The following is a 108746-nucleotide window of genomic DNA, read 5'->3' as shown; positions in this document are numbered from 1 at the left end:
CTCGGATAACGATGAGCAGTCCACCGAGCGTGGCGATCGCAATGACCGTGGTCGTTCGCGTAACCGCCGCAATGAGGGCCAGGATTCCTCCTCGGATGATTCCTCGGATAACGATGAGCAGTCCACCGAGCGTGGCGATCGCAATGACCGTGGTCGTTCGCGTAACCGCCGCAATGAGGGCCAGGATTCCTCCTCGGATGATTCCTCGGATAACGATGAGCACTCCAACGAGCGCAACGACCGCTCCGAGCGCAACCGCAACCGCCGCGATCGTGGCCGCAACGACCGCAACGACCGCAACCAGGATCGCAACGACCGCAACAACCGCAACCGTCGCAACCGCCGTGGGGACACTGACGAACCGCAGCTGAGCGACGACGACGTGCTGCTGCCGATCGCCGGCATCCTGGACGTGCTGGAGAACTACGCCTTCGTGCGTACCAGCGGTTACCTGCCGGGCCAGAACGACGTCTACGTCACCCTGGGCCAGGTCAAGAAGTACAACCTGCGCAAGGGCGATGCCATCGTCGGCGCGATCCGCCAGCCGCGCGAGGGCGAGGCCCCGAACCCCCGCCAGAAGTTCAACGCCCTGGTGCAGCTCACGTCCGTGAACGGCAAGAAGCCCGAGGACAACAAGGAACGCGTCGAGTTCAACAAGCTCGTTCCGCTGTACCCGACCGAGCGCCTGCGTCTGGAAACCGACGCGAAGAAGATCGGTCCGCGTGTCATCGACCTGGTCGCCCCGATCGGCAAGGGCCAGCGTGGCCTGATCGTCTCGCCTCCGAAGGCCGGCAAGACGTTGATCCTGCAGGCCATCGCCAACGCGATCACGGTGAACAACCCGGAAGTGCACCTGATGATGGTGCTCGTGGACGAACGTCCCGAGGAAGTCACCGACATGCAGCGCACCGTGAAGGGCGAGGTCATCGCCTCGACCTTCGACCGTCCGGCCGATGACCATACCACCGTGGCCGAACTGGCCATCGAGCGCGCCAAGCGCCTGGTGGAAATGGGCATGGACGTCGTGGTGCTGCTGGACTCGATGACCCGTCTGGGCCGTGCCTACAACCTCGCCGCCCCGGCCTCGGGTCGTATCCTCTCCGGTGGTGTGGACTCCGCAGCCCTGTACCCGCCGAAGCGTTTCTTCGGTGCGGCACGCAACATCGAAAACGGCGGCTCGCTGACCATCCTGGCCACCGCCCTGGTGGAGACCGGTTCGAAGATGGACGAGGTCATCTTCGAGGAATTCAAGGGCACCGGCAACATGGAACTGCGCCTGAGCCGCCAGCTGGCCGAGAAGCGCATCTTCCCGGCCGTGGACGTCAACGCGTCCTCGACCCGTCGTGAGGAATCGCTGCTCTCGGGTGACGAAGTGCGCATCATGTGGCGCCTGCGCCGCATGCTGGCCGGTCTGGATACCCAGCAGGCACTGGAACTGCTCACCAAGAAGATCCGCGATACCGAATCGAACGCGGAATTCCTGATGCTGGTCAACAAGACCACTCCGCAGCAGAACTAGCGCATCGTTCCCCGGTGGCGTCCAGGGCGCACGGTCCAACCGTAGCCCTGGACGCCATTGGCGCGTAAAACCCCCTACAATCTTTTCTGAAGGCACGTTGCGTGCCGCCGATCCTGCGTATCGAAAGAAGTACCGCCACCATGTTCGAATCCGTCAAGTCGCTACTTGAGGAACACGCCGAAATCCAGGCGCAGCTCTCCGACCCCGCCGTGTACGCGGACCAGGCCCGCGCCCGCAAGCTCGGCCGCCGCTCCGCACAACTGAATGGCATCGTCGAAGCCTACAACCGCTGGAAGCAGGCCACCGAGGACCTGGAGGCAGCCAGCGAGATGGCCGACGAGGATCCGGACTTCGCCGCCGAGGTCGAGGAACTGAAGGAGAAGCTGCCGCAGCTGGAGGAAAAGCTGCGCCGGCTGCTGATCCCGCGCGACGAGAACGACTCGCGTAACGTGATCCTGGAAGTCAAGGGCGGCGAAGGCGGCGACGAAGCGGCGCTGTTCGCGGCCGACCTGCTGCGCATGTACACCCGTTTCGCCGAGAACAAGGGCTGGAAGGTGGAGATGATCTCCTTCAACGAGTCCGACCTCGGCGGCTACAAGGACGCCCAGGTGGCCATCAAGGGCAATTCCAGCGATCCGGCCGAAGGGGTCTACGCGCACCTGAAATTCGAAGGCGGCGTGCACCGCGTGCAGCGCGTGCCGGTCACCGAATCCCAGGGCCGCATCCATACCTCGGCCGCCGGCGTGCTGGTGCTGCCCGAGGTGGACGAGCCGGAGGAAGTGGAAATCCACGCCAATGACCTGAAGGTGGACGTCTACCGTTCCTCGGGTCCCGGCGGCCAGAGCGTGAACACCACCGACTCGGCGGTGCGCCTCACCCACTTGCCCACCGGCATCGTGGTGGCCATGCAGAATGAGAAGTCGCAGATCCAGAACCGCGAAGCGGCCATGCGCGTGTTGCGCTCGCGGCTGCTGGCCCACCAGCAGGAGCAGATCGACGCGGAGAACTCGGCCCAGCGGGCCAGCCAGATCCGCACCATGGACCGCTCCGAGCGCATCCGCACCTACAATTACCCGGAAAACCGGATCGCGGATCACCGCACCGGCTACAAGTCCTACAACCTGGATGCGGTCATGGACGGGGAACTGGGCCCGGTGATCGAGTCCTGCATTGCCATGGACGAGGAAGAGCGTCTGTCCGCCCTGGGCGAGCACTAGGACATGCGGTACGCCGAAGTGCGCGCCCACGCCGAAAAGGTGTTGGCCGCCGCGGGCGTTCCCAGCCCGCGGGTGGATGCCGAACTGCTGCTGGCCCATGTGGCGGGTACCGACCGTTCGGGGATCCAGCTCGGTGAACTGCTGGGCCGGGAACTGACCGGAACCCAAGGCGCACGCTTCGACCAGCTGCTGGCCCGACGGGCCGCCCGGACCCCGTTGCAACACCTGACCGGGGTGGCGCACTTCCGCCACCTGGACCTGACGGTGGGGCCCGGGGTGTTCATCCCGCGACCGGAAACCGAGACGGTGGTGCAGATCGGCCTGGACTTCCTTGGTCGAAAACAAGGTGTGCACCTTGTAGACCTGTGTTCCGGGTCCGGCGCGATCGCCGCGGCCCTGGCCACGGAGGTCCCCGGATCAACGGTTTGGGCCGTGGAGCTCTCCGATGAGGCCATCGGCTACACCCGCACCAACTGCGAACCGCACGGCATCACCGTGCTGCATGCCGATGCCGGGGCACTGCCCGCGGACCTGGGCCTGGATGGCGACATCGACCTGGTGATCTCCAATCCGCCCTACATTCCACCCAACGCGATCCCACGCGAGATCGAGGCCCGGGACCACGATCCGCAGATGGCGTTGTACGGGCTGGGTGATGACGGGTTGCAGGTGCCACGCGCCGTCGCGGCCCAGGCGCTGCGGTTGCTCAAGCCTGCAGGCTTGTTCGTGATGGAGCACGCCGAGGTCCAACAGGAATCGGCGGCCCGGCTGCTCACCCAAACCGGGTTCACCGCGGTGCGCGGGCACCTGGACTTGAACGGTCGGCCACGCGCCACCAGCGGTGTGGCCCCGGAAAAATTATCGACCATGAAAGAATAGGCATCGTGAGTTCACGTTTTGACGTCAGCAACGAGACCGAACGTGCCGCGGGAATCACCGCCGCACGTGCCGCCCTGGAGAGCCAGCGGTGCATTGTGCTGCCGACCGACACGGTGTACGGGATCGGCGCCGATGCCTTCAGCGCCCAGGGGGTGGCCATGTTGCTGGCCGCCAAGGGGCGTTCGCGCACCATGCCGCCACCGGTGCTGATTTCGCAGGTGGCCACCATGGATGGGCTGGCCAGCGACATTCCCGAGTCCGCCCGCGCCCTGGCCGAGGCCTTCTGGCCCGGGGCGCTGACCCTGATCCTGCATGCCCAGCCCTCGCTGACCTGGGATCTGGGGGAGACCAAGGGGACCGTGGCGCTGCGGGTGCCCAATGACCAGATGGCCCTGGAACTGCTGGGCCAAACCGGTCCGTTGGCGGTCTCCTCGGCCAACCGCACCGGCCACCGCGCCGCACTGAGTAGTGACCAGGCCCAGGAGCAACTGGGCGAATCGGTCGATGTGTACCTGGACGACGGGCCGCGAGGGCAGAGCTCCGAGGCCTTGCCCTCGACCATCATCGACGCGACCCAAACCCCGCCGCGGGTGGTGCGCCAGGGAGCCATCCCCCTGCAGGTGCTGCGCGAGGTGGTCCCGGAATTGCTGGGACCGGGGGAGAGCGTACCGAGCCGGGATACATGAGAAGCTACGTTCTGCTGATCGCCTTCAGCTTCACCGTCTCCTACCTGCTCACTCCAATGGTGCGCAGCGCCGGTGCGCGATTCATCCTCACCCAGCAGGTCCGTGAACGTGATATGCACAGCGACCCGGTGGTCAAGTTCGGGGGACTGGCCATGATCGCCGCGATCCTCGGCGGGATCGGGCTGGCCAGCCAACTGGACTTCTTCTCAGGCGTTTTTTCCAACCCGAACTACATCCTGGGAATCATCGGCGCCCTGCTGGTGGTGATCATCCTGGGGCTCGCCGACGACCTGCGGGACCTGAAATGGTATTGGAAATTCGCCGGCCAGCTGCTGATCGGGGCGATCATCGCCCAGAGCGGGATCGTGATCAAGGCGCTGCCGGTGGGCACCTGGTCAATCGACTCCTGGCTGATGCAGTACCTGGTCACCATGGGGCTGGTGGTGCTGAGCATGAACGCCATCAACTTCTCCGACGGTCTGGACGGCCTGGCGGCCGGGTTGACCGCCATCGGGGCCGTGACCTTCTTCCTCTACTCCTATGTGCTGGCCACCCACGTGAGCGCCGAGGACTACGCCAACCTGGCCGCGCTGCTCTGCGCGGTGCTGCTCGGCGCCTGCCTGGGCTTCCTGCCGCACAACTTCAACCCGGCGAACATCTTCATGGGGGAGACCGGGGTGCTGGCCCTGGGCTTGGTGCTATCGGTGTCCACGGTGCTGGTCACCGGAGACGTTCAGGGGCTTGAGGCCCACCGTTTCCGCAACGTTCCGGCCTATATGCCCATGGCCCTGCCGCTGGTGATCATCTTCTTCCCGGCACTGGATCTGCTGCTGTCCGTGGTGCGCCGGCTGTCCAAGCGCAGTTCGCCGTTCAAGCCCGACTCGTTGCACATCCACCACCGGATGCTCGCCCAGGGCCACTCGGTGCGCAAGAGCGTGCTGTTGCTGTACCTGTGGGCGCTGCTGGTCGCCGCCGGTGTGGTGCTCATCGCATTTATCCCGCTGCATCTGATGATCCCGCTGTACGCGCTGTTGCTGGTCGGGGCGGGGATGCTGACCTGGTGGCCGATTGTGTCCCGACGTTACGCATCATTAACCGAACGCATGAAGCGCCGGTGAATTTCCCCGGCTTCTATGTCGTGTAGAATTTACTGTGGATCTTCCGCCGGGAACCTTCGGGTCGACGGTGGCAAGGCAGTTTGACGCAACTCCAGATCCCGGTAACGCTTCCCGATGGGCGCCCAGTGAAGGATTTTAATGCCACAGACACCCGGCCACGGCCATGTCCCGGCATCAAAGGCCCCTGATTCCATCTGGATGCCCGTTCTGGGCAAGTCATTGCTGTACGCCGTGTTGGCAACCATCGCATTTTTCCTGATTTCGTGGGTGGTTGCCGGCTGGTTGTACGCACTATCCGGGGCACTGGCCGCGGCGCTGGTGATCGGTTTCTTCGCAACGGGTCTGCTCGTTGCCGAGGGAGCTGGACGGATCCGCAGGACGTGGGCCATGCCCGCATTCCTGGCGGTCTTCGTCCTGAAGGTCTTCGGCATCGCATTTGTGTTGTTGTATCTGGGTTTGCCCGCTTGGGCGGACACCCAGGGATTCGTCCTTGGTGCGGCGATCAGCTTGGTCGCGTGGCAGGTCGGTGAAATCCGGGCCTTTTCGAAGGCGCGGATGGCGATTTACCACGATTCTTAAAGCTGATGGGCGGTGACATCCGATGTCATTGCCGCGCCGTGAGTTTGATAGGCTGTCTTCGGGTCATTTTTGAGGTGGCTGCAGTTTGTGCAGCGGCCAAGGAAATTATGCCTCCTTGCAATATCTGGAGGTAGCAGCGTGTCAGTGCGGATGCGAAAGTATTTCCTGCGCTGAAGTGCGAGCCCACTAGATCTTTTTCTACACGGTGAGAGGCAGTTACGCCAGTCACCGCCTTTTGCCCGTGACCGCTACTGCAGAGAGGACAGCGCGTTGATCGCGTTTGCGCTCCCAATGGCCTCAAGTGAGGGCGGATTCATCCCGCCAACCGTGTCCGATGCCCACCTGCCAGATATCTTCCCCTGGTTTGCTGAGTACGGCACCGGTGTCGGTAAGCAGATGATCATGATCGTCTTGTCGATCATCCTCATCACCTGGTTCTTCACCGCGGCCATCAAGAATCCGAAGCTGGTTCCCGGAAAGATGCAGTACCTTGCTGAGAGCGGCTACGCTTTCGTGCGCAATGGCATCGGCCGCGACATCATCGGCGAGAAGAACTTCCGCCCCTGGGTCCCGTTGCTCTTCGCAACGTTCTTCTTCGTCCTATTGAACAACCTCTTCGGTGCAATCCCGTTCCTGCAGCTTCCGTCGTTCTCACACGCCGGTTCTGCATACGCGATGGCAATCATCATCTACGGCACCTGGATTGGTGTGGGCCTGAAGAACCACGGCCTGCGCTACTTCAAGTTGGCAGTCGTCCCGTCCGGTGTTCCGGGCTGGATCATGCCGCTGATGATCCCGCTGGAGATCATCTCGAACTTCATCGTCCGCCCGCTGACTCACTCGCTGCGTCTGATGGCAACGATGTTGGCAGGCCACATCATCGTGATGTTGGCCGCTTCCGGTGCCCGCTACCTGATCACCGTCCAAGAAGGGCTCGCCTACAGCGGCCTGGGCGTCGGTGTGATTATCGGTTCGGTGGCGATGTACTTCCTGGAACTGCTGATCATGGCCCTGCAGGCGTTCGTTTTCGCCCTGCTGACCGCGATCTACATCCAGGGTGCCATCGACGCCGACGCGCACTAGGTCATTTAGGCTCTACCAAAACAGATTTTCCCTCACTCCACCGGGGAATACCTCACAACCTACCGAAAACCTACTCGGTATCTTGAAAGGAATAAACAAATGCACGGCTCCTTGAATATGATCGGCTACGGCCTGGCTGCAATCGGTTCGGCAATCGGCGTGGGTCTGATCTTCGCTGCCTACATCAACGGTGTTGCCCGCCAGCCTGAGGCTCAGCGCATCCTGCAGCCGATCGCCATGCTCGGCTTCGCACTGGCCGAAGCGCTGGCCATCCTGGGCCTGGTTTTCGCTTTCGTCGTCGGCGCCTAGTCTTTCCGCGATTTGTAGTGGCCCTGCCACTATCGCGGGGCCCATACACCAGCGGAAACTAGTAGATAAGGAAAAGTGAGAATGAACAGTACAGACTTCATCCTCGCTGCGGGCGAAGGTGCAAACCCGCTGCTGCCGAACCCGTGGGAGATTCTCGTCACGGGCGTAGGCTTCGCGGTTCTGCTCTTCATCGTCATCAAGGTCATTGCTCCGAAGTTCGAGCAGGCCTATGAAGACCGCGTTACCGCGATCGAAGGCGGACTGGAAAAGGCCGAAGCCGCGCAGAAGGAAGCGGAGGAGACCTTGGCACAGTACAAGGCCCAGCTTCTGGAAGCACGCACCGAAGCCAACCGCATTCGTGAGGAAGCACGTAGTGAAGGTGCTCAGATCCTTGCCGATCTGAAGACCAAGGCCACCGACGAAGCCACTCGCATCGCCGAGCAGGCACAGCGCCAGATCGAAGCCGAGCGCACCAGCGCCCTGGCCTCGCTGCGCACCGACGTGGGCTCGTTGGCCACCGAACTGGCTAGCAAGATCGTCGACGAAGCGTTGGCGGACGATGCCCGTTCCCAGCGTGTGGTTGACCAGTTCCTGGCCGACTTGGAAAATCAGCAGAACGCAGGTGCATCGAACTAATGGCAAGTGTATCGAGCGAGTCATTGGCAAAGGCCTTGGAGTCCTTGGAACCCAAGCTTGCGCTGGCAACCGTTGACCTTTCCAAGGAACTGTTTGCGGTTCTGGAAGTACTGGATGCGAATTCCGGTCTTCGCCGCGCACTGACTGATCCGGCCCGTGAAGCCGCCGAAAAGGAAGCCCTGTTGGCTTCGCTGCTGCGCGGGAAGGTTTCGGCCGATGCCGAGCAGACCCTCAAGCAGCTGGCTTCCACTCGCTGGAGCTCGGAACGCGACATTAGCGATGCGCTGGAAACCCTGGCTGTCACCTCCGTGGCTGCCGTGGCTGAACAGCAGGCCAACAAGGCTGGGTTGGACAAGCTGCAGAAGGACCTGTTCGACTTCATCGAGGTCGTTTCGGCAAGCCATGAACTGCAGGCTGCACTGACCGATGCCCAGGCACCGGCCGAAGCCAAGGCCGCACTGGCCCTGAAGCTGGTTCCCGGAGCCTCGGCCCCGGCCCAGCTGCTGCTGCGCCAGGCGGCCATCGCCCCGCGCGGTCTGAAGCCGGTTCGCCTGGTTGAGCGTTTCATGGACCTGGTGGCCAAGCGCCAGCAGCGGTGGATCGCGCACATCATCAGCTCGCGCCCCTTGGCCGAGTCGCAGGTGCAGCGTTTGGAAACCAGCCTGAACAAGCTCTACGGCCGCGATCTGAAGATCAACGTCTCGATCGATCCAGCATTGGTCGGTGGCCTGGTCGTCAAGGTGGGCGACGATATCGTCGACGCCTCCGTGGCATCTCGTGTGGCCGAATTGCGCCGCTCCCTGGCCGGCTAGGACTCCACCATCCGGTGGGGTCCTGCCAGCCAGGACCACTACAGACTTCATTCACATTCGATCCGTTGCTTAGCCTACGGATCACAATTTAGGAGAGCAGGGACTGCAGATGGCCGATTTGACCATCAACGCTGATGACGTCCGTAATGCCCTAAACGAGTTCGCAGCGTCCTACGAACCGGGCAAGGCATCGCGTACCGAAGTTGGACGCGTCATTACAGCGAGCGACGGCATTGCAAAGGTGGAAGGTCTTCCTTCCGTCATGGCGAACGAGCTGCTTCGTTTCGAAGACGGCACCCTGGGCCTGGCCCAGAACCTCGACACCCGCGAAATCGGCGTTGTCGTCCTCGGTGACTTCACCGGGATCGAAGAAGGCCAGAAGGTCGAGCGCACCGGGGAGATCCTCTCGGTTCCGGTCGGCGACGGCTACCTGGGCCGCGTGGTTGATCCGCTGGGCGAGCCCATGGACAACCTGGGCCCGATCGAGTCCGAGGGCCGTCGTGCCCTGGAACTCCAGGCACCTGGCGTGACCCAGCGTAAGAGTGTGCACGAGCCACTGCAGACCGGCATGAAGGCCATCGACGCGATGATCCCCATCGGTCGCGGCCAGCGCCAGCTGATCATTGGTGACCGCCAGACCGGTAAGACCGCCATTGCGGTTGACACCATCCTGAACCAGAAGGCCAACTGGGCTTCCGGGGACGAGACCAAGCAGGTCCGCTGCATCTACGTCGCGGTCGGCCAGAAGGCCTCGACCATCGCCGCGGTGCGCCAGACCCTGGAAGACCACGGCGCCCTGGAGTACACCACCATCGTGGCCTCCCCGGCCTCGGATCCGGCGGGCTTCAAGTACCTGGCACCCTACGCCGGCTCGGCCATCGGCCAGCACTGGATGTACGGTGGCAAGCACGTTCTGATCATCTTCGATGACCTGTCGAAGCAGGCCGAAGCCTACCGCGCCGTATCGCTGCTGTTGCGCCGTCCGCCGGGACGCGAAGCCTACCCGGGCGACGTGTTCTACCTGCACTCCCGCCTGCTGGAACGTTGCGCCAAGCTGTCCGACGAGCTCGGCGCCGGTTCGATGACCGGTCTGCCGATCATCGAGACCAAGGCCAACGACGTGGGTGCGTTCATCCCGACCAACGTCATCTCGATCACCGACGGCCAGATCTTCCTGCAGTCGGACCTGTTCAACGCCAACCAGCGTCCGGCCGTCGACGTGGGCATCTCGGTGTCCCGCGTGGGTGGTTCGGCCCAGGTCAAGGCCATGAAGAAGGTCTCCGGTACGCTGAAGCTGGAACTGGCGCAGTACCGCGACATGCAGGCCTTCGCGATGTTCGCCTCGGATCTGGATGCCGCCTCGAAGCAGCAGCTGACCCGCGGTGCACGCCTGATGGAACTGCTCAAGCAGGGCCAGTACACCCCGTACCCGGTCGAGGAGCAGGTTGTCTCGGTTTGGGCCGGCACCAACGGCTACCTGGATGATGTCCCGGTGGAGGATGTGCGCCGCTTCGAGTCCGAGTTCATCGACTACCTGCGTCACCGCACCCAGGTGCTGACCGTGATCGGCCAGACCGGCAAGCTGGAAGACGAGACCGTCGAGGCCATGAAGGCCGGCATCGCCGACTTCAAGGCCGGGTTCTTCGGCGACGGCGACGACAAGCTGGTTGCCGCCGGACACGAGGAGCACGACGCTCTGCCCGCCGAGTCCGTCGACCAGGAACAGATCGTCAAGCAGAAGCGCTGACATTTTCCTTTCGCAAGGAGTGTGACGCCGCAAACGGCGTCGCACTCCAAGCGTAGGGGATAAGGAAAGGACACACATGGGAGCCCAGATTCGGGTCTACCGCCAGAAGATCAACTCGACGTCGTCGATGCGCAAGATCTTCAAGGCGATGGAACTGATCGCTGCATCCCGCATCGGCAAGGCACGTACGCGTGTTGCGGCTTCGTTGCCGTATGCCAATGCGATTACCCGTGCAGTTACCGCCGTCGCGTCCCAGGCCGATGTCGATCACCCACTGACCACCGAGCCGGCGCAGATTCGCCGCGCCGCAGTGCTGATCATGACATCGGACCGAGGCCTCGCCGGGTCCTACTCCGCCAGCGTTCTGAAGCAGGCAGAGCATCTCGTGGAACTCCTGCGTGAAGAAGGCAAGGAAGTCAAGACCTACCTGGTAGGCCGCAAGGCCCAGGCGTACTTCGACTTCCGTTCACGCGAGTACGCCCGAGTGTGGACCGGGGAAACCGATTCCCCGCGTTTCGAAACCGCACGCGAGCTGCGCGAAACCCTCCTGGAGGATTTCGCAACCGATTACGAGCAGGGAGGCGTGGACGAGATCCACGTCGTGTACACCCAGTTCAAGTCGATGGTCACGCAGGAACCGACGGTCATCCGTCTGTTGCCGTTGGAAGTTGTCGAGGGTGAAACCGAGACGCCGACCAACGAGTTGTTGCCACTGTACGAATTTGAGCCATCGCCGGATGAAGTGCTGGACGCGCTGCTTCCGCGATACATCGATTCGCGACTGTTCAACGCCCAGCTGCAATCCGCTGCCTCCGAGCTCGCTGCCCGCCAGCGCGCCATGAAGGCGGCCGGGGACAATGCCGGCGAACTGATCAAGAAGTACACGCGATTGCTCAACAATGCCCGTCAGGCTGAAATCACCCAGGAACTTTCGGAAATTATCGCCGGCGCCGACGCGCTGGGCAGCTAATTGACGAATGCTCCGATCAGACAAGAAGTGAGAAAGATGACTGCCCAACTCAACGAGCAGGTTACCGCAGGGGCCACCGGTCGTATTGCCCGCGTGATTGGCCCGGTCGTGGACGTCGAGTTCCCTGCCGATGCACTGCCTTCAATCTACAATGCCCTCACCGCTGAGCTGACCCTCAACGGCGAGACCCGAACCATCACCTTCGAGACCAGCCAGCACCTCGGTGACAACCTGGTCCGTGCCATCTCGCTGCAGGCCACCGACGGCCTGGTGCGCGGCACCCAGGTGAAGGACACCGGCGCCTCGATCTCCGTCCCGGTTGGCGACGGCGTCAAGGGCCACATCTTCAACGTGCTGGGCGACGCCCTGGACGTTGACAACTCGGAGATCCAGGTCTCCGAGCGCTGGCCGATCCACCGCGCTGCCCCGAAGTTCTCGGACCTCGAGGGTTCCACCGAGATGCTGGAAACCGGCATCAAGTCGATCGACCTTCTCACCCCGTACATCAAGGGTGGCAAGATCGGTCTGTTCGGTGGCGCAGGCGTGGGCAAGACCGTGCTGATCCAGGAAATGATCACCCGTGTGGCACGCAACTTCGGTGGTACCTCGGTATTCGCCGGTGTGGGCGAGCGCACCCGTGAAGGTAACGACCTCTGGGTCGAAATGGATGAAGCCAATGTGCTGAAGGACACCGCCCTGGTGTTCGGCCAGATGGATGAGCCGCCAGGCACCCGTCTGCGTGTGGCGCTGTCCGCCCTGACCATGGCGGAGTACTTCCGCGATGTGCAGAACCAGGACGTGCTGTTGTTCATCGACAACATCTTCCGTTTCACCCAGGCCGGTTCCGAGGTGTCGACCCTGCTGGGCCGCATGCCTTCGGCCGTGGGTTACCAGCCGAACCTGGCTGACGAAATGGGTCTGCTGCAGGAACGCATCACCTCGACCAAGGGCCGCTCGATCACCTCGATGCAGGCCGTCTACGTCCCGGCTGATGACTACACCGACCCGGCACCGGCCGCGACCTTCGCGCACCTGGATGCCACCACCGAGCTGTCGCGTGAAATCGCGTCGCGTGGCCTCTACCCGGCCATCGACCCGCTGACCTCGACCTCGCGCATCCTGGACCCGCAGTACATCGGCCAGGCGCACTACGATACCGCCATCCGCGTGAAGGCGATCCTGCAGAAGAACAAGGAACTGCAGGACATCATCGCGATCCTGGGTATCGACGAACTGGGCGAAGAGGACAAGATCGTCGTATCGCGTGCTCGCCGCATCCAGCAGTTCCTGTCGCAGAACACCTACACCGCCAAGCAGTTCACCGGTGTCGAGGGTTCGACCGTTTCCATCAAGGACACCATCGAGGGCTTCACCGCCATCTGCGATGGCGACCTGGACCACATTGCAGAGCAGGCGTTCTTCAACGTCGGTGGTTTGGATGACGTCGAGCGCCAGTGGGCCGAGATCCAGAAGGCCAGCAAGTAGCATGGCCGAGCTTCAGGTCGAGATCGTCGCAGCGGACCACTTCGTGTGGGCCGGTGCCGCGAAGCTGGTCAGGGCCCGTTCAGTGGACGGAGAGATCGGAGTTCTGCCCGGTCACATTCCGACACTGACCGTCCTTGCCGCCGGGGATCTGGAAATCGAACCGGTTTCCGACGCCCGCTTCTCGGTCCAGGTCGACGGGGGATTCTTCTCCGTGGATTCGGACCGGGTGGTCATCGTCGCCGATAACGCAGTGGTCAACGCAGCGTAGGCCGCATTGATCGAGATCACCGCACCAGTTCTCATTGCCCTGCTGGTCTTGGCCGGCATTGCAGCGTTCTATGGTGCCATGGGTGTGCGTCGCTTCCAATTGCGGCGCACACTGGGCACCTTCGATGTCTCCATCCGCACCCCCAAGGGGCGCTGGATGTTGTGCATGGGCCGTTACGGCGGAGCGCATGTGGATCTGTTGCGGTTTTTCTCTGTCTCCCCGATCCCGGCTTTCGTCATTGAACGCAAGGGGCTGGATCTGGGCGGCTGGCGCAAGCCTGAGGATGACGAGCGCGGACGGATCCCGCCGGGTTTCGTCATCGTCACCCTGCTGCGGGCAGAGGAGAGCATCGAACTGGCGATGGATTACCGGGATTACACCGGATTCTCCGCATGGCTGGAAGCCGGCCCGATTGCCGGCTCCTGGCAGATCTAATGAACCCCCACCTTGGTGGGGGTTCATTGTTTTAATCCAGCAGTTGTCCCTTGCGGAAGACCGCGGTCAGTTCCAGTTCGGGGGTCAGTACCAGCACATCGGCGGCAAACCCGGTATGGAGCCGTCCGGCCTCGTCGGCCAGCCCGATCAGCGCGGCCGGGACCTTGGTGGCGGAGATGACGGCGCGCACCAGCGGCACCCCGGCGGCCACGGTGCGGCGCAACACCTGCAGCAGGGTGGCGGTGCTGCCGGCCAACCGGTCGTCACCGGTCAGGTGGGCCTGCCCGTCGTGCACCGTGACCTCCTGCGGACCCAGGGTATAGCGACCGTCGGCCAGGCCCGTGGCGGCCATCGAATCGCTGACCAGTGCCACGGACTTCGCCCCGACCAACGCGAAGACCATCCGAACCGTATCGGGGGCCAGGTGCACGCCGTCGGCGATGAGTTCCAGGATCGCGTTGTCCTTGGCCGCCAGTTCCAGCGCCGCGGCCACCGGGCCCGGCTCACGGTGGTACAGCGGCGGCATGGCGTTGAACAGGTGGCTGACTACCGGGCGTTCGGTGAAACCGTCCACCCCGGCACTTTGCAGCTCCTCCCGGGCCTGCTCCAGTGCCTGGCGGGTCTGCACGGCGGTGGCCGCGGTGTGGCCCACCGCGGGCACGATGCCGTGGGAGACCAGCGCCTCGATCAGCTCATCGGTTTCCGGTAGCTCCGGGGCAAAGGTCATCGTGCGTAATTGGCCCCGGGCGGCCATGACCAGCTCGTCAACGAATTGCGGGTCCGGGTCGGTGAGGAAGCCCGGGTATTGGGCCCCGCAGCGTTCGGCTGACAGGAAGGGCCCCTCGGCGTGGATCCCGGCGAGCAGCCCGGATTCGGCGAATTCGGCGAGTACCTCGCAGGCATGCAGCATCTGCGCATGGTCCGCGGAAACCAGCGAGGCGATCACCGTGGTGGTGCCGGCCCGGTGCAGGAAATCCACGGCCCGGGTGACCCCGGTGTGCTCGGGGGCCGAGAAATCGCTACCGGCCGCTCCATGGCAATGGATGTCGATGAGCCCGGGCACGAGCAACGCGTCCGCGGGCAGCGGATGCTCGGTGTAGTCCTTGGCCTCGTCCAGGGCCAGGAAGTCATCGCGGTTCCCCGCGAAGGTGATACGGTCGCCCTCGATGGCAAGCGCGCCATCGGAAACCTGCAGGCCGTCGGAGACCAAACGGGCATACATTACGGTGCGCTGTGTGATGCTCATGAGAACAGCTTAGGCACACTTGGGCGCCGGTGCACCGGATTCGACCCAAATAAGTGTGCTAGAAGAGCCGTCCGGCCGAATCGTCCACGCCACGCATGGCGTCGTAATCCAGGACCAGGCAACGGATGCCGCGGTCCTCGGCCAGTGTGCGGGCCTGCGGCTTGATCTGCTGCGCGGCGAAGATCCCCTGCACCGGCTTGAGCAGCGGATCACGGTTGAGCAGTTCCAGGTAGCGGGTCAGCTGCTCCACGCCGTCGATATCCCCGCGGCGCTTGAGTTCCACGGCCACCGTGGCGCCGGCCTGGTCCCGGGCCAGGATGTCCACCGGGCCGATGGCGGTCATGTACTCGCGGCGGATCAGTGTGTGCCCGCTACCGAGCAGCTCGATCTGCTCGGCCAGCAGCCGTTGCAGGTCGGCTTCCACCCCGTCCTTGATCAACCCGGGATCGGTGCCCAACTCGTGGGCGGAGTCGTGTTCGATCTGGTGGAAGTTGATGGTCAACGCATCATCGCTCTTTGCCGCGGCCAAACGCCAGACCTGGGTCACGCCTTCCTCGGCCAGCTCGGCCTCGGGCTCCAGCACATGCATGGTCAGCGGGGGATTCATCCAATTCAACGGCTTGTAGCTACCGCCATCGGAGTGGATCAGGACCGAGCCGTCGGCCTTGACCATGACCAGCCGTTTGGCCAGGGGCAGGTGGGCACGCAGACGGCCCACATAATCTACGGAACATTTCGCAACAACTAAACGCACCCATCCAACACTACCCGCTAGTTGGAACCGGTGCGTACCGATGCGGCATGATGGATTCATGCCACGTTCGAATCGTCCCCGCCGCAACGGCAGGTCGCGCAACCCAGCGCCCCGTAACAACGCCGCCGAACCGCGGTACGAGGAAGACTGGGTGGAACGTGCCCGGTACGGGGTGGTGCGGCTGCAGGATGCGCCGGACGGACAATGGCATGTGCGCAAGATCGGCGTGATGGCCGCCGGCAAGACCTATACCTGCCCCGGATGCCATGGGGTGATCTCCGTTGGCCTGTCGCATATCGTGGCCTGGCGCGCCGACCACTGGTCGGGGGACGAGGCAAGCGCCGCGGCACGCCGGCACTGGCATGAACGCTGCTGGTCCACCCGCTCCTACCGCTATTGAGCCTAGTGGCTGTTCTTGCGGGACTTGCGGGCCATGGTGCGCAGCTGGATGATTCGCACCGCGCCGGCGATGGCTGCCAGGATACCGCCACCCACGGCCGCGATGAACAGCGCAAGGCCCAAGCTGACCTGTCCGCTCAGGCCGAAGTAACGTAATGTCACCTGGTCCTGGTTCTGCACGATGAAGATGATCAGCAGCACCAGCATGAGCAGTCCGGCCACCGTGGCGGTCCAGACCATCCCGGCGCGGGTGACCTGCTTGCTGCTGTCGACAGGCTCGGTCGGATGGTTAACCGGGGTGGTTGACTCCTCCGGGTAGTCCACCTCGGAGAGCCCGTCTGAGACAGGCTCCTCTTCGGGAGTAAATTCTTCGGGTGTGCGCGGAGTGGAAGCCATGATTCCTCAATTCGTGCAGCTGATCCGGGTCGGGTGAACCCTGTGCTGTCACTATGGCGCGTCTATCCGGGCACGTCAAGCTGACACGGGAGTTTGTCGTTAGAGGCGGCGCCGGGACGGGAAGATGCTACCCGGTGTCCGCCGCGGCATGACCCAGTGCCTGCACCCAGAAGGCGGAACGAGCGTCCAGCACGGGTACGCGGTGGCGCACTATTCCCTGTATGGGCGGGGCCTTGGAGCGGTAACTGATGCCGGGAACCGGTTCGATGCGGATGGTGTGCGGTAGCAGGTCCTCGAGCTTTTCCCGCCAGGTCGGGGTTTCCTTCGAGAGGTTGCAAGATCTGCATCGCCAAGCCCCGTTATGTATGGAGGTCGGCCCGCCGAGTGCGGCCTGGACGACGTGGTCGGCCTGGCTGGCCCTGTTCGTGCAGTACGGGGTGCGGCAGTAGACGTCCCGATCGGCGATGAAGCCCTTGAGGATCTTGGGAAAGATGCGGTGGCGGCTGTCCATGGCCACCAGGTCCTGGCCGCCCGGTGCGGTGAACAGGCGCTGGAAGGCCGCGGTGGCCTTCAATCGGAAGGCCGTGCCCTGGTCGTAGGACTCATCCTCGGGAGAATCGACGTTGTAGGGGGCGGCCAGCAGACGCCGAGCGTATTGGGCCGGGATCACCCCGTAGCCGGGAAGGACGGCAGGCTCGTTCGCACCCAGGAACAGGGAACGTTCGGTCATGATCAGTTGCAGGTCCAGTTTCAGCGGGAACGGCCCGTCCCCGGCACCGGTAAGCGCACTCATGAGCAGATCGCAGCCCAACTGGTCGTGGGTGCGCTTGTCCCCGCGCTGTTGCAGATTACGTGCCTGGGACTCCAGATACTGTTTGAGTGCCAGTCCCTCGGGCAGTGGCAGCCGTCCGTAGACGCGTACCCACTTTTCCTCGGCCACACAACGTAGGTAACGGTGCTTGTCCGCATCATGCAGTTCGGCCGTGCGTTCGGGCCCATGCAGGGTATCCATGTGTTTGCGGGCCAGATCGGAGCACTGCCCGGTGCCCAAGCCCTGGAGCATGTCCGGATTGCGGGAGTACTGCCGATCCAGCGCGTAGCGGTCTTCCCGCGTGGCCTGCATGAGCGGGCCGAGTAGCGCCAGGACCTGGTCCTCGCTCACATCTCCGGCCATGAAACGGGATTCGAGGCAGGGCATGTCTTCCTGGAGGAGGCGGACCGCGTCGAGGTAGACCCGTGATCCCTGTTGTGGTTTCATCCGTGACAGCGCGACCATCGAGGCGGCCCCCCGGTGCAGTTGCTTGAGGTGGGTGCCGGCTTGCCGGTGTGCGCTGATGGTTTGTTCCTCGACCGCGTAGGCGGCACGGGCCTGGATGGCACTGAGCGAGGCCTTGGTGGCTTCCAGGGTGCTGATCAGCTCCAGGCAGAGAGCGGTGTCACCGCTGTCGATGGCGCGGGTAATGCGGAACCGCAGGTCGTGGATGATCGCACCGAAGTCCGGATGGGTCGGTGGCGTGGTCCCTGCCGGGACCGGAGCCGGGTGGTCACCGGAAGGTCCGCTGTTGTGTTCCATGCCACAATTCTAGAAGATGCCACCGACAGTTTGATTCGCGGTTCCCCTGATGGGGAAAACTTGTTCGAATGCTGTCCTAGAGCCTGTCCTGCCGGGCGATGAAGACCTCGCGCAGCAGGATCATCGCGGCCGCGGCGGTGGGGATGGCCACCAGGGCGCCGGTGATCCCGGCCAGCGAGCCGCCGGCGATCACCGAGATCACGGCCACCGCGCCGGGGACCGCCACCGCCTTGTGCATGATACGTGGGGAGATGAGGTAGGCCTCGACCTGCAGGTAGCCGAAATAGCAGATGCCGTAGATCAGTGCTGTCTGCCAGCTCAGGGTCAGGCAGATCGCGGTCACCAGCACCCCGGCGATGACCGCGCCGACCAGCGGGATGAAGGCGAGCATCGCCACCAGCAGGGTCAGTAGCGCGGCGAAGGGGACCTTGAGGATGCTCATCAGGATCAGCGCGACCAGCGCGTTGAGCAGTGCCACCGAGGCCTGCCCGATCACGTAGTTGCCCACCGAGCGGGTGATCCGGTTGAGCAGTTCACCTACCCGGGCGCGCCTGGAACGTGGGGCCAGGCGTAGCGAGAAGGCGGTGATCGAGGGCAGCGAGGCCAGGAAGTAGACGGCCAGCACCAGCACGATCAGCACGCCGAACATCGACTGGGCCACTGTTTGTGACACGCCGAGCACTCCGCCGAAGATGTTGGCCACCGCGCCTGAATCCCCGAAGAAGCTGTCCACCTCGTCGGTGATCCGATCGGTCAACTCGTATTGCCGGTCCAGCTGGTCGATCACGTCGCTGGCCAGCACCTCGTCCACCAGGTCCGGGGCGCCGTCGATGAACTGGGTGATCTGTGTGACCAGGGTGGGGATGATCATCGCCAGGAAGCCGCCGAAGACCGCGAAGATGCCCACCATGGTGCACAGTACCGCCACCGGGCGGCCCAGTCCGCGGCGGGTGAGAAAGCGCACGATCGGGTCCAGCCCCAGGGCGATGAACATCGCGATCACGATCCAGGTCACCAGCGGGCCGACATTGGTCAGCAGGTAATAGCCGCCCATGGCCAGGCCCACGCCCAATGTGGCCAAGAACCCAAGTGCCACCGGATGCAGCAGCAACGGAGGTTCCAGCTGCTGCTCCTGGTCCAGGACCGGCTCCTCGCCCAGGGCCGGTTTGCGGGCCGGTCCGCGAAGGATCCGCGCAAGTCGTTCGCTGATTTGGGTGGCATGCAGGGCGCGTCGCCCGGTGGCCGTGTCCTGCGGCCCGGCAGGTGGCTCCGGCAGGTCCTTCTGGTCTCCGGGATCAGGCTGTTGGGTCATGATTCAGAGCTTACCCTCAGCTGCGGCGTGGATGATGGGCGGTGGCGCACTCTCCTGTGGCTTGTTGAGCATGCTCACAGCGCCAAGTCGGAACCAAGAACTGGCGCCACTCGTTAGACTTGTTCTGAAGACCTTGTGACCGTGATGCGAATAGGTGAACTCGTGCGAAAAATTCTCCCGGTGATCGCGATGCTGCTCGGGGCCGTGGCCCTGTTTGTCGGCATCGGACAGAAGACCTTTTGGGCTCCGCCCGAAACGGTGACCGCCACCATGCCCGCCTTTGAGGGCACGGCCCCGCTGACCGTGATCGAACCGTCGATCAACGATCCGGAAATCGCCCCGGTGGAGTTGAAGATCGAGTCCGAGGGGACCTTCACCGCATCACTGGGACGCAGTTATGATGTCGAGGCCTGGGTGGGCGACGCGCAGCACATCTCGCTGACCGGCATCGACCGCGAGGTGCACCAGTTGCAGGCCGAACTGGTGGAAGGCGAAACCGAGGTGCCCAACCCGGCCGGCGCCGACATCTTCTTCGACTCCCAGGAAGCCGACGGGCAGATGACCTACCGCTGGACGGCGCCGGATAACGGCTCGTGGTCGTTGCTGCTGGCGGCCGATGGGACCGAACCGGCCCCGGCCACGATCTCGGTGACCTACCTCAACGACGCGGTCATGCCGTTGGCGCTGCCGCTGATCATCGTCGGTTCGCTGCTGCTGGTTGGTGGCCTGGCGTTCCTGCTGGTGCGCCCATCCAAGCCGAAGAACCGCGCGCAGCATTCGCTGGCCCTGGTCGCGATCCTGGGGCTGGGACTGTCCGGGGTGATGATCCCGGCCGCCCCGGTCGAGGAATCCGAGAGCGCCGCCCCGGCCGAGGAAGAAGCCGAGCAGACCGCTTCGGAACAACCTTCCGAGGAGGCCTCCCAGGAGGCGACCGAGGAGGCTGCGGAGGCTCCCGCGGAGCAGACCACCACCACCTTCCCGGTGGTGACCGAGGAACAGCTGGACCGCATCCTCTCCGACGCCCAGGCCGTGGTGGCCAAAGCCGACGAGTCGATGGTGACCAAGGACCTGAACAACCGGGCCGTGGGCGGTTTCCGCTGGATCCGTGACAAGCGCTACAGCATCCTGGAGAAGGACGTCGAGGTGGCCAAGCCGGCGGCGTTGAACACCGAGGTGATCCGCTCGGCCGCGGTCCCGAACACCTCCGAGGCCAACTTCCCGCGGGTGATCAACGTCGTCACCGCCAAGGACAACGACCCGAACACCCTGCCGATGGCCATCACCCTGATCCAGGCCAACGCCCGCGAGAACTACAAGGTCGTCTTCGCCTCGCAGATGCTGCCGGCCTCATCCTTCCCGGGTATCGCCGTGGGCGACCCGTCGGTCAAGCAGCTCGGTGTCGACGCCGAGGGGCTGAGCGTCAAGCCGCAGGATGCCATCAAGCAGCTGGCCGAGGTGCTGACCGATGAGAAATCGGACCACGCCGGGAACTTCGCCGAGTCCGAGTTCATCAAGGCGATCCACGCCGGTCAGAAGGCCGAGCAGGAAGCGGCCAACGAGGCCAATGTGAAGTACACCCGCAAGGCCAGCGAAAAGGAGACCTACGTGGTCTCCGCCCCCGATGGCGGGGCGATCGTGACCGGGATGATCAACTCGACCACCACCTTCGAACGGACCGAGGACAGCGACCCGCTGACCAGTACCGATGACCTGACCAAGGCGCTGCTGGGCACCAGCACCAGCCGCGGGAACGTGTCCATCAACTATGCTGAACCGGTGATGTTCTACATTCCGGCCGGTGGTAGCGAGGACAAGATCCAGCTGATTGCCGGCGAAGTTGCCCTGCTTGAAGTCAAGCAGGTTGAGGAGGACTAATGACCGAACCGCATATTCCCTCGGCCCGCGGGGCCGTCGACCTGGCCGCACTGGCCGCGTCCCACCCCGAGGAAAGCGCCACACCGTCCGGTGCCGCGACCTGGACCACCCGGGTGGATACGGCCGCGTTCCAGCAGTTCGTGGGCCTGTCCCAGCAGGTGCCGGTGATCGTCTCGCTGGGCGCCGCGCGCCTGGCCGCCTCGGTGGAACTGGACAATACCCTGACCACGCTGGTGGACCGCCGTGCCGGCCGGCTGGTGCTCGGGCTGGTGGATGCCGAGGCCGAGCCGCAGATCGCCCAGGCCTTCCAGGCCCAGCAGATCCCGATGGTGATCGCGCTGGTCAAGGGCCAGCCGGTTCCGCTGTTCCAGGGGGGTGCACCGGCCGAGCAGATCGAGCAGCTGCTGGACCAGCTGCTGGAACTGGCCACCCAGCAGGGGATGGGCGGGAGCGTTCCGGCCTTCTCCGGCACCGAGGAGGAGCCGGCCCTGCCGCCGCTGCACCAGAAGGCCGTGGACGCCATCGAGGCCGGGGACTATGCCGCCGCGGAGGCCGCCTACATGCAGGCGCTGAACGAGAAGCCGAACGACCATGAGGCGCAGGTGGGGATCTACCAGGTGCGCCTGCTCTCGCGCACCCAGGACAAGGACCTGAACCAGGTGCGGGAAACCGGGGCGCAGAACCCCGATGACCTCAACGCCCAGCTGGATGTGGCCGATATGGATCTGGTCGGCGGACATGTGGAGGACGCCTTCGCCCGGCTGGTGAAACTGGTTTCCCGGCTGGCTGACGAGGACCGCGAACGGGTGCGTCGCCGGCTGGTCGAACTCTATGCGGTGGTGGGCAACTCCGATCCGCGGGTAGCCGCCTCGCGCCAGAAGCTGGCCCGCGTGCTGTTCTAGGCACCGTCATTTTCCAAGGGTGGTGGTCCCCGGTCGGGGGCCACCACCCTTTGGCGATTAGCTCTCAAGGATGATCCGGATCACCGGTGCGCCTTGGTAACGTCGGGGGTATGAACACCTCTGCACTCAGCATCAGATCACTGGCCAAGCAGTTCGGGCCCAAGGTGGCGGTCAACGACGTCAGCCTGGAGGTACCGGCCGGGTCATTCTTCGGACTGGTCGGACCCAACGGCGCCGGCAAGACCACCATGCTCTCGATGGCCACCGGGCTGTTGCGCCCGGATGCCGGCAGCGCACTGGTGCACGGCATCGACGTCTGGGCCCAGCCGCAACAGGCCAAGGCGCTGATGGGGGTGCTGGCCGACGGGGTGCGGCAGTTCGACCGGCTCACCGGCCGCCAGCTGGTGACCTATTCCGGGCTGTTGCGCGGGATGGACAAGGACGAGGTCGCCACCCGCACCGAGGACCTGCTGCGGGTCATGGACCTGGGTGAGGACGGGGACAAACTGGTGGTGGACTACTCCGCGGGGATGACCAAGAAGATCTCGCTGGCCACCGCTATGATCCATTCCCCGCAGTTGCTGGTCCTCGACGAGCCCTTCGAGGCCGTGGACCCGGTCTCCGCGGCGAATATCCGCGACATCCTGGGTGAGTACGTGAAATTCGGCGGCACCGTGATCGTCTCCTCCCACGTGATGGACCTGGTGCAGCGGATGTGCTCGCATGTGGCGGTCATCGCCGGCGGGGTGCTGCGCGCCTCGGGCACGGTGGACGAGGTGCGCGACGGCATGAGCCTGGAAGAGCGCTTCGTCGACCTGGTCGGCGGACGCGGCGAGAGCGGGGGGTTGTCGTGGTTGCGCACATCCTCAAACTGAAACTGACCCTGCTGCGCAACGGTTTCCGGCGCAGCGTCTGGCAGCTGGTCGGGGTCATCGTCGGCTCGCTGTATGCGTTGGGCATGGTCGCCTTGCTGATCGTGGCCACCTGGTTCACCGCCGACCTGCAATGGCTGGGCTACATCTCGGTGCTGGTTTCCGCGCTGGTGGTGCTGGGCTGGGCGCTGATCCCGCCGCTGCTGACCGGGGTGGACCTGACCCTGGAACCGCAACGTTTCGTGCACTTCGGCATCAACCAGAAGGTGCTCGGGCGGGCGCTGATCCTGGCCGGATTCGTCTCCATCCCGGCGGTGATTACGCTGCTGGGCATGATCGGGTTCTCGGTGCTGTGGCGCCTGGAAGGGCCGATCCTGCTGTTGGGCCTGCTGGCGAACCTGGCCACCGCGCTGCTGGCGGTGCTGGCCTGCCAGTACCTGACCATCCAGGCCACCGCACTGCGCTCCAAGCGGCGTTTCCGCGAGGCCAGCTTCGCGGTGCTGTTCCTGCTGCTGGTCAGCATCGGACCGATCTTCGGGGCGCTGACCTCCGCGGCGACCACCATCGAGGAGTGGATCAGCCCGGTGGCCCAGGTGCTTTCCTACACGCCGTTCGGCACGCTCGGGGCCGTGGCCCCGGCCGCGGTGGAGGGGAACTGGGCCCTGGCGCTGCTGCACCTGGGGTACGGTCTGGCCGTGCTGGGCCTGCTCTACTGGCTGTTGGTGCGCGCCACCGCCAAGGCCGTGGTGACCGCCCCGGCCCCGCAGCGCGCGGCCTCGGCCAAGGGACTCGGGCCGTTCAAGTGGATGCCGGCCACTCCCGCCGGGGCGGTGGCCGCCCGTGCGATGGTGTACTGGTTCAAGGACCCGCGCTACGCGCTGAGCGTGATCATGGTGCCGATGCTCCCGGTGATCTTCTACTTCGCCGGCTCGCAGGCCGAGAGCTACGCCATGATGTACCTGCTGGGCCCGCTGTTCGGGATCCTGCTCGGGTTCTCGATCTCCGCGGATGTCTCCTACGACAACACCGCCTTCTCGCTGCATGTGCTCACCGGCGTGTCCGGGCGCGATGACCGGCTGGGCCGGTTGCTGGCCTGCGTCACGATCAGCATCGTGCCGATTATCCTGGGCGCGATCCTGCCGGGGCTGCTCAATGGGCAGAACTGGCGGGTACCCGGTGACCTGGGCCTGTCGCTGGGGGCCTTCCTGGTCGCCCTGGCGGTCTCCTCGGTGGTTTCGGCGCGCTACACCTATGCGGTGCCGCTGCCGGGGGACAACCCGCTGAAAACCCCGCCGGGCAACGGCATGCGGGTGGCGCTGACCCAGCTGGCGACCTTCGGCGGCATGGGTGTGCTGCTGCTGCCGGTGGGCGTGCCCTACCTGATCGGGCTGCTGGGCCAGTCGACGATGCTGGGCTGGGTGACCCTGGCCGCAGGTCTGCTCTACGGCGGTATCCTGCTCGTCGTCGGAATCCGGCTCGGTGGCCGGTGGATGGACAACCGGCTTCCCGAGCTGATGCAGGCGGTTATGCTCAACCGCTGATGCCGAGCCCAGGTCCCGTCCCCGGTGGGGGCGGGACCTTTGCCAATGGCTCGAACTTCACACGTTCTTCCAAGCGGGTCCTGCCAGGCCGGTATCATCGCAGGTCATGCGGGATGTCGGGACGGGCATATGGTGATGGAAGCGATGTCCGGCGGTGGGTCAGGGGCTTGGGTCCGGTACGAAAAGTACTAGACTTGGAGGCATGGTTGATGAGTCAGAAGAAACCCGCGGCGGAACAGCGACAATCACGCGTACCGAGACCCAGCAAAGTGTCGAAGCTGGCGATCACGAACGCTTTGCGCACTATGTCCGCAAGGAAAAGATCATGGAATCCGCGCTGTCCGGAGAGCCGGTCATTGCCCTGTGCGGCAAGGTCTGGACCCCGGGTCGCGACCCGAAGAAGTTCCCGGTGTGCCCCGAGTGCAAGGAAGTCTACGAATCGATGATGGGCGACTAACAGCGTCCCGCATTTGCAGTTTTCGTAGTCCGCGCCGGGAGAGGATATATGACCGACACACTTTTCGACATTGGTGACAAGCTTCCACTGGAAGACAAGCTGCCGGTGGCATATCCGGAACGAGCGGCCTGGGGCACCGGGCCGAAACTTCGCGCCTGGCAGGCCGAGGCGCTCGCGCTGTACTTCGACAACGAACCGAAGGACTTCCTGGCCGTCGCCACCCCGGGTGCGGGTAAGACCACGTTCGCGCTGCGCCTGGCCAAGGTGCTGGTCGACTCCAAGAAGATCAACCGGATGGTCGTTGTCGCACCCACCGACCACCTGAAGAAGCAGTGGGCGGATGCGGCCGGGCGGGTCGGCCTGGCCCTGGACCCGAACTACAAGAACTCCGATGGCCGCCACGGGGACCACTACCTCGGGGTGGTGGTCACCTACGCCCAGGTGGCGCAGAAACCCGCGGTGCACCGGGCCAAGACCGAGGACGCGCGCACCCTGGTGATCATGGACGAGGTCCACCACGCCGGGGACGCCCTGTCCTGGGGCGATGGCATCCGCGAGGCCTTCGAACCGGCCACCCGCCGGCTGGCGCTGACCGGTACCCCCTTCCGCTCGGACACCGCACCGATCCCGTTCGTGCAGTACGAGGAGGACGAGGGCAACATCCGCCGCTCCAAGGCGGACTACACCTACGGTTACGGCAACGCGCTGACCGACCACGTGGTGCGCCCGGTGCTGTTCATGGCCTACTCGGGCAATATGCGCTGGCGCACCGCCGCCGGCGAGGAGATGGAAGCCCAGCTCGGTGCCGGGGCCACCAAGGATATCACCGCCCACGCCTGGCGGACCGCCCTGGACCCGGCCGGTGACTGGATCCCGTCGGTGCTGCGCGCCGCGGACCGCCGGCTATCCGAGGTACGGCGCACCGTGAAGGACGCCGGGGGACTGGTGATCGCCACCGACATCGAGGACGCCAAGGCCTACGCCACCCAGCTGGAGGCGATCTGTGGCCAGAAGGTCACCACGATCCTTTCCGATGACCCCAGCGCCTCGCAGAAAATCGACGACTTCTCCGCGGGGGACGCACGCTGGATGGTTGCGGTGCGTATGGTTTCCGAGGGCGTGGACGTGCCCCGGCTGTGTGTCGGGGTCTACGCCACGAGTACCTCCACCCCGCTGTTCTTCGCCCAGGCGATCGGCCGCTTCGTGCGTAGCCGCAAGCGCGGGGAAGTGGCCAGCGTCTTCCTTCCCTCGGTGCCGATCCTGATGGCCCTGGCCAACGAGATGGAAGTCGAACGCGACCACGCGCTGGACCGTGAGGGCTCGAAGATCGAGGACGGGCTGGACGACGCGGCGCTGGAGGAAGCCAACCGCGAGGACAAGGCCAGCGACGAGCTGGTGCGCAACAAGTTCGAGGCGCTGAATTCCCAGGCCTCCTTTGACCGCGTGCTCTTCGACGGCGGCGAATTCGGCACCGGCGCGGATATCGGAAGCGACGAGGAGCTCGGGTTCCTGGGCATCCCCGGCCTGCTGGAGCCGGACCAGGTCTCGGCCCTGCTGCGCGAGCAGCAGAACAAGCAGATCAGCCGTGGGGCCAGCAAACCCGAACCGGTGTCCGACCATCGCCAGCTGATGGACCTGCGTAGCCAGCTGTCCAAGAACGTCTCGGCGTGGGCGGCGCGCACCGGCACCCCGCACGGCCAGGTGCACAACAAGTTGCGCAGCGTCTGCGGGGGACCGGCCGTACCCCAGGCCAACGCCGACCAGTTGCGGGCGAGGATCGAGAAACTGCAGGACTGGTTCGTCGGGCGCAAGTAGCCGCGTGGCTGGCGTCTATGACCTGGCCCTGTTGCCAGGATTCGACGACCAGGCAACCGTTGGTGGAGCGTTCGGTGGCAGAATCCGCGGTCAGCCGGAAGGCGCGATCAGAATCCAGTGGGCGCCCGGTGATGTGCGTTGTTGATTCCGAAGCCGGACACATGCCGCCGAGGGGACGGATTGACGCCGGGTGCAACGCGGGAACGTGGTTTTCCGCAGTGGCCGTTCATGACCGAGTTGAAGTGCCCGGACAACCGGTGGCAGTAGTTTTCCCTCCGGCAACGCACGAACGCGGTCAGGGTCGAGCAGCAAGCCTGAGACCGTAATTTCTGAAGTTCCTCGATTCGGTTCAAGGTCCAGCACGTTGCCGGCACCAATCGCCGCCCTTCTTCCAGCGGCGATTCTCTATCGAGGCTCTTTCGTGGTTCCGGAGTGGCGACTATCCTGATCTCCGAAACGCTGGAATCGTCCGGTGCCATGTTCATGACAACACATGGCGCACTGCTTATCCCACCAGTATCGATTCGGTACTTCACGTGAACCGGGAGGGAAATCGGTGAACGACGTATAAGGCCCCCAACGCAGGTGAATGCGTTGAAGCAGGGTGGGGACGAAAAGGACATCGCCGACACCGGAGATACTCCAGCCGCCCGGAGCTGATCAGCAGGTGCCTCCGCTGCCTGCAATCTTTTATCGCCTCATCAGAGCACATCTAAGCCCGGACGGTGCAAGGGCAACACCGGGCTCATGATCCGGACGGACAAGATTGAAGGGATTGTCGGTCTCAGGGTCCAAGTGATTCAACTTCTGCGACATCGGCGAGATTTCCTCAGGGCATGCGGGTATTAGAGTGCCACTTGAGTGCGGGACAGTGGCACGCGGCTTGCGCATTTCGTAACATTTATGTTACGTTTGGACTCTTCGAAGGAGTTGGTAATGGAAGCACCAAGTGCGTTCTGGAATGATCTGGTCGAGGACCTTGAGGATGCCGAATTCCTCAGGGAATACGTCGTCGAGTCCATTCGAATCGCAACGATCGACAGTATTGTCAATTCCTTGGACGACGCACGTGAAGCGGCGGGACTTAGTAAAGCCAGCCTGGCTCGAGCAATAAATGCGGATCCCGCAACGATGAGGCGGCTCTTCACGGGTAAAACTTCGAACCCAACCCTTGCAACACTTGCCGAGGTCGCCGCCGCATTGGGAATGCGAGTGGCCCTTGAACCGCTACCGGAGTCCGAGCGGTCGAAAATCACCCAATCGCTACTCGAAGGCCGAGCAGCCAACGCGGCAGGTCTGGCTGAGTACTTGGAGAAGATCAGGAACACGCGCAACTCCTCAACCGCGGCTTGACTGGACGATTAGATAATCGAGCGCGGATTCCTCTCGAAATATTCATCACCCAATTCGCGAATCGCACGGTAGTCTTCATCGGAGAATACGGTTCTGAACGGTTTACGGCGCCCGTCGAAAATAACCAGCAACGGTTTCGTGAACCCCGCTGCTCTGTAATCCAGTTTGCAAAATAGTCGATAGTGACACCGTTGGGGACCATTCACTCGAACTTCGAACCATCCTGTCATCTCACCGCGCATGGCTTCCCGGTAACGCCCCCGGAGAAGCTCCCGGGAGGGGCCGCCGCTACTGCCACAAGCACCGCACGCATTTTCGCTCGAACTGCTGCGGGACAAGACTCTATGAAATCGCGACCCGGCGACGTTTCGCTTGGATCGTCATCTTTGTGACGCTTGAAGTAGACGATCAAATGTGTATCGTCGCTGGACGGAACTTGCGTGGCATGCAACGAGGTCTGTTTCCGCGGGAACGACTGAGGTGAGGATTTTCGTTTGTGCCTATCTGGGTTCATGAATCGAGATCCTAACGCCCTGGATCATGCGCAGTATCCTTGTCGCCGCGAGATGTGCTCCGGTAACTCGCCGGCAAGCGGTATGGTGCCCGACGAGAACTAGCACAGGCAGCCTGCCAGAACGCAAGCGGAATCGATCTGAGGTTCACACTCGTTCGGGATGCTGAGACGGCCATGGTTGCGTGTTTGCCTAGCGGCCCCGAGCCGTTTCGGATTGATCCTGTACTCCATGGTGTCGTCGCAAGACAGGCTGGTTCAGGTGTAAGAAGGAGTTCAGCCTCCTGCGGAGGCACTACCTCGAACTTGCAGGGTCCGTAGGGATCGCCGTCCAGACACCACGACGCTACGCATTAGCGTGCCAACTTTGGGGAGTTTCGAATTACGCGCTCATGAAATGAATATGGCTTGCACGAATAATGGCATTCCCGGGTGGGACGGTGGATCTGATGCACCTGTGGAAGAGTTCACGTGGTTCGTCAAAGTACACTTCTCGATCCTGGAGGTGCTCGAAGGAAATGACCAATGGCATCACGCGCTGGCGAATGGGTGAACCCCACCGTCGACAACAGTTCAGCGTGGCGCCTGTGCAATGCAGGCCGGAGCGTTGACGGGTCAGTGGTGCAGGTATCCGGCGGTACCACACCGACAACCTATTCCCCTTTGCATGTTTGCCCGGGGACAGCTAACCGAGCGTCAGGACCGTCACCCCGGCTTCGCGCAACGTGGTGTAGACCTGCGGCAGGTTCTCCGGGCTGACCGCGGCGGTCAGTGGGGTGATCACGGTCGTGTCGAACCCCGCGGCCGCGGCATCCAGCGCGGTGGCCCGCACGCAATGATCGGTGGCGATGCCGACCACGTCCACGGCGTTGATCCCCCGGTCCTTCAACCACTGCTCGAGCAGCGGGCCGGACTCGTCCTCCAGCGGGGCGGAAGCCACCAGTTCACGGGCCTCGAATCCCGAGTAGGCCGCGGAGAAGCGGCCCTTGGCGAAGTGCGCGTCCACCGGCAACCCGGCGATCCGCGGGTGCAGGGCCGCCCCGGCGGTGCCGGCCACGCAGTGCACCGGCCAGGAGTCGATGAAATCCGGGGTATCGGAGAAGTGGCTACCCGGGTCGATATGCCAGTCCTGGGTGGTGACCACGGCCGAGTAGGACCCGCGTCTTGTCGCGACATCCGCGGCGATGGCGGCGGCCACGGTATGGCCGCCGGGCACCCCCAGCGACCCGCCCTCGCAGAAGTCGGGCTGGACATCGATGATCAGCAGTGCGCGGGTCATGGCTCTCCTTAGACGATGATCGTGGGGATGACCGGCTCCCCGCGCTGCAGGCGGCGCGCGATGCCCGGCATCTCCTGGATCGAGTCGTAGTGGCGCTGCCGGGCCAGGTTGACCCCGGAAGCACCGGTGTACTTGTCGTTGATCACGCCTGCGGTGACCAGCGGCACGGTCAGTGCCCGCTGCGGTCCCTCGGTGGTGTGCTCACCCAGTACAACGATCTCGTTGACCGCGCGGTTCCGGTCGTTCAGCTGGCGGATCCCCTGCTTGCGCCCACCCACGCTGGCCTTGTTGGTGGCGGCCTTGGCCACCGGGACCCAGTCTCCGGCAGCGTCCTGGCGGGCCACCAGCTTGTAGACCATGGAGGCTGTCGGGTGCCCGGACCCGGTGACCAGGGCGGTGCCCACGCCGTAGGAATCCACCGGGGCGCTGGCCAGGGCGGCGATCGCGTATTCGTCCAGGTCACTGGTGACGGTGATCTTGGTGTTCCAGTTGCCCAGGTCATCGAGCAGCTCACGCACCCAGCTGGCCTGCTGGACCAGGTCGCCGGAGTCCAGACGGACCGCGCCGAGCTCGGGGCCGGCCACATCCACCGCGGTGCGTACCCCGGTTTCCACATCGTAGGTGTCCACCAACAGCGTGGTGCCGGCCCCCAGCGAGGACACCTGCGCGGTGAAGGCCTCACGCTCGGTCTCATGCAGCAGGGTAAAGGAGTGCGCGCTGGTGCCCACGGTCGGGATACCGTAGCGGGCCCCGGCCTCGAGGTTGGAAGTGGAGGCGAAGCCGGCGATCACCGCGGCCCGGGCGGCGGCCACGGCCGCTTCCTCATGGGTGCGGCGCGACCCCATCTCGATGCACGGGCGATTGCCGGCCGCAGCGATCATCCGCGAGGCCGCGGAGGCGATCGCCGAGTCGTGGTTCAGCACCGACAGGACAAAGGTCTCGATGACGCAGGCCTCGGCGAAGGTCGATTCCACGGTGAGGATCGGCGAATTGGGGAAGTAGAGTTCGCCCTCCTGGTACCCGGTGATATTCCCGGTGAATTGGAAGTTCTCCAGGTAGTCCAGGGTCTGCTTGTTGACCACCTTCTGATCGGAGAGGAACTTCAGCGTCTGGTCCTCGAAACGGAAACCACGCAACCCCTCCAGCAGCCTTCCGGTGCCGGCCACCACGCCGTAGCGGCGTCCATCGGGCAGTCGACGGGCGAAGGCCTCGAAGACGCTGGGGCGCCCGGCGGTGCCGGAGGCCAGGGTGGCCTGCAGCATGGTCAGCTCATAGTGGTCGGTAAACAGGCTGGTGAGCATGCGGTGCTCCTGTAAAAATGGGGGACAAACCTCGACTTACTGTATCCCGGAGGGCACCGAACTGTGATATCCACACCTTGACACCGATGCCCGATCGGTGCGTGGAAGGCGTAAAATGGTGGGCATGACCGTCATGCCCGAAATCCTTGAAGAAACCAGTGAGCAGGTTCGCCACGACAGGAAGTGGCGCCTGATCGTGTGGAACGATCCGGTGAACCTGATGAGCTATGTCAGCTATGTCTTCCGCAGCCACTTCGGCTTCAGCGCGCAGAAGGCCGAGAAGCTGATGATGCAGGTGCATCATGACGGATTCTCCGTGGTGCTCACCGGTAGCCGGGAAAAGATCGAGGCCCACGTGCAGGCGATGCACGGATACGGGCTGAACGCAACCATGTCCCAGGAGGCCTAGCTTCGTGGCCAAGGCCTTTAAACGTACCTCCCGCGGCATTGCCGGTTCGCTGCATGAACCCGAACGCAAGCTGCTGCGCGACCTGTTCGACGACGTGATCACGCTGCTGGAGGAGCGCGACGAGATCCACCGGGTGGATCCGGCCGAGGACCTGGATCCGCTCTACGCGCTGACCGGCATGAGCCCGGACCGCGGCCCGTTGCCGGAGCCCTCGGATCCGGCCACGGCCCGGCTGCTGCCAGTAGCCAGCGACGACGAGCAGGTGGCCAACGAGTTCCGCCGGTTCGGGGAACAGGACCTGATCGCCGCCAAGATCGGCCGATTGCGCGAAGCGCAGTTCCTGATGGAGAACACCCGGATCGTGCTGGACGAGGCCGCAGCCTCGCGTTTTGCCCAGGCGCTGAACGATGTGCGCCTGGTGCTCTCGCAGCGCCTGGGGATCCGTGACGAGCAGGATTCGGAACGGATCGGGCAGATCAACGACGCGGCCCAGGTGCAGACCTCGCAGGACTACATGGCCCTGGTCTACAACCTGATCTCCTGGGTGCAGGACACCATCATGCAGGCCCTGCTGGATTCGGAGTACTAGGCCCATGGCCTCCTTTTTCACCACCGGGCCGCAGAGCGTGCCCGAAGAGAACACCCCGATCGGGATCTTCGACTCCGGGGTCGGCGGGCTGACCGTGGCCCGGGCGGTTATCGACCAGTTGCCCGGTGAATCGCTGATCTATGTGGGCGACACCGCCAATTCCCCGTACGGGCCGTTGCCCATCGCCCAGGTGCGGGCCAATGCGCTGGGGGTGATGGACGAACTGGTGGACGCCGGGGTGAAACTGTTGGTGATCGCCTGCAACTCCGCCTCTTCCGCGGTGCTGCGTGATGCCCGGGAGCGCTATACCGCCCGGCACGGGATCCCGGTGGTGGAGGTGATCCAGCCCGCGGTGCGCCGCGCGGTGGCGGCCACCAAGAACGGGAAGATCGGGCTGATCGGCACCCAGGCCACGGTGGGCTCGCGCGCCTACGAGGACGCTTTTGCCGCGGCCCCGGACCTGCGGATCCACGCGGCGCCCTGCCCGCGGTTTGTCGAGTTCGTCGAATCCGGGATCACCGCGGGTCCCGAGCTGCTGGCCATCGCCGAGGACTACCTGGCCCCACTGCAGGCCGCCGGGGTCGATACGCTGATCCTGGGATGCACCCACTACCCGCTGCTGACCGGCGTGATCTCCTATGTGATGGGCGATGGGGTCACCCTGGTCTCCAGTGCGGAGGAGACCGCGAAGGACACCTTCCGCGCCTTGACCAGCCACGGTCTGGTGCGCAGCGACGGACTTGACGCGCGTCACGAATTCCTTGCCACGGGGAACGCTGATAGTTTTGGGGTACTGGCGAGACGCTTCCTGGGGCCCGAGGTCCTGGCGGTGCGTCACGTCGAGAACGTAGCAGCCCACTATCCGACCGGTTCGATTGCCCGCATCACCCCGCAGATGATCGCCGCGTCGAAAGGCGAGTGAGACATGAAGCTGACCATCATCGGGTGTACCGGTTCCTTCCCGGGCCCCGGATCCCCGGCCTCCTGCTACCTGGTCAGCGCCTTCGACGGGACCCGTGATTGGAAGATCCTGCTGGATCTGGGCTCCGGGGCCCTGGGTGTGCTGCAGCGCTACACCGATATCAAGGACATCGACGGGATCGCGATCTCGCACCTGCACCCCGACCACTGCATGGATTTGTGCGGCATGCACGTGGCCATCCGCTGGGACCCCAATGGCTGGAACCGCGAGAAGATGCTGGTCTGGGGTCCGAGGGACACGGCCGACCGCATCGAGACCGCGTACGGGCTGCCCGAGGGCGACACCATGCACAAGGACTACGACTTCAAGGTGTGGACCGAACGCCAACCGGTGGACATCGGCCCGTTCACCATCACCCCCTATGCGGTGCGCCACCCGATCGAGGAGGCCTACGCGCTGCGTGTCGAGGCCCACGAACCGGGGCCCGACGGGGAAATCCTGACCAGCGTGCTGACCTACTCGGGGGATACCGACACCTGCGAGGGACTGGTCCAGGCCGCCCAGGGTGCGGACATGTTCCTGTGCGAGGCGGCCTTCGAGGAGGGCCGCGACGACCATATCGACGGGGTGCACCTCACCGGCAAGCGGGCCGGCCAGATGGCCACCGAGGCCCAGGTCGAACGGCTGCTGCTGACCCATGTGCCGGTGTGGACCTCGATCAACAAGATCGTGGACGAGGCCAAGGAAACCTACGTCGGCGGGATCGCGGTGGCGGTCTCCGGGGTCACCTACGGGGTGTACTCCGGCTCCCAGCTGGGCACCCCCAAATCGCTGCCGACCGCGCCGGTGTCGCTGGTCCGCCCGGCCAAGCAGCGCGACTGGAAGGGCACCCGGCCCATCCGCAAACGCTAACCGGCCCCTGCCGAATCTCTTCATCCGCCGTGGCTGGTGCCGGGCAGGGCCCGGGAATAGTTAGGATGGAGGCATGACTTTACGTGCCGACGGCCGCAGCGCCGCGCAACTTCGAGACATTACCATCACCCGCGGCTGGTCCGCCCAGGCCGAAGGGTCGGCCCTCATCGAATTCGGGGAGACCCGGGTGCTGTGCACCGCCTCCTTCACCGAAGGGGTGCCGCGCTGGCTCAAGGGCCAGGGCACCGGGTGGGTCACCGCAGAGTACGCGATGCTTCCACGCGCCACCAATACCCGCAACTCCCGTGAATCGGTGCGCGGCAAGCTCTCGGGCCGCACCCACGAGATCTCCCGGCTGATCGGCCGTTCGCTGCGTGCGGTCATCAACACTTCCGCACTGGGGGAGAACACCATCGTGCTGGACTGCGATGTGCTGCAGGCCGACGGCGGCACCCGCACCGCGGCGATCACCGGCGCCTACGTGGCGCTGGCCGAGGCCGTGGAATGGGCCCGCCGCGAGGGGCTGGTGCGGAAGAACGCCCAGGTGCTCACCGATTCGGTGGCCGCGATCTCGGTGGGCATCATCGATGGCATCCCGATGCTGGACCTGCCCTACGAGGAGGACGTGCGCGCCGAAACCGATATGAACGTCGTGGTCACCGGTTCCGGGGACTTCGTCGAGGTGCAGGGCACCGCCGAAGGCGTGCCGTTCAAGCGTGCCGAACTGGATGCGCTGCTGGATTTGGCGGTGATCGGCACCACCGAACTGGCCCAGATCCAGACCCAGACGCTGAAGGCCAACGCATGAGCGCCCCGGTGCTGGTACTGGCCAGCTCAAACCAGGGCAAACTGCGTGAACTGCGTGAGCTGCTGCGCGGCCGGATCGACGGGCTGGATGTCGACACCCAGGTCATCGACGCGAAGACCGCCGGAGCCGGCGACGTGGTGGAGGACGCGGTCACCTTCCAGGGCAATGCGCTGAAGAAGGCCCGGGAGATCGCCGCGGCCACCGGGCTGATCGCGCTCGCCGACGACTCGGGGATCTCGGTGGATGTGCTCGGCGGGGCGCCGGGGATCTTCTCCGCCCGCTGGGCCGGCCGTCACGGGGACGACGAGGCGAATATCGACCTGCTGCTGGCCCAGCTGGGCGATATCGCACCCGAGCACCGTTCGGCCGCGTTCATCTGCGCCGCGGCGATCGCCTCCCCGGATGGCGAGGCCCAGGTGGAGCTGGGTACCCTGCCCGGGGTGTTGCGCACTGAACGCGCCGGTGAGGGCGGCTTCGGCTACGACCCGATCTTCCAGCCCACCGGCTCCGACCGCACCCTGGCCGAGCATTCGGCCGAGGAGAAGAACACGATCTCGCACCGTGCCCGGGCCTTCGAGGCCCTGCTGCCGCAGATCGTGGAACGCGTGGCGCGGGTGCTGCCCTCGACCCACGCATAACCGCTACCGATTGAACGGCTCACGCCCGGTCGATACCGCCCCATGGTTGGGCGGCATCGGCCGGGCTTGTTCGTGATCCCTCGTCGAATAGGGGTCCTGCCGGTGGCCGCGTGGCTGCCCCTGGTGTGACAGGCCCGGTGCCGGTCGCATCCGGATGAACATCCCATGGTTTCGGAAGGTGAAACGGAGGTGCGGATGAACGGGCGTAGCAGGTTCCAGCCAGTGAACCCGGCAGCCTGCCCACGGATCAGGGAGCATTTCTCGACGTGGCTGATTGCGAGCCGAACGTTCCCAGGGAGCACGCCTTGAGCGGGACCACGTGGGTCGAAGACCCCTGGTCCTCGTACCGTGGGAGGCCGTCGCCGCAGCCTGATCGCGGCAGACAGGGGATGGGGGAACAACAAAGCCAGTTACACCCGATTGGAATGGTGGCGACTGACGCGGAGGGCTCGGCCGGACACTACCCCCGACTGTGGCACCGATGCTGGACGGGCAGGCTCAGACCCTGGGCCAATGAGGCCATTGCGCCGCAGGGGGAGCCATGTCCATGCCACGACTGCATGATCCGAACATCAAGGACGAGGTTCTTGCCGCCTTGCGCCAGGAAATCAATGCGGCCCAACCCAAGGTTGCGCTCGACGAATTCTTGGCCGAACCACGTCGGACACGGAGAAGGAACGTGCCGCGACGCGGCTTGCGGCCGCATGGCCCGCTGAGGTGGTCGATGGATCAATGTGGCGCCAGTGGTGATCCTGCCCCGGAAACCGGCGACGCGCCAAGAATGCCGTTGACCAGACCGCGGCATGCGGTGGGACAACGGCATTCGAGGTTCTGCCGGGTCCAGTTCGGCTTCCCCGGCGCGAACCCGACGCGATGGGCGCCAATGGCAGGGGGAACTAGGTTCCCCGGGTGTCGCTCGCCGCTGCACTGGGCCGGGCCGATTCGACCGGGGCCGAACCCTGGCCGCCAGTACCCGGGACACCGCGGTTGCCACCCATGCCGCCGCCCATACCTGTGGAGTTGGCACCGTTTTCGATCTGGGTACGCAGGGACTCCACCTCGCTGTCCACGGTATCGGCATCCACCAGGTCTGTTGCCTGCTCCAGTAGCAGGGCGCTCCAGGTATCAAGGATTTCCTCCGCCAGCCCGGAATCGAACAGCGAAGCCTGCAATTCCTCGAGCTTCTGCTCGTAGAGTGCCGCGAACTCCTCGTTCTCCAGGAACCGGGAGGACAACGGGTTGGATGAGCCGCCGCCGAAGCCGCCACCTCCGCGGCCCCCGGGGCGTTCGCCCCGGGTCCGGGTTTCGGCGTCCTCGCCTTCGGTCTGCCCCGGTTCCTGCCCGGTCGTTCCCTCGGGCCGGGTCGGCATGATCCCGGGATCGGTTCCCTCGGCCCGCTGCGGCCGTTCGCCCGCGCCGCCCTGGGCGCCGAAGGCCATATTCAGGTCCCAGGAGACCACGCTCATCTTCCCGGTGGATTCGTTGTAGCGCAGGTAGGAATTGTTGCCCGGCCCGTCGATGTCATCCATATTGCCGATCAGTTCCTGCACCGCAAGGTAGCTGGCGAACTGGTCCACTTCCAGCCGGTCGCCGAGCTGGGAGGCGAAGTCCTCATCGGAGGAGTTGTTCACGAACTCCAGGAAGTCGGCGATCGGCTGCAGGTTGGTTTCATCCCCGGATTTGGCAGTGAACGCGTCCGCGTAGTCCTCGCCGTTCGCACCGCGGTAACTGTAGTCCCCATTGGACTCGGCCTCGTAGGTGATCCCCGCGGAGCCGAAGGTCTCCTCGCTCCACAGGGTGTCATCCGGATTGTCGATGACCAGACGCAAGGTGGCCTCCGAGCCGTTGACACTGAACCTGGTGGCGGCGGCGTGCTGCGTGGCAAGTCCCGCGCCACCCACCAACTCCAACGCCAGGGCCTCGTTCAGCGAGGTCTGGGTGCTATTGCCGCGCACCACGAACTCGCTGCGACCGGAGTACTGCTGGCCGTCGACGTACTTGTCCAGCCGGATGATCCACGGCAGCTGTGCCGGGTCGTCCTCCGCGGTGGTGCCGCGCAGCGAGGAGTTGCCCTTCAGCCGCAGTCCCACGTTGTCGAAGGTGGTTCCGTCGATGGTGACGGTGGCCTTGACCCAGGTCTTGGTGGAATCCGTGGCGTAGTCCTCCAGTGCGCCGGTCAGGTCCTCGGCCTCGATGCCGATGTCGTGCACCGTTTCATTGTTGAAGAACGTGGCGGTCTCGGCGCTGATGGTCGAGGTCGCGGTGGTTGAGGTGGGGGCCGCAGCAGCGGAGCAGCCGCTGAGCACCAGGGCGCCGATGGATATCGTGGCGGCCAGGCTCAGCAAGCAGCGACGCGGCGTGGGGGATGGTCTCATGGGATCAACTCCTGGTTCGGGGCGGGAAAGACATCGAGTTTGCGGGACACGGTGTGGTGCCAGCGGTTGGCCGGAAGCTGCGGGTGCAGCAGGGACAGGCCGGTGGCGAACTTGGAAATACGGGTCGGACGGATCCCGGCCCGCCACAGCATCTTGTCCACCGGACCGGCGTTCAGCGCGGCCTTGGTTTCCAGCACGATCTGTGCGCAGTTCAGGGTCCGGGACGTGGCAGGACAGGACCAGGCCAACTGTTCATCCACGGTCACGCGCGAACTGCTACCCGGGTGGAACAGGGTCGTGCGGCGGTAGGAGGATTCCAGGACCGGTTGCAGCTTCTCGAGCTGGATAGGCAGTTCGCCCAACCCGTGGGCCAGCCTCTGGCCGATGTACTCCAGACCCCGGGCGGTGAGGGTAAAGCGGTCGGCGAAGGGCTGCTCGATGCGTTCCTTCACCGTCTGTTCCCGGGCGCCTTCGGTTTTCACCTCCAGGAAGCACAGGTTCGAGTCCAGGTAGCTGCGGGTGCGGATCTTGAACCGGCGCCGGCGTTTGTGTGCCGCACTGAGGTAGCTGGTGCGGTGCGGATCATCGAAATAGACCGAGGAATAGTCCGAACCGTGTTTCCCATCGATCTCCAGGACCTGGCAGCCGGCGGACAACTCGGGCAGTAGATGTTGGGCCAGATCGGCATCGATGACGTACTTGCGGTCCGTGCGGGTGAGCAGTTCCGCATTCTCGTTGAGTTCTTCGAGGCTGATGGATTCAAGTCCGGTGGTCCAGCTCATTGCGCGTCCTCCATGATCACTTCGTGGTTCTGCGCGGTACGGGTGCTGGCGCGCCTGGTGGCCGGGGCCACATAGCGGACCTTGACGATCATCTTGTCGTTGACCAGGTCCAGCTGCTGGACGATGGCCTGCTTGATCTGGGCTCCGCCCAGCACCAGCGCGAGCTGGTCATGCAATTCGGTTTCGTCACTGATCGCCCGGTCCAGGATGACCTCCTGATGCCGGTAGCGCGGCAGAACCCTTGAATGGTCTGCGGCGAACATGGCCACCAGCAGCAGGGCGACCAGTGCCGCACCGATCCAGGCCGGGGTCGGGGCCAGCCCGCAGATCAGGCCGATGGCCAGGGCGCTGAAGTAGTACGCGATCTCATGCTGTTCCAGTTCATTGGAGCGCAGGCGGATGATCGAGAGCACCCCGAAGAGCCCGAGCCCCAGTCCCATCCCGACATCCGTACCGGACAGTGCCGCGGCAACCGCGAACACGCCGATGTTGATACTGATATAGGACACGGCCAGATCCCGGCGATGGTGCCGTCGAAGGTACAGTCCGAAGGTCAAGATGCAGATGGCGGCGATGTTCAATGCCGCGGCGAATAACAGCTCCATATGAAGGCTCCTTTGGGGTCTTTGGGGGATTGACCTAAGGTTTTCCCGCCTTCCTATGCCGGGGCTTTGGCCATGGCCTGAGGCAACTTTGATGTCGTCGAGACCATGGATTTAAGTGATGCAGGTCAACGAGATCTCGTGATGGTTGGGGTCTGAAATCCGCGACATCTCGCCCAAATCCGTGGTGGCTATGAGGCTGGTATGAAGTTGCCAAGTGGTTGGCATGGCCCGGTTCCGTGCCCTGGTTTTCCGAAGCGACGGGGGGTGGAGGAGGGCCAGCAGACCAGTCTCCGGCTGGTTCCGAATGCGTATCAGGCGCGGACGCTGAAAAGCATTACCCGAGGCGTCCATCTGCGCCGCGGCGGTGGGCAGATTCGTCGAGATTCCGCAGCATCCAAGGGATTGCAGGGGAGCCCGGTCCACACCGTCCAATCGCGGCCAGGCGAAAGTGCTAAGTCTGCTGCCCGACACCCCGGATCCGCGGGGGAGGCGGGTCCGGGGTGTCGGGGATCGCCGGGACAGGGCATCGTGTTGAAGCCGTCGTAGAACGCTACGGTGCAGTCATGGAGCGCAATCGCCGGGAAGCCCGGTGCCGGACATGGTCACGAATAAGCCCCACTGGACGTTAGGGAGAGTTAGGCGTACCCGCCGCTGAATGAGGGGCAGGGGGAAGCCCGGATGGACCGGGATGGTCCGGGTCCTGGTGTGAGTGGAATACCGACTATGAATCGGATCCATCGGCTTCGGAATCCTCATCCTGCGAGCGCGGTGTCTGGGTGGAGGCGCTGCCCGGGGCCGCCGGTGCGGCCGAGACCTGGGTGCTGGGCTGGACTACGGCGCTGGTGGCCGCGGCGGTGCCGGATACCCCGGCCGTGCCCAGGCTCAGGCCAAGGGTGAGCATGGAGACCGAAGCCAGCATGGTGGTGAAGCGTGTGCGGTTGTTCGCCCGATGCTCGGCATCCGAGGGTCCCTGGAATTCCGGAGAGTACATGTGCTGCTGAACTCCTGCTTCTGTGCTCGCGGCCCGCTCCCGGGAGGGGAACATGTGGCCTGGTGGAGGCAAGTCGTGATTCGTGCTCAATGTGGGTTGCGGGCGGGCTCCTGATCTTTTCTGGGCTGATTTCATCCTTTCGTCCGTACCTTTGTGTGCGCTGAGCTCCCGGTCGCCAGAGGCTGGATCGGTGCTGTGAGTTCGACATTGGGACACGTGCTTGTCCGGATGGTACCGGGCACTTCGTGTCCTGGAACGGCCCATCAGGTGGCAGGCAGACGTTGCCGCCAGCCGGGAACCAGGGCGGCGAGCGCAAAGACCACTCCGAGTCCGAAGGCCGCGCGCAGCCCGGTCGATGCCCCGGCGTTCGACATGGTGCTGGTGAGATCGAAGACCAGTGACATCAATGCCGTGCCGGTGATGAATCCCAGATTGCGGGCCAGGTTCAGCATTCCCGAGAGCTGACCCTGCCTGCGTTCACCGGCCCGGGACATTACCACTGTGTTGTTTGCGGCCATGAACAGCTGGTTGCCCGGGGTCAGCAGTACCGCGCCCAGCAGGAACCCCGCCACACCCCACGAACCGGGTGCAAGGACGAAGACCAGTGATGCCAGCGCCAGCAGGCCAAGACCCATGACCGTCACCCGTGGTGCGCCGATGCGGTCCACCAGCCATCCAGCTGGAACCCCGCAGAGGATCGCGACCACCGGTCCGACGGCCATGACCAGGCCCATCCGGGTGGGGGAGAGCCCCAGGGCCTGGGTCAGGAAAAACGGGGGAATGACAATGAAGGTCATCATGATCACCGAGACCGCAAAAGCCATACCCAGTTGCGGCAGCACGCCGATCGCGCGCAGCGCACGTAGGTCGACCAGGGGCCGGGTGGCCCTTAGCTCAATCCGCACGAATACGGACAGCGCCAGTCCGCTGATGGCCAGCAAGACCAGGGTGCCGGCGGTGCCCCCGGGGCGCAGGGTGAGTGCGATGGAGTAGCAACCCAGGGCCATGCCCAGGCCCAGGAGCCCGCGCACATCCAGCGCACCTTGCCGGGTGGTTGTCGTGTCGGTGGTGAGCCGGTGCGTGGTGGCAAAGGCGGCCAGGCTCAACCCAGCCAGCACCAGGAAGGTGTTCTTCCATCCACCCTCAGCTGACGACAGCGCGCCGCCCAGGGCCGGGCCCAAGGCCATTCCGGTCGCCATCGCGGAGCCGAGCAGCCCCATGGCCCGGCCCACCTGGTGGCCGCTGACCCGTTGCCGGACCAGCGCCACGGGCAATGCCAACATCGCCGCGACTCCCGTGCCCTGCAGGGCACGGGAGAAAACCACCAGTTCCAGCCATGGGGCGAACAGCCCAAGGAGCGAGGAGACGGCGAATATGCCCAGCCCTATCCGCAGGACCGGCACCCGTCCGTACCGGTCGCCCAGCCAGCCGACGGGTACCAGCAGCATCGTGCTGGTCAGCAGGAATGCCAATGTGACCCATTGGGCCGCGGGCAGGGGGACCGAGAAGTCCTCGGCCAGGGGAGGCAAGGCCACGTTGACCAGGCTGGTGCCCAGCGCTCCTGTGGTGGTGACCAACAGCAGGGGCAGCAGTTGCCGGATCAGCGAAGTCGCTGCGCGGTGCGGTCCGGTGGTGTCCGGGGCGAGGCGGTGTGAATCCATGGCCCCACGCTAGGAAGATTGCCCATCAGGCGGCAAATTCACTTGCCAATCTGGCAAATCATTCCTATTCTCGGCTTATGAACCCCGATACCGGTGGGCATCGGCTTCGCGATGTTGGCCCACGGCTTCGCCAGCTACGCAAATCCAACGAACTGACCCTGGATGCGCTGTCCGCGGCTACCGGGATCCCGGTGTCCACCCTGTCCCGGGTGGAAACCGGTGGGCGGAAGCCGACCCTGGAGTTGCTGCTGGCCCTCGCCGACCTCTACCGGGTTCCGCTCGATGACCTGGTGGGAATCACCGAACCGGAGGATCCGCGTGTCCGGCTGGAGCCGCGAACCGTCCAGGGACGTGTGCTCATCCCGCTCACGCGCACCACCGAGGGAGTACAAGCCTGGAAGATGGAACTTCCGGTGTCCCGCCGACCTCCGAAGTTGGCCTCCCACGAGGGCACGGCCTGGTTCTATGTGCTCGACGGGCGGGTCCAACTGCTGTTGGGGACCCGGCAGCTGCTGCTTCAGGCCGGTGAGGCCGTGGAATTCGACGCGCGCCTGCCGCACTTTTTCGCTTCGGCCGGCCCCGGCCCTGCCCAGGTGCTGAGCCTGTTGGGGCGCGATGGGCGCCGGATGCATTTGCGCGAGTGGCAGCAGGAGCAGGACTAAGCGCCCCGGAAGATCGTGCTCGCCGGACGCTCGTTGTCCCGAAGCCGTACCGATGGTGTTCGAAATGATCAGGTGAGGTCGGGGTAAAGACCTGGTGCGCTGCGTGGGGTGCAAGGTGATGTCAGTGGCTCGATCCGCGCCTGGGTTCAGCTGCCGGCCGTGGTTTTCGCCCCGTGGCCGGCCCCGGGGCGACGGCTCGAAATCCGGGGGATTGCCCCGGCCAGTGGGCTATTCACCCGGTCGGTATCGAATGAGCAGACGCGCGCGGGGCAATCGTGGGTCAGGTTTTTCCCGTTGGGATATTGCAGTCGAGGATAGTTAGTTATATGGTTAGTTACATGAGTAACTAACCAAGCAACTTAGGAAGGTTTTCCGGGTTGTGCACGAGTGAAACGAAGGGGGCGCGCAGTGATCGATGATTCCAAGCCGATCTTCATGCAGATCGCAGAACTGATCGAGAGCGATATCGTCTCCGGGGTACTGGCCGAAGAATCGCAAGTACCCTCGACCAATGAATTTGCCGCGTTCTACCGGATCAATCCGGCCACTGCCGCCAAGGGCGTGAACCGGCTTGTTGAAAACGGACTGCTCTACAAGAAAAGGGGGATCGGAATGTTTGTCGCACAAGGCGCTCGCCATCAACTCCTCGAAGCGCGCCGCCACCAATTCCACGAGCAGTACATCCGGCCGCTGACCGCCGAGGCTTCCAAGCTCGGCATCGGCACCCAGGAACTGATCACCATGATCCAGACCTCGGCCCACACGGACGTGAACGGGCAAGGAAGTGTTATCAATGACTAACGCACCGGCCATCCAGGCCACCAACCTGAGCAAGAACTACAAGGAACTGACCGCGCTGGACCAGGTGAACCTGGCCCTTGAACCGAACCGGATCTACGGGCTGCTGGGCCGCAACGGTGCCGGAAAGACCACCCTGATGTCCATCCTCACCGGCCAGGGCTTCGCCAACCAGGGGACGGTGAAGATCTTCGGGCACAATCCCTACGAGCACGACGCCACCCTGTCCCGGATGTGCTTCATCCGCGAATCGCAGAAGTACCCGGATGACTTCCGGGCCAACCAGGCCTTCAAGGCCGCGGCCCTGTTCTACGAGAATTGGGACGAGGACTTGGCGCGGGAACTGATCGAGGCCTTCCGGTTGCCGGTCAAGCGCCGCATCAAGAAGCTCTCCCGCGGCCAACTCTCAGCGGTCGGTGTGATCATCGGCCTGGCTTCCCGGGCGGAGATCACCTTCTTCGACGAGCCCTATCTGGGACTGGACGCGGTGGCCCGGCAGATCTTCTACGACCGCCTGGTCGAGGACTTCGCCACGCACCCGCGCACCATCGTGCTCTCCAGCCACCTGATCGACGAGGTCGCCAACCTGCTGGAGCACGTGGTGGTGATTGATGCCGGCAAGATCGTCATCGACGAGGAGGCAGAGTCGCTTCGCGGGGCCGCGGTGACCGTGACCGGCAATGCCGAGAAGGTCGCCGAATTCATCGGCAGCTACCCGGTGCTGCATCGCGACGCATTGGGCTCGCTGGCCAGCATCAGCATCCGTACCCGCCTGAGCCAGGCTGAACGGGCGCGTGCCGCGGAGTTGGGGTTGGAGCTTTCCCCGGTCTCGCTGCAACAGCTTGTGGTGCGTAGCGCCATGGGCACCGAGGACAACGACACCAGCGACGTGAATGTCGAGGCAATGAAATGAACCGCATTATCAAGGTTGCACGCATGCAGCTGATCAACAAATGGACCTTCATCGGGATCCCGCTGCTGATCCTGGGCGGGGCCTTCATCTTCACCATGGCGATCTTCTGGCTGGTGCGCCGCGCCGGCGGGGACGAGGCCGTGATGTACAGCGGCGGTGCCCAGGCGCCCATGTGGTATTTCCTGGCCCTGGGCATCCAGTCACTGACGCTGACCTTCCCTTTCTCGCTGGCCATGAGTGTCTCACGGCGGACCTTCTACCTGGGCACCGTGCTGCTCTTCGGGATCAGCGCGCTGCTGCTCTCCACCTTCTACTACCTGATGGGCCTGGTGGAACAGGCCACCGGCGGATGGGGTCTGGGTGGACGGTTCTTCGCCCTGGAATGGGTGGCCGACAACAACGGTTTTGTGCAGATCATGTTCTACTTCGTGCTGATGCTGCTGCTGTTCATGATCGGCTTCTGGATCGCCACCATCTACATGCGCTGGCGCACCAGCGGGATGCTGGTCTTCTTCGTGGCACTGGCCGCGATACTGCTCGGAACCGTCTTCTACCTGACCCTGGGTGAGAAATGGGGACAGTTCTGGGCATGGGCGATCACCTGGAGCGCAGGAGGAGTGGTCCTCTGGGGCGGGGCCGTGGCCATCCTGATGGCCGGGGCGTCCTACCTCACCCTGCGCAAGGCCACCGCGTAGGCGCTACGCGAATCCCGGGCAACTGTAGTTGCCCGGGATTCGCCTTTTAACCATGACCCCTGCGTCACGCGGATGTGAGATGCGCCGATCGGCCGCGAAACACTTCGTTGCACCGCCAAGGGGTAGCCACGGCAGGTGGCTATCGGGAAAGAAGCAGGTCATCCGCGGGTTGGGGAGCCAGGATCGATGGGCGGGTGCCGCGGATCGCGGACGGAAGGGCGGAGCCGGTACGGTGCGCCATACGTACCGCGCTGCCGCCGCCGTGAGCCGAAACGGAGTACAGTAAATGCGTGGCTTTGGACTTTACCGCCGTCGATTTCGAAACGGCAAACGGATTCATCGGTTCGGCATGCTCGGTCGGACTGGTCAAGGTGCGCGACGGACGCATCGTGGAAACCGAGCAGTGGCTGCTGAAGCCACCGTCGGGATTCGACCATTTCGACCCGCGCAACGTCTCCATCCACCACATCACCGAGCAGATGGTGCTCAGCGCACCCCGGGTAGGAGAGAAGCTCGGGGACCTGCTGGAGTTCGTCGGCACCGACGTGCTGGTGGCCCACAACTCGGCCTTCGACTCCGGGGTGATTCGCGCCGCGGCCGAAGCCAGTGAACTGGCCGTCCCGCAGATCCAGCACCTGTGCACCGTGAAGCTCTCACGCAAGGCCTACGACCTGCCCAGCTACTCGCTGCCGTTTGTGGCCGAGGAAGCCGGTCACCCGATCGAGAACCACCATGAGGCGCTCGCCGATGCCGAGGCCTGCGCGTGGGCGATGATCGACATCGCCGAGCGCGGGCAGGCCCCGTCAGTGCGCAACGCCGCCGAGCATTACTCGGTGCCCCTGGGCCTGACCCGGGCCTGGCAACCCGGGGATGAGGTCTCCCGGGCCATGCGTGATGCGCAGGGCTGGCTGGCCCGCGGCAACGGCCTGCCACCGCGCGATGCATTCACCTTCTGGCCGCAGGAGGGTGAGAACCCCGTACCGAACCAGGATGCCGACCCCAGCCACCCGCTCTTCGGGCAGGTGCTGGTCTTCACCGGGAACCTGAGTGTGCCACGTCCGCAGGCCAAGGAATGGGCCGCGGCCCGCGGCGCGCAAACCGCCTCCCGGGTTACCCGCGCCACCACCGCACTGGTGGTCGGTGACGGATTCGTTCCCGAGGACCTGGCCAATGGCCGGCTGACCAACAAGGCCAAACACGTGATGCGGCTGCGCGAATCCGGGCAGCGGGTGGAAATCATCTCCGAGGGCGAGTTCATGCAGCTGGTCGAGGGGTTCGCACTGCAGTAGACCTGGAAAAGCCCACACGTCGAGAGCGTGGGTCAAGGCATGAGTATCTTGATGTTCAGTCCCGACAGATAGTCGGTGAGCCAGTCGTAATCCGGGCCTGCGGCGAAAATGCGACCTTGGCCAGGGATTGCTTCAAGAGCTGTCTGGGCAACCCGGTCCCCGAACAATACGTACGCATGATCGGTATTGCGGTGATTGCTCATCCACACCAGGCCCTCGAATCCCGCAGCATGTGCTCAAGTTTGCGCAGCTCGTCGCCCATCAACGACACAAGCCACAGGTCCCGGGTGGGGGCCAGTGGTGCACAGTCCTTGTCGGCAACACTGTCGTAGAGGAACTGTCCCGGGCCCGGAGGGACCTCATGCAAAAACGATTCGCAAATGGCCGCATCCTCTGTTTGAGCCGCCCACAGGACGGGGACCGTCGGATCGCCGACAAGGCGAATCGTGGTGTTGCCCAAAGCCCGAGGTTGAATTCTGTTGAACTTCTTGCTCGCGCGTTGCCAAATATCAAGTGAAGAGTCGTCCCACGGGTGAGCACTTATTCTGCCAGTTCAAAGGGTGTTCCCGGGGCGAACCTCACCACTGGACACCAAAAGCTTGCTGAGCCACTTCCACGATTTTGTCAGGCTGGGCCAGATGATCGACTGGACGTTCACCGTCCAAGTATCCAGTTTGAGTGGTCATCCAGAGTGCCAAACTCGCTTCGGACCGTCCATACGCTGTGGCAACGCCGATCAGGTCTTCCATGACGGGCCGGACGGTGTGTTCCTCCCGATCGATTTGGAAACCTGGATATCGAAGTCCTCCTGGGCGCTTAACGGCGATTAGGCGCCCTTTGGATCGCTGCTCCCAGGCATAGCTCCGATTCGGGGACTTTGACCCCACCGCCTCGGAGACTTCGAGGCTGGTTAGAAGGCCAAATTCTGCCTCAAGCTCCCTCCAAGCTTTCTCGGTGGCCGCCATATTGCGCGCGAGCTGTGGCGATACGGGGGGTTCAATTTCTGCAAGGGCAGGCCCAAGTGCCGCAATACTCCGTTGCATGTTCTCAGCGATCACCATCAGCGGTTGGGTGCGCGCAATATGCCCTGGCGCTCCTTCGGAACGTTCCGGATTCGTCGGATACTGAGCAGACGGTTTGTCGATATGCATTTTGAACTCCTGTCATCGGGCGTGCTGTAACCCGGTGACGTTTTCCCATAGGTTCTCACGTGAACGCCCGGTCCGTCGGAGCCTCACCTCGACATGGGGATAGAACATTCGGCCCCTACTGCTTCAAGGGAAATGAACCTACTCTTCAGCAGTGAATCTGACATCATGGATTCATGCCTGACCACGAAGTGCTCACACTGCAAATTGAACTCATTGGATCCGACCCGCTGATCTGGCGCACGGTGGATGTCCCCGCCGACACGATGCTGTACGCCGCCGGCAACATCGTGCAGATCGCCATGGGATGGGAAAACTGCCACCTGCAGGCCTTCCACAGCAAGAACCCCTATGAGAGACGGCAAGGTGAACCCGAGGTGTTGTCCTGGTACGAGGAATACTCGCTGGCCGACGGTCTCCCTGGGGAACCGCAGGAGACGACCACCCTGGGCCAGGCCTTCGCCGTGACCGGAGCCGAACTCTATTTCGAGTACGATTTCGGCGATTCCTGGATGCACCGGATCACCCTTGCCGGATCCCGCACCGTGACCGACGACCCTCCGCTGCCGAGGGTGCTGGACGGGGCGATGCGTGCACCCATCGAGGACAGCGGGGGAATCGGCGGCTGGTACGAAAAACTCGAGGCGTTGACTTCCGCGAATCCCACGGAGGAACAGCAGGACATCGTGGAATGGATGCACTGGCGGGTCGGACCGGAGGGAACGGTTGATCCCGCGGCCTTTGACCTCGAAAGCTGCAACAGGAAGCTCGCTGCCCGGGGCGTGGGCCTGGAATGGAACACGGTGCTGGGTCGTTGGCTGCTCGACCAACAACCGCTGTGCCGCGAATTCACGCTGGAACACGTGGAGAAACACGGTCTGCAGCTCGCCGCCCAGCCCGAACCACTGCCGGAGTGGTTCCTGCAGGATTTGGTGCGGCCCTACCAGGTGTTGATTGGATTGTGCGAAGGTGAGGGGATCAAGCTCACCGCTGCCGGGTGGATGCCTCCAGCCACGGTCGGCGAGCTGGTCGAGGCCCTGGGGTGGGAAGGGATCGACCACGAATCCTCCAAGAAGAAGCTGGAAAGCAATATGCCCTCGGTCATGATGCTGCGTGACAGCGCGACCGACCTGCGTCTGCTCCGCAAGTACAAGGGCCGGCTCCTTGCGACCAAGCTCGGGCAGAAGCTGGGTCGGGATCTGGCAGAGCTCGCCGGGCATCTGCTGGCCCGGTTCAACGTGCATCCGAGCCCGCATCTGGACCAGGACTCGGATATGGCCAATTGGGTCGCCCGGGCCGCCGGACACGTGAGGTTCAGCAAGGAACACAACCAGTTCAAGGCAGATTTCATGAACGTGCTCGGATATTCCAGCGGCCACAGGCGCATGCCGCTGACCAAGGAGGACCACGTGTACTTCACCAGGGCCTCGCTGCTCTGGGAAGAACTCGCCTGCCGGGGACTTGTCGGGGATATCAACCGTCCCGGGGATAACCCCCGGGACCTGCGTTCCAAGGAACTGGCACGCCTGGTCCTAGGCAGTGTCGTCGACCAGTAAGAAATAGAGGTACCGCACCCGGGAAGGGTGCGGTACCTCTATGGTTTGTGGAAGCTAGCCAACCAGCGTCATCCATCGCTCATGCAGTTAGGCAAAGGATTCGTGCTTCAGTAGGCGTGTACCCCGGGATCCGTTTCATAGTCATTCATCGTGAAGCGAGGCATATGTAGTAGAGTATTTCCGCTGCCGCAAGACATTGTTCACCGTCCGACACTTCGTTAAACCAACGGTTCCGCGCCGGCCCAAGTCCTCAATGTAGCCGTATTGGGATTGCACGTTCGTACTTAGGTACTGAACTCTTTCGTCTCTCTGGTCAAAAATAAGCCTACACTTGGTTATACTGCGAATGCTACCATTTTCTTCTTTGCCGTTAAGGAAAAATATTGTCTACGAATGCCAAAGTCTCCTTTGATGAAAACTGGGAAACGATCGAAGCTCTAATGATCTTGACCGGAGCGAGCGGAAGTCGTACACAAAGGCAGATCGCTGCTCAGAATCAGGCTGCATTAAGTTTCTGCATTACGGCGTGGGAAGCCTATGTAGAAGACGTAGCAAAAGAAGCAGCAACCTATCTCGCTGAGAACTGTTCGCGCTTCAGCGACCTCCCTAGTTCGGTACGTAAATCACTCGTTTCGAAAGTTGTTCCTCTGAATGGTCCGTCCAGCAAGACAATTAGTGGAAAAAATGTTCAAGACCTAATGGACGACGGTTGGCGCCCATTGCTTATCGAGTTCGTAACCGAAGCAACTTACGAATCAAATTTCAATACACCTAATAGTAAAAACATTTCTAAACTATTCAAAACATGGGTTGGCGTTGATGTCACACAGTACTGGTATTGGCAGAATTTCGCAGTTCCTGGGCCTGCAACACGCCTGGATCGCTCAATAGCGATTCGAGGCAGTATCGTCCATACCGGTCAAAAGCCCGATGGGATTAATAGAAATTGGATTGAGACATACGGTAGAGGCAACATTTGTCGGCTTGTTGAGAAAACAGATATTTCCTTAATGAAACACGTTAACGAATTTTGCCCAAATCCAAATAATAGTGGAGGCTTTGGGGAAGAATTAGTCATTGCATAGATTGTTACTTTAGCGGTGGCGAGCTAATATTTCCGAGTGTACGGAAAGTGGATTTTAAGTCTATCGAATATTTTATTTATTTTATGTTAATAATTAATTTTTTGTTGCGTCTGTTGCATACTTTCTTCGCGATTCACATATCTACTGTAAGAATCGACTTACTTCAGCCATTGTGGGCCTGGGGCTCCAGGGCTCTGTATATCGGTTGAAAATTAATCTCAACTCAACCCCTGGTTTTCACCCGGTACCGTAGTACCCGGTCCGTGCCCGGATACACCGTCCCCGTAGCAGTCAGCCGTTCACAGAGCTCACCCAGCACCCGGGTCGCCCGACCTGTCGGCAACTGGTCCAGGAACCCCTCCTGGCGCGGATCCAGATCCCCAGACTGGATTAACGCCTGCCGGACGAATTGGTGGGTATAGTTCTTCGCTTTCAACCCCGTATTCACCCGCACCTCGGTCGCCAGCATCATCGAGACGTTATAGGCCGCCATCCGGAAGACGTGCAACAGCTGTTTCGGCTCGGTATCCAACACCACCTGCTCCGGATTCACCTCACCAAGCGGCAACCGGGCAGGGATCGCCTGGTACGCCTGATTGGCTTTGGCCAGGTGCTTCTCAAGTTTGATCACCGGCGCGTTCAATTCGTTGAGCATCGCGTTGGTGACCAGCCGGGGCTCCCCGGGATCCGGGGTACTCAGCGCGAGCTCCTGGGATTCCACGGTGGCGACCAGGCTGTTCAGTTGCGCGGCCAACAGGTCGCGTTTGCGTTTGCGTTTGGCTTTGTCCTTGGCAGGGTTCGGCACACTACGGTGCGCGTCGTCAGGTACCGCCTGGTAGGAATCATGGGAATCCAGGGCGAAATGCTGCCTCGCGAACCGGACCCTTCTATGGGTTCTGTCAAGGGGCTAACACGCGTAGCTGACGAAAAACTTTGCGCAGGATATACCGCTTCAGAATACGTTTGATCTCCCGGTAGCTCAGCCCCTCAGCCTTGCGTTTCTCCACATATTCCTTGGTCCGTGGATCGAACTGCATCCGCACCTTGGCAATGACGTCCACCGCTTGATTCAGCTTCCTGTCGCCATGCCGGTTCAGCCGGTGCCGTACCGTGTTTCCCGAGGAGGCCTGCAATGGGGCTACCCCGGCCATGGACGCGAACGCAGCTTCGGAATGCACCCGGCCAGTGTGCGAGTACGCGATCAAGATCCACGCGACGGTCACCGGCCCGTACCCGAACTCGGCGGCCAGCCCTGGGGCCATTTGTTCATCGATCTCGGCCATTTGCTCCTTGTTCGCGGCCAGGAGTTTGTCAGCGTCCAGCACGGCTACCGCGAGGCGGATCGCTTCGGCCCTGGCGTAGCGTTGTGCCACCGAATCGGTGGGATGTTCACGCCAGGAACTGACCTGTCTGACCTGCTTGTCCGTCAGGGCTTTACGAGCATCAACCCCGAGGTCGGTTTCCCGCACCAGGGCGTTCAAGGCGTTGCGGTTCCGGGTGCGTTCAGCATCGATGCGTTCGCGGCTGGCGACCAGCACATTCAAGGCCGAGCGCGTGCCTTCGGCGCGGGGCGTGAGCAGACGCTCGGTGTCCTGATAAACGATGCCCATGGCTGCTGCGGTCGCGTCGATCTCGTCGGTCTTGCCCACCCCAGCGCGGGCGTGCTTGCGTGGTGGTTTGACCTCGATGACAGTGAGGCCGGCCTCGGTCAGGACATGGGTGATGGTGGCCCCGTAAGACCGGGTTCCTTCTACCGCGGCCAGCAGGTCACCCGTGGTGCGTTTGGTGATCCATGCCAAGGCCCTGTTCATCCCGTTAGAGCTGGTTGGAAAGGTCTGGCAGTCTTCCCGGGTTCCTGTTCGGGTGTTGACGATTGCGTAGGTGTGGGTTCGTGCGTGAGTGTCGATTCCGATGACGTAGTCGTATTTTTCTGCGACGATGGTCATGACGGTTTCGCCTCCTTCACCGGTTGGTTGCCGTTATGGTTGGCGCCGGTCCGGGAAAGGTTCTTGGCAGGCGGTTCTCTAATGAGTCACGCACCCTTAAGGGTGTGGACGGCCTTCTATGAAGCCATGTCAAGGGGCCGGACTGGTGTCACCAGCCACGACGGACACGTCCGGTAAAAGTCACTTCGATTTCTCGAAGGACAGAAATAGTTTGAGTCACATCGTAGCTGGTGGCATCTATCCTGCCAGCGGGTCCCAGACCTGCCAATAACCATTAGAGAAGTAGTTCTCCTGCCGCCACCGGCTACTCATGGTGTACAGCAACTCTGCGGCGGATAGTTCGGTGTTGCCGGTCAGCAGGTGGATCTGCCGGGTGTCCCGCCCGGTGGCTTCCCGTGCCTGGGTGCCGGTACCCACGATGCGGGTGATCTGCCGCATCTCAAACCGGGTCTTGTTCTTCTCCGGCCCGTATTCCAGGGTCACGGTGGTGTCAGCGACCTGAGCGTACTCGTGCACCACACCCCACTGGTCGGTAAACGACTGCCGGGTGAACAAGCCGGTGTCCACGTTCTCGGTCTCGCCCTTGCGCCAGGTCAGCGGATCAAACCCGGCCTGCATCAGCTCGTGGAACAGGTGTGGGGACCAGCCTTCCCGGTCGAACCCGAACACCACCCGCCGCCCACCACCGACCATGCTTCGTAGGGTAAGGACCAGCCGGCGCAGCTCACCGACCAGGGAGGAGTTCGGTTCGGCCATGACCATGAACACCGGCGCCCCGTTGTGGTCGGCGATCCAGGTTTCCATGGTTGCCGGGGTCGGGAACTTCAACCGGGTCGAGTACTGCTTGGCGGTCTTCTTCGTGCCTTGGTAGGAGCGCACATGCCCATCCGCGTACAACACCAGCCCCAACCCGTCCTCAGCGCCTTGGGTGGTCAGGTGGTGGCGGCCCAGTGCTTCCAGCAAGGCCTCGGCCTGTTTCCGGGCGGCCAGTTCCCGGTGCCTGCGGCGCACGGTTTGCACCTCCGGGGCACGGTCCATCCCCAGGATGCTGCCGAAGGCGACAGGGTCCAGCCCGGTGGCGCCCTCCGCCCGCGGCTCCCCGGCCAGGGTGCGCAGGACGGTTTCCAGGAGCATGGTATCCAGCCCGTACAACCCAGGCCGCAACGACCCATACACGGCGTGCACACACCCACCCAGGCCTGTGTCCTCCAACGCCGGCAACGCGAGCAGCAGCCCGGCGTACGGGATGCGCGCCGAGGCGGTGAATACCGGCGCAGCCTCGGCCAGTCCGCCGATACTGGCCTCGACCCGTTCGTGGGTGCGGGGTTCCGGGTCGGCCAACAACGGCAGCTCCTCCTGCACCATTGACTGGGGCTCCCCACCGTGATCAACGGTTGGAGCTGTGGAGGATGCTGGTTGTCCGGTGGCCGGGTCCAGGGTCATGGCCCGGCGCACACTGAACTCGCAAGACGCCGGCTTGTTCGGCGGCGGCGCGGTTCGATAACCCGGAAGCCTTTAACCCGTGGATCCGGGCGATCAGCTCACCGGTGAGTTTCGAGCCGCCCTTCGGACCGGTTTTCCCGGTGACCAGGGCACGCAGTCCTTAACTTTCCAGGGCGCGGTGCCACCGCCAGATCGTGCCTTCACCGGCCCCGAAGGCCGCAGCGATCTGGCTCGCGGTTGCGGCCTTGATCCGCCACAGGCCCACTGCGGTAGCCCGGCGGGCGGCGGCATCGCCCGTGTCCCAGACGTAGGCCAAGAGGCCGTGGAGGAACACCTGTCCGCCGTGCTCGTCTTCGAGTAGGCCCACGGCCTGACCGATCGGGGTCGCGTCGGGAACGGGGTTGAAGGTGAAGAAGGGTTCAGCGCTCATCAACCCCATTTTTCACCCTTCACGACAGTCAGATTGTTTACACTAATTCCATCGCGGATGGGTGGGGCTTAAAAGTGCTGGAGACCGGGTATTCCCTGATTTTTCGGGGAACTTCACCCGGTCGCGATCCAGCGATATACAGAGCCCTGGGGCTGTTGCGCTTTACCCATAAGGAAGTGCTGAGAAGGCGGGAAAGAAGTATGAAGCCAGCTTGTTAGTGTAGAAATTTCGTCATGCCTCAAGTCCTATGCTGATTTCGGCATAGGACTTGAGGCTTCACAAAGGTTAATGTGAGATTAACGCGTCGGGATCGACGTCTTTCGGAGTCGCTTTCGAACTGTGACCGCTATAACTGCTAGCCAACCAGCGTCATCCATCGCTCATGCAGTTCGGAGATGATCTCGTCCATGGCCGAGGCCGGACGCTCGGCGATGACATCGGTGCCATGCAGGGCCGCCAGCAGGGCCACGGCGTAGGCATCGGCTTCCGGGTCGCGCGGTTCCTCGGCCACCGGTTCCCCGTCCTCCTCCGCAGCCTGTTCACCGAAGTAGGCGTTGTAGGCGGCGGCTGGTTCCAGCTCCAGGGTGGCGCGCACGGCGTCGATCACCTGGCGTAGCGACTCGGCGGCGGTGCCGGACAAATCGGCCAGCTGCGCATCCCAGCCGGCAGCCGCAGCGGTGCCCTCCTCCAACGCCGAGCGCAGGATCACCGCGGCGGCCGCGGCGGTGGCTGCCGCCTGCTCACCGTGGGTGAGGTAGGCCGCGGAGCTGGCCAGCGATCCGGTGGTGGCCACCGGCACGCGGGCCACCAGTGCGGTGACCGCAGCGCGCGGCAGCACCCCGCTGGAGTCGTTCCCAGCTCCGGTGGGGCGAGCCGCGTAGCCCATGTCGGGGGAGTCCATTCCCGAGAGGTTCAACCCGTCCCCGGCAGCCAGACCCTCGTGGCGTTCGACCTGGGCGAACTCCGTGTCGATCCAGCGTGGCTGCGGTTCGGGAGCGGAGGCCGGGAAGGATCCGGTCAGCTGTTTGTAGGCGCGCAGGCCGGCCAGCCACAGGCAGGCGGCCTCGTCGCTGGCGACCCCGTCATTGGCCCATTCCAGGGCCTCGAGCAGGCCGTCGGCCAGGAACAGGGCCAGGATTTCGGTGGCGCCGGGCTCATGCCCGTCACGGGCGTGGACCGCACCGTCGGCCAGTCCCAGCAGGATGCCGAAAACCTTGTCTGAGTAGTCAATGGGCAGGGTTGCGAATTCACCGGTATCAGTCACAGCACCCATTCTAATCTGCCGCGCCAGTGCCGTGGCACTTCACGACTGCGTGGTGCCGCAAATGGCCAGGAACCTGGCGGCGGGGGCCGGTAGCGGACGCCCGGGTCGCCAGATGGCGCGCAGCTCGCGGCGCAGATCGGGGCCGGCGATGGGCACCTGGATCAGCCCGTGGGTGGTGGCGGCCCCGTCGATGGCCAGCCGGGAGACCACGGCCGGACCCAGACCCGCGGCCACGGCCTGGCAGATCGCGGCATTGGAATTGAACTCGACCAGCGGTGCACTGCGGGAGCTGCCGGTGTACTTGTCCAAAAAGGCCCGGGCGCCGGACCCGGTTTCGCGTTCCACCAGTGCGGTGGCGGCCAGTTCGGCCAGGGACACCGGTTCACGGTCCTGCGCCCACGGGTGCCCTTCCGGGACGATGAGCAGCAGCTGGTCGCTGCGTACCGTGCGGCTGGCCAGCCCGGGCGGGATATCCGGGGTTTCGACAAAGCCCAGGGCGGCCTCGCGGGCCATGACCGCGGCGATGACATCCTCGGAGTTCATCACCCGCATCCTCGTGCGGATTTGCGGGTCCTGTTGGCGCAGTTGGCGGATCCAGCCCGGGGCGAGGTATTCGGCGATGGTCATCGAGGTGGCGAAGCTGAATTCCTCATCCCGGGTGCCGGCCAGCGCCTGAGCCCCGGTCCACAGGGTGTCGAGGCTGGAGAGCACCTCGCGGGCCCACTGCACGGTGAGTTTGCCCTCGGCGGTGAGCTGGGATCCGGTGCGGGTCCGGGTGACCAGCTGGTAGCCCAGCCGGCGTTCCAGGGTACGCAGGGCCCGGCTGGCGTTGGGTTGGGCCATGCCCACCGCCCGGGCCCCGGCACTGAGGCTTCCATGGTCGGCGATGCCCACCAGCAGGGCCAACGAGGAGATCTGCAGCCAGTGGCCGATGCCGGTGGTGCGCGAAGTATCCATATCAGCATCATATGTCGTGATAGCCGGTGTGTGGCTACCAGCGGGCCGGTAATTGGTGGAAGCTGGGGGTATGCCATTGGAAAAGATCCCCACCGCCCAGCTCCCTGCCGCGAAGCCCGGACCCGGTGCCCGGATTCCGGGTCTGCTGGTGTGCCTGGCCGGCGGCGGGCTGTCCTGGCTGGCCGCGCAGGTCGCCCCGGTCAGTGCCCTGTTGATCGCGATCCTGCTCGGTGCCCTGTGGCGCAACCTGGCCCCGGTCCCGGCGGTGCTGGACGCCGGGGTGCAGGTGTCCGGCCGGCGGTTGCTGCGCCTGGGGATCGTGCTGCTGGGCCTACAGCTGTCGCTCTCGGGCATCCTGGGGCTCGGCCCCGGGGTGCTGGTGGTGGTGGCGCTCAGCGTGGGGGTGACCTTCGGCGCGAGCCTGCTGATCGGCAAGTGGCTGGGGCTGGCGATGCCGCAACGGCTGCTGATCGCCGCCGGGTTCTCGATCTGCGGGGCGGCGGCGGTGGCCGCGTGCGCTGGCACGGTCAAGGCCACCCGGGAGCAGGTGGCCACGGCGATCGGGCTGGTGGTGCTCTTCGGCACGCTGCTGATCCCGTTGGGTCCGGCGCTGGGGATGCTTGTGGGTTTCGACGATGAGGCCACCGGCATGTTCATCGGTGCCGCCACCCACGAAGTGGCCCAGGTGGTGGCCGCCGGCGGAGCGGTGGGCGCCTCCGCCCTGGCGGTGGCGGTGACCGTGAAACTGGCCCGGGTACTGCTGCTGGCCCCAGTGATGGCCGGGGTGGGCCTGTACATGCGCCGCACGCACTCGATGGGGGCCGGGACCAGGCCTCCGCTGGTGCCCCTGTTCGTGGCCGGGTTCATGGCGGCGGTATTGCTGCGCAGCACCGGGGTGCTGCCCGAGGTGGTCCTGGATATCGCCTCCTGGGCGCAGACCTTCCTGCTGGCCACCGCGATGTTCGCCCTGGGGCTCGGGGTGCACCTGCGCAGCATCATTCGCACCGGGGGCCGTTCGCTGGTGTTGGCCGCGGCGGCGACCGTGGTGATCATCCTGGTCTCCCTGGCCGGCACCGCGCTCTTCCCGCCGGCTGGCTAGCCCCGATGTCTCAACTGTCCGGCCGATTGCCTAAGCTGAAACCATGCGATTGCTACATACCTCGGACTGGCACCTGGGCCGTTCCTTCCACGGTGCCTCCCTGCTGGAGGACCAGCGTACGGTGCTCGAGCATCTGGTGGACCTGGTCCGCCGGGAGAATATCGATACGGTACTGGTGGCCGGGGACATCTACGACCGGGCGCTGCCGCAGGTGGATGCGGTCAGGCTCTGCAATTCGATCCTCTCCCAGCTGCGCGGGGCCGGTGCCACCGTCATCCTCACCAGCGGAAACCACGATTCGGCCGCCCGGCTCGGTTTCGCCGCCGAGCTGATCGACGCCGCCGGGGTGCATATCATCGCCGATATCGAACGGATGACCCGGCCGGTGGAACTGGATGCGGGGGACCACCGGATCGCGGTGTACGGCATCCCGTACCTGGAACCGCGGATGGTCATGGGCGAGCTGGGGGCGGCGAACCTTTCCCACGCCTCGGTGGTGGCCGCGGCGATCGAGCGCATCAGCACCGACCTGGCGGCCCGCCGGGCCGCAGCCTCCCAGCCGGTACTGGCCTTTTCCATGGCCCACCTCTTCGCCGCCGGCGGGGTGGGCACGGATTCGGAGCGGGAGCTGAGCGTGGGCAACCTGGATGTGGTGCCGGTCGAGCTGTTCGAACCCTTCGACTACGCGGCGCTCGGCCACCTGCATGGCAAGCAGCGGCTGGGCGAGCGGGTGCGTTACAGCGGTTCCCCGCTGGCCTACTCCTTCTCCGAGGTCAACCAGCACAAGGTCGTCTGGCTGATCGACACCGAGGCCAGCGGCATCAGCGCCATCACCGAGATCGCCCTGCCGGTGCCACGCAAGCTGGCCGTGCTTCGCGGCACCCTGGATGGGCTGCTGGCCGACCCCGCGCTGGAATGGGCCGAAACCGCCTGGTGCCAGGTCACCCTGACCGATACGGACCGTCCGGCCGATGCCATGGCCCGGATCCGCTCCCGCTTCGAGAACACCGTGGTGTTGCTCTTCGCCCCGGAGAACCCCACCCGTGACCAGCGGGTCAGCTACGCCGAACGCCTGGCGCAGGCCAAGAGCACCGCCGAGGTCTGCACCGATTTCATCGACCATGTCCGGCACCGCCCCGCCGATGACGCCGAACAGGAGCTGGTCACCGTTGTGATCGGTGCCGTGCGTGAAGGAGCCCACGAGCAGTGAGAATCCACCAGTTGTCCATCCAGGGTTTCGGGCCCTTCGCCGGGACCGAACAGATCGACTTCGACGAGCTGGGCAGTGCCGGGTTGTTCCTGCTGGATGGTCCCACCGGCGCGGGCAAGTCCAGCATCCTGGACGCCATCTGCTACGCCATCTACGGGTCGCTGCCCGGCAACCGGCAAGGCAGCCGGCAGATCCGTTCGGATCACGCCGCCGAGGGGCTGAACCCGGAAGTGCGCCTGGAATTGTCCATCGGTGAGCGCAGGTTCGAGGTCACCCGCTCCCCGGCCTGGATGCGTCCCAGCAAACGCGGCAAGAACAAGTTGACCGAGGAAAAGGCCAAGAGCTCGCTGCGCGAACTGGTGGACGGGCAATGGCAGGGGCTCTCCACCCGCAACGACGAGGTCGGCCTGACCCTGGGCACCGTACTGGGGCTGGACCGCGAACAGTTCACCAAGGTGGTGATGCTGCCCCAGGGCGGGTTCGCCGACTTCCTGCGCGCCAAGGACACCGAACGCGAGAAGCTGCTCGCCCGGCTCTTTGACACCCGCGACTATGCCGCGATCGAGGAGGAGTTCGCCACCCGGCTGGCCGCGGCCCGCAAGGACACCGAAAGGATCGAACACGAGCTGGCGGCGCTGGAGAACCAGTTGCGCTCCGATGCCGGCCAGGCGCTGGCCGCCGCCGGGGTGCACCCTGCGGCCCCCGGGGAACCGGACCCGGATTTCGGGCAGCTGGAAGAGCAACTGGCCGCGGTGGAGGCCTCCTGCTCCGCCACCACCGGGCAACGCAAGGGGCAGGTCGCCGCCGTACGCCGTCGCCACACCCAGCTGGACACCCGGCGCCGGGTCTTCGAGCGGTTGGCCGAACTGCGCCAGATCCAGAAGGAGCATGCCGACGGTGCCGAGGCCGCCGGCCAGGCCGCAGCCGCCCTGGCCCTGGATACGAAGGCGGTTACGGTACGCGCCTACCAGCGGCAGGCGCATGAAGCCACCGGGAACCAGGCCGCCGCGGAAAAGCAACTACGTGCCGCCTTCGCCGCCTTGCGTGCCCACGACCCGCGGCGCGAACCGGGCCGGGATCAAGCGACCCTCACCGAGCTGGCCACCGAGCGTGAGGAAGCCACGGGGCAGGTCTCGGTGATCCGCGCCGCCCTGCCCGAAGAGGAACGCAGGATACAGCTGGCCGCGGAGCAGCAACGGCTCAACGAACTGGCCACCTCGCAGCAGGCGACAGCGCACAAGGCCGAAACCAAGGCCGCACTGCTGGCCGCCGAGCGCGCCGAACTGGAAACCCAGGACCTGGATGAGGTGGCCGCGGCCACCGAGGTCCACCAGCTGCAGCAGCGGGTGCAGGCAGCCACCCAGGCCGAGGCACAGGTCGGGCAGCGTGATGCCGCTGCCGACAAGCTCGAAGCGGCCAGGGACCGGCGCAGCACCGCGGCCGAGGCGCTGGCACGCAAACAGGACAGCCAGCTGCAGGCCCAGCGCCAGCTGCTGGCCCAGGGCGCGGTGCGGCTTGCCGCCGCGCTGGAACCGGGAGAAGCCTGCCTGGTCTGCGGTTCCACCGAGCACCCGAACCCGGCCCGGGCGGCCGAGGGAGTGGAGCTGGTGGACGAGCAGACGCTGGAGGCGCTGGAAGCCGAGGTCACCGCGCAGCGCGAGATCGTCGCCGGCCACGATGCCACCATCGAGTCGCTACGCACCACCTACCAGGGCCTGGTGGACCAGGTCGGGGAACTGACCCGCACCCAAGCCGCCGAGCAGTTGGCCGAGGCCAGCACCGCATTGGATGAGGCGACCACGTCCCGGAAGGAGACCACCGCACGGGCCAGGCGCCTGGGCAGGGTCCTCAAGGACGCCCAATCCCTGACCGAACAAGCCACCATCGCCACATTGGCCGCAACCACGGCCGCGGAACAGGCGGCAGCCAGCGGCCGCCAGCTGGCGGAGCTGGACGCTCGGCTGGCCTCCCTGCGCGGCGAGTACCCTTCGCTGGCGGAAAGGCTTTCGGCAGCCGAGGAACACCAACGGATCATCGGCACGGCCCACCAGCGCCTGGAGCGCTGGATGGAGGCGGCGCAGGCCGCCACGACGGCCACCGGGCGCTGGCATGGCGAACGGGATTCAGCCGGTTTCGCCACCGACGAGTCCTACCGTGCCGCCCTGTTGGAACCGGAGACCCGCAGCCGCTTCGAGAAACTGCAGACCGGGCACCAGCGCCGGGCCGCGGCCATCGAGACCCTGGGTGCCTCGGCCGATGTCACCCAGGCCTTGGCCTTGCAGGAGCAGGGGGTGAACCCGCCCACGGACGAGGACCTGGCCGCGGTCGCAGGGGAACTGGCAGCCGCCGAGGAACAGCATGAGCTGGCACGCCAGGCGCAGGCGGTGGCCGCCAGCGCGGTGGGCCGGCTGCATGAGGGACGGGACAGGCTCGCCAAGCGGATCGAACAGACCGGCCCGGTCATCGAATCCTTCCGCCGGCTCAAGGCGCTGGCCGAGGTGGTGCGCGGGGGCGGGGAAAACCGGCTGAAGATGACCCTGAGCACCTATGTGCTCGCCGCCCGGTTGGAGGAGGTCGCCGCCGCGGCCACCGAACGGTTGCAGGTGATGAGCTCCGGACGCTACTCGCTGCACCATGACGATGCCACGCGCGGCAACGCCAAGTCCGGGCTCGGGATCCGGGTGCATGATGCCTGGACCGGCAAGGACCGCGAAACCCAGACCCTGTCCGGTGGCGAGACCTTCATGGCCTCGTTGGCTCTGGCCCTGGGGCTGGCTGATGTGATTTCCCACCACTCCGGGGCGGTGGACATGCAGACTCTGTTTGTCGACGAGGGCTTCGGCTCACTGGATACCGAAACCCTGGAGCTGGTCATGGAGGCACTCGAATCCCTGCGCTCCGGCGGCCGGGTCATCGGGGTGGTCTCCCACGTCTCGGAGATGAAGCAAAGGATCACCAACCGGCTCACGGTACACAAGACCCGGGACGGGTCCACCGTGCTGACCAGCACCGAGGAGGTATTGCTGGGTTAGTATCCGGTGCTGATGATCATGACGTGGTGGTCATGGAATCACCGAACCGCGGTCCTCGAGGTGAACCGCCCTCGCCTCCTGCCTCGTATTACCGGGACGGGCGGTGCGAAGTGTGGGTCAACATCCATGGCTTCGATCTTCCTGGCGAACTGTTCCACCAGTGGCTTTTCGATGAAGCCGAAATCCCGGTCCGCGTTCAGGACGACGGCCTCGGCCAGCGACGACATAGGCAGCGATCAGGCAATCGAACCCAGCCGCCGCTGGCATCGGCCCGCTGTCCTACAGCGCCGGTTGGATATCCACCACCGCCGATTCGCTCGGGTGCGCACCTGCCGCCAGCAACTCATCCATCTCTTCGCTGGACTCCGCGGCCGTCCTCGCCGAATGGCGGTACTCAAGAACCTCGGGCGGGCGCTGGCTTCGATGCTGCCGTCCGGATGAGGCAAAGCCGCGGCGGATCGCCACCGTCCTGTAGCGAAGTTCAGCATTCGCCTCTCCGACAGGGGCAGGCCTCGTTTTCCGGGCGCTTTAGCCGATTCAACGTGCTGGGCTAGACACCCGGTGGGAGGCCACGTATCTTGAAGGTAGCGCCTGTCGGCGTGTTTGGGTTATCTGCGCGTTGCGGGGTGAGGGACAACGCGCGCTTTTGTATGGGAGAAAATTGACCCAACATTCCAAGTCTGAGGTGAGTGCCACGGACTCGACGAATTCAACCGGTTACTCTTCTTTGGTCCCATTGGTGGGGCGCAGCTACCTGCCGTTGGCCTTCTTTGCCCGGCTGCCGTTGGCGATGCTGACCATCGGATCGATGACCCTGGTCACCGCCACCACCGGCTCCTACGCCCTGGGCGGGCTGGCGGCGGCCATGGTGGGCCTGGGCTCCGCGGTCGGCGGTCCGACCATCGGCTATCTCGCCGATCGGCTGGGCCAGCGCCGGGTGCTGCTGGTGGCCGCGATCCTGCACACCATCATGCTCGGCGTGCTCACCTGGTACGGCAATACCGGCCAGGCGCTGGTCCCCACCGTGCTGGTGATCATCGCCCTGTGCACCGGGGCCACCGGCCCGCAGGTGGGACCGATGTCCCGGGTGCGCTGGATATCCATTACCCGCACCCGGCGTTCGAACCCCAAGGTGCTCGGCGCAGCCCTGGGCATGGAATCCATGCTCGACGAGCTGGGCTTCGTTTTCGGCCCGGTGGCCGTGGGCTTCCTGGCCTCGATGCTGCATCCGGTGCTGCCGCTGCTCATCGCCGCGGTGATGACCGCGGTGCTGGTCCCGCTGTTCGGGGTGCACCGCACCGAACGTTCGGTGGTACCGACCCCGAAAAACACCATCCGCGCCAAGGCCAGCAGGGCCCAGCTGGCCGCCGTCGGCTCACTGGTGCTGGGCATGATCGGGCTGGGCACCGTCTTCGGGGCCTCGGCGGCCGGAACCCTGGCCTTCGCCGGGGCCATGGGGGACTCGAACCGCGGCGGCATGCTCTATGGTGCCGTGGGACTCTCCAGCGCCGTGGCCGCCCTGTCGGTGGCCATGTGGCCTACCGCCTTCAAGAACACCTCGCGGTGGGTTGCCTCGGCCTCCTTCCTGGCGCTGAGCAGCATCCTGCTGCAGATCCCGCAATCCACCGGGCTGATGCTGCTGATGCTCTTCGTGGTGGGCTTCGGCGTGGGTCCGATCATCGTCGTGGTGATGACCCTGGGCGGGGAAGTGGCCCCGGCCGGACGGCTGTCCACGGTGATGACCATGCTCTCGGCTGGCATCGTGGTGGGCACCGCGATCGGCAACGGGCTGGCAGGTCTGTTGGCCGAATCCATGGGCTACTCCGGGGCCTACTGGGTGTGCACCGTGGCCGCGGTGGTGATCGCGCTGGCGGCGTTGGTCATGAAGCTGCTGGTGGCGCGCGCTCCGCAGCTGGCGCAGTCACCCTCTGTGGCAGAAATTGACTCCAAGGCTAAGTAGCGAGTAGCGGATCCGGCCAGATGGCCGGATCCGCTGCTGATTGCGGCACATGGAGAGCCGGTTACCCCAGCTCATCGCTGATGATGATCGCCGATTCCTTCAATGCGCGGACGATCTTTTCGCTTGACTGGACCGTGCTGGTGGCGAAAACCACTGCCAGGGCCGCCGGGGCGGTAGTGGTGGTATTAAGCGGTACGGCGATCGAGGTGACCCCGTGGATGACCTCGTTCTCACTGGTTGCATAACCATCCACCCGGGCTTCGCGTACCTGTTCGCGGTAGGGCACACCGGTCTCCAGCGCAGCCCACTGGGCGGGGGTGTACCTGGACATGATGGCCACCGGAGGGGCCCCGACATCCATGCCATGGGTGGTGCCCGGGCGGTGCACAATGGCCCGGTGCGAGTGGGCCGGTTCCACGGAGATCAGCGTGGTGCACATATCGTGTTCCCATACCGCCAGGAAGGCGGTCATGGACAGTTCGTTGGCCAGCTTGGTCAATTCGGGAAGGGCGGTGTTCTGCAGCTCACGCTGCACGGATCGGGCTAGCGCGGCCAGTCCGGAGGCCGAACGGATGCGGCCTGACTCGTCGCGGGTCAGTAACCGGTGGTCCTCGAAGGTGCGCAGGATCCGGTAGGCGATGGAGCGGTGGACATCCATCTTCTCGGCGATTTCGGCAATCGACAGGTTCGTGGGGGAATCGGCGACGATTTCCAGCATGCGTACACCGCGCGAGAGAGTCTGTGAAGCTGACATATTCCCTATATTTCCCTTTTGATCCTGGGCTGCTGTCCCAAGACACACCCTGTTTGCCCGGCTATGACGACCGTCACCTACTGCAGTCTAGCTGTTCCCTCTCGGAACAGCTAGTTCGTTTTTTGAACGAATCATCGTTTCGCTGGGCTTTCTTGGTGCGCGTTGGTTGAAGGGGGTGTTGGTGCATCCGGGATCTTGCTATCCTTCGGGCACTGTCAACGGAAAAATCCTATCCATCGCGCGGTCCGGGATCGTCGCGATGGGACCGGGGGAGTCATGGTGAGTGCCCAGCCGACCGGAACCAAGGCAACCGATGGGGCGCTGGAGCTGCGTCGGGATTTCGCGCTGGCCCCACGGGAATTGTGGCATTACCTCGTTGACCCTACGGGAACCGCTTTGTGGTTCGGGCCTTGGCATGGCGATCCCGGTAGCGGGAGCGTGGAGGTGGTCCTGAGCGTCGAGGAAGGCGCTCCGACCCAGCAGGTGGACATCCTGCACTGCGATCCGCAGGGTTTCGAGCTCACGGTCCGGACCGGCGAAGGTGAAGGTGTCTGGCGGCTGGAGCTGGCAATCACTGAAACCAATGACGGGAGCCAGCTGATCTTCCGCATGCCGGGGCTCGGCCCGGCCATGGCCGGATCGGTGGGGCCGGGATGGGATTTCTATCTGGATCGCTTGGTCACTGCCGCCAGGGGAGGCGACCCCTCCGGCGTGCTCTTCGAACCGGATTATTACCCGGCGCTGAAGGACTACTACGAGGCCCTGTTCCTGCCCGACAAGCCAGCGGATTGATGGCGTACTTCAACTACTTCTCGATCCGTAGAAAAACGCTCTTGTGAGGTGTCTCACCGATGTACTATGCTTGCTTCCTGAGTTACCGTCTGAACGGTCGGTAACTATAGACACCGCAAAATTGAGGGAACCACATGTCGAATACTGTCATCAATCGCAGGCGGGAAGAACGGCGCGTGCTCGCCGGCACCCTGGTCGGTACCACCATCGAATGGTACGACTTCTTTATTTTCGCGCAGCTGACGGCCACGCTGCTGACTCCGCTGTTCCTGGCCCCGGTGGGCGAGGCGAATCCGGGGCTGGCCCAGATCCTGTCCTTCGCCATGATCGGTATTTCCTTCTTCTTCCGCCCGCTGGGCGCCGTGGTGGCCGGAAACCTCGGTGACCGCTTCGGTCGCAAGCGTGTGCTGGTGATGACGCTGATCCTGATGGGTGTGGCCACCACGCTGATCGGCCTGTTGCCGACCTACGCACAGATCGGCATTGCCGCACCGATCCTGCTGGTGCTGCTACGCATCCTGCAGGGCTTCTCCGCCGGTGGCGAATGGGGCGGCGCTGCACTGATGAGCGTGGAGCACGCCCCGAACCACCGCCGTGGCTTCTTCGGATCCTTCCCACAGATCGGTGTGCCACTGGGCATGATCCTGGCCACCGGGCTGCTGTTCGTGCTGCGCATCTCGATGACCCCCGAGCAGTTCCAGGCCTGGGGCTGGCGTATTCCGTTCCTGCTCTCGGTGGTGCTGATCCTGGTGGGTCACTTCATCCGCCGTGCCCTGGAGGAATCCCCGGTCTTCCAGGAGCTGGCCGAGCGCAAGAGCGAGGAGCACACCCCGCTGCGTGACCTGATGCGCACCAACGCCAAGCAGGTCATCCAGGCGGCGCTGATCTTCATCTCGAATAACGCCGCAGGTTACCTGGTGATCGCCTTCTTCATCGCCTACACCACCAATGTGCTGGGCATGGAGCTGGCACCGGTGCTGCTGGCCACCACCATCGGCTCCTTCGGCTGGTTGTCCTTCACCCTGCTCGGCGGCTGGCTCTCGGATAAGATCGGACGCCGCAACACCTTCGTGCTGGGCTACGGCATGATCTTCGTGTGGATGATCCCGATGTTCATGCTCATCGATACCGGCAATATCGTGTTGTACACCGTGGCGATCTTCGTGCTGACCATGGGCCTGGGACTGTCCTACGGACCGCAGTCGGCCATGTACGCCGAGATGTTCCCGGCGCACATCCGCTACTCGGGCATCTCCATCGGCTACGCGATCGGCGCGATCCTCGGCGGCGCCTTCGCCGCCACCGTGGCGCAGATCCTGCTGGAGACCACCGGAAGCTCCACCTCGATCGCGATCTACATCATGGTGCTGACCGTCATCTCCGCCGGTGCGGTGCTCTGGGTGGGTGAAACCCGCCACCGGTCGCTGGGTGTGGCAGGGTTCCATGCCGATGGCACCGCCAAGATCCCGGGCGTACATCCCTAGAGGGAGAATTCCCGCAGGCATATAAACGAAGCCGGGTAGTGGGCGAGGAAACTCGCCTCCTACCCGGCTTCGGGTTTAACCACGACGCCTGAAATCCACAGGAATCCCGGGAATGACGTGGGAAATTCCCTGAAATCAGGGTGCGGACGGGGACCGCTGGGAACGTTCCACACGCGGTATCCGTTTGTTTGCCCAATGGACACCCCAGCGTAGATCTTGCTCCGTAGCGTCACCAGTGAGCCGAGGATATCCCGGCATCCACCAGTGGTCTACGGAGGAATCGTGGCAGTCGACACCCCCGAAAGGGAACGTTCCACATCGCGCGAACACCTGGCGATACGGACCGGTACGTTGCATTACCGGGCCAAGGTGGCGTTGCGCCACCCGGCGACCCTCATCGGTCTGGTCCTGATCGCCCTGTTCGGCTACCTGATTGTCGCGCCGGTCATCTCGCTGCTGCTTAGCGGCCTGCAGGTGGGATTCGGCGATGAGGCCAAGACCGGTGCCGCGGCCGGGGACTTCACCGGCTACTACCTGGAGCGGGTCTTTGATTCTCCGGTGTCCTCGATCATCTTCTATGGCCCGCTGCTGAACACCCTGCTGGTTGCCGGGAGCTCCATTCTCCTCGCGCTGGCGATAGGTGTTCCGGTGGCATGGCTGTTGTCCCGCACTGACTTGCCCGGCCGGCGCTGGTTCTCCGGCGCGCTGATCATCCCCTACATGTTGCCTGCCTGGACCTTCGCCCTGGCCTGGACGACCATCTTCAAGAACCGCTCCAGTGCCGGCCAGCTGGGCTGGATGGAAGCCATCGGCTGGGAACCGCCGAATTGGCTGGCCTACGGCCCGCTGCCCATTGTGGTCATCTTTGCCCTGCATTTCATCCCGTTTGTGATCCTGCTGGTCACCAACGCCATGAAGAACCTGCCCGGGGAGCTGGACGAGGCCGCCAAGATGCTTGGCGCCACCCCATGGACCCGGTGGCGCCGGATTACCCTGCCGCTGATGCGCCCGGCCGTGCTCTCCGCGGCAACGCTCATGTTCGCCAAGGCCATCGGCGAATTCGGCGTGGCCTACGTGCTGGGCATGCCCGCGGGTTTCCAGGTGCTCTCCACCACGCTCTACCAGAGCATCTCCACCCAACAGGCCGGGGTGGCCGGGGTGATCGCGGCCGTTATGGTGGGGCTCGGTGCGATCTCGCTCATGGTCGACATCAGGTTCCTGCGCGAAGCCCGCCGGTTCACCACCCTCTCCGGGCGCAGCGGCGCCTCCCGTAGTGCCAGCCTTGGCCGCTGGCGGGGTGTGGCCTGGGGCGCGACCGCGGGATTGTTCTTCGTCTCGGTGATCGTCCCGCTGGGCACCTTGCTGCTCTCCACCCTGATGCGGATTCCCGGGAATTTCTCCGCCTCGAACTTCACCCTCGACTACTGGATCGGCCACGACCTGCCCACCGCCGGGTTCACCAGTGGGGTGCTGGTCTCGGCCCAGACCTGGGCTGCGGCCTGGAACACCATCTGGATGGTGGGCCTGGCCGCCGGGATCACCGGCATCCTGGGCCTGCTCGTGGGCTATGTGGTGGTCCGCTGCCCGGTGCCCCGGCTGGGGAACACGCTGCGGGTCATCACCTTCATGCCCTACCTGGTGCCCGGGATTGCGTTCGCGGTGGCCTACTTGTCGCTGTTCGCCGTGCCGCGCGGGCCCATCCCGGCGCTCTACGGCACCGCGGCCATCCTGATCCTGATCATGGTGGCCGACGAGATGCCCTTCGCCTCCCGGGCCGGGGTGTCGGCGATGATGCAGCTGGGGAACGAACCGGAGGAAGCAGCCCAGAGCCTCGGGGCGCGCTGGTCACGCCGCATGCGCACGATCGTGATCCCGCTGCAACGCAGCGCCCTGGCCAGTGCCACGCTGCTGCCCTTCATCTCCGGGGTACAGGGCCTGAGCCTGGTCATCATCCTGGCCACCCCCGGAACCCAGCTGCTGACCACCCTGTCGATGACGTTGATCGACTTCGGGTACACCCATGCGGCCAACGCGGTGGTCGTTGTGATCTGCGCGATCGCCCTGCTGGGTAGCTGGGCGACACAGCGGCTGTTCCGCAGCAACCTCGCCGCAGGCCTGGGCGGCTGATCCGCTGCCCCCACCCTTGACGAACCATCCCCGCACGACGACACCGCAGCACCACCAACAAGGAAGGCATCACATGAAAAAGCACCAACCACACCGCATCGCTGCCATCACCGGCTTGGCCCTGGGGGCACTGCTGCTCAGCAGCTGCGCCGGATCGGCCCCCGCCGCGCCGCCCGAAGAACAGGCGGCCGGCGACAGCACCGGGGACTTCAACCTTCAGGAACTGGTCACCGCCGCGCAGGCCGAGGGACCGATCACCGTGTATGACAGCACCTCCAAGATCGAAACGATGGCCGAGGAGTTCACCGAGAAGTACGGCATCGAGGCCACCGGGGTGAAGGTCGATGCCGCTGAGGCCATCGAGAAAGTCACCCGCGAAGCCCAGGCGGGCAACGTGGTCGGTGACGTGGTGGCGATCTCCGACCTGCCGGCGTTGAAGAACCAGCTGCTGCCCAACAGCTTTGTCTACAGCTGGGTCCCGGGGGACCTGGCCGAATCGATCCCGGAAAGCATGAGTGACCCGCTGGTCATGATCACCGACCCGAGCTTCTTCGCCTACAACACCGAGGTCCACGACACTTGCCCGGCCTCCAATATCTGGGATCTGACCACTGAGGAATTCACCGGCAAGCTGGCCTTCCAGGACCCGGTGGGGGACAACGGCTACTTGGACTGGTTCAGCCAGCTGGAGGGCTTCGGTGAGGAGGAACTGCGCACCGCCTACCGGCAGGCCTTCGGCGAGGAACTGGAGACCGACCAGGACTCGGCCGCGGCCGAATGGGTGGCCCGGCTGGCGGCCAACAACCCGATCCTGACCAAATCCAGCGAGGAGGCTTCCGAAGCGGTGGGAGCCACCGGCCAAGAGGATCCGCCCATGGGACTGATATCCAGCGCCAAGTTCCGCAATATCGACGAAAAGGGCTACACCCTGGGCGTCTGCGAGGGCCTGAGCCCCTGGGTAGGCAAAACCGCACCCAAGGGCATCACCATTGCCACCGGCACCGACAGCCCGAACGCCGCCAAGCTCTTCGTGCACTACGCGCTGACCGCCGAGGGGATCGCCCCGCAGATCAACGACGGGAAGATCTCCTCCAATACCGATATCACCCAGCCCGCGGATCCGGCGAATGTCGGGGCGCATCTGGACGCCCTGTTCCAGTTCGACAACGCCGGGCTGGATACCGACTGGGCCAACCGGGAGAAATGGCAGGACCTGTGGCGCACCGCGAGCAACTAGCCCAGGCACCGCAAGCGAACACTCAAACCGAAAGGAGCCGGCAACCGATGCTGCGGATAAGCCTGGAAGGGGTAGGCAAGACCTACCCCGGCAATGAGCGGCCGAGCGTGGACGGCGTGGACCTGGAGGTCCAGCCGGGGGAGTTCCTCTGCCTGCTGGGCCCCTCGGGCTGCGGCAAATCCACCACGTTGCGCATGATCGCCGGGCTGGAGCACCCGGATACCGGAAGGATCACCCTGGGCGAGCGCGTGGTGGACGATGTCGCAGCCGGCACCCGGCTGGATGCCGAACGCCGCGGGTTGGGCCTGGTCTTCCAGAACTATGCCCTGTGGCCCCACCTGACGGTGCGCGAGAATGTCGAGTTCGGCCCGGCGGTGCAGAAACTGCCCAGGGCCGAACGCCGGGACCGTGCCCACGAGGCGCTGGCCACCCTGGCGATCTCCGAACTGGCCGAACGCTACCCCTCGGCGCTTTCCGGAGGGCAGCAACAGCGGGTCGCGATCGCCCGGACGCTGGCGGCCCGGCCGCAGATCATGCTGCTGGACGAACCGCTGTCCAACCTGGATGCCCGGCTGCGCCTGGAGATGCGCGCCGAATTCCAGCGGCTGCACCGGCAGACCGGCAACACCATGGTCTTCGTCACCCATGACCAGTTCGAGGCGATGACCCTGGCCACCCGGATCGTGGTCATGGACCAGGGCCGGATCCAGCAGGTTGGCACCCCGTTGGAAATCTACAATCGCCCCGCCAACCGCTTCGTGGCCCAGTTCATGGGCAACCCGCCGATCAACATCCTCGAACGCGGCGAACCCGGGGCGGCGGCGCAACGTATCGAATCCTGGTTCGAGGCACGGGGCCTGGATGTCGCCTCGGCCGGTATCCGCCCCGAGGACCTGCGGTTGCAGCCGCAACTGGCCGGTCCCGACGCGCTGGACCTGCAGCTGGAGGTCAGCGCGCTGCTGCCCACCGGGGGTTCCTGGATCATCGAGCTGGGCGACGGGACCCGCAGGTTCTTCGCCACCAGCCAACAACGCCCCGAGGTCACCTGCGGCCAACGGATCACCGCCTGGGCCGCAAGCCAACACATCCACCTGTTCGACCGCGCAGGAATGCGCCATCAACCCCTGGAGGTGGCCGCATGAGCCGCACCGATTCCCTGCCCCGCGGACTGTTGCTGGATTTCGGCGGGGTGATCGTGAACTCAACCAAACCCGAAGGCTGGCAACAACAGGTCACCGACGAGATCCTCGGGCTGCTGGACGGGGTGTCGGATGTCGGACGCGAGCGGCTGCTGGGGGATATCACCGCCGGCGCGGTGGCCGCCGGACTGTGGCGCAACGCCATGTCCCGCCCCCGCTATCCGCGGGAACTGGACCAGCGCAGTTACGTCATGGACTTCATCGCCGCGGACTGGCCGCAACCGGCCCGGGAGGCGATCGAGCCGCACATTGCCCGGGTCTGCTACCTGATCAGCGACCGCAAGGAACAGCGTGAGCTGCGTGAAGGCATCGAAGAGCTGCTCATCTGGTGCCGGCAGGTCAAGCTGCCGGTGGCGATCGTCTCCAACGCCATGTGCGGGCAGGTGCACCGGGACTACCTGGTCGAGCGCGCACTGGATGGCTACTTCGCCGCGGAACTGTATTCCGATGAATGCGGGATCCGCAAACCCAACCCGCACTTCCTGGAACAGGGAGCCGCTGCGCTGGGGCTGGAGGTGGCCGATTGCTGGTATGTGGGGGACCACCTGGACCGTGACGTGCTGTGCGGGGTGCGGGCCGGTATCGGGGTGAATGTGCTCATGCCCTCCCCGGGCAGCACCCCGCGGCCCTTCACGGTGCCGGTGAGCGCCGACCTGGTGCTGGACACACCCGAAGAGTTATTGAACGAAATGAGGAGCATTCATGAACGTGCATGAACCACTGGCCGAGGCGCAGGCCGAGGTGCCGCAGAGTCCCGCGCAGCTGCGTGCGGTGGCCGAACAAGCGGCCCTGCTGGCCGGGGACTACCTGCGCACGGTGTTCCGCAGCCGTATGGAGATCGACTACAAGCGCGACCGCCACGACCTGGTCACGGTGCATGACAGGGCGGCGGAGGACCTGATCGTCCCGTTCCTGCTCAACCACGACCCGCGGTGGTGCATCGTGGGAGAGGAAAGCGGGATCCGCGGCGGGGACTCGGCCGTGACCTGGTATGTGGACCCGATCGACGGCACCTCGAACTTTGCCCAGGGGCTGGCGTTCTTCTGCGTGTCCCTCGGGGTGGAGATCAACGGGCAGCTGGCCGCCGGGGTGGTCTACGACCCGATGGCCGACCGCCTGTTCAGCGCCGACGATGCCGGGGCCTGGCTGGACGGGCAGCCTCTGCGCACCGGGGCGACCCAACCGGATGGGGCCGCCACCATGATCACCGGCTACCCCACGGCCAACGACCTGGCCTGCGATGGGCAGCAGGCGCTGGCGGACCTGGGCTTGCTGATCGACTCCTTCTCCTCGCTGCGGCGTACCGGATCCGGGGCGCTGACCCTGGCCCACGTGGCCGCCGGTTGGACGGACTGCGCCCTCGGCGGATCGGTCAACCCGTGGGATGTGGCCGCCGGGGCGCTGATCGTGCGCCGGGCCGGGGGAAGCTACCGTCCGCTCTGGCTGGGCGAGGATGCCGCGGACCGTCCCGACCATCACGCCCCGGGTTTCGTGGCCGAAGGCCCCGGGGCACACTACCCGGCACTGGACCAGTTCGCGCGGAACCTGGAACGGCGGCGCCGGGGAGCATGAGCCGGACACCGCAGCATGCCCCCGGCCCGGAACCGGAGGCCGAAGCCCGCCGCCCGACCATCGTCGACGTGGCCCGGCACGCCGGGGTCTCCAAGTCGCTGGCCTCGCGCGCGCTGCGCGGGGACGCGGGGGTGAGCGGACCCAGCCGGCTGCTGGTGCAACAGGCCGCCGGGGCGTTGGGCTACCGGCCGAATTCCGCGGCCCGTTCGCTGGTTCGCGGGGTCTCCGGGCTGATCGGGGTGGTGCTCAACGAGATCGGCAACCAGCACCACACGGAGATCGTCGCCGGGGTAGAGGACCAGGCCCGAACGCTCAACGCCAGCGTGCTCATCGGTCACGGCGGGCACTCCGCCCTGGAACTGTGCCGGCAGATCGACACCATGATCGAACTGCGCGTGGACGGGCTGGTGATCGTCTCCTCGTGGGTGCCCGGCGAGGTGCTGGAACGGGCCGGCGGCGAGGTGCCCACGGTGCTGCTGACCCAGGTCGACAACCCGCCGCCGGTGATTGACACCATCGCCAGCGATGATGTGGCCGGGGCCAGGATGGCCACCGAACACCTGATCAACGCCGGCAGCCGGCGACCTGCCTACCTCACCCGTTCACGCAGTGCCACCAGCCGGGCGCGCACCGAGGGGGTCCTGCTGGCCTGCCAGGCAGCCGGACTTCCCTGGGCCGTGGAGCAGTTCGATCCCGGGCAGCAGCGGCAGCTGGCCGAACTGGTCGGAACCGGCCGCTACGACGCGGTGCTGTGCAACAACGACCTCACCGCCGCCGAGGTGATCCGTGCGGCCCACGACCACGGGTTGCGCATCCCCGGGGACCTGCAGGTGATCGGCTACGACAACACTCGGCTGGCCAGGTTCCTCTTCCCGAGCCTGAGCAGTGTCGACCAGCCGCAGTACCTGATGGGGCAGCGGGCCGTAGCCGCCATCACCGAACGCCGGGAAGGGCGCACCACGGCGGTGCGTGAATTCTATACACCGCAGCTGGTCGAACGCGCGTCCACCGGCCAACCGCACAACTGACCACGCAAGGGAGCCAATGAACACCAGGACCACCCTCGCAGCACCCGGTTTCCGCGGCTGCCGGCTCTGGGACTGGCCGGTACCCACCACCGTCTCGCCCTCCGGCAGCGGCCAGCCCGCGCCCGAGCAGGACGACGCCGCCCGCCTGGCCTTGGGGACCAAGGCCACCTACCAACCCGGTGCGGCCCCCGAGGTTCTGCAGCCCGTGCCCGAGGGATTCGACCCTGCGATGGTGGAGTAGGTGGCCCGCCACGGGTCGCGGTTGCTCTCCAGCAAGAAGTACGATGACCTGAGCACCCAGCTCTGGGAGCTGGCCCGGGAACGGCAGGCCCTGACCCCCACCGGTGAACGCTTCGGTGAGGCGGTGGCACAGATCACCGAGGTGCACGACCGGGTCGGCTACGGCCAACTCAGCGTCCTGGGGGAGCGCGAACACGCCCAGACGGCCGAGCGCCTCGATCAGCGGATGAGCCCGGTGTTCGAACGGGCCGCAGCGGACGGGCTGCCACTGCACATCGGGACTTCGGGGGTTGAACGCGCGGTGGACAGCGCCCTGGGATTCCGGCGGGCCCTGATCGCGGCCACCCCCGAGCTGGCCGCTCAGCTTGGCGAACCGCAGGAAAACAGGGACCTTCTGTAGTTCCACGACACCGACAGGCAAAACAACGACTATGTGGATATGGATCCGGCCCTGCACGCGGTGCTGGGGCAGGTCCGGGAGGATCCGGAGATCCGGGATACCGCGATCCTGGTACTTGAATGCCCGTTCACCCCGGAGGTCATCACCACCCTGGAGGCCGGGGAAATCGACCTGGTGGACCGGGGCAAGGGAGAGACGCACCTGTCCAGCGTGGTGGACGCGGCCATGTACCTGTACGAACTGTATGTCATCGCCCCGGGGCATGGTCGAGGAGCACCAAGTGGACTTCTCGGACTTCCTGACCGACCAGGACGCGCTGGTGCTTTCCCGGGTCTCGGAGGCCGAGGACTTCCATGAAAAGGGTCCGGGCCCGGCCGGGCAGCAGGCCACCTACCGGATGGCCCAGGTCCTGCCGGCGGACATGCTCGCTGCCGTCCAGGGGGTGCGCAGTGGTGAAACCCGGCAGGCGGCGGACGTCCGGTTCGCCCACGCCGAGCAGATCATCGCGCTGGCCGCGCTGCTCCAGCTGCCCGGCCGCACCCGGCAACAGGATGCGGACACCCTATTCTCCTATGACACCAACCAGTGGCGTGGAGCGCAGGTCGCACCCATGGGATCGAATATCCAGTGGCATGTCTTCGCCGATGGCGACGGGGAGGTCATCGTGCGGATGCTATACAACCAGGAGCAGTTCCCGGTCGGTTTCGACTGCCGGCCGATCTCCGAGGGCAGCTTCTACTACGCGGATACCGAATTGCAGCGCTGCCTGGCCGCGGCGGCCGGGCAGGAGGCAGGCTAGGAAGCGGGGGGTGCCTCGCGCCGGGTGCTGCCGCGCACGATGAGCTGGTGCCCGATGCGGTGCCCGGTGGCCTCCTCGCGCCCGTCGATGGTGCGCAGCAGCATCGCCACGGCCTGCTCGCCCTGCTCGCGGGGCTGCTGGCGCACGGTGGTCAGGTTGAACACCTCGGCCAGCGGGTGGTCGTCGATGCCAACCACTGACAAGTCGCCGGGCACCTGCAGCCCCAGCTCCCCGGCGGCGAGGATCGCGCCGATGGCCATCTCGTCACTGGCCGCGAAGATCGCGGTGGGCCGGTGCCCGGGGGTGCCCAGCAGTTGGCGGGCCGCCTGGCGGGCGCCGTCGATGGAGAAATCCGCGGTGCGGTAGAGTGTCGCATCCGGTTCCAGGCCGGCTTGGCGCAGGGCGCGCTCGTAGCCGGTGCGCCGGTGGGTGGGCAGGGAGAAGTCGGCCTCGGTTTCCCGGCTGCCACCCAGGTGCGCGATGCGGCTGTGCCCCAGATCCAGCAGGTGCTCGGTGGCCAGCTGGGCCACCTGTTCGTCATCCAGGTAGAGGGTCGGGACCCCGGGCAACGGGCCGCCCACCCCCACCAGCGGCTTGTCCAGCGCGTGCAGGGCCGCCAGTTCCTCGGTGGTCAACTCCACGCTGATGGTGATCACCGCGTCGACCCGCTGGCGCAGCAGGAAGTCGCTGAACACGGTTTCGCGTTCGGCGCGGTCCTTGCTCAGCTGGTAGAGCGTGGTGTCATAGCCCGCGCGCAGCAGGGCGGCGGAGATCCCCTCCAGTACCAGGGCGTAGAACCAGTGGCTGATGCTGGGCAGCAGCACCCCGATATTCCGGGTGCGTCCCGAGGCCAACCCGGAGGCGCTGGAGGAGACCACATACCCCAACTCGTCCGCGGCCTGGCGGACCAGCTGCAGCGAGGAGGCCGAGACGTTCCCGCGCCCGGACAGCGCCCGGGAGACGGTTGCGATCGAGACCCCGGCGCGTTCGGCCACGTCCTTGATTCCCGCCACGGTTGATCCCCTTTTCATGCCTCGGTCCGGCTGCTGTCCGATACCATCCTAGTTTCCGGCATCCAGCCAGGCGGCCGCCTCGCCGGGCAGCACCGTGGTGGTGGTTGCGGCATCACTGGCCACCAGTACCGGCAACCCGTGCAGTTCGGCCGGCAAATCCACCGGTTCGCTGGCGAAGTTCGCCACCACGACCACCTCCCGGTTGCGCAGGGCCAGCAGGTCCCGGTGGCCGGTCTCGATCCACTGCACCGATCCGGCGCCCAGCCCGTGGGTGCGGCGCAGGGCCAACAGATCACGGTAGAGGTTCAGGGTGGAGCCGGCCTGGGCCTGCTGTACATCCCGGGCGTAGCCGGCCCACTGCTGCGGCTGCGGCAACCAGGAACGGCCCGATTCGTTGAACCCGAAGGCCGGGGCGTTCGCCTGCCAGGGGATCGGCACCCGGCAGCCGTCACGTCCGTAGCGTTCGCCCGCGGTGCGGAACCAGGTGGGATCCTGCCGTGCCTCGTCGGGTAGTTCCACGGCCTCGGGCAGACCGAGTTCCTCGCCCTGGTAGAGGTAGGCCCCGCCGGGCAGGGCGAGCATCAGCGTGCTGGCCGCCCGGGCCCGGCGCAGCCCCACGGCCGGATCGGGCAGGTCGGGGGTGCGTGGCCCGATCCCGTCACCTTGCGGGTTATCCGCACTCAACGCCAGCCGGGTGGCGTGGCGCACCACGTCGTGGTTGGACAGCACCCAGGTGCTTGGCGCCCCGACCTCGCCGAAGGCGCTGAGCGATTCGTTGATGACCTCGCGGATGGCGGTGGCATCCCACGACGAGGAGAGGTAGGGGAAGTTGAAGGCCTGGTGCATCTCGTCCGCGCGCACCCAGTGGGCCATCAGCGACAGCGGGCTGACCCAGGCCTCGGCGCACAGCACCCGCTGGCCCGGGTAGCCATCAAGCACCTGGCGCCAGTCGCGGTAGATCTCGTGCACACCGTCCTGTCCCCACCAGGGGGCCAGTTCCTCGGTGCCGCCCATCGACGCGGCGGCCGGGTCCGGGATGAAGTCCGGCAACCCCTCGGCCTTGACCAGCCCGTGGGCCACATCCACCCGGAAGCCGTCCACCCCGCGATCCAGCCAGAACCGCAAAACGTCGCGGAACATGGCCCGGACCTCGGCATTGTCCCAGTTGAAATCCGGTTGCGAGGAGTCGAAGATGTGCAGGTACCACTGGCCGTCGCTGCCATCGGGGTTGGTGGTGCGGGTCCACATGGACCCGCCGAAGACCGACTCCCAGTTGTTGGGCAGCTCGGGGCTGTCGCGGAAGATGAAGCGGTCGCGCTCGGGGGAGCCGGGGGCTGCGGCCAGGGCCTGGCGGAACCACGGGTGCTGGTCGGAGCAATGGTTGGGTACCAGGTCGATGATCACCCGCAGGCCCAGCTCGTGGGCCTTGGCGGTCATGGTATCGAAGTCGGCCAGGCTGCCGAAGAGCGGATCCACATCGCAGTAGTCGGCCACGTCGTAGCCGGCGTCGCGTTGCGGGGACGTGAAGAAGGGGGAGAGCCAGACGGCGTCCACACCCAGGTCGGCCAGTGAACCCAACCGGGAGGTGATGCCGGGCAGGTCGCCCATTCCGTCTCCGTTGGCATCGGCGAAGGAGCGCGGGTAGATCTGGTAGATCACTGAGGTGCGCCACCACTGGTCGGCGGTGGCGGTATCGGTGGAAGCAAGCAGCGGTGAATCGGTCATGACGGTAACGATAGGGGATTCCAGAAGAATTGTAAACGCTTGCATAGAAACGGCATTTCCCGACGGCCCTTGATGTGAGCATTCGGGGAGTGGGAGTAATTTCTCGCATCTGCTTGCCAGATAAGATGATCTGTGTCACTCTGGAAACGCTTACATTCGATAGATTGCTCTTGATCGAATTCCACCCCCTGTTCAGCGGGGGAGCGGCACCGCTTGTGGAATCGATCTCCGTCCTGAAAGGCGCACCCATGAAGCCCACCACCCGCTCACTGCTTGCCAGTGGGGCCCTGACGGCCGTTGCCGCGCTGGCCCTGACCGCCTGTGGCGGTTCGACCGCACCGGCCGAATCCACCAGTAGCCCGGCGCAGGAGTCCGAGGCCGCGGCCTCCTCCGCCACCCTGACCGTCTGGGTGGATGCCAACCGGGCCCCGGTGCTCACCGAGGCGGCGAAGTCCTTCGAGGAATCCTCCGGGGTGGCCGTGGACCTGGTGACCAAGGACTTCTCCAAGATCCAGGAGGACTTCCTGCGCCAGGTGCCCACCGGCAAGGGCCCGGATATCACTATCGGCGCCCACGACTGGCTGGGCAACCTGGTGAACAACGGTGTGGTGCAGCCGGTGGAACTGGGCGAAACCGCCGGGGACTTCCAGCAGGTGGCCGTGGACGCGATGAGCTACGACGGCAAGTCCTACGGGGTGCCGTACTCCACCGAGAACCTGGCCCTGCTGCGCAATACCGACCTGGCACCCGAGGCCCCGGCCGACTACGAGCAGATGATCGCGGCCGGCGAGGAGTCCGGCGCCGAATTCCCGTTCCTGGTCCAGGTCTCGGAAACCGGGGACCCGTTCCACCTCTACCCCTTCCAGGCCTCCTTCGGGGCCCCGGTCTTCGGCACCGATGCCAACGGTGCGTACAACGCCGCGGATCTGGCCCTGGGCAATGCCGGCGGGCTGGAATTCGCCAGCTGGCTGGCCGAACAGGGGGAGGAGGGCAACCTGAGGACCTCCATCGACGCGGATATCGCCAAGGAGAAGTTCGTTTCCGGGGATTCGCCGTTCCTGATCACCGGACCGTGGAATGTCGAGGCGGCCCAGGAAGCCGGTATCGAGCTGGCCATCGACCCGATCCCGAGTGCCGGCGGCGAGCCGGCCCAGCCCTTCGTGGGCGTGCAGGGCTTCTTCGTCTCATCCAAGACCGAGAACCTGCTGGCCGCCACCGAGTTCCTGACCAACTACATCGGTACCGAGCAGGTGCAGACCAAGCTCTACGAGGTGGGCAACCGCCCGCCGGCGAACAACGCCGCCTTCGAGGCCGCCAAGGACGATGAGACCATCGCCGCCTTCGGCGAGGTGGGCGAGAACGGCGTGCCGATGCCCAACGTGCCGGAAATGGCCGCGGTCTGGGAGTTCTGGGGTGTAGCGGAGGCCGATATCATCTCCGGCAAGGCCGACCCGGCCGAACGCTGGGAGCAGATGGCCGGCGATATCGAAGCCGCCATCGGCAAATAGGCAACAGCACACCACCGGGATAGCAGCAGCGATGAGGGACAACCGATGACCATGACAACCAGGCAGGCGCCCGGGGCGAAGCACACCGCGCGCCAACGCACCGCCGAACGCTTCGCCCGGCAGGCCGGGACCGGCGCCGGTGCGCTGCTGGCCAAGATCGCCCTGCTGGCGGTACTTGATGCCACCGCGGTCTTCGCGGTGTTCACCGCGCTGGTGCGCGACTCGATCCTGATCGCGGTGGTGACCGGGGTGCTGACCCTGGTGATCAACGTGGTGTACTTCAAGCGCGGCTGGTTGCCGGCCAAGTACCTGATCCCGGGCACCGTGTTCCTGCTGGTCTTCCAGGTCTTCGTCATCGGCTACACCGGCTATATCGCCTTCACCAACTACGGGTCCGGGCACAACTCGGACAAGGACGACGCGGTCATGTCGCTGCTGCAGGCCACCCAGCAGCGGGTGCCGGATTCGGCCGGGGTCCCGGCAAGGATCCTGGCCGACGGGGACGATCTGGCGCTGCTGGTCGAACGCGAGGGACAGCTGCTCTGGGGCACGTCCGAGAGCCCGCTGGCCCCGGCCGACCCGGCCGAGCTGGAAGGCTACACCGAACTGGGGTTCGCCGACCTGCTGGCCCGGCAGCAGGAGGTCACCTCGCTGCGGGTGGCACTGTCCGAAGATCCTGCCGAGGGCAGCCTGCGCACCACCGACGGGCGCACCGCCTACCCGTACACCTCCACCCTGATCTGGGACGAGGCCGCGGATACCATGACCGACACCAGCACCGGCACGGTGTACTCCGATACCGGGGTGGGGGCCTTCACCGCCGCCAACGGCCAGCAGCTGATGCCCGGCTGGTCGATCAACGTGGGGTTCGACAACTTCACCCGGGCGGTCAGTGATCCCTCGATCCGCACCTCGCTGCTCTCGGTTACCGCCTGGACCTTCATCTTCGCGTTCCTGTCGGTGGCCACCAGCTTCTTCCTGGGCCTGTTCCTGGCGATCGTGTTCAACGACCAGCGGATGCGCGGACGCAAGATCTACCGGGTGCTCTCGATCCTGCCCTACGCCTTCCCGGCCTTCCTGGGCGGGCTGGTCTGGGCCGGCATGCTCAACCGGGACTTCGGGTTCGTGAACCAGATGCTCTTCGGCGGCACCTCGATCCCGTGGCTCACCGACCCCTGGCTGGCGAAGTTCTCGGTGCTCTGGGTGAACCTCTGGCTGGGCTTCCCGTACATGTTCCTGGTCTGCACCGGGGCGCTGCAGTCGATTCCCGAGGAGCTCTCCGAGGCGGCCAAACTCGACGGGGCCGGGCCGCTGGCGATCTTCCGGCTGATCAAGCTGCCCTTGCTGCTGGTCTCCGTGGCCCCGCTGCTGATCTCCTCCTTCGCCTTCAACTTCAACAACTTCAATGTGATCTACATGCTCACCGAGGGCGGTCCACGGCTGGAAACCAGCGGACTGAATGTGGGCGCCACCGACATCCTGATCTCAATGGTCTACAAGGTCGCCTTCGTAGGCGCGCAACGCGACTACGGCCTGGCCAGCGCGTTCTCGATCATCATCTTCGTGGTGGTGGCCATCATCGGCATCATCAGCTTTAAGCAGACCAAGGCCCTGGAGGATTTGAACTGATGTCTCGTTTACCCTTGGACGCCCTCCCGGAGATCGATACCCCGCGGATCCCGCCGGCCAAGCGCCGTGGCTTCGCCACCTGGTTCGCCAGCACCGGCTGGCGGCACCTGATCGGGGTGGCGCTGGTGATCTACGCGGCCTTCCCGCTGCTCTACGTGCTCTCCGCCTCGCTGAACCCCAACGGTACGCTGCTCTCCTCCAATGGGCTGTTCAGCACCGTGGGCTTCGACAGCTATGTGAGGCTGTTCGACAACCCGCAACGGCCCTTCGCCGCCTGGTTCGGCAATACCCTGTTCATCGGTCTGACCACCGCGGCGGCCTCGGTGTTCCTCGGTGCGCTGGCCGCCTACAGTTTCTCCCGGATGCGTTTCCGGGGCCGCCGCTTCGGGCTGGTCAGCCTGCTGGTGGTGCAGATCTTCCCGCAGCTGCTGGCCGTGGTGGCGATCTTCATCCTGCTCACCACCCTGGGGGACGTCTTCCCGGCGCTGGGGATCGATAACCAGCTGGCGCTGATCATGGTGTACCTCGGCGGTGCGCTGGGGGTGAACACCTACCTGATGTACGGGTTCTTCAACACCGTGCCGGTGGAGATCGACGAGGCCGCCAAGATCGACGGGGCCGGACACGCGAGGATCTTCTTCACCATCATCCTGCGCCTGGTCGCCCCGATCCTGGCCGTGGTCGGGTTGCTGTCCTTCATCGGCACCACCAGTGATTTCGTGATCGCCTCGGTGGTGCTGGTCTCCCCGGAGAACCAGACCCTGGCCGTGGGCCTGTACCAGTACGTTTCGGAGGAATTCACCTCGAACTGGTCGGTCTTCGCCGCCGGAGCGGTACTCGCCGCCCTGCCGGTCATGGCGCTGTTCCTGTTCCTGCAGAAGTACATTGTCGGCGGGCTGACCGCCGGATCGGTGAAGTAGAACCCGCAGGGCACCGCTGCAGGCCACCGGGCGGGGCATATGGCACCATGAGAAAGAAGGTGCCACCCGAACGAAGGATCCGTCCATGGCCGCACGCCTGCCCCAAGCCGCCCGGGATTACCTGGAACAGCTCAAGGAGGCCCTCTCCGGGCTGAACCGGGCCGAACGCACGGCGATCCTGGCCGATACCCGGACCCGGCTGGCCAAGCTTCCGCGCCGTGGGCGGCGAGTGGAGGACATCTACGCCCAGTTGGGGCCGGTGGACAGCTATGCGGCCAAGTTCGCCAAGGTGCAGCCCGAGACACTCAAGGTCTCCAGCGGACACCGTTTCCTCACCCGGATCCTGGCCTGGCCGATCTTCGCCTTCGCCCTGTTGACCGCGGCGATCCTGCTGTTCGCTCCGGGCGCCGTGATGTCCACGAGCCTGGACTTCAGCGCCTGGTTCTCGGGCAGCTTGTCCTTCGGTTATGTGGTTCCGGGCGATCCGGCCTGGATCAACCTGTCGTTGATGCCGGCGGTACTGGTGAGCCTGGTGCCTGCCCTGTTCAGCCTGACACCGTTGATCATCCAGGGAAAGGCCGCGGCCTGGCTGCAACTGCTGGGCGCCGTGGTGATGAGCGTGGTGGCCGTGCTTGCCGGGGCCGGAATCGGCTTGTTCCTGCTTCCGACGATACTGCTGCTCTGGAGCCAGGTGTTGGTACCGCCGGTGATGATGCGCAACGCCATGGGACGGCCGGGATGGGTTTGGCGAACCGTAGGGACCATCGTGGTCGTGGCGGTTCTGGCCGTGGTCGCGCTGGCGATCCTGGCCGACGGGCCGCTCTGGGCCCTGGCGTTTCCGGGGCTGCTGCTGGCCCCAGCGATCGGGCATCTGCTGCGCTGGCGGTGGGCCGAGATCGCTCTGATATCCGTTGGCTTGGCCGCGATCGTCTACGCTGCGGTGGCACTGGACCTGATCACCGAGATGTTCCTGCTCGGCGGTGTGCTGTTTATTGTTGGCCACCTGGGGCTGGCCGGGAACATGTGGAACCGCCGTTCGGCGAACTTGTTGGCGTTGCTCTGACCGTTGCAGGCGGCTGGATGTGGGATAAACCGTAGGTGCCCCGCAACGCCAGCTACTGCGCTCGTGGATATAGCCAAGGCATTTAATATTTTCGGAACGAAGCAAAACTACCTATGACTTGGTTAGAATCGGATCATAATTTTGTGAGTGACTTGATTTAGTTCGGCAGGTCAGTAAGACCTATGGGGGTTTGCGTTGACTAATAAGACAATTCTGCTGTTCTTACATGGAGTGGGTGACGGGGATCCGCAAAACGATTGGAAGGACCGGCTATCTCAGTCGCTGGTCGATGCAGAGTACCCGTCGCTCGATGACGTGGAATTGATTGTTCCCAAGTTTGCACATGCGTTGAAAGGGGCTGACGAATTCGACGGAGTCCCACCAATCACGTATAAACGACCGCGACGTTCGGAAGCCGGACTCTGCAGGCGCGAATTCGAGCATCGCATGGCCGGACTGGAGTTCAAACTCGGCCGGCACGATAGTGGGAATGGTTGGCCATTAGGTGAAAGCATCATTGACGTTGCCTTTTCCACGAAGTTCTTTACACAGGCTTCGAACTACATGCGCAATGAACGAATCCGTGCTGGAGTGCTGGCGCGGATTCTCAAGAGAATACCGGCCAAGGGCCGCATAGTGATTGTCGGCCACAGCCTCGGTTCGGTGATTGCCGCAGATCTTTTACTTCGTCTTCCCAGCGACATCGAAGTGGTAGGGATGGTGACTATCGGCAGTCCATTGGGCCATCGGAGCTTTGATGTCGAGAAATTAGGAAGCGATTTGAAGGACCCTCCGACGCATCTGTCGTGGTGGGTCAATATCTGGAATGATCAGGATCCGGTAGCCTCCCACCGTGGAGTGTGCTCCGTATTTCCATGGATGACCGATCATCGAATTACATCCAAGCCCGGACCATCCGCCCATCGAGCCAGGACCTATTTCTCAGATCCAGTAGTGGCCGAGGCAGTCGGGTACGCGCTATTCGGATCAAAGTCCAAGGAAATCGTCAAAGTAAGCCATGTGCTCGATGTTCAACCGAATGAAACGGAAAGAATTGCCTTACTGGCGCTTCGATATGCGCATCTGATTAACGGACGACTTGAAGGCGACTTGAAGGATCGTTATTCCGGGGCATTGCGCCAAGTGCAAGCGACACTCGTCGATGGATTACAGCGGTGGAATGAAAGAGAAGGACGACCGACGCCCCATTTTGTCTCGAGGCTGGCCTTTGACCTGTCCGATCAGGACGCTGACGTTCCCGAACCGTTTCCGGGCCCCTACCTGGCAATCGACGATGCCATCGAGCCAATGATCGGGATCGCGTCGGAGAACATCATTGCTCCGTTTGAGATCACGGTGTCAATGGATATCAAAGAACAGGCGCTACGTGACTTGACAGCAGAACATGGGCTGACCAGTAAGTTTGGCGAAGAGGTCTTCAAGTCGGCGAAACGGGCCACCGAAGTCCTCAACGGAGGTCGATCGCTCAACTGGAAGAAATGGGGAGTCGTTGGACTTGGCGCTGTGGCTCTTGTGGCAGCCACCGGTGGGCTTGCCTTGGCGGCGGCTCCCGGTTTGGCAGGGGCAGCGGTGTTGACCAGTGCATTGGCTACCTTTGGCCCGGGTGGAATGGTCGGTGGGCTGATCACGGCTGGTTCACTCGTTGGTGTGGGCGGCGGCAGTATCGCCTACGGACTTGCAAGTCCCGGCACCTCGGCGGTGGCGATGGAGGCAGTAATTGAACGAATGCTCACTGCGGCGATCCTGCGCAAGAACCAAGGGCTTCCTCCTGACCCGTCCATATGGAAAACACTGGTCGAAATCGAGATCCAGGTGCGGCGCGAGTACGAGCGACTTGATGAATATTCTGACGGGTCATCGGCGGGTCTGGCCGAATTGAAGAAGAAGATTACCGCCGTAGAACGGGCTTTGGAATTCCTACGCCTTGAGGGAATGGAGCCCGGCGAAGACCCCGACACCGAATAAGGTGGCGTTATCCGACCATATAGTCCTACCAATCATTCGCGGGATGATGCCGGGGAACCGAATCTCCGCAGAAGGAACGGGATCGCTTGGTCATGCCGACGATCCGTGTCGCGAAGAACCTGCCGTTGGGCGCGACAGTCGCGGCGTAATCCCTGACGGGAGTGGCGAAAGCACGAGAAGATCCGGGCGACAAAGCTGGCGTCGGACAAAGCCTCACAAGCTTTGCTCGGTGTGGTACGGCGCGCTCATGTAAAGGCTAATTCGGTAGTCCAGAATGTAAATCTGCCGGGACCACCGCAACGCCCTCACCATCCGCGGGCTAACACCCAGGGGATCCTTGGCTAAAAGACAGGAGAATGAACAACTCTCAGGACTGTGGAATTCCTTGCTGGCCTGGCGCGAGTGCCGGACAACGGCCACACCCTGAACCAGCCGGCCGACTCTGTCTCCGCGACAACCCAGAGGTATAGCGTTCAGCAGGCTTCTACTCGCGAATTCCGGTCTGACCGGAGGTCTCGGAAAGGTACACCCAGCGGGGTCGCGCTGGCCAAGGGCGATTGGCAAAAACTCGCCTGTTGGTCGGCAAACTCCGCCGATGAGTCTGTAGGTTGTGCCTTGTAGCTCCAAACCATCGATTATCCGATAGCCTTCCGTCTAGGGGTGGCATCTTTTGGTGTGCCTTGTGACGTGCGGGTGAAGGGAATTCATGGAAAAGCGCGGGGGATCCGGATCGGAGCCAATGTCTTCGGCCGCCCGGTGGAAGATGCTGATCGTGCTGCTGGCCACGATGTTCATGTCGCTGATTGGCGTAAGTATCGTCAATGTGGTGTTGCCGGCGATCCAGAACACCCTGGGTGCCACCGAATCGGATATCCAGTGGGTACTTTCCGGATACGCGTTGACCTTCGGCGTGGTGCTGGTGGCCGCCGGTCGGGCCGGGGACGTATTCGGCCGCGGGGTCATTTTCCTCACCGGCTTGGTGATCTTCACCCTGGCCTCGGTGATGGCCGGCTTCGCGCCGGATGCCACCAGTCTGAACGCTGCCCGCTTCATCCAGGGGCTTGGTTCGGGCCTGCTGAACCCGCAGGTGCTGGGCATGATCCAGCAGCATTTCCACGGGGCCGAGCGGGGACGTGCCTACGGGGCCCTGGGTACAGTGGTCGGTTTCTCGGTGGCGATCGGCCCGGTGCTGGGTGGATTCCTGGTGCAGGGCCTCGGCGAGAACCTGGGGTGGCGCTCCACCTTCCTGGTGAACGTCCCGATCGGGCTGCTGGCGATCCTGCTGGCCATCCGCTGGCTTCCCCGCCCGCTGTTGCACCGCAGTTTCACTGAACCGGCTGCCACCACGCAGGGCAGGGGCAACGTCAAGCCCAAACGTCCCGCCGTGGATCTGGATCCGGTGGGTTGCCTGATGTTGGGGCTGAGTATCCTCGCGTTGATGTTGCCCTTCGTGGTGGCCCGCGAGACCCCCTGGGCCTGGTGGCTGTTGCCCGGATCCATGGCATTGCTTGGTGCCTGGATCCTCTGGGAGAAGAGCTACAAGAACCGGGGCAGGGAACCGATGGTGGACCTGGAACTGTTCAAGATCCGTTCCTTCACCCTGGGGAATATCATTGCCGGGCTCTACTTCATGGGGGTGACCAGTGTCTGGGTGCTGGTAGCCGTGTACGTGCAGCAAGGCCAGGGGCTGAGCCCGTTGGAGGCGGGCTTGATCGGTCTGCCGGCAGCCCTCGTCTCGGCGTGGAGCTCGCATATGGCCGGCAAATACGTGGTTCAGCTGGGACGCAAACTGGTCATCTGGGGGATCATCAGCGCCTTGGCAGGGCTATTGACCACGATGGCGGTGGTGGAACTGCACGCCGGTGGCTTCTTGAGCATCTGGTGGTTGCTGCTGACGCTGAGCTTTATCGGGTTGGCGCAGGGTGCGATCATCTCACCGAACCAAGCCCTGACCCTGATGGATGTCCCGGTGGCCAACTCGGGCAGCGCCGGAGGCCTCATGCAGACCTCGCAGCGTATAGGCACCGCAGTGGGCATTGCGGTGATCACCGCAATCTTCTACGCCACGCAGCACGCCACGGGCGCCTGGCACACGGCGATGACCGTGGGCTTCGTAGCCATCACGGTGATGGTGGTGCTGACCCTGGTCGTGGCGATCATCGATCAACGGAAGGGACACGAGATCGCCGACGTCCTTGGACACTGAACATTCGAACGTCACAAGCGACTTGAGGCCGTTGGCTCAGGTAATGGTGCGCAAGAGCTCCAGCACTTGGTCTTCCTCGACGGCTGCGAAGTCCTCGTAGTAGGCACCGACCGCGGTGAACTCACGTGGCCGCACCAACGCAAAGGTGCGGTCCGCGTAGCTGGAGAGCTCTTCGAGTTCCTCCGGTGGGGCGACCGGTATGGCGGAGATGAGCAGGGACGGCTTGAACCGGCGGGCCAGTTCCAGACCAGCTTTCATCGTGGCCCCGGTCGCTAGCCCGTCATCGCAGACCACCACGATGCGTCCTTCCAGCTCCGGTGCGTAGTCGGCGAATTTCCCGGCCAGCTCCTCCAGCGCCTCGTGGGTTTCGATTTCCGCGTCCTCCAACGGGCCGGGACCGAAGCTCCTGCTGACCCGGCGATGGAGTTCTTCGTTCAGTACCCGCGCGGTCTGCCCATGGTAGGTTGCCAGGGCACCGATGGCCAGCTCGGGGTTGTTGGGAACACCGAGCTTGCGTACTGCCAGTGCACCCAGGGAGGAGCCGAGGGCACGGGCGACTTCGGCGGCAATGGGCACACCGCCACGCAAGAGTCCCAGCACGACGTATTCGCCGGCCGGCAGGTCGGTGGCCAGGGCCAGCCCCAGTGAGGCACCGGCCTGCTCGCGGTTCTTGAATCCCTGGTGTGCCCGTTTCGTCATACTCCCAGTCTTGCCGATTGCGGGCCGGGATAAAAGAGGTCGGCACATGAATTTGCCTAGTCGCCCACGTGTTGGGCAACCGCGTGGGGACCACGGGTTGGGTCGCTGATCCGGGCTCCTCGGGCTTTGGCGCTGGTGGGGTGGAAAGTCCAAGATCGAAGGCCGGTTGCCCCGGGGAGCAGGGCTTGTTCGGCAGCGGTTTCCAGTGGTGCGAGTTCCTCCGGGAGTGTGCGCGGATCCAAAACGCTTGATGTTCAGGACCATGCTGCTGCGTTTTCCACTGCAGGGCTCGGCAGGAGTGATCGAGGAGAGCAGCCAGAAGCACCGGTACACCCCAGATGGCCTCACCCACGGTGAGGACGGACGCCGAGGAGACCAACCTGCGCGCGCACTGGCAGGGTGTTGAATACCTAGCAGGTTGCATGTCGGAACCCATGGGAGTTGCCTGTTCGGTGAGCGATGAGATCGGCCGGACTTTCAGCGTTGATGAACTGCACGAGGCCGCCAGGAGCATTCTTGCCGGCCGCATGCTGCGATCTGGAATCTCCCGGCTAAAGGTTATGCTGTCCGAATGGATTGGATAAGACCTGGAGAATGGGGTGCGGCAGTTCTCGATTTCCTGCGCAAGGCAGGGGATGTGGTTGTCAGCGTGCTGGATGTGGTGATGCACTATCTCCCTCTGCTCACTCTGTTGGTCGCGGCTGGAGTGGCCGTCGTCGGTCTGAACACGTTCCGGCTCAGAGTGAAGGTGGATCACGCTGACCAATGGTGGAAACGGGCGCAGTATGCCCTGGACTTGTCCCGGAGCGCAGACGAGCAGATGCGCCGGACCTCGGTGGAGCTCTTGCAGGCCATCGTTCCCGAGGAACTTCCCACTGTTGGTGACAGGAAGCAGCGCCGAGCAGCCAGGAAAGCCAACAAGAAGATGTGGAAAATCAGGGATCAGGAAGCGTCTGTGATCCGCAATGTGCTCAATGACCTGACGGTTGACGACTTGCGGATGCCGGAAGATTTCCTCTTATCCCAGGACCCCGGTGAAGGTAGTATGGAAGAACCTGATGAAGGCGAGGTGAGAGGCTAAATGGTTAAAGTAACCAAGTCAAAGCCACAGGGTCGCCCCACGGTGACCTTGAAAGATGCTGGCAAGGGTTTGTACGTGATGATCTCTCCAGCTGGCAAGCGCCTGACCGATCCGAAGCCAATCACCTACTACAAGCACAAGGTTTCTGCAGCGAAAACCGTCGCAGATCTCAATCGTCGACTCGGCGACAAGAACGACCCGCGGATTGACGTGTTCCTCAGCCTAGAGGACTCTGAGCTGCTCAAGCGCGCGACCTAGTAAGGTAAACGCCTAACCTGTTGGTAATTCCGTTCGACGCATCGTTCTGGGCACTGATAGCCGCCGATGTGCCCAGGGGCGGGCGCCGAGGTTGTTCAGCACCCGGATGGTGTCGTCCTTGGGGCCCGGTCCGATGATGCGGGCCAATACGAGATTAGTGAAGGTCTCATCGTCCAGGTCGTTGAAATCGGACTGGTCGTATACGCCGGACAGGGCGTCCCAGAGGATCCGTAAACCGGTGCGAGTGATGGTGGCGTTGCCCGCGACCCCTATCGGTAGTAAGGAAGGGGGGCCGGCGGAGCGGGTGGTGCGGGGTCGGTGCTCAGTTGTTAATCCAAGACGGTTTGGAGCACTGCTGCGGGTTCCTCGGGCATGAGTGTTGGTGTGGTGGAAAGCTCAAGGTCGAAGGCCTGTTGGCCGGGGAGCAAGGCTGATCGGACCGCGCTTGCCCGCTGTCTGTGCGTACGGTCCGGATGAAATCGCCCCTACAAGCACGGAAGGCCCCGTTTCTGCCGGGCGTTAGAGCACACTTTTCCGGTGACGCGCCGGTAGCAGACCCTGTCGGAAATGATTGAGGAAACCAATCAGAAACACCAGCACAACTCGGGTGACCTCGCCCAAGATGAGGACGGACGCCAAGGCCCAAGCCGCAGTTAGCGATGTGGCCAGATAGCTACCTGAATAACGGAATCGGGTAACACCCGGTGGTTGAGGGGGCTGGCATGGATCCTCACGCTCAGCGACCGCACCCAGAGCAGAGCTCTCTTCGGTTGTGAGAGGTACGGCCACGATCTGCATCAGTTGAGTTCCGCGCCAGGGCCGAGCATCTACAGATCGCGGCTCGAAAACCCCTGGACTCAATGAACCATCAGCTCTTCGACGGTTTTTCAACGGGACGGTGGACTGCCGCCAGTCGGGGATGCATGTGCAGGGCCCCGAAGCCTCCACGGCAGGTGGAGGCACCGGGGCCCGTCTTGGCGTTGGTCAGGCCTTGGCAGTTGCCTCGGTCCGGGCAGCGGCCGCTGCGCGCTCGTCGGCCTCGCGCAGGGCGCGTTCCACACGATCCACGTCGCGCACGGCGCCCTTGTCCGCCGACAGGGCCATGGCGGCGTAGGCGCGCAGGGCAGGGGAGACCACGCGTTCGCGGTTCGCCGGACGGTAGCCGGTGGTGGCCAGCAGGCGTTCGCGGCGCTCGGCCAGCACCTCCTCGGGAACGTTGAGGGTCAGCTCACGGGTCGGGATGTCGATGGAGATCAGGTCCCCATCCTCGACCAGGGCGATGATGCCGCCCGAGGCCGCCTCCGGGGAGACGTGCCCGATGGACAGTCCGGAGGTGCCGCCGGAGAAGCGGCCGTCGGTGATCAGGGCGCATTCCTTGCCCAGGCCACGGCCCTTGAGGAACGAGGTCGGGTAGAGCATCTCCTGCATACCCGGGCCGCCCTTGGGGCCCTCGTAGCGGATGACCACCACGTCGCCGGCGGTGACCTTCTTGTTCAGGATCTTCTCCACGGCCTCGTCCTGGGATTCGCAGACCACGGCCGGGCCGCTGAAGGTCCAGATCGAGGGATCCACGCCGGCGGTCTTGACCACGGCGCCATCCACGGCGATGTTCCCACGCAGCACGGCCAGGCCGCCGTCCTGGGAGTAGGCGTGCTCCACCGAGCGGATGCAACCTTCGGCGGCGTCGGTGTCCAGATCCTCCCAGCGGGCGGACTGGGAGAAGGCGGTGGAGGAGCGTACGCCACCGGGAGCGGCGTGCCACAGGGCCAGGGATTCCTCGCTGGCCTTACCGCCACGGATATCCCATTCGTCAAGCCATGCGCCGATGGTCTTGGCGTGTACGGTGTGCACGTTCTCGTCCAGCAGGCTGCCGCGGCGCAATTCGCCGAGGATCGCCGGGATGCCGCCGGCGCGGTGGACATCCTCCATGTAGTAGGTCTTCCCGTTGCCGGCGGCGTTCGGGGCCACCTTGGCCAGACACGGCACGCGGCGGGAGACCGCGTCGATCTCATCCAGGCCGAACTGGACTTCGGCCTCGCGGGCCGCGGCCAGCAGGTGAAGGATGGTGTTGGTCGAGCCGCCCATGGCGATATCCAGGGCCATGGCGTTGCCGAAGGCGGCCTCGGTGGCGATGCTGCGTGGCAGCACCGTGTCGTCGTTCTGGCCGTAGTGGCGGTTGGAGATGTCCACGACCAGCTTGCCAGCGTTCTCGTAGAGTGCCTTGCGGGCGGTATGGGTGGCCAGGGTGGAGCCGTTGCCCGGCAGCGCCAGGCCCATGGCTTCGGTCAGGCAGTTCATCGAGTTGGCGGTGAACATGCCAGAGCAGGAACCGCAGGTGGGGCAGGCCGCTTCCTCGATGCGCAGCAGATCCGCGTCGGAGACGTTCTCGTTGACCGCCTCGGAGATGGCATCCACCAGGTCCAGGGTGCGCACGGTGCCGTCCACCAGGGTGGCGCGGCCCGATTCCATGGGGCCGCCGGAAACGAACACCGTGGGGATGTTCAGGCGCAGTGCGGCCATGAGCATGCCCGGGGTGATCTTGTCGCAGTTGGAAATGCAGATCAACGCATCGGCACAGTGGGCGTTGACCATGTACTCAACCGAATCGGCGATCAAATCGCGGCTGGGCAGCGAGTAGAGCATGCCGCCATGGCCCATGGCGATGCCGTCATCCACGGCGATGGTGTTGAATTCGCGGGGGATGCCACCAGCTTCGGTGATCGCGTCGGAGACGATGCGTCCCACCGGCTGCAGGTGGGTGTGGCCGGGAACGAATTCGGTGAAGCTGTTGGCGACGGCGATGATCGGCTTGCGGCCAAGATCCGCGCCGTTCACCCCTGCGGCACGGAACAGGGCGCGGGCACCGGCCATATTGCGGCCATGGGTAACGGTATGTGAACGAAGTGTGGTCATTGGATAATCAGATCACAAATCTTGGTGCGGAATCGAGACGGCGTTGATACTAGTACTGGTACTAACAGGAAGCGGGGTCGCCATGGACACGGGGCAACAGCGGCGGGCGGAACTGGCGGAGTTCCTCAAGAGCCGCCGGGCACGGGCCGATCGCTCGGCCCACGGCCTGCCTGAGGTGGGGCGCGGCAGGGTGCGCGGGCTGCGCCGCGAGGAGGTCGCCACCCTGGCCGGGGTGTCGGTGACCTGGTACACGTGGCTGGAACAGGCCCGGGATATCAACCCCTCACGGCAGGTGCTGCAGGCGCTGGCCGGGCTGTTCCGGCTTTCCCCGGTGGAAACCACCTACCTGCTGGCCCTGGGTGGCCATGGGGAGATCGCCCCGGCCCGCTCCAGCGGGATGACCCCGGCCCTGCAGCGGCTGCTGGATGCCCTGGGTTTCCCGGCGTTCCTGCTGGCCGCGGATTGGGCCGTCATCGGGTGGAACCAGGCCTATGAGCAGCTGTATCCGCGGATCACTTCCGTGCCTCAGCAGGACCGGAACCTGCTTTGGCTGGTGTTCACCGATGCCCAATTGCGTCAGATGCTTCCGGACTGGGAGGAACAGAGCCGCAGTTTTGTCGGCAGCTTCCGTGCCGAAACCCGTAGTTGGCTGTCCCCCGCGGGGGACAGCGGCATCGTGGCCCGGGTCTCGGAGGCATCAGATGAATTCGCGGCGATCTGGAATGAACGTGATGTGGCCGGATTCCGCACCCGCGAGCGGCTGTTCCGCCACCCGGTCAAGGGGCTGACCCGCTATGAACAGCACAACCTGGCCCCGGCCGAGGCCCCGGATCTGACGCTGCTGATCTACGCGCCGCTGGACTAGTCGGAATGCCGCCTCCACGACGCTGCTGGAAGGAGAACCGAAGGGTGGCATGCGCGGAACAACCCATCTTGCGTGAAGATACTGTCGGTTCCATGCGCTAAATTCCAAGTATCGCTCATTGAACATAGAGGACCATCGGCCGACGAATGCGCTGACAGGCCCAGATGGGGAACGATGACATGGAACAGCTCAAGGCCCTGGTTCGAAACGTTGCCGCTTATGCCACTAGACCAGCAATGTTGGTCTTACTCATGTTCACGGTCGGGTTCATCCTGGCCCGAGTGCTCCCACCGTTTATTCTGGATGATCCATTCTGGCGAGCGTTTTGGTCCGGACCTCCTGCAGCGGGGATCTTCGCGGTCATCGCAGCGAGCCTTGCTTATGCCGCAGCGATTCATAGTGCGACGGTGGCCAGGACGAATGCCGAAGCAGACGCATTCTGGAAGCAAGCCGAATGGTCGCTTAACCTTGCGCTTTCCGATGCGAGCACGGAACGTGCCATCGGGCTCGCATCAATTCTTCCCTGATGGGGAAACATAGCAAGACTGCAGATGAACTTCTATTGAATGTCGTGGTTGGTGTTGCTGCAGATGATATCGACGGAGATGGCAACGTCGAGGATAATGAAGGAAAGGCAGGAGATAAACGTGAAGACTAGGAAGGCTGGCATCCTGAGCGAACGAATCGCTTCAGGTAAAGCCGAACCAATTTCTGACTTCGAAAAGCAGCTGGCTACGCAGATCATTCGAAAGTACGAGAAGAAATACGGTGAACCCCAGGCCAAGGAGCTTTTGGCACGCAGTGCGCGCCAAACCGCACGGCGACAGGGCTGAAGTTGGGTCCCTACCTGGAGTCCTGGTTGTGTGCCGTGATGCATCGGTCTGAATGCTTGGTGAGACCGACGGACGAAGTATTCGGACCGACGCAAAACAAGTGACGTAGTGAACCTGCAATCGAAATTCTGCCGAGTCCTCACCTTGTGCCCACGCATGATCCGTTCCTGCGTCGAGGGATGCCCAAGAAGGACACAGCCACGGTGGTCGGACGTTTTGCACCGACGGCGACGAACTGCTATTCACGCTTTCCGAACGCCGCTGGGGCAGGATGGATGACACGCCACATTCGACTTACTTGTTCACGACCGGTTTGGTGCGGATTGCAGGCTGAAATGGCTGCAGGCAGTGGTACATCCAGGTCCACCGGGATCCGGGTCTCGACGGAATTCGACCTCGAATCCCAACGCACTGACGAGTTTGACGATCTCCAACGACCCACCGTGCGTCGAGAAGGTCGGCGAAATCTTCGCCCAGTGCCTGCTCGCGGCGATGTACGTGTCTGAGGGATCGCGACTGACTCTCAGCTCCCGCCAGCCCCGGGGAACCCGCACGCCAATGGCACCGACGGGTTCTCAGGGGCATGATCGTCAGGGACTGTCTGGCCCCGGTTGAATGGTTTCTTCGCTACTAGTTCGCGTGAATCCGTCTTGATCGCCCCGATCGGTTGAAACAAGTTATGCAAAGCGTTGTTGTCTGCGGTATCCGCAGAATACTTGGGTGGAGGAGGACAGGAACCTGCTGTGGTTTGTCATCATCGGTGCCCAATAGCGCGCGATGCTTCCGTACTGGGTGGAAATGAGCGGCAGCTTCCGTGCTGGAAGACTCGTTAGCTGAGCCGGGCGGCGACAGCGGAATCGTTGCCAGGCACTCTGCCGTTTTCCGGGGATTCACGGTCATCTAGGATGAAGGTGATCTTCAAGCCGGGAACACCATTGCCCGGCACGCAGGTGACAAGGTCACCGGGTTGTGCCGGGCATTGGTGTCTAGGACGACAGGGCTTACTGGAACTGCCGGTATCCGGAGACCATCGGGCAGTCGAACGGGTCGCGGGCCGAGAGGCCGACCTTGTTCAGGTAGGTGATCACCTGGGCGTAGGACTGGCGGACGGTGGCCACCGTGTACGGGATCTGGTGCTCGGCGCAGTAGTTGCGCACGATCTCGGAGACCGCGGCGAGGTTGGCCCGTGGCATCGAGGGGAACAGGTGGTGCTCAACCTGGAAGTTCAGGCCACCGAAGATGATGGAGAGCACCTCGTTGCCCCAACGGCTCTTGGCCATCACGTTGCGGCTGGTCAGCACCTGACGGGAGAAGAAGTCGATGCGCTGGTTCTTGGGCACCATTGGCATGCCCTTGTGGTTCGGGGCGAAGGAACCGCCCATGTACACGCCGAAGACGGCCAGCTGGACACCGACGAAGGCGAAGGCCATGCCCACCGGCAGGAAGGTGAAGACAATTGCCAGGTAGATCGACAGGCGAAGGGCGATTGCGGTGATCTCGCGGCCACGGCGCTTGACCCGTCCCCCGGCGAAGAGGTACTTGATGGACTGGTAATGCAGGTTCAGGCCTTCAAGGGTGAGCAACGGGAAGAACAGGTAACCCTGGCGTTCGGTGATCCACTTGAGCACACCTTTTTGTCGCTGGGCATCTTCCGGCTGGAAGGAGATCGTGTCCCACTCGATATCCGGATCCTTGCCGATGGTATTGGGGGTCGCGTGGTGCTTGTTGTGCTTGTTCATCCACCACTGGTAGCTGATGCCCACCACGACATTTGCCAGGAAGCGGCCCAGCGTGTCATTGGTATTCGAAGAGGAAAGGATCTGGCGGTGCGCGGCCTCATGGGCCAGGAACGCGAACTGGGTCAGCAGGATACCCAAGGCGGCGGCCATCAGCAGCTGGAACCAGCTATCGCCGAGCAGTACGAAGCCGGTGATGATGCCACCGAGTAAAGCCAGCAACACAATGCCCATGCCCAAATAGTGTCCACGTCGTCGGCCGGTCAACCCGGCTTCCCCGACAAGGGCCTTGACATGGAAGAAACTCTTGGGATCTCCCGGACGGACAAACTTTTGGTCCGAGACGGGAGCGGACAAAGTGGAAGAAGTGCTACTCAAGTAAAAAGTCCTCGGGTGTGTAGCGGCGACTTTTCAGTCGAAAGAACTGAAAGTCTCAACTCCTATGACTGAAGTCTACGTTGAAAGACTGTGTGACGGCTGATCATGACGCACTTTAGGGGTACAGGTGTGGGACCAAAGGCGGGCATGGCTGGGGCTCAACCCCGTAGTTGATGGCGGTCCGCCGGAGTTCGGGCTCCTGCGGTTCCAGGCCGGGCACCTCCGCATTGTGACGCGACGCACAAATGGCAGGGATGCTGGCCACCGGAATCCGCACTGTCCGAGGACGGGACACGTGACGCTGTAATGCCGCTGTAACGCCTCCGGCGGCACACTCAGCAGACCGGCAGCAGTAGGGGGACTGATCACCGTGGCCAAGAGCAAGGTTGAAGAATTTCCGGAGATGAAGGGATTCCTGAATGTCACGGTCAGGCTGGTTCTGTCAGATGCCGAACGTCTTCGCAGTGAATTGAAATGGCTGCAGAGCACGGATCCGGCCGGCACCGTGGACCAGGAGAAGCAACAGCTGGATGAGGAGATTCTGGCGCACTTGTCTGCAGCCGAACAGGTCATCACCAGACTCAGATTCAGGTTCAACCGCGGTGCGATGCTCATCGGATCGGCCATGGCCAGGGTGCATGCCGCCGAGGAACTCATGCTCAGGCGTGGTGCGGCAGAGTATGTCCTGGGGAGACTGGCGAAGATCCATGCGGACGTGGTGAACCATTTGGACGAAGCCGATGAACAGCGCAAGGCCTTTGAGGGATTGGTGAAATGTGGCGGTCCCAAGGACAAGGACGTGAAGGACGAGGTCCTGGAAACCATCGTGAGCGCCAGTGCCGCTGCACATCTGGCCTATCGTCGCGAATACGCCCGGTTGCGCAGTTTCCGTATCACCCTGATGTTGTGCACGGTGGTGCTGTTCGCCATCGCCGCGGCGGTGGGAGTCTGGGGTGTGCAACGACCGGCAGACCTGGCCTTGTGCTTCAACCCGGTGGAACAGGCTAAGGTGGTGTGCCCCATCAACGAGAATCCGTTCCCGCCGCAGGAAGCAAGCCAGGCTACCGACGAGACCACCAGCGGGGATGCTGCCGACCTCAGCGCAGATATCGACCGGGCGATCGGGAACACGGTCACACCGTTGGACATTCCACTGGTGCTGTTCATTGGATTGGTCTCTGCCGCGGTGGCCGGTGCCCCCTCGCTGCGCCGGGCCCGGGGGACGGCGACCCCCTACAGCCTGGCCGTGACCCTGGGGCTGATGAAGCTGCCCACGGGGGCCATCACCGCGGTCCTGGGGCTGATGCTCATGCGCGGCGGATTCGTCCCGGGTCTCAGTGCCCTGGACACCTCCTCGCAGATCATGGCCTGGGCGGTGGTTTTCGGGGCCTCGCAGCAGTTGTTCACCAGGCTGGTGGATCGGCAAGGCGAGATCCTCATCGACCAGGTCGGCGGCCAGGGAGGAAGTACCCCTTGATGGGCACGGGATCAGCCATGGACGCCGAAGCTGACCTGTCCCTGCTCCACATACCAGCGCTGGTCCAAACGGACATTCTCCAGCATCCGCCGGTCATGGGTGACCAGCAGCAGGGCACCCTCGTAGTTTTCCAATGCCTCTTCCAGCTGCTCAATGGCCGGCAGATCCAGGTGGTTGGTCGGCTCGTCCAACACCAGCAGGTTGACCCCGCGTCCCTGCAGCAACGCCAATCCCGCCCGGGTGCGCTCGCCGGGGGAGAGGTCTGCCACCCGTGAGGCGGTCTGGTCCGCTTTCAGTCCGAACTTGGCCAGCAGGGTACGCGCCTCGGCCGGGGAAAGCTGCGGCACCGCATCCTCGAAGGCCTCACCCAACAATGAGTCGGCGGGCAGGTAGCTGCGCGCCTGGTCGATTTCCCCGATCTGCACGGAGGCGCCCAACGCGGAGGAACCGGAATCGGGGGTCAGCTGGCCGAGCAGGAGCTTAAGCAGGGTCGACTTGCCCGCACCATTGGGCCCGGTGATCCCGATGCGCTCGCCGACATTGAGCTGGGCCGTGACCGGACCGAAGACGAAGTCCCCGCGCTTCAGTGCGGCCTCGTTCAGCGTGCACACTACCGAGGAGGAACGCGGTGCCGCGGCGATCTCGAACTGCAGCACCCATTCCTTGCGCGGTTCCTCCACTTCCTCCAACCGGGCAATCCGCGATTCCATCTGGCGGACCTTCTGCGCCTGCTTCTGCGAGGACTCGGTATTGGCCCGGCGGCGGATCTTGTCATTGTCCGGGGCCTTCTTCATGGCATTGCGCACGCCCTGGGAGGACCATTCCCGCTGGGTGCGCGCCCGGGAGACCAGGTCCGCCTTCTGCCCGGCAAACTGCTCGTAGGCCTCACGGGCATGGCGCCGGTTGATCGCCCGTTCCTCCAGGTAGGACTCGTAGCCGCCGTCATAGACCGCCACCTTGTTCTGCGCCAGGTCCAGCTCAACAATCCCGGTGGTGCACCGGGCCAGGAACTCGCGGTCGTGGGAGACCAGAATGACCCCGGTGCGCAGCGAGGTGATGAAGGATTCCAGTCGCTGCAACCCGGCCAGATCCAGGTCGTTGGTCGGTTCGTCCAGTAAGACGATGTCGAAGCGGCTGAGCAGCAGTGCCGCAAGGGCCACCCGGGCGACCTGACCACCGGACAGCGCAGTCATCAGGGTCTCGGTGGGCAAATCGAAACCCAGTTCGGCCAGTACTGCCGGGGCACGGTCCTCCAAGTCCATGGCACCGCAGGCCATCCAATGGTCGAAAGCCGCGGAATAGGCGTCATCGGCTCCCGGGGTGCCGCTGCCGAGCAGTTCGGCGCTGCTTTCCATGGCCGTGGTTGCCTGGGCGCATCCGGTGCGTCGTGCCAGGTAGTCCGCGATGGTTTCCCCGGTGATCTGCTCGTGTTCCTGCGGCATCCAGCCGATGAACGCCTGGTCCGGGGCGGTGGACACGGAACCGGCCTGGGGCTCGTCCACACCGGCCAGCAGCCGCAGCAGGGTGGACTTCCCGGCGCCGTTGGCTCCGAGCACACCGAGCACATCCCCGGGGGACAGGGTGAAGCTCAGCTGGGAAAACAGGGTTCGGTGGGCGTGGCCGCCGGTCAGGTCCTTGGCCACGAGTGTTGCGCTCATGGGCTCCATTCTAGTTTTGCCTGCGAGCGGATCTTCACCATGCTCCGGGAGAGCTTGGGCACGGGACAACGGTTGGAAATGTGGTGCGGGAAGGGGCGGTTGCCCGTGCTGTCAGGGAAAACGCTCAAAGGGGTGGATGCCATGGACTGAGGCGGTTTACCCTGAAACCATGAAACGCTTAGCGCTTGCCCTGGTCCTATCCGCCGTGCTGATCTCAACCGCCGCGTGCAGTTCCAGCGGTCCGTCCGGGGATGTGGCATTGCCCGGCATCTGGGGCAGCCAGGATGAGGGCCAACCATGGCTGGAGCTGAGCCCGGACGGGACGGCTTCAGGCAGCGACGGGTGCAACAGGCTGATGGGTGAATGGACAGCCGATGGGTCCGAGGTCACTCTGGCGCCGGTGGCCACGACCCGGATGTACTGCGAGGGCGTGGATACCTGGCTCAGTGGCATCGACCGGGCCACCGTTGAAGGCGACACCCTGCGGGTATTCAACCAGGGCGACGAGGAAATCGGGACCTTGCACCGGCACTAATCACCCGGATCCACGTCCCCGGTCCAGGGATGCCCCACGCAAAGCGTGGGGCTTTTTCCATGCCCTGGACTTCGCCGAGCCTGCAGAGCTCCCCATGGTTCCTTCCCGGCAACCGGTTTCACGTATCGTCCCACGTCATACAGCTACGTCCGGATACACGAGACGAGACTGCCAGAACCTGGGTAGGAAAACCCTTGCTGTGTCGCGGATCACTTGCTACAGTCTTACCGCTCAAAGGGAAGCTAATCCCACTAAGTGGGAAAGTGTTGGTTGTTGGATAGGGACTATGACATTGACTGAGAATCTACAGCTGGGTGCGGACAACCAGCCGCTGGCCGGAATCCGCGTGTTGGAACTGGGAAATTTTGTGGCCGCGCCGTTCGCTGCCCGCGTGTTCGGCGACTTCGGCGCAGAGGTCATCAAGATCGAAAGGCCGCACGTGGGTGACGAACTGCGCGACTGGCGCAAGGCCCGGGGGTCGACCTCGATGCTCTTCCGCACCGTGGGCCGCAACAAGAAGTCGGTGGCGCTGGATCTGCGCAGTGAGCTCGGGGTTGAGGCAATCAAGAAGATCGTGGCCACCACGGATGTGATCATCGAGAACTTCCGCCCCGGAACCCTGGAGAAATGGGGGCTGGGACCGGAGGTGCTCAATACCATCAACCCGGACCTGGTGATCGTGCGCATCTCTGGTTACGGCCAGACCGGCCCGTACAAGGACCGGGCGGGCTTCGGCAGTTCGGCCGAGTCCTTCGCCGGCCTGCGGTACATCACCGGGGAGCCCGACCGTCCGGCAGGACGGGCCGCGGCAAGCCTGGGGGACACCGTCGCCGGGCTCTACGGGGTCATCGGCGCGCTGATGCTGATGTTCCACCGTGCCCGTGGGGGAAGCAACGCCGCCGGCAATGTGGTGGACGTGGCCCTTTACGAGGGGGTCTTCTCACTGCTTGAGTCCCTGGTGCCCGACTACGACGCCTATGGCATGGTGCGCCAGCGCACCGGCGGGCGGTTGCCCGGGGTAGTGCCCACCGGCTCCTACACCTGCGCGGACGGCCTGGAAGTGGTAATTGGCGGAAATTCGAATTCGGTGTTTGTCCGGCTGATGAAGGCCATCGGGCGTGAGGACCTGGCGGCGGATGAGAGCCTGCTGGCCACCGAGGCGCGCGGGGCCCGTGAGGCGGAACTGAACGCCGCCATCGAATCCTTCACCGGCAGCATGGACCTGGAGCAGGTACTCGCGGCGTTGGAGGCCGCCTCGGTTCCCGCCGCACCGGTCTACGACGCGCCTTCGATCGCCAAGGACGAGCACTACCTGGCCCGCGACATGATCCAGACCCACCCGGTGATGATCGACGGGGAGCCGGAACTGATCCGCTTCCCCGGGGTGGTCCCCAAGATCCCGGGCCACGAGGGATCCGTGCGCTGGGTCGGCCCGGAACTGGGCGAACACACCGACCAGGTCTTGCGCGATGTGGCCGGGTTCGACCAGGCGCAGCTGGCCGCCCTGCACGGCGAAGCGGTGAGCCGGTAATGCGGGTCGAGATCACCGATGTCTTCCTGCGCGACGGGCTGCAGGACGAAGCCGTGGTCGTGGCCACCGGCCACAAGTTGCAGGTGGCCGAGGCGATCGTGGATGCCGGGATCCGGCGGCTGGAAGTCGCCTCGTTCGTGAACCCGGCCCGGGTGCCGCAGATGGGCGATGCCGCCGAAGTGTTCGCCGGCCTGGACCGCCGTGCCGGCGTCGGGTACACCGCGCTGGCGCTCAACGGCCGGGGCATCACCCGTGCGGTGGAGGCCGGAGTCCGGGAGGTCTCGGTGGTCACCTCGGCCAGTCAGGCGCACAGCAGCACCAACGCCGGGGTGGGGATCGAAGCGGCGCTGGCCTCGCTGGCCGCCGACGTGGCCCGGTACCCGCACACCAGGTTCGTGGCCGGGGTCTCCACCGCCTTCACCTGCCCGTTCGAAGGCGAGATCAGCCCCGAACGCCTGCTGGGCGTGGTGCGGGCCTTCAAATCCATGGGCATCACCGACATCGGGTTGGCCGACACCCTGGGCAGCACCGAGCCGCAGCGCCTGATGGACCGGATGAAGTACGTGCAGGACCACGAACCGGAGCTGGTCTACTCCCTGCATCTGCACAACGCCCATGGCCGGGCGCTGGAGACCGTGGGGCTGGCCGTGGATGCGGGCATCAACCGCTTCGATGCCGCCCTGGGCGGCTACGGGGGATGCCCCTTCGCTCCCGGGGCAGCCGGGAACCTGTCCACCGGGGAACTGGTGGGTTACCTGCACTCCCGGGGGTACGACACCGGGATCGATGAAAGCGCGCTGGCCGAAGCCACCGCGTTGGCCGGATCGGTGGTGGCCTCCGCCCTGCCGCTTTCCACCACAGCACGTCCTGCCCGCTAGGCAACGTAGCCTAGATTCCATACAGGTCCAGCTGAACCCGGCGGCGTACGCCGCTCAGGCGGCAGGCGGACCGTTAAACATCGGGAGAATACGATGTCGAAGACCGAACGAACAGCACAAGTCCCGCCCAGTGTGACGGAAGTGGACTCCGCTGCACTGGCGCAACGGATCCAGAAGGCACACATCCCCAAGGGGGCGCACCTTCCCAACCCGCGCCATACCGCGATCACCGGCATGCCGATCTGGTTGTACATCATCCTGGCAGCAGTGGTGCTGACCGCCGCCCTGACCGGGAATCTTCCCGGAGGAATGCTCGGCGGGTTCGCGGTGTCGATGATGCTCGGCGGGCTGCTGATCTGGCTGGGCAACCTCTTCCCGGTGATCCGCGACTTCGGGTTGCCCACGGTGCTGTGCACCTTCGTGCCCGCGGTGCTCATCTTCTATGGGGTGATGCCGGAATCGATGACCGTGGTTGTCACCGACTTCGTGACCACCCACGGCTTCCTGGACTTCTTCGTCGCCGCGGTGATCGCCGGTTCCATCCTGGGTGCCCCGCGCGCCCTGCTGATCAAGGCCGGCCCGCGTTTCGCGATCCCGTTGCTGTCCTGCATCCTGCTGGCCTTCACCCTGACCGGTGTGCTGGGGGCGATCACCGGCTACGGTTTCTGGACGTCGGTGCTGACCATCGCCGCACCGGTCATGGCCGGCGGGCTGGGTCTCGGCGCGGTGCCGATGGGCGAAATGTACGGCGCCCATACCGGACTCGATTCCTCGGCATTCATGGGGGATTTGATGTCGGCCGTGGTTGCCGCCAACATTTTCTGCATCCTCTTCGCCGGCATCCTCAACGGCCTGGGTAAGCGCAAGCAGCTGTTTGTGGGATTCAGCGGCAACGGCGAACTGATGCGGGTGAAGGGAAAGCGCCAGGATCTGGTCACCCCGCCCAAGCGCACCGTGGCCAGTTTCCTGACCCTGGGCAAGGGACTGGCCCTGACCGCGGTGCTGTATGTGCTCGGGGTCCTGCTGGGCAGCTTCTTCCCGGTGCTGCACCCTTATGCATGGATGATCATCGCCGCTGCGTTGCTGAAGATCTTCGGCCTGCTGCCCAAGGACCTGGAGGAAGCCACCACCGACTGGGGCGAGATGATCACCGCGGTCCTGGTCCCGGCCCTGCTGGTGGGCGTGAGTATTTCCTTCATCGACATCAACGAGGTGCTCGCCTCGCTGGGTGACCCGATGTTCCTGGTGCTGGTGGTGTTCACGGTGATCGTCTCCGGGGCCTCCGGAGGGTTCATCGGTTGGCTGCTGAAGTTCAACTTCGTGGAGGCTGCGATTACCCCCGGGCTGGTCATGGCCGATACCGGCGGGTCAGGGGACGTCTCGGTGCTCAGTGCCGCCGAACGCATGCACCTGATGCCGTTTGCCGCGTTGTCCACCCGCATCGGCGGTGCCTTCGTGCTGTTCCTGACCACCATGCTGGTGCCCTTCATGCCGGTATAGCACCGGGGAACCGGCTCCAGACCGCCGGCCCGGGCTACGCACCATGCGTGGCCCGGGCCGCCGGTCTACTGCTTGCCGGGACACGAACCTAGCGTTGATCGGCGAAGGCCTGGGAGATCCGTTCGGCGGTCCGGGCAACGAGTGCCCCGTGATCCTCGCCGGGGGAGACCTCGCAGCGCGAGAGCGGCATGGCCAGGCAGATGGAGGCCACCACATGGTCCTTCTGGGTGATCGGTGCACTGACCGAACCCAGACCGGGGGTGCGCAGTCCCACCGACTCCACCCATCCCCGGGTTTCCACCGAGCTCAAGGCCGCGGCATCGAAGGCCAGCAGCCGGCCGCTGGAGCCGTGGGGCAGGGACAGGCTGGCGCCGACCGGAAGCGTGGCCTTCAGCTCGTGCCGCGAATCGACCGAAGCGACACAGATGCGCGAGTCGCCCCGGCGGATCCACAGCTGCGCGGTTTCGCCCGTGGTGTCGCGCAGCTGGGTCAGGTGGCTCAGCCCCACGATTTCCAGCCGGCTGCGCACGAAACGCCGTCCCAGGCTGAAGTCTCCGGAGGATTCGCGACGCAGGAAGTCGTACTCGACCAGATTCAACGCCAAACGGTGCGCCGTGGAGGTGGAAAGCCCGGTGCGCCGGGCCAGTTCGCTGGCAGTGGCATCCCCGAACTCCAGGGCATCCAGGATCAGGCAGATGCGGTCGAGCTGCCGATTGGTGGCGGTTTCAGTCACGTGATGGGCCTCTTCCTTGACGGGAAATACCTCCCGAATCGACGGTTGTTGCCAAATGGGGGTAATCGGTTCCTACTGTATGGGAAACGACATCGTGTATTCAAGAACAGGAAAACCGCCGTAGGGCTGGTGGCGGCCATCACTCCCTGCTAAAGTATTCCCACTAAATAGTAATGAAATCCCATTTATTGGGAAATATTAATGAAAAGGGTTCAGAATGGCGCACTACAACATTTCGGTGATCCCCGGCGACGGCATCGGCCCCGAGGTCATGGACTCCGCGCTGGCGGTGCTCGGTGAAAGCGAAAAACACTTCGACCTGCAGCTGTCGTACACCACCTACGACTTCAGCGCAGATCTCTACCGCCGTACCGGACGCAAGATCACTGAAGCGGATATGGATGTGATCGGTGCAACCGACGCGGTGCTCTTCGGCGCCATGGGACTTCCCGACGTGCGAGACCCAGAGGGCCTGGAGCTGGGTGCCCAGGTGGAAATGCGCGCCCACTACAAGCTCTTCGCCAGCCTGCGTCCTGTGAAGCTCTTCCAAGGCGTGGAATCCGCGGTCAAGGCACACAACGTGGACATGCTGGTGATCCGCGAAACCTCCGAGGGGATGTTCGCCGGGCTGCACGATAGCCACGAGCCAAGCGATGAGCAGGCCACCGACCGGATGACGATCACCCGCGCCACCAGCGAGAAACTCTTCGACCTGGCCTTCTCCGAAGCCCGGGCGCGGCGCAGGCGGGGCACCCCGGGACGGGTCACCCTGCTGCACAAGTCCAACGCCCTGCGCAGCAACGTGCTGATGGAAAAGGTCTTCGACGAGGTCGCCGCCCGCAACACCGATATCGAGAGCAGCAAGTACTACATCGATGCCGGTTCCATGTACATGGTCACCGACCCGGAACGTTTCGACGTGATCGTGAGCGAGAATATCTTTGGCGATATCACCTCGGAGATCGCTGCCGGGCTGGTCGGCGGACTGGGGGTTGCCCCCTCCGCCGATGTGAGCCTGAGTCACGGTGTCTTCCAGCCATCCCACGGCAGCGCCCCGGATATCGCCGGAACCGGCCAGGCCAACCCGATCGCCATGATCCTCTCCGCGGCGATGATGCTGGGCTGGCTCGGTGAACAACGGGGTGATGAAACTTGCCGGCAGGCCGCACGCAGCATTAACCAGGCGGTGGAACAGGTACTGGCTACCGGACCGCGCACCAGGGATCTGGGTGGCAACGCCACCACCAGACAGGTCACCGACGCGGTGCTCCAGGCACTGGCTTCCACCCTCCCGGCAACCACCCACAGCCTGTAGAAAGGAAATGACCATGACCCAAAAGGTCCTGTTCCTGAACCCCTTGAAGGACTACATCGACGGGCTGAAGCAGTCCACCCCGGAGGGCTTCGAGCTGACCGTGCTGCCTGCCGGTACCCCGGTTGAATCGATGTGCGAGGAAGCGGTGGACGCCGACTTCATCGTCTCCGGCATCGAGGTGCCCGAAGAGGTCTTCCGCGCCGCCGGCCAGGCGAAATTCATCCAGTACATGAGCTCCGGCTATGGCCAGTTGCCCCCGGCGGTCCTGGACAGCCTGGGAATCCCGGTGGCGCAGATGAAGACCCACTCGATCTCCGTGGCGGAGCACGCGGTCACCCTGATGCTGACCCTGCTGCGCCGCATCCCGGCCTCCGTGGTGGCGCTACACGAAGGCAAGTGGCGCCAGGACCTGGACGAGGCCTCGTACTCCGAGCTCTACGGCAAGACCGTGGGTATCGTGGGGCTGGGGAATATCGGCCGCTGGGTTGGCAAGGTGGTGCACCACGGTTTCGGGGCCAACGTGGTCTTCTATGACAACGCCGAAATCCCGCTGACCGTCTCCGAGCTCATCTCCGCCAAACAGGTTGGCCTGGAGGAACTGATGGGCGCATCCGACATCGTTTGCGTGAACCTTCCGCTGAACACCGAATCGGACAAGCTTATCGGGGAAGCCGAGTTGGCGCGCATGAAGGACACCGCCGTGCTGGTCAATGTCGGTCGCGGCGAGGTGATCGATGAACGAGCCCTGATCCGGGCGCTGCGCGAGGGGCGTATCGCCGGGGCAGGAATGGATGTGTTCGACAACGAACCGCTGGGGCTGGACAGTGAACTGCTGGGCCTGGACAGTGTCGTGTGCACACCGCATATGGCGGGTGTGGGCTGGGAGAACGTGCAACGGCGCATCGAAACCGTATGGCAGAACATCAACACCGTGCTGGATGGCGGGATCCCACGCGGGGTCATCACCCAAACCAAGCGGGTGCCGAGCCTGCAGCACTGAGGATGACTGAAGAATTGCCACCAAGCGGCGCGATGTGCGGCTCCGGACCGATCCACCATGTGAGGTCCGGGGTCGCTTTTCGTCTGCCATCACATAGTGTCGATTTCGGCAGGGAAACGGGCAAACGCCTTATACAGTCAGGAGAGGAAGACTCCCCTCTGGGATTACCCAAAGCCATCTGCATTGCATGCGGCGATGGCCTGTCTCTTCGCTACCGCCGAGAGGAAACTGATCGGCCACGATCAGCTCACCGAGCGGGTTGGCTCGAGAATTTTACCCGCCCAAGGGACGAGCAACGGCTGTTCCGCGCGGGAGGCCAGACGCCGGGGGTAGCGAACGCAATCGTGAAACCCTCCGGGCCGATTCCGCCCCTGATGCGACGTTGCCTGAGTCCATCACGGTCAGCCAGTCATTGATGATCGGTTGCCCGCAGACCTCCTGCTCCCAGACCTTCCACTTGTGCGGAATTTCCTGTTCGGACATCGTCGCGACCGTCATCGGCAAGGAAGTCGGCCACTTTGGCACCCACAAGATCAGACGCGATGGCGTCCAGCTGGATGAGGAGAGCGAAGGTGCTGGTGGTTGAACCGGGATGGACAGGATGTGGATCTGCCTATACCCGTGCGGTTGAAAGAAGTCTCATATTCGTTGTAAATCAGTAGTAAGATTGTTGCATGTAGGGTTCTTATCCTTCTGCCCAGGGAAGCGGTGATGCCGTTTCCAACTACCTCAGGAAGTGGACGGCTCGTGGGAAACATGATTACGACCACCGGAACAGCCCACGCGGAAACTGCCCGCATGGACTTCCGGGAAATCGTGCGGCGACTCAATGCGTCCCTCGGGGCAGCGATGGTCTCCGCCTTAGCAGGTGCCAAGGATCCCAAGGCAAGTTACCGCTGGCAGAAGGAAGACGGAAGTGTTCCGTCGGACGCGTTCCAAGCGCGAATCCTGCTAGCCCACCGTGCGTGGAGAATGGTCTCCGATGTTGACGGTGATCAGGTAGCCCGCCAATGGTTCTTGGGTGCCAACCCATGGCTCGACGAAATGTCGCCAGTCGAAGCCATACATCAGGACCGGTTCAAGGCTGTGATCGATGCGGCCGAGGCCATGGCATCAGGAGGGTTCAACGGATAATGAGCACCATTGTGGAAGAAGTCGACGGGCAACCGAGTATCGTCCACGCTCCTCTGAACGGGTATCGTATTGCAGCTGAAAGCTACGGTGCGCTCAACCCGATAGAGCGGGATCACTTCTTCCCCGATGATGTGGGTTCCTGGAATCGATTCGACACCACTGGTAGGACGTTATACGCAGCTTCAACACGTAATGGTGCATTTTCCGAATGCCTGTACTCATACCGGCTCGACAGCAGTGCCCGTACAGCCATTGGCTTCATGGCAGAACGGTTCGGCTTGACCGAAGATGAGGCGTATAACTTGTACGCAGATGAGCAAGAGTCACTGGGACATGATCGTCCCGGGGGATTTCCCGCTAACTGGCGCGAGGGACGACGCCTATACCATCTTTCAAGCACACAGGACTTGACTTGGTTTGATCTCAGCACGACCCACTCCCTTCAGTACATTGACAAGTACATCGGCCCGGAAATTTACCGGACTTGTGGCGTTAAGGCAGTGGATCTCTCACACCTTTTTGGGCCCGACCGCAAACTGACCACCCTGATTGCCAGCAGGCTTCGCAACCTCCGCCTCGAAGACGGCAGTTTCGCCGACGGAGTCAGTTTCACCTCCAGGCATGGTGCAGGCAATTGCTGGGCATTCTGGATGCGCCGAACTGACGACGAGATGGATCACGAGCTGGTGACCAGCGACGTAGGTTCCCCTAACAGCACCGAGGACCCTGACCTGCTGGATGTCACCAGCCGATTCAATATTCGAGTCAATTGATGAGGGCAAGTGCCGACCCGCAAATACGGCGTTGAGGGAACCCGGTATATTCGGACCGGGCCGTCTGAACATGGAACCATGTCCACTACCTGAAGGCTCGCGCGGACGCGCGGACAGATCCGGTACCGGAAATGCAGAACCGGGTCTGCTGAGGGTTTGGTTGACACCGTGATTTATGCCGCCAGAGCGACGGACTCGATCATTCTAGCCTCGAACTGGACAGGGGTCAGTTTCCCCAGCCTGCGTTGCTTGCGTTTGC

At 64.2% G+C, this 108746-nt stretch carries 102 protein-coding genes; 75 read left to right on the top strand and 27 right to left on the bottom strand.

Annotated elements, in window-relative coordinates; translation table 11 throughout:
• The 15 genes from rho to OK351_RS13960 all read left to right on the top strand — a co-directional run.
• A partial coding sequence (gene rho, locus OK351_RS14030) for a transcription termination factor Rho (protein ID WP_265160097.1) occupies positions 1–1519 on the top strand: 1519 nt, incomplete at its 5' end.
• 140 nt (positions 1520–1659) lie between these two features.
• Positions 1660–2736 carry a peptide chain release factor 1 gene (gene prfA, locus OK351_RS14025; RefSeq protein ID WP_265160102.1) on the top strand — a complete coding sequence of 359 codons (1077 nt, stop codon included), beginning with the start codon at positions 1660–1662 and terminating at the stop codon, positions 2734–2736.
• 3 nt (positions 2737–2739) lie between these two features.
• Positions 2740–3615 carry a peptide chain release factor N(5)-glutamine methyltransferase gene (prmC, locus tag OK351_RS14020; protein ID WP_265160095.1) on the top strand — a complete coding sequence of 292 codons (876 nt, stop codon included), beginning with the start codon at positions 2740–2742 and terminating at the stop codon, positions 3613–3615.
• A 5-nt stretch (positions 3616–3620) separates the two neighbouring features.
• Entirely contained in the window at positions 3621–4301 is a 681-nt protein-coding gene (locus tag OK351_RS14015; RefSeq protein WP_265160092.1) for an L-threonylcarbamoyladenylate synthase, read from the top strand.
• The gene (locus tag OK351_RS14010) at positions 4298–5419 is read left to right on the top strand and encodes an MraY family glycosyltransferase (RefSeq protein WP_265160090.1); all 1122 of its coding nucleotides are present in this window, start codon (positions 4298–4300) and stop codon (positions 5417–5419) included. Before OK351_RS14015 ends, OK351_RS14010 begins: the two co-directional genes overlap by 4 nt.
• Positions 5420–5557: 138 nt before the next feature.
• On the top strand, positions 5558–5998 hold the full coding sequence (locus OK351_RS14005; protein ID WP_265160087.1) for a hypothetical protein: 441 nt from the start codon (positions 5558–5560) through the stop codon (positions 5996–5998).
• A 291-nt stretch (positions 5999–6289) separates the two neighbouring features.
• Positions 6290–7081: a F0F1 ATP synthase subunit A gene (atpB, locus tag OK351_RS14000; protein ID WP_371931455.1), complete on the top strand. Its 792-nt coding sequence runs from the start codon at positions 6290–6292 to the stop codon at positions 7079–7081.
• Positions 7082–7180: 99 nt separating this feature from the next.
• Positions 7181–7390: a F0F1 ATP synthase subunit C gene (locus OK351_RS13995; RefSeq protein ID WP_265160083.1), complete on the top strand. Its 210-nt coding sequence runs from the start codon at positions 7181–7183 to the stop codon at positions 7388–7390.
• Between the two features lie 81 nt (positions 7391–7471).
• On the top strand, positions 7472–8026 hold the full coding sequence (locus OK351_RS13990) for a F0F1 ATP synthase subunit B (protein WP_265160081.1): 555 nt from the start codon (positions 7472–7474) through the stop codon (positions 8024–8026).
• Positions 8026–8838 carry a F0F1 ATP synthase subunit delta gene (locus tag OK351_RS13985; protein WP_265160079.1) on the top strand — a complete coding sequence of 271 codons (813 nt, stop codon included), beginning with the start codon at positions 8026–8028 and terminating at the stop codon, positions 8836–8838. The genes OK351_RS13990 and OK351_RS13985 overlap by 1 nt, the downstream gene beginning before the upstream one ends.
• A gap of 109 nt (positions 8839–8947) precedes the next feature.
• Positions 8948–10585: a F0F1 ATP synthase subunit alpha gene (atpA, locus tag OK351_RS13980; RefSeq protein ID WP_265160077.1), complete on the top strand. Its 1638-nt coding sequence runs from the start codon at positions 8948–8950 to the stop codon at positions 10583–10585.
• Between the two features lie 76 nt (positions 10586–10661).
• Complete coding sequence (locus OK351_RS13975; protein WP_265160075.1) at positions 10662–11555, top strand: F0F1 ATP synthase subunit gamma; 894 nt, start codon at positions 10662–10664, stop codon at positions 11553–11555.
• A 36-nt stretch (positions 11556–11591) separates the two neighbouring features.
• On the top strand, positions 11592–13040 hold the full coding sequence (gene atpD, locus OK351_RS13970; protein WP_265160073.1) for a F0F1 ATP synthase subunit beta: 1449 nt from the start codon (positions 11592–11594) through the stop codon (positions 13038–13040).
• 1 nt (position 13041) lies between these two features.
• Positions 13042–13308, top strand: coding sequence for a F0F1 ATP synthase subunit epsilon (locus OK351_RS13965; protein ID WP_265160071.1), 267 nt, complete (start codon positions 13042–13044; stop codon positions 13306–13308).
• Between the two features lie 6 nt (positions 13309–13314).
• Positions 13315–13743: a DUF2550 domain-containing protein gene (locus OK351_RS13960; protein WP_265160069.1), complete on the top strand. Its 429-nt coding sequence runs from the start codon at positions 13315–13317 to the stop codon at positions 13741–13743.
• Positions 13744–13774: 31 nt separating this feature from the next.
• Here OK351_RS13960 and OK351_RS13955 read toward each other — a convergent pair whose 3' ends face one another.
• Both OK351_RS13955 and nucS read right to left on the bottom strand, forming a co-directional pair.
• Positions 13775–14989, bottom strand: a complete 1215-nt coding sequence (locus OK351_RS13955; protein WP_265160067.1) for an N-acetylglucosamine-6-phosphate deacetylase — start codon at positions 14987–14989, stop codon at positions 13775–13777.
• A 58-nt stretch (positions 14990–15047) separates the two neighbouring features.
• Positions 15048–15743 carry an endonuclease NucS gene (gene nucS / locus OK351_RS13950; RefSeq protein WP_265160064.1) on the bottom strand — a complete coding sequence of 232 codons (696 nt, stop codon included), beginning with the start codon at positions 15741–15743 and terminating at the stop codon, positions 15048–15050.
• Positions 15744–15801: 58 nt separating this feature from the next.
• Between nucS and OK351_RS13945 the strand changes: the two genes are divergently transcribed.
• Complete coding sequence (locus OK351_RS13945; RefSeq protein ID WP_265160061.1) at positions 15802–16143, top strand: ATP/GTP-binding protein; 342 nt, start codon at positions 15802–15804, stop codon at positions 16141–16143.
• 2 nt (positions 16144–16145) lie between these two features.
• On the opposite strand, the gene OK351_RS13940 is transcribed toward OK351_RS13945, so the two are convergent.
• The 3 genes from OK351_RS13940 to OK351_RS13930 all read right to left on the bottom strand — a co-directional run bounded on the left by OK351_RS13940 (position 16146) and on the right by OK351_RS13930 (position 19423).
• The gene (locus OK351_RS13940) at positions 16146–16538 is read right to left on the bottom strand and encodes a LapA family protein (protein WP_265160059.1); all 393 of its coding nucleotides are present in this window, start codon (positions 16536–16538) and stop codon (positions 16146–16148) included.
• Positions 16539–16665: 127 nt separating this feature from the next.
• Positions 16666–18111 (bottom strand): HNH endonuclease, encoded by a 1446-nt coding sequence (locus OK351_RS13935; RefSeq protein ID WP_265160056.1) that lies wholly within the window; start codon positions 18109–18111, stop codon positions 16666–16668.
• Between the two features lie 76 nt (positions 18112–18187).
• Complete coding sequence (locus tag OK351_RS13930) at positions 18188–19423, bottom strand: AI-2E family transporter (RefSeq protein ID WP_265160053.1); 1236 nt, start codon at positions 19421–19423, stop codon at positions 18188–18190.
• A 162-nt stretch (positions 19424–19585) separates the two neighbouring features.
• On the opposite strand from OK351_RS13930, the gene OK351_RS13925 reads away from it, so the two are divergent.
• The 7 genes from OK351_RS13925 (at position 19586) to OK351_RS13895 (ending at position 28238) form a co-directional block, all read left to right on the top strand.
• Entirely contained in the window at positions 19586–21298 is a 1713-nt protein-coding gene (locus OK351_RS13925; RefSeq protein ID WP_265160051.1) for a hypothetical protein, read from the top strand.
• Entirely contained in the window at positions 21298–22200 is a 903-nt protein-coding gene (locus OK351_RS13920; protein WP_265160048.1) for a co-chaperone YbbN, read from the top strand. The genes OK351_RS13925 and OK351_RS13920 overlap by 1 nt, the downstream gene beginning before the upstream one ends.
• Before the next feature lie 110 nt (positions 22201–22310).
• Positions 22311–23075 (top strand): ABC transporter ATP-binding protein, encoded by a 765-nt coding sequence (locus OK351_RS13915; protein ID WP_265160046.1) that lies wholly within the window; start codon positions 22311–22313, stop codon positions 23073–23075.
• Positions 23051–24613 carry a transporter gene (locus OK351_RS13910; protein ID WP_265160043.1) on the top strand — a complete coding sequence of 521 codons (1563 nt, stop codon included), beginning with the start codon at positions 23051–23053 and terminating at the stop codon, positions 24611–24613. Before OK351_RS13915 ends, OK351_RS13910 begins: the two co-directional genes overlap by 25 nt.
• Positions 24614–24815: 202 nt before the next feature.
• Complete coding sequence (locus OK351_RS13905; RefSeq protein ID WP_265160041.1) at positions 24816–25070, top strand: DUF3039 domain-containing protein; 255 nt, start codon at positions 24816–24818, stop codon at positions 25068–25070.
• Positions 25071–25118: 48 nt separating this feature from the next.
• Positions 25119–26885 (top strand): DEAD/DEAH box helicase, encoded by a 1767-nt coding sequence (locus tag OK351_RS13900; RefSeq protein WP_265160038.1) that lies wholly within the window; start codon positions 25119–25121, stop codon positions 26883–26885.
• Between the two features lie 936 nt (positions 26886–27821).
• Complete coding sequence (locus OK351_RS13895; protein WP_265160035.1) at positions 27822–28238, top strand: helix-turn-helix transcriptional regulator; 417 nt, start codon at positions 27822–27824, stop codon at positions 28236–28238.
• Between the two features lie 1196 nt (positions 28239–29434).
• Here OK351_RS13895 and OK351_RS13890 read toward each other — a convergent pair.
• Positions 29435–30028, bottom strand: a complete 594-nt coding sequence (locus tag OK351_RS13890; protein WP_265160033.1) for an isochorismatase family protein — start codon at positions 30026–30028, stop codon at positions 29435–29437.
• 8 nt (positions 30029–30036) lie between these two features.
• Positions 30037–31329 carry a nicotinate phosphoribosyltransferase gene (locus tag OK351_RS13885; RefSeq protein WP_265160030.1) on the bottom strand — a complete coding sequence of 431 codons (1293 nt, stop codon included), beginning with the start codon at positions 31327–31329 and terminating at the stop codon, positions 30037–30039.
• A 124-nt stretch (positions 31330–31453) separates the two neighbouring features.
• Here OK351_RS13885 and clpS point away from each other — a divergent pair, with 124 nt between their 5' ends.
• From clpS to rdgB, 6 genes are all read left to right on the top strand, one after another.
• The gene (clpS, locus tag OK351_RS13880) at positions 31454–31738 is read left to right on the top strand and encodes an ATP-dependent Clp protease adapter ClpS (RefSeq protein WP_265160028.1); all 285 of its coding nucleotides are present in this window, start codon (positions 31454–31456) and stop codon (positions 31736–31738) included.
• Between the two features lie 49 nt (positions 31739–31787).
• On the top strand, positions 31788–32327 hold the full coding sequence (locus OK351_RS13875) for a DUF2017 domain-containing protein (protein WP_371931457.1): 540 nt from the start codon (positions 31788–31790) through the stop codon (positions 32325–32327).
• 4 nt (positions 32328–32331) lie between these two features.
• The gene (gene murI / locus OK351_RS13870) at positions 32332–33249 is read left to right on the top strand and encodes a glutamate racemase (protein ID WP_265160024.1); all 918 of its coding nucleotides are present in this window, start codon (positions 32332–32334) and stop codon (positions 33247–33249) included.
• Between the two features lie 3 nt (positions 33250–33252).
• Entirely contained in the window at positions 33253–34161 is a 909-nt protein-coding gene (locus OK351_RS13865) for an MBL fold metallo-hydrolase (protein ID WP_265160021.1), read from the top strand.
• A gap of 73 nt (positions 34162–34234) precedes the next feature.
• Positions 34235–34969, top strand: coding sequence for a ribonuclease PH (gene rph / locus OK351_RS13860; protein ID WP_265160019.1), 735 nt, complete (start codon positions 34235–34237; stop codon positions 34967–34969).
• Positions 34966–35607: an RdgB/HAM1 family non-canonical purine NTP pyrophosphatase gene (rdgB, locus tag OK351_RS13855; protein WP_265160017.1), complete on the top strand. Its 642-nt coding sequence runs from the start codon at positions 34966–34968 to the stop codon at positions 35605–35607. Before rph ends, rdgB begins: the two co-directional genes overlap by 4 nt.
• 896 nt (positions 35608–36503) lie before the next feature.
• Here the strand turns inward: rdgB and OK351_RS13850 are convergent.
• From OK351_RS13850 to OK351_RS13830, 5 genes are all read right to left on the bottom strand, one after another.
• A complete protein-coding gene (locus OK351_RS13850) occupies positions 36504–37982 on the bottom strand; it encodes a CotH kinase family protein (protein ID WP_265160015.1) in 1479 nt (492 codons plus the stop codon).
• Positions 37979–38764: a polyphosphate polymerase domain-containing protein gene (locus OK351_RS13845; protein WP_265160012.1), complete on the bottom strand. Its 786-nt coding sequence runs from the start codon at positions 38762–38764 to the stop codon at positions 37979–37981. The genes OK351_RS13850 and OK351_RS13845 overlap by 4 nt, the downstream gene beginning before the upstream one ends.
• Positions 38761–39369, bottom strand: a complete 609-nt coding sequence (locus tag OK351_RS13840) for a DUF4956 domain-containing protein (RefSeq protein WP_265160009.1) — start codon at positions 39367–39369, stop codon at positions 38761–38763. Before OK351_RS13840 ends, OK351_RS13845 begins: the two co-directional genes overlap by 4 nt.
• A gap of 721 nt (positions 39370–40090) precedes the next feature.
• Complete coding sequence (locus tag OK351_RS13835; protein ID WP_265160006.1) at positions 40091–40360, bottom strand: hypothetical protein; 270 nt, start codon at positions 40358–40360, stop codon at positions 40091–40093.
• A 263-nt stretch (positions 40361–40623) separates the two neighbouring features.
• Entirely contained in the window at positions 40624–42021 is a 1398-nt protein-coding gene (locus OK351_RS13830; RefSeq protein WP_265160003.1) for an MFS transporter, read from the bottom strand.
• A 77-nt stretch (positions 42022–42098) separates the two neighbouring features.
• Between OK351_RS13830 and OK351_RS13825 the strand changes: the two genes are divergently transcribed.
• The 5 genes from OK351_RS13825 (at position 42099) to OK351_RS13805 (ending at position 46378) form a co-directional block, all read left to right on the top strand.
• Entirely contained in the window at positions 42099–42683 is a 585-nt protein-coding gene (locus OK351_RS13825; protein WP_265160001.1) for a helix-turn-helix domain-containing protein, read from the top strand.
• Positions 42684–43091: 408 nt separating this feature from the next.
• Positions 43092–43484 carry a GntR family transcriptional regulator gene (locus OK351_RS13820; protein ID WP_265159999.1) on the top strand — a complete coding sequence of 131 codons (393 nt, stop codon included), beginning with the start codon at positions 43092–43094 and terminating at the stop codon, positions 43482–43484.
• Positions 43477–44394, top strand: a complete 918-nt coding sequence (locus OK351_RS13815; protein WP_265159996.1) for an ABC transporter ATP-binding protein — start codon at positions 43477–43479, stop codon at positions 44392–44394. The genes OK351_RS13820 and OK351_RS13815 overlap by 8 nt, the downstream gene beginning before the upstream one ends.
• Positions 44391–45089, top strand: coding sequence for a hypothetical protein (locus OK351_RS13810; protein ID WP_265159993.1), 699 nt, complete (start codon positions 44391–44393; stop codon positions 45087–45089). The genes OK351_RS13815 and OK351_RS13810 overlap by 4 nt, the downstream gene beginning before the upstream one ends.
• 290 nt (positions 45090–45379) lie before the next feature.
• Entirely contained in the window at positions 45380–46378 is a 999-nt protein-coding gene (locus tag OK351_RS13805; protein ID WP_265159991.1) for a 3'-5' exonuclease, read from the top strand.
• 578 nt (positions 46379–46956) lie between these two features.
• Here the strand turns inward: OK351_RS13805 and OK351_RS13800 are convergent.
• On the bottom strand, positions 46957–47529 hold the full coding sequence (locus OK351_RS13800; RefSeq protein WP_265159989.1) for a hypothetical protein: 573 nt from the start codon (positions 47527–47529) through the stop codon (positions 46957–46959).
• Between the two features lie 173 nt (positions 47530–47702).
• Here OK351_RS13800 and OK351_RS13795 point away from each other — a divergent pair, with 173 nt between their 5' ends.
• Together OK351_RS13795 and OK351_RS13790 are read left to right on the top strand one after the other, a co-directional pair.
• Positions 47703–49082: a plasmid pRiA4b ORF-3 family protein gene (locus OK351_RS13795; RefSeq protein WP_265159987.1), complete on the top strand. Its 1380-nt coding sequence runs from the start codon at positions 47703–47705 to the stop codon at positions 49080–49082.
• A gap of 383 nt (positions 49083–49465) precedes the next feature.
• Positions 49466–50167 carry a HEPN domain-containing protein gene (locus OK351_RS13790; RefSeq protein ID WP_265159984.1) on the top strand — a complete coding sequence of 234 codons (702 nt, stop codon included), beginning with the start codon at positions 49466–49468 and terminating at the stop codon, positions 50165–50167.
• 223 nt (positions 50168–50390) lie between these two features.
• Here the strand turns inward: OK351_RS13790 and OK351_RS13785 are convergent, their stop codons facing one another.
• The 6 genes from OK351_RS13785 to OK351_RS13760 all read right to left on the bottom strand — a co-directional run bounded on the left by OK351_RS13785 (position 50391) and on the right by OK351_RS13760 (position 56207).
• The gene (locus OK351_RS13785; RefSeq protein ID WP_265159982.1) at positions 50391–50972 is read right to left on the bottom strand and encodes a hypothetical protein; all 582 of its coding nucleotides are present in this window, start codon (positions 50970–50972) and stop codon (positions 50391–50393) included.
• Between the two features lie 94 nt (positions 50973–51066).
• Positions 51067–52113 (bottom strand): IS110 family RNA-guided transposase, encoded by a 1047-nt coding sequence (locus OK351_RS13780; RefSeq protein WP_265159979.1) that lies wholly within the window; start codon positions 52111–52113, stop codon positions 51067–51069.
• A 237-nt stretch (positions 52114–52350) separates the two neighbouring features.
• Positions 52351–53556 carry a putative transposase gene (locus tag OK351_RS13775; RefSeq protein ID WP_265159977.1) on the bottom strand — a complete coding sequence of 402 codons (1206 nt, stop codon included), beginning with the start codon at positions 53554–53556 and terminating at the stop codon, positions 52351–52353.
• 160 nt (positions 53557–53716) lie between these two features.
• Positions 53717–53986, bottom strand: coding sequence for a hypothetical protein (locus OK351_RS13770; RefSeq protein WP_265159974.1), 270 nt, complete (start codon positions 53984–53986; stop codon positions 53717–53719).
• 355 nt (positions 53987–54341) lie between these two features.
• Positions 54342–55250, bottom strand: a complete 909-nt coding sequence (locus OK351_RS13765) for an ADP-ribosylglycohydrolase family protein (protein WP_265159972.1) — start codon at positions 55248–55250, stop codon at positions 54342–54344.
• A 39-nt stretch (positions 55251–55289) separates the two neighbouring features.
• Positions 55290–56207 carry a LysR family transcriptional regulator gene (locus OK351_RS13760; RefSeq protein ID WP_265159970.1) on the bottom strand — a complete coding sequence of 306 codons (918 nt, stop codon included), beginning with the start codon at positions 56205–56207 and terminating at the stop codon, positions 55290–55292.
• Between the two features lie 70 nt (positions 56208–56277).
• Between OK351_RS13760 and OK351_RS13755 the strand changes: the two genes are divergently transcribed.
• The 5 genes from OK351_RS13755 (at position 56278) to OK351_RS13735 (ending at position 63508) form a co-directional block, all read left to right on the top strand.
• Positions 56278–57306 (top strand): YeiH family protein, encoded by a 1029-nt coding sequence (locus OK351_RS13755; RefSeq protein ID WP_265159968.1) that lies wholly within the window; start codon positions 56278–56280, stop codon positions 57304–57306.
• A 43-nt stretch (positions 57307–57349) separates the two neighbouring features.
• Entirely contained in the window at positions 57350–58516 is a 1167-nt protein-coding gene (locus OK351_RS13750; protein ID WP_265159964.1) for an exonuclease SbcCD subunit D, read from the top strand.
• On the top strand, positions 58513–61548 hold the full coding sequence (locus OK351_RS13745; protein WP_265159962.1) for an AAA family ATPase: 3036 nt from the start codon (positions 58513–58515) through the stop codon (positions 61546–61548). Before OK351_RS13750 ends, OK351_RS13745 begins: the two co-directional genes overlap by 4 nt.
• 126 nt (positions 61549–61674) lie before the next feature.
• Positions 61675–61989: a hypothetical protein gene (locus OK351_RS13740; protein ID WP_265159959.1), complete on the top strand. Its 315-nt coding sequence runs from the start codon at positions 61675–61677 to the stop codon at positions 61987–61989.
• Positions 61990–62275: 286 nt separating this feature from the next.
• Positions 62276–63508, top strand: a complete 1233-nt coding sequence (locus OK351_RS13735; RefSeq protein WP_265159956.1) for an MFS transporter — start codon at positions 62276–62278, stop codon at positions 63506–63508.
• Between the two features lie 61 nt (positions 63509–63569).
• On the opposite strand, the gene OK351_RS13730 is transcribed toward OK351_RS13735, so the two are convergent.
• Entirely contained in the window at positions 63570–64262 is a 693-nt protein-coding gene (locus OK351_RS13730; RefSeq protein ID WP_265159954.1) for an IclR family transcriptional regulator, read from the bottom strand.
• A 276-nt stretch (positions 64263–64538) separates the two neighbouring features.
• Here OK351_RS13730 and OK351_RS13725 point away from each other — a divergent pair, with 276 nt between their 5' ends.
• The 12 genes from OK351_RS13725 to OK351_RS13670 all read left to right on the top strand — a co-directional run bounded on the left by OK351_RS13725 (position 64539) and on the right by OK351_RS13670 (position 75140).
• Positions 64539–65054, top strand: coding sequence for an SRPBCC family protein (locus OK351_RS13725; RefSeq protein WP_265159951.1), 516 nt, complete (start codon positions 64539–64541; stop codon positions 65052–65054).
• A gap of 134 nt (positions 65055–65188) precedes the next feature.
• The gene (locus OK351_RS13720) at positions 65189–66538 is read left to right on the top strand and encodes an MFS transporter (protein ID WP_265159948.1); all 1350 of its coding nucleotides are present in this window, start codon (positions 65189–65191) and stop codon (positions 66536–66538) included.
• Positions 66539–66820: 282 nt separating this feature from the next.
• Positions 66821–68665, top strand: coding sequence for an ABC transporter permease (locus OK351_RS13715; RefSeq protein ID WP_265159945.1), 1845 nt, complete (start codon positions 66821–66823; stop codon positions 68663–68665).
• Between the two features lie 73 nt (positions 68666–68738).
• The gene (locus OK351_RS13710) at positions 68739–69902 is read left to right on the top strand and encodes an ABC transporter substrate-binding protein (RefSeq protein ID WP_265159942.1); all 1164 of its coding nucleotides are present in this window, start codon (positions 68739–68741) and stop codon (positions 69900–69902) included.
• 47 nt (positions 69903–69949) lie between these two features.
• Complete coding sequence (locus tag OK351_RS13705; RefSeq protein WP_265159940.1) at positions 69950–71044, top strand: ABC transporter ATP-binding protein; 1095 nt, start codon at positions 69950–69952, stop codon at positions 71042–71044.
• Positions 71041–71817 carry an HAD family hydrolase gene (locus OK351_RS13700; RefSeq protein ID WP_265159938.1) on the top strand — a complete coding sequence of 259 codons (777 nt, stop codon included), beginning with the start codon at positions 71041–71043 and terminating at the stop codon, positions 71815–71817. The genes OK351_RS13705 and OK351_RS13700 overlap by 4 nt, the downstream gene beginning before the upstream one ends.
• Positions 71804–72673, top strand: coding sequence for an inositol monophosphatase family protein (locus OK351_RS13695; RefSeq protein WP_265159935.1), 870 nt, complete (start codon positions 71804–71806; stop codon positions 72671–72673). The genes OK351_RS13700 and OK351_RS13695 overlap by 14 nt, the downstream gene beginning before the upstream one ends.
• Complete coding sequence (locus OK351_RS13690) at positions 72670–73701, top strand: LacI family DNA-binding transcriptional regulator (RefSeq protein WP_265159933.1); 1032 nt, start codon at positions 72670–72672, stop codon at positions 73699–73701. The genes OK351_RS13695 and OK351_RS13690 overlap by 4 nt, the downstream gene beginning before the upstream one ends.
• A 16-nt stretch (positions 73702–73717) precedes the next feature.
• Positions 73718–73942 carry a hypothetical protein gene (locus OK351_RS13685; protein ID WP_265159930.1) on the top strand — a complete coding sequence of 75 codons (225 nt, stop codon included), beginning with the start codon at positions 73718–73720 and terminating at the stop codon, positions 73940–73942.
• Complete coding sequence (locus tag OK351_RS13680) at positions 73943–74341, top strand: hypothetical protein (RefSeq protein ID WP_265159928.1); 399 nt, start codon at positions 73943–73945, stop codon at positions 74339–74341.
• Positions 74342–74380: 39 nt separating this feature from the next.
• Complete coding sequence (locus OK351_RS13675; RefSeq protein WP_265159926.1) at positions 74381–74698, top strand: hypothetical protein; 318 nt, start codon at positions 74381–74383, stop codon at positions 74696–74698.
• Positions 74622–75140 carry a histidine-type phosphatase gene (locus OK351_RS13670; RefSeq protein ID WP_265159924.1) on the top strand — a complete coding sequence of 173 codons (519 nt, stop codon included), beginning with the start codon at positions 74622–74624 and terminating at the stop codon, positions 75138–75140. Before OK351_RS13675 ends, OK351_RS13670 begins: the two co-directional genes overlap by 77 nt.
• On the opposite strand, the gene OK351_RS13665 is transcribed toward OK351_RS13670, so the two are convergent.
• On the bottom strand, positions 75137–76153 hold the full coding sequence (locus OK351_RS13665) for a LacI family DNA-binding transcriptional regulator (protein ID WP_371931456.1): 1017 nt from the start codon (positions 76151–76153) through the stop codon (positions 75137–75139). The genes OK351_RS13670 and OK351_RS13665 overlap by 4 nt on opposite strands.
• Before the next feature lie 48 nt (positions 76154–76201).
• Positions 76202–77878, bottom strand: coding sequence for a glycoside hydrolase family 13 protein (locus OK351_RS13660; protein WP_265159919.1), 1677 nt, complete (start codon positions 77876–77878; stop codon positions 76202–76204).
• A gap of 248 nt (positions 77879–78126) precedes the next feature.
• Between OK351_RS13660 and OK351_RS13655 the strand changes: the two genes are divergently transcribed.
• From OK351_RS13655 to OK351_RS13630, 6 genes are all read left to right on the top strand, one after another.
• Positions 78127–79386: a sugar ABC transporter substrate-binding protein gene (locus OK351_RS13655; RefSeq protein WP_265159917.1), complete on the top strand. Its 1260-nt coding sequence runs from the start codon at positions 78127–78129 to the stop codon at positions 79384–79386.
• 45 nt (positions 79387–79431) lie between these two features.
• Positions 79432–81015 carry an ABC transporter permease subunit gene (locus OK351_RS13650; protein WP_371931453.1) on the top strand — a complete coding sequence of 528 codons (1584 nt, stop codon included), beginning with the start codon at positions 79432–79434 and terminating at the stop codon, positions 81013–81015.
• A complete protein-coding gene (locus tag OK351_RS13645) occupies positions 81015–81935 on the top strand; it encodes a sugar ABC transporter permease (RefSeq protein WP_265159911.1) in 921 nt (306 codons plus the stop codon). The genes OK351_RS13650 and OK351_RS13645 overlap by 1 nt, the downstream gene beginning before the upstream one ends.
• An 85-nt stretch (positions 81936–82020) precedes the next feature.
• Complete coding sequence (locus OK351_RS13640) at positions 82021–82998, top strand: HAAS signaling domain-containing protein (protein WP_265159909.1); 978 nt, start codon at positions 82021–82023, stop codon at positions 82996–82998.
• A 195-nt stretch (positions 82999–83193) separates the two neighbouring features.
• Entirely contained in the window at positions 83194–84984 is a 1791-nt protein-coding gene (locus OK351_RS13635) for an alpha/beta hydrolase family protein (RefSeq protein WP_265159906.1), read from the top strand.
• 739 nt (positions 84985–85723) lie between these two features.
• Positions 85724–87190 carry an MFS transporter gene (locus OK351_RS13630; RefSeq protein ID WP_265159903.1) on the top strand — a complete coding sequence of 489 codons (1467 nt, stop codon included), beginning with the start codon at positions 85724–85726 and terminating at the stop codon, positions 87188–87190.
• Between the two features lie 36 nt (positions 87191–87226).
• On the opposite strand, the gene OK351_RS13625 is transcribed toward OK351_RS13630, so the two are convergent.
• The gene (locus OK351_RS13625; protein ID WP_265159901.1) at positions 87227–87889 is read right to left on the bottom strand and encodes a phosphoribosyltransferase; all 663 of its coding nucleotides are present in this window, start codon (positions 87887–87889) and stop codon (positions 87227–87229) included.
• Positions 87890–88526: 637 nt separating this feature from the next.
• Between OK351_RS13625 and OK351_RS13620 the strand changes: the two genes are divergently transcribed.
• Both OK351_RS13620 and OK351_RS13615 read left to right on the top strand, forming a co-directional pair.
• On the top strand, positions 88527–88970 hold the full coding sequence (locus OK351_RS13620; protein ID WP_265159899.1) for a hypothetical protein: 444 nt from the start codon (positions 88527–88529) through the stop codon (positions 88968–88970).
• Positions 88971–89228 (top strand): hypothetical protein, encoded by a 258-nt coding sequence (locus OK351_RS13615; RefSeq protein WP_265159896.1) that lies wholly within the window; start codon positions 88971–88973, stop codon positions 89226–89228.
• A 984-nt stretch (positions 89229–90212) separates the two neighbouring features.
• On the opposite strand, the gene ilvD is transcribed toward OK351_RS13615, so the two are convergent.
• Positions 90213–92141, bottom strand: a complete 1929-nt coding sequence (gene ilvD, locus OK351_RS13610; RefSeq protein WP_265159893.1) for a dihydroxy-acid dehydratase — start codon at positions 92139–92141, stop codon at positions 90213–90215.
• 82 nt (positions 92142–92223) lie between these two features.
• Here ilvD and OK351_RS13605 point away from each other — a divergent pair, with 82 nt between their 5' ends.
• The 4 genes from OK351_RS13605 (at position 92224) to OK351_RS13590 (ending at position 93839) form a co-directional block, all read left to right on the top strand.
• Positions 92224–93006 (top strand): helix-turn-helix transcriptional regulator, encoded by a 783-nt coding sequence (locus tag OK351_RS13605; protein ID WP_265159891.1) that lies wholly within the window; start codon positions 92224–92226, stop codon positions 93004–93006.
• Between the two features lie 179 nt (positions 93007–93185).
• Positions 93186–93533, top strand: a complete 348-nt coding sequence (locus tag OK351_RS13600) for a hypothetical protein (RefSeq protein WP_265159888.1) — start codon at positions 93186–93188, stop codon at positions 93531–93533.
• Complete coding sequence (locus OK351_RS13595; protein WP_265159885.1) at positions 93533–93664, top strand: hypothetical protein; 132 nt, start codon at positions 93533–93535, stop codon at positions 93662–93664. The genes OK351_RS13600 and OK351_RS13595 overlap by 1 nt, the downstream gene beginning before the upstream one ends.
• The gene (locus OK351_RS13590; protein WP_265159882.1) at positions 93654–93839 is read left to right on the top strand and encodes a hypothetical protein; all 186 of its coding nucleotides are present in this window, start codon (positions 93654–93656) and stop codon (positions 93837–93839) included. Before OK351_RS13595 ends, OK351_RS13590 begins: the two co-directional genes overlap by 11 nt.
• A gap of 1001 nt (positions 93840–94840) precedes the next feature.
• Here the strand turns inward: OK351_RS13590 and OK351_RS13585 are convergent.
• Positions 94841–95953, bottom strand: coding sequence for a fatty acid desaturase family protein (locus OK351_RS13585; RefSeq protein WP_371931451.1), 1113 nt, complete (start codon positions 95951–95953; stop codon positions 94841–94843).
• Between the two features lie 403 nt (positions 95954–96356).
• On the opposite strand from OK351_RS13585, the gene OK351_RS13580 reads away from it, so the two are divergent.
• A complete protein-coding gene (locus tag OK351_RS13580) occupies positions 96357–97430 on the top strand; it encodes a hypothetical protein (protein WP_265159880.1) in 1074 nt (357 codons plus the stop codon).
• An 11-nt stretch (positions 97431–97441) separates the two neighbouring features.
• Here OK351_RS13580 and OK351_RS13575 read toward each other — a convergent pair whose 3' ends face one another.
• Entirely contained in the window at positions 97442–99088 is a 1647-nt protein-coding gene (locus tag OK351_RS13575; protein WP_265159878.1) for an ABC-F family ATP-binding cassette domain-containing protein, read from the bottom strand.
• Positions 99089–99257: 169 nt separating this feature from the next.
• On the opposite strand from OK351_RS13575, the gene OK351_RS13570 reads away from it, so the two are divergent.
• The 4 genes from OK351_RS13570 (at position 99258) to OK351_RS13555 (ending at position 103532) form a co-directional block, all read left to right on the top strand.
• Entirely contained in the window at positions 99258–99623 is a 366-nt protein-coding gene (locus tag OK351_RS13570) for an META domain-containing protein (RefSeq protein WP_265159875.1), read from the top strand.
• Between the two features lie 292 nt (positions 99624–99915).
• Positions 99916–101154, top strand: a complete 1239-nt coding sequence (locus OK351_RS13565) for a CaiB/BaiF CoA transferase family protein (RefSeq protein WP_265159872.1) — start codon at positions 99916–99918, stop codon at positions 101152–101154.
• Positions 101154–102032: a hydroxymethylglutaryl-CoA lyase gene (locus tag OK351_RS13560; protein ID WP_265159870.1), complete on the top strand. Its 879-nt coding sequence runs from the start codon at positions 101154–101156 to the stop codon at positions 102030–102032. The genes OK351_RS13565 and OK351_RS13560 overlap by 1 nt, the downstream gene beginning before the upstream one ends.
• Positions 102033–102125: 93 nt before the next feature.
• Complete coding sequence (locus OK351_RS13555; protein WP_265159867.1) at positions 102126–103532, top strand: 2-hydroxycarboxylate transporter family protein; 1407 nt, start codon at positions 102126–102128, stop codon at positions 103530–103532.
• An 88-nt stretch (positions 103533–103620) separates the two neighbouring features.
• Here the strand turns inward: OK351_RS13555 and OK351_RS13550 are convergent, their stop codons facing one another.
• Positions 103621–104265: an IclR family transcriptional regulator gene (locus OK351_RS13550; protein ID WP_265159865.1), complete on the bottom strand. Its 645-nt coding sequence runs from the start codon at positions 104263–104265 to the stop codon at positions 103621–103623.
• 217 nt (positions 104266–104482) lie between these two features.
• On the opposite strand from OK351_RS13550, the gene OK351_RS13545 reads away from it, so the two are divergent.
• The 5 genes from OK351_RS13545 to OK351_RS13525 all read left to right on the top strand — a co-directional run bounded on the left by OK351_RS13545 (position 104483) and on the right by OK351_RS13525 (position 108487).
• The gene (locus tag OK351_RS13545) at positions 104483–105580 is read left to right on the top strand and encodes an isocitrate/isopropylmalate dehydrogenase family protein (protein ID WP_265159863.1); all 1098 of its coding nucleotides are present in this window, start codon (positions 104483–104485) and stop codon (positions 105578–105580) included.
• 13 nt (positions 105581–105593) lie between these two features.
• Positions 105594–106580 (top strand): NAD(P)-dependent oxidoreductase, encoded by a 987-nt coding sequence (locus OK351_RS13540; RefSeq protein WP_265159860.1) that lies wholly within the window; start codon positions 105594–105596, stop codon positions 106578–106580.
• 382 nt (positions 106581–106962) lie between these two features.
• Positions 106963–107166: a hypothetical protein gene (locus OK351_RS13535; protein WP_265159858.1), complete on the top strand. Its 204-nt coding sequence runs from the start codon at positions 106963–106965 to the stop codon at positions 107164–107166.
• A 170-nt stretch (positions 107167–107336) separates the two neighbouring features.
• Positions 107337–107714 carry a hypothetical protein gene (locus OK351_RS13530; protein WP_265159856.1) on the top strand — a complete coding sequence of 126 codons (378 nt, stop codon included), beginning with the start codon at positions 107337–107339 and terminating at the stop codon, positions 107712–107714.
• Positions 107714–108487 (top strand): RES domain-containing protein, encoded by a 774-nt coding sequence (locus tag OK351_RS13525; protein ID WP_265159854.1) that lies wholly within the window; start codon positions 107714–107716, stop codon positions 108485–108487. Before OK351_RS13530 ends, OK351_RS13525 begins: the two co-directional genes overlap by 1 nt.
• The last annotated feature ends 259 nt before the right edge of the window (positions 108488–108746 follow it).

The organism is Glutamicibacter sp. MNS18 (assembly GCF_026107515.2).
In the GTDB taxonomy this organism is placed as follows: domain Bacteria; phylum Actinomycetota; class Actinomycetes; order Actinomycetales; family Micrococcaceae; genus Glutamicibacter.
The sequence above is the reverse complement of the archived record's forward strand: the minus strand, read 5'-3'. Positions and strand labels throughout refer to the sequence as shown.

Bases quoted from the DNA above. Each gene is read 5' to 3' on its own strand.
- prfA (WP_265160102.1), top strand. From the start codon at position 1,660: ATGTTCGAATCCGTCAAGTCGCTACTTGAGGAACACGCCGAAATCCAG.
- prmC (WP_265160095.1), top strand. From the start codon at position 2,740: ATGCGGTACGCCGAAGTGCGCGCCCACGCCGAAAAGGTGTTGGCCGCC.
- OK351_RS14010 (WP_265160090.1), top strand. From the start codon at position 4,298: ATGAGAAGCTACGTTCTGCTGATCGCCTTCAGCTTCACCGTCTCCTAC.
- OK351_RS14005 (WP_265160087.1), top strand. From the start codon at position 5,558: ATGCCACAGACACCCGGCCACGGCCATGTCCCGGCATCAAAGGCCCCT.
- atpB (WP_371931455.1), top strand. From the start codon at position 6,290: ATGGCCTCAAGTGAGGGCGGATTCATCCCGCCAACCGTGTCCGATGCC.
- OK351_RS13995 (WP_265160083.1), top strand. From the start codon at position 7,181: ATGCACGGCTCCTTGAATATGATCGGCTACGGCCTGGCTGCAATCGGT.
- OK351_RS13990 (WP_265160081.1), top strand. From the start codon at position 7,472: ATGAACAGTACAGACTTCATCCTCGCTGCGGGCGAAGGTGCAAACCCG.
- OK351_RS13985 (WP_265160079.1), top strand. From the start codon at position 8,026: ATGGCAAGTGTATCGAGCGAGTCATTGGCAAAGGCCTTGGAGTCCTTG.
- atpA (WP_265160077.1), top strand. From the start codon at position 8,948: ATGGCCGATTTGACCATCAACGCTGATGACGTCCGTAATGCCCTAAAC.
- OK351_RS13975 (WP_265160075.1), top strand. From the start codon at position 10,662: ATGGGAGCCCAGATTCGGGTCTACCGCCAGAAGATCAACTCGACGTCG.
- atpD (WP_265160073.1), top strand. From the start codon at position 11,592: ATGACTGCCCAACTCAACGAGCAGGTTACCGCAGGGGCCACCGGTCGT.
- OK351_RS13965 (WP_265160071.1), top strand. From the start codon at position 13,042: ATGGCCGAGCTTCAGGTCGAGATCGTCGCAGCGGACCACTTCGTGTGG.
- OK351_RS13955 (WP_265160067.1), bottom strand. From the start codon at position 14,989: ATGAGCATCACACAGCGCACCGTAATGTATGCCCGTTTGGTCTCCGAC.
- OK351_RS13945 (WP_265160061.1), top strand. From the start codon at position 15,802: ATGCCACGTTCGAATCGTCCCCGCCGCAACGGCAGGTCGCGCAACCCA.
- OK351_RS13940 (WP_265160059.1), bottom strand. From the start codon at position 16,538: ATGGCTTCCACTCCGCGCACACCCGAAGAATTTACTCCCGAAGAGGAG.
- OK351_RS13935 (WP_265160056.1), bottom strand. From the start codon at position 18,111: ATGGAACACAACAGCGGACCTTCCGGTGACCACCCGGCTCCGGTCCCG.
- OK351_RS13930 (WP_265160053.1), bottom strand. From the start codon at position 19,423: ATGACCCAACAGCCTGATCCCGGAGACCAGAAGGACCTGCCGGAGCCA.
- OK351_RS13920 (WP_265160048.1), top strand. From the start codon at position 21,298: ATGACCGAACCGCATATTCCCTCGGCCCGCGGGGCCGTCGACCTGGCC.
- OK351_RS13915 (WP_265160046.1), top strand. From the start codon at position 22,311: ATGAACACCTCTGCACTCAGCATCAGATCACTGGCCAAGCAGTTCGGG.
- OK351_RS13905 (WP_265160041.1), top strand. From the start codon at position 24,816: ATGGTTGATGAGTCAGAAGAAACCCGCGGCGGAACAGCGACAATCACG.
- OK351_RS13900 (WP_265160038.1), top strand. From the start codon at position 25,119: ATGACCGACACACTTTTCGACATTGGTGACAAGCTTCCACTGGAAGAC.
- OK351_RS13895 (WP_265160035.1), top strand. From the start codon at position 27,822: ATGGAAGCACCAAGTGCGTTCTGGAATGATCTGGTCGAGGACCTTGAG.
- OK351_RS13890 (WP_265160033.1), bottom strand. From the start codon at position 30,028: ATGACCCGCGCACTGCTGATCATCGATGTCCAGCCCGACTTCTGCGAG.
- OK351_RS13885 (WP_265160030.1), bottom strand. From the start codon at position 31,329: ATGCTCACCAGCCTGTTTACCGACCACTATGAGCTGACCATGCTGCAG.
- clpS (WP_265160028.1), top strand. From the start codon at position 31,454: ATGACCGTCATGCCCGAAATCCTTGAAGAAACCAGTGAGCAGGTTCGC.
- murI (WP_265160024.1), top strand. From the start codon at position 32,332: ATGGCCTCCTTTTTCACCACCGGGCCGCAGAGCGTGCCCGAAGAGAAC.
- OK351_RS13865 (WP_265160021.1), top strand. From the start codon at position 33,253: ATGAAGCTGACCATCATCGGGTGTACCGGTTCCTTCCCGGGCCCCGGA.
- rph (WP_265160019.1), top strand. From the start codon at position 34,235: ATGACTTTACGTGCCGACGGCCGCAGCGCCGCGCAACTTCGAGACATT.
- rdgB (WP_265160017.1), top strand. From the start codon at position 34,966: ATGAGCGCCCCGGTGCTGGTACTGGCCAGCTCAAACCAGGGCAAACTG.
- OK351_RS13850 (WP_265160015.1), bottom strand. From the start codon at position 37,982: ATGAGACCATCCCCCACGCCGCGTCGCTGCTTGCTGAGCCTGGCCGCC.
- OK351_RS13845 (WP_265160012.1), bottom strand. From the start codon at position 38,764: ATGAGCTGGACCACCGGACTTGAATCCATCAGCCTCGAAGAACTCAAC.
- OK351_RS13840 (WP_265160009.1), bottom strand. From the start codon at position 39,369: ATGGAGCTGTTATTCGCCGCGGCATTGAACATCGCCGCCATCTGCATC.
- OK351_RS13835 (WP_265160006.1), bottom strand. From the start codon at position 40,360: ATGTACTCTCCGGAATTCCAGGGACCCTCGGATGCCGAGCATCGGGCG.
- OK351_RS13830 (WP_265160003.1), bottom strand. From the start codon at position 42,021: ATGGATTCACACCGCCTCGCCCCGGACACCACCGGACCGCACCGCGCA.
- OK351_RS13825 (WP_265160001.1), top strand. From the start codon at position 42,099: ATGAACCCCGATACCGGTGGGCATCGGCTTCGCGATGTTGGCCCACGG.
- OK351_RS13815 (WP_265159996.1), top strand. From the start codon at position 43,477: ATGACTAACGCACCGGCCATCCAGGCCACCAACCTGAGCAAGAACTAC.
- OK351_RS13810 (WP_265159993.1), top strand. From the start codon at position 44,391: ATGAACCGCATTATCAAGGTTGCACGCATGCAGCTGATCAACAAATGG.
- OK351_RS13800 (WP_265159989.1), bottom strand. From the start codon at position 47,529: ATGCATATCGACAAACCGTCTGCTCAGTATCCGACGAATCCGGAACGT.
- OK351_RS13795 (WP_265159987.1), top strand. From the start codon at position 47,703: ATGCCTGACCACGAAGTGCTCACACTGCAAATTGAACTCATTGGATCC.
- OK351_RS13780 (WP_265159979.1), bottom strand. From the start codon at position 52,113: ATGACCATCGTCGCAGAAAAATACGACTACGTCATCGGAATCGACACT.
- OK351_RS13775 (WP_265159977.1), bottom strand. From the start codon at position 53,556: ATGACCCTGGACCCGGCCACCGGACAACCAGCATCCTCCACAGCTCCA.
- OK351_RS13770 (WP_265159974.1), bottom strand. From the start codon at position 53,986: ATGAGCGCTGAACCCTTCTTCACCTTCAACCCCGTTCCCGACGCGACC.
- OK351_RS13760 (WP_265159970.1), bottom strand. From the start codon at position 56,207: ATGGATACTTCGCGCACCACCGGCATCGGCCACTGGCTGCAGATCTCC.
- OK351_RS13755 (WP_265159968.1), top strand. From the start codon at position 56,278: ATGCCATTGGAAAAGATCCCCACCGCCCAGCTCCCTGCCGCGAAGCCC.
- OK351_RS13750 (WP_265159964.1), top strand. From the start codon at position 57,350: ATGCGATTGCTACATACCTCGGACTGGCACCTGGGCCGTTCCTTCCAC.
- OK351_RS13740 (WP_265159959.1), top strand. From the start codon at position 61,675: ATGGCTTCGATCTTCCTGGCGAACTGTTCCACCAGTGGCTTTTCGATG.
- OK351_RS13730 (WP_265159954.1), bottom strand. From the start codon at position 64,262: ATGTCAGCTTCACAGACTCTCTCGCGCGGTGTACGCATGCTGGAAATC.
- OK351_RS13725 (WP_265159951.1), top strand. From the start codon at position 64,539: ATGGTGAGTGCCCAGCCGACCGGAACCAAGGCAACCGATGGGGCGCTG.
- OK351_RS13720 (WP_265159948.1), top strand. From the start codon at position 65,189: ATGTCGAATACTGTCATCAATCGCAGGCGGGAAGAACGGCGCGTGCTC.
- OK351_RS13710 (WP_265159942.1), top strand. From the start codon at position 68,739: ATGAAAAAGCACCAACCACACCGCATCGCTGCCATCACCGGCTTGGCC.
- OK351_RS13705 (WP_265159940.1), top strand. From the start codon at position 69,950: ATGCTGCGGATAAGCCTGGAAGGGGTAGGCAAGACCTACCCCGGCAAT.
- OK351_RS13700 (WP_265159938.1), top strand. From the start codon at position 71,041: ATGAGCCGCACCGATTCCCTGCCCCGCGGACTGTTGCTGGATTTCGGC.
- OK351_RS13695 (WP_265159935.1), top strand. From the start codon at position 71,804: ATGAACGTGCATGAACCACTGGCCGAGGCGCAGGCCGAGGTGCCGCAG.
- OK351_RS13690 (WP_265159933.1), top strand. From the start codon at position 72,670: ATGAGCCGGACACCGCAGCATGCCCCCGGCCCGGAACCGGAGGCCGAA.
- OK351_RS13685 (WP_265159930.1), top strand. From the start codon at position 73,718: ATGAACACCAGGACCACCCTCGCAGCACCCGGTTTCCGCGGCTGCCGG.
- OK351_RS13675 (WP_265159926.1), top strand. From the start codon at position 74,381: ATGGATCCGGCCCTGCACGCGGTGCTGGGGCAGGTCCGGGAGGATCCG.
- OK351_RS13660 (WP_265159919.1), bottom strand. From the start codon at position 77,878: ATGACCGATTCACCGCTGCTTGCTTCCACCGATACCGCCACCGCCGAC.
- OK351_RS13655 (WP_265159917.1), top strand. From the start codon at position 78,127: ATGAAGCCCACCACCCGCTCACTGCTTGCCAGTGGGGCCCTGACGGCC.
- OK351_RS13650 (WP_371931453.1), top strand. From the start codon at position 79,432: ATGACCATGACAACCAGGCAGGCGCCCGGGGCGAAGCACACCGCGCGC.
- OK351_RS13645 (WP_265159911.1), top strand. From the start codon at position 81,015: ATGTCTCGTTTACCCTTGGACGCCCTCCCGGAGATCGATACCCCGCGG.
- OK351_RS13640 (WP_265159909.1), top strand. From the start codon at position 82,021: ATGGCCGCACGCCTGCCCCAAGCCGCCCGGGATTACCTGGAACAGCTC.
- OK351_RS13630 (WP_265159903.1), top strand. From the start codon at position 85,724: ATGTCTTCGGCCGCCCGGTGGAAGATGCTGATCGTGCTGCTGGCCACG.
- OK351_RS13625 (WP_265159901.1), bottom strand. From the start codon at position 87,889: ATGACGAAACGGGCACACCAGGGATTCAAGAACCGCGAGCAGGCCGGT.
- OK351_RS13615 (WP_265159896.1), top strand. From the start codon at position 88,971: ATGGTTAAAGTAACCAAGTCAAAGCCACAGGGTCGCCCCACGGTGACC.
- ilvD (WP_265159893.1), bottom strand. From the start codon at position 92,141: ATGACCACACTTCGTTCACATACCGTTACCCATGGCCGCAATATGGCC.
- OK351_RS13605 (WP_265159891.1), top strand. From the start codon at position 92,224: ATGGACACGGGGCAACAGCGGCGGGCGGAACTGGCGGAGTTCCTCAAG.
- OK351_RS13600 (WP_265159888.1), top strand. From the start codon at position 93,186: ATGGAACAGCTCAAGGCCCTGGTTCGAAACGTTGCCGCTTATGCCACT.
- OK351_RS13595 (WP_265159885.1), top strand. From the start codon at position 93,533: ATGGGGAAACATAGCAAGACTGCAGATGAACTTCTATTGAATGTCGTG.
- OK351_RS13580 (WP_265159880.1), top strand. From the start codon at position 96,357: ATGAAGGGATTCCTGAATGTCACGGTCAGGCTGGTTCTGTCAGATGCC.
- OK351_RS13575 (WP_265159878.1), bottom strand. From the start codon at position 99,088: ATGAGCGCAACACTCGTGGCCAAGGACCTGACCGGCGGCCACGCCCAC.
- OK351_RS13570 (WP_265159875.1), top strand. From the start codon at position 99,258: ATGAAACGCTTAGCGCTTGCCCTGGTCCTATCCGCCGTGCTGATCTCA.
- OK351_RS13560 (WP_265159870.1), top strand. From the start codon at position 101,154: ATGCGGGTCGAGATCACCGATGTCTTCCTGCGCGACGGGCTGCAGGAC.
- OK351_RS13555 (WP_265159867.1), top strand. From the start codon at position 102,126: ATGTCGAAGACCGAACGAACAGCACAAGTCCCGCCCAGTGTGACGGAA.
- OK351_RS13545 (WP_265159863.1), top strand. From the start codon at position 104,483: ATGGCGCACTACAACATTTCGGTGATCCCCGGCGACGGCATCGGCCCC.
- OK351_RS13540 (WP_265159860.1), top strand. From the start codon at position 105,594: ATGACCCAAAAGGTCCTGTTCCTGAACCCCTTGAAGGACTACATCGAC.
- OK351_RS13530 (WP_265159856.1), top strand. From the start codon at position 107,337: ATGATTACGACCACCGGAACAGCCCACGCGGAAACTGCCCGCATGGAC.
- OK351_RS13525 (WP_265159854.1), top strand. From the start codon at position 107,714: ATGAGCACCATTGTGGAAGAAGTCGACGGGCAACCGAGTATCGTCCAC.